The 115,343-nt window shown below is 66.5% G+C and carries 90 protein-coding genes, 1 tRNA gene, 2 pseudogenes and 1 riboswitch (1 of these 94 running past the window's edge); of the genes and pseudogenes, 44 read left to right on the top strand and 49 right to left on the bottom strand.

Features of this window, described 5'->3' with window-relative positions:
• Nucleotides 1-299, top strand: a pseudogene (locus CHB99_RS12765) (hypothetical protein); the annotation flags it as partial.
• A gap of 598 nt (nt 300-897) precedes the next feature.
• Entirely contained in the window at nt 898-1,611 is a 714-nt protein-coding gene (locus CHB99_RS12770) for an alpha/beta fold hydrolase (protein ID WP_245655673.1), read from the top strand.
• Nucleotides 1,612-1,663: 52 nt separating this feature from the next.
• Here the strand turns inward: CHB99_RS12770 and ptrR are convergent, their stop codons facing one another.
• Nucleotides 1,664-2,569, bottom strand: coding sequence for a putrescine utilization regulator PtrR (gene ptrR / locus CHB99_RS12775; protein ID WP_042130430.1), 906 nt, complete (start codon nt 2,567-2,569; stop codon nt 1,664-1,666).
• A gap of 105 nt (nt 2,570-2,674) precedes the next feature.
• On the opposite strand from ptrR, the gene CHB99_RS12780 reads away from it, so the two are divergent.
• Nucleotides 2,675-4,066: an aldehyde dehydrogenase family protein gene (locus CHB99_RS12780; RefSeq protein ID WP_042130428.1), complete on the top strand. Its 1,392-nt coding sequence runs from the start codon at nt 2,675-2,677 to the stop codon at nt 4,064-4,066.
• 97 nt (nt 4,067-4,163) lie between these two features.
• Here the strand turns inward: CHB99_RS12780 and CHB99_RS12785 are convergent, their stop codons facing one another.
• The 4 genes from CHB99_RS12785 to CHB99_RS12800 form a co-directional block, all read right to left on the bottom strand.
• A complete protein-coding gene (locus tag CHB99_RS12785; RefSeq protein ID WP_084703024.1) occupies nt 4,164-6,698 on the bottom strand; it encodes a TonB-dependent siderophore receptor in 2,535 nt (844 codons plus the stop codon).
• Between the two features lie 93 nt (nt 6,699-6,791).
• On the bottom strand, nt 6,792-7,733 hold the full coding sequence (locus CHB99_RS12790) for a FecR domain-containing protein (protein WP_042130427.1): 942 nt from the start codon (nt 7,731-7,733) through the stop codon (nt 6,792-6,794).
• Entirely contained in the window at nt 7,730-8,251 is a 522-nt protein-coding gene (locus tag CHB99_RS12795) for a sigma-70 family RNA polymerase sigma factor (RefSeq protein WP_084703022.1), read from the bottom strand. The genes CHB99_RS12790 and CHB99_RS12795 overlap by 4 nt, the downstream gene beginning before the upstream one ends.
• Nucleotides 8,252-8,409: 158 nt before the next feature.
• Nucleotides 8,410-9,600, bottom strand: coding sequence for an MFS transporter (locus tag CHB99_RS12800; RefSeq protein WP_042130423.1), 1,191 nt, complete (start codon nt 9,598-9,600; stop codon nt 8,410-8,412).
• A gap of 109 nt (nt 9,601-9,709) precedes the next feature.
• Here CHB99_RS12800 and CHB99_RS12805 point away from each other — a divergent pair, with 109 nt between their 5' ends.
• Nucleotides 9,710-10,600, top strand: a complete 891-nt coding sequence (locus tag CHB99_RS12805) for a LysR family transcriptional regulator (RefSeq protein WP_042130421.1) — start codon at nt 9,710-9,712, stop codon at nt 10,598-10,600.
• Between the two features lie 2 nt (nt 10,601-10,602).
• On the opposite strand, the gene CHB99_RS12810 is transcribed toward CHB99_RS12805, so the two are convergent.
• The 8 genes from CHB99_RS12810 to CHB99_RS12845 form a co-directional block, all read right to left on the bottom strand.
• Entirely contained in the window at nt 10,603-11,079 is a 477-nt protein-coding gene (locus CHB99_RS12810; RefSeq protein WP_042130418.1) for a VOC family protein, read from the bottom strand.
• A gap of 43 nt (nt 11,080-11,122) precedes the next feature.
• A complete protein-coding gene (locus CHB99_RS12815) occupies nt 11,123-11,998 on the bottom strand; it encodes an AEC family transporter (RefSeq protein ID WP_042130416.1) in 876 nt (291 codons plus the stop codon).
• A 476-nt stretch (nt 11,999-12,474) separates the two neighbouring features.
• Entirely contained in the window at nt 12,475-12,894 is a 420-nt protein-coding gene (locus CHB99_RS12820) for a hypothetical protein (protein ID WP_042130237.1), read from the bottom strand.
• A gap of 22 nt (nt 12,895-12,916) precedes the next feature.
• On the bottom strand, nt 12,917-13,927 hold the full coding sequence (locus CHB99_RS12825; RefSeq protein WP_170946383.1) for a GlxA family transcriptional regulator: 1,011 nt from the start codon (nt 13,925-13,927) through the stop codon (nt 12,917-12,919).
• A gap of 152 nt (nt 13,928-14,079) precedes the next feature.
• Nucleotides 14,080-14,931 carry an ABC transporter permease gene (locus CHB99_RS12830; protein ID WP_042130233.1) on the bottom strand — a complete coding sequence of 284 codons (852 nt, stop codon included), beginning with the start codon at nt 14,929-14,931 and terminating at the stop codon, nt 14,080-14,082.
• Nucleotides 14,928-15,779 carry an ABC transporter permease gene (locus tag CHB99_RS12835; RefSeq protein ID WP_042130231.1) on the bottom strand — a complete coding sequence of 284 codons (852 nt, stop codon included), beginning with the start codon at nt 15,777-15,779 and terminating at the stop codon, nt 14,928-14,930. Before CHB99_RS12835 ends, CHB99_RS12830 begins: the two co-directional genes overlap by 4 nt.
• The gene (locus CHB99_RS12840; protein ID WP_042130229.1) at nt 15,776-16,873 is read right to left on the bottom strand and encodes a quaternary amine ABC transporter ATP-binding protein; all 1,098 of its coding nucleotides are present in this window, start codon (nt 16,871-16,873) and stop codon (nt 15,776-15,778) included. Before CHB99_RS12840 ends, CHB99_RS12835 begins: the two co-directional genes overlap by 4 nt.
• Before the next feature lie 106 nt (nt 16,874-16,979).
• A complete protein-coding gene (locus tag CHB99_RS12845; protein ID WP_042130227.1) occupies nt 16,980-17,831 on the bottom strand; it encodes a glycine betaine ABC transporter substrate-binding protein in 852 nt (283 codons plus the stop codon).
• A 631-nt stretch (nt 17,832-18,462) separates the two neighbouring features.
• Between CHB99_RS12845 and CHB99_RS12850 the strand changes: the two genes are divergently transcribed.
• The 6 genes from CHB99_RS12850 (at nt 18,463) to CHB99_RS12875 (ending at nt 25,727) form a co-directional block, all read left to right on the top strand.
• Nucleotides 18,463-19,182, top strand: a complete 720-nt coding sequence (locus CHB99_RS12850) for a GntR family transcriptional regulator (protein WP_042130226.1) — start codon at nt 18,463-18,465, stop codon at nt 19,180-19,182.
• Nucleotides 19,183-19,275: 93 nt separating this feature from the next.
• On the top strand, nt 19,276-20,595 hold the full coding sequence (locus CHB99_RS12855) for an NAD(P)/FAD-dependent oxidoreductase (protein ID WP_042130240.1): 1,320 nt from the start codon (nt 19,276-19,278) through the stop codon (nt 20,593-20,595).
• A 201-nt stretch (nt 20,596-20,796) separates the two neighbouring features.
• Complete coding sequence (locus CHB99_RS12860) at nt 20,797-22,125, top strand: MFS transporter (protein WP_042130225.1); 1,329 nt, start codon at nt 20,797-20,799, stop codon at nt 22,123-22,125.
• 42 nt (nt 22,126-22,167) lie between these two features.
• Entirely contained in the window at nt 22,168-23,070 is a 903-nt protein-coding gene (locus CHB99_RS12865) for a dihydrodipicolinate synthase family protein (RefSeq protein ID WP_042130224.1), read from the top strand.
• Between the two features lies 1 nt (nt 23,071).
• Nucleotides 23,072-24,562 (top strand): aldehyde dehydrogenase, encoded by a 1,491-nt coding sequence (locus CHB99_RS12870; protein WP_042130221.1) that lies wholly within the window; start codon nt 23,072-23,074, stop codon nt 24,560-24,562.
• A gap of 253 nt (nt 24,563-24,815) precedes the next feature.
• The gene (locus CHB99_RS12875; protein ID WP_042130219.1) at nt 24,816-25,727 is read left to right on the top strand and encodes a DMT family transporter; all 912 of its coding nucleotides are present in this window, start codon (nt 24,816-24,818) and stop codon (nt 25,725-25,727) included.
• Between the two features lie 436 nt (nt 25,728-26,163).
• Here the strand turns inward: CHB99_RS12875 and CHB99_RS12880 are convergent, their stop codons facing one another.
• The 4 genes from CHB99_RS12880 to CHB99_RS12890 form a co-directional block, all read right to left on the bottom strand.
• A complete protein-coding gene (locus tag CHB99_RS12880) occupies nt 26,164-27,477 on the bottom strand; it encodes an APC family permease (RefSeq protein ID WP_042130471.1) in 1,314 nt (437 codons plus the stop codon).
• 1 nt (nt 27,478) lies between these two features.
• A complete protein-coding gene (locus CHB99_RS30330; protein WP_281177200.1) occupies nt 27,479-27,610 on the bottom strand; it encodes a hypothetical protein in 132 nt (43 codons plus the stop codon).
• Nucleotides 27,611-27,663: 53 nt separating this feature from the next.
• On the bottom strand, nt 27,664-28,764 hold the full coding sequence (locus CHB99_RS12885) for a polyamine ABC transporter substrate-binding protein (RefSeq protein WP_042130473.1): 1,101 nt from the start codon (nt 28,762-28,764) through the stop codon (nt 27,664-27,666).
• 110 nt (nt 28,765-28,874) lie between these two features.
• Entirely contained in the window at nt 28,875-29,690 is an 816-nt protein-coding gene (locus CHB99_RS12890; protein WP_042130476.1) for a carbon-nitrogen hydrolase family protein, read from the bottom strand.
• A 129-nt stretch (nt 29,691-29,819) separates the two neighbouring features.
• Between CHB99_RS12890 and CHB99_RS12895 the strand changes: the two genes are divergently transcribed.
• Nucleotides 29,820-30,614: a helix-turn-helix transcriptional regulator gene (locus CHB99_RS12895; protein WP_042130478.1), complete on the top strand. Its 795-nt coding sequence runs from the start codon at nt 29,820-29,822 to the stop codon at nt 30,612-30,614.
• Between the two features lie 28 nt (nt 30,615-30,642).
• Here the strand turns inward: CHB99_RS12895 and CHB99_RS12900 are convergent, their stop codons facing one another.
• The 4 genes from CHB99_RS12900 to CHB99_RS12915 all read right to left on the bottom strand — a co-directional run bounded on the left by CHB99_RS12900 (nt 30,643) and on the right by CHB99_RS12915 (nt 36,061).
• Nucleotides 30,643-31,803 carry a M20 aminoacylase family protein gene (locus tag CHB99_RS12900; protein WP_042130481.1) on the bottom strand — a complete coding sequence of 387 codons (1,161 nt, stop codon included), beginning with the start codon at nt 31,801-31,803 and terminating at the stop codon, nt 30,643-30,645.
• 14 nt (nt 31,804-31,817) lie between these two features.
• Complete coding sequence (locus tag CHB99_RS12905; RefSeq protein ID WP_042130483.1) at nt 31,818-33,440, bottom strand: APC family permease; 1,623 nt, start codon at nt 33,438-33,440, stop codon at nt 31,818-31,820.
• A gap of 97 nt (nt 33,441-33,537) precedes the next feature.
• Nucleotides 33,538-34,746, bottom strand: coding sequence for a diaminopropionate ammonia-lyase (locus CHB99_RS12910; RefSeq protein ID WP_042130485.1), 1,209 nt, complete (start codon nt 34,744-34,746; stop codon nt 33,538-33,540).
• A 73-nt stretch (nt 34,747-34,819) separates the two neighbouring features.
• Nucleotides 34,820-36,061 carry a Zn-dependent hydrolase gene (locus CHB99_RS12915; RefSeq protein WP_042130487.1) on the bottom strand — a complete coding sequence of 414 codons (1,242 nt, stop codon included), beginning with the start codon at nt 36,059-36,061 and terminating at the stop codon, nt 34,820-34,822.
• A 127-nt stretch (nt 36,062-36,188) separates the two neighbouring features.
• Here CHB99_RS12915 and CHB99_RS12920 point away from each other — a divergent pair, with 127 nt between their 5' ends.
• The 4 genes from CHB99_RS12920 (at nt 36,189) to CHB99_RS12935 (ending at nt 40,674) form a co-directional block, all read left to right on the top strand.
• A complete protein-coding gene (locus tag CHB99_RS12920; RefSeq protein ID WP_042130489.1) occupies nt 36,189-36,656 on the top strand; it encodes an Lrp/AsnC family transcriptional regulator in 468 nt (155 codons plus the stop codon).
• A gap of 494 nt (nt 36,657-37,150) precedes the next feature.
• Nucleotides 37,151-38,005: an AraC family transcriptional regulator gene (locus CHB99_RS12925; protein ID WP_042129487.1), complete on the top strand. Its 855-nt coding sequence runs from the start codon at nt 37,151-37,153 to the stop codon at nt 38,003-38,005.
• 64 nt (nt 38,006-38,069) lie between these two features.
• On the top strand, nt 38,070-38,987 hold the full coding sequence (ppk2, locus tag CHB99_RS12930; protein ID WP_042129485.1) for a polyphosphate kinase 2: 918 nt from the start codon (nt 38,070-38,072) through the stop codon (nt 38,985-38,987).
• Between the two features lie 73 nt (nt 38,988-39,060).
• Entirely contained in the window at nt 39,061-40,674 is a 1,614-nt protein-coding gene (locus tag CHB99_RS12935; protein ID WP_042129484.1) for an inorganic phosphate transporter, read from the top strand.
• Nucleotides 40,675-40,795: 121 nt separating this feature from the next.
• On the opposite strand, the gene CHB99_RS12940 is transcribed toward CHB99_RS12935, so the two are convergent.
• Together CHB99_RS12940 and CHB99_RS12945 are read right to left on the bottom strand one after the other, a co-directional pair.
• Nucleotides 40,796-41,812 (bottom strand): transporter, encoded by a 1,017-nt coding sequence (locus CHB99_RS12940; protein WP_042129482.1) that lies wholly within the window; start codon nt 41,810-41,812, stop codon nt 40,796-40,798.
• 22 nt (nt 41,813-41,834) lie between these two features.
• On the bottom strand, nt 41,835-42,779 hold the full coding sequence (locus CHB99_RS12945; RefSeq protein WP_042129479.1) for a Ppx/GppA phosphatase family protein: 945 nt from the start codon (nt 42,777-42,779) through the stop codon (nt 41,835-41,837).
• A gap of 262 nt (nt 42,780-43,041) precedes the next feature.
• Between CHB99_RS12945 and CHB99_RS12950 the strand changes: the two genes are divergently transcribed.
• The 11 genes from CHB99_RS12950 to CHB99_RS13000 all read left to right on the top strand — a co-directional run bounded on the left by CHB99_RS12950 (nt 43,042) and on the right by CHB99_RS13000 (nt 65,651).
• On the top strand, nt 43,042-44,721 hold the full coding sequence (locus tag CHB99_RS12950) for a methyl-accepting chemotaxis protein (protein ID WP_042129477.1): 1,680 nt from the start codon (nt 43,042-43,044) through the stop codon (nt 44,719-44,721).
• Between the two features lie 281 nt (nt 44,722-45,002).
• Nucleotides 45,003-45,407 (top strand): hypothetical protein, encoded by a 405-nt coding sequence (locus tag CHB99_RS12955; RefSeq protein ID WP_042129475.1) that lies wholly within the window; start codon nt 45,003-45,005, stop codon nt 45,405-45,407.
• Between the two features lie 129 nt (nt 45,408-45,536).
• On the top strand, nt 45,537-51,989 hold the full coding sequence (locus CHB99_RS12960) for an SDR family NAD(P)-dependent oxidoreductase (RefSeq protein ID WP_042129473.1): 6,453 nt from the start codon (nt 45,537-45,539) through the stop codon (nt 51,987-51,989).
• A gap of 28 nt (nt 51,990-52,017) precedes the next feature.
• On the top strand, nt 52,018-53,331 hold the full coding sequence (locus tag CHB99_RS12965; RefSeq protein WP_042129471.1) for a flavin-containing monooxygenase: 1,314 nt from the start codon (nt 52,018-52,020) through the stop codon (nt 53,329-53,331).
• 19 nt (nt 53,332-53,350) lie between these two features.
• On the top strand, nt 53,351-56,863 hold the full coding sequence (locus CHB99_RS12970; RefSeq protein ID WP_042129490.1) for an alpha/beta fold hydrolase: 3,513 nt from the start codon (nt 53,351-53,353) through the stop codon (nt 56,861-56,863).
• On the top strand, nt 56,860-58,338 hold the full coding sequence (locus tag CHB99_RS12975) for a flavin-containing monooxygenase (RefSeq protein WP_042129469.1): 1,479 nt from the start codon (nt 56,860-56,862) through the stop codon (nt 58,336-58,338). Before CHB99_RS12970 ends, CHB99_RS12975 begins: the two co-directional genes overlap by 4 nt.
• On the top strand, nt 58,326-61,100 hold the full coding sequence (locus CHB99_RS12980; protein WP_042129466.1) for a beta-ketoacyl synthase N-terminal-like domain-containing protein: 2,775 nt from the start codon (nt 58,326-58,328) through the stop codon (nt 61,098-61,100). The genes CHB99_RS12975 and CHB99_RS12980 overlap by 13 nt, the downstream gene beginning before the upstream one ends.
• Nucleotides 61,097-62,890, top strand: coding sequence for an acyltransferase domain-containing protein (locus CHB99_RS12985; protein WP_052419548.1), 1,794 nt, complete (start codon nt 61,097-61,099; stop codon nt 62,888-62,890). The genes CHB99_RS12980 and CHB99_RS12985 overlap by 4 nt, the downstream gene beginning before the upstream one ends.
• The gene (locus CHB99_RS12990; protein ID WP_042129464.1) at nt 62,887-63,159 is read left to right on the top strand and encodes an acyl carrier protein; all 273 of its coding nucleotides are present in this window, start codon (nt 62,887-62,889) and stop codon (nt 63,157-63,159) included. The genes CHB99_RS12985 and CHB99_RS12990 overlap by 4 nt, the downstream gene beginning before the upstream one ends.
• A complete protein-coding gene (locus CHB99_RS12995; RefSeq protein WP_042129462.1) occupies nt 63,152-64,921 on the top strand; it encodes a fatty acyl-AMP ligase in 1,770 nt (589 codons plus the stop codon). The genes CHB99_RS12990 and CHB99_RS12995 overlap by 8 nt, the downstream gene beginning before the upstream one ends.
• Entirely contained in the window at nt 64,908-65,651 is a 744-nt protein-coding gene (locus CHB99_RS13000) for a thioesterase II family protein (RefSeq protein WP_042129461.1), read from the top strand. The genes CHB99_RS12995 and CHB99_RS13000 overlap by 14 nt, the downstream gene beginning before the upstream one ends.
• 418 nt (nt 65,652-66,069) lie before the next feature.
• Here the strand turns inward: CHB99_RS13000 and CHB99_RS13005 are convergent, their stop codons facing one another.
• From CHB99_RS13005 to CHB99_RS13055, 11 genes are all read right to left on the bottom strand, one after another.
• Nucleotides 66,070-67,494 carry an aldehyde dehydrogenase family protein gene (locus CHB99_RS13005; RefSeq protein ID WP_042129037.1) on the bottom strand — a complete coding sequence of 475 codons (1,425 nt, stop codon included), beginning with the start codon at nt 67,492-67,494 and terminating at the stop codon, nt 66,070-66,072.
• 12 nt (nt 67,495-67,506) lie between these two features.
• The gene (locus tag CHB99_RS13010) at nt 67,507-69,006 is read right to left on the bottom strand and encodes a purine-cytosine permease family protein (RefSeq protein ID WP_042129039.1); all 1,500 of its coding nucleotides are present in this window, start codon (nt 69,004-69,006) and stop codon (nt 67,507-67,509) included.
• Between the two features lie 73 nt (nt 69,007-69,079).
• Complete coding sequence (locus CHB99_RS13015; protein ID WP_245655659.1) at nt 69,080-69,496, bottom strand: YybH family protein; 417 nt, start codon at nt 69,494-69,496, stop codon at nt 69,080-69,082.
• A gap of 294 nt (nt 69,497-69,790) precedes the next feature.
• Nucleotides 69,791-71,554 (bottom strand): allophanate hydrolase, encoded by a 1,764-nt coding sequence (gene atzF / locus CHB99_RS13020; protein ID WP_042129043.1) that lies wholly within the window; start codon nt 71,552-71,554, stop codon nt 69,791-69,793.
• Nucleotides 71,551-75,135 carry an urea carboxylase gene (gene uca, locus CHB99_RS13025; RefSeq protein ID WP_042129045.1) on the bottom strand — a complete coding sequence of 1,195 codons (3,585 nt, stop codon included), beginning with the start codon at nt 75,133-75,135 and terminating at the stop codon, nt 71,551-71,553. The genes atzF and uca overlap by 4 nt, the downstream gene beginning before the upstream one ends.
• Nucleotides 75,136-75,315: 180 nt before the next feature.
• A complete protein-coding gene (locus CHB99_RS13030) occupies nt 75,316-75,942 on the bottom strand; it encodes an urea amidolyase associated protein UAAP2 (RefSeq protein ID WP_042129046.1) in 627 nt (208 codons plus the stop codon).
• Between the two features lie 10 nt (nt 75,943-75,952).
• Entirely contained in the window at nt 75,953-76,666 is a 714-nt protein-coding gene (locus CHB99_RS13035; RefSeq protein WP_042129048.1) for an urea amidolyase associated protein UAAP1, read from the bottom strand.
• A complete protein-coding gene (locus tag CHB99_RS13040; protein ID WP_042129050.1) occupies nt 76,663-77,445 on the bottom strand; it encodes an ABC transporter ATP-binding protein in 783 nt (260 codons plus the stop codon). The genes CHB99_RS13035 and CHB99_RS13040 overlap by 4 nt, the downstream gene beginning before the upstream one ends.
• On the bottom strand, nt 77,442-78,257 hold the full coding sequence (locus tag CHB99_RS13045) for an ABC transporter permease (protein WP_042129052.1): 816 nt from the start codon (nt 78,255-78,257) through the stop codon (nt 77,442-77,444). The genes CHB99_RS13040 and CHB99_RS13045 overlap by 4 nt, the downstream gene beginning before the upstream one ends.
• Nucleotides 78,258-78,271: 14 nt before the next feature.
• The gene (locus CHB99_RS13050) at nt 78,272-79,339 is read right to left on the bottom strand and encodes a putative urea ABC transporter substrate-binding protein (RefSeq protein WP_042129055.1); all 1,068 of its coding nucleotides are present in this window, start codon (nt 79,337-79,339) and stop codon (nt 78,272-78,274) included.
• A 66-nt stretch (nt 79,340-79,405) separates the two neighbouring features.
• Nucleotides 79,406-79,507, bottom strand: a riboswitch (guanidine-I (ykkC/yxkD leader).
• Nucleotides 79,508-79,743: 236 nt separating this feature from the next.
• Nucleotides 79,744-80,655: a LysR family transcriptional regulator gene (locus tag CHB99_RS13055; RefSeq protein WP_042129056.1), complete on the bottom strand. Its 912-nt coding sequence runs from the start codon at nt 80,653-80,655 to the stop codon at nt 79,744-79,746.
• 273 nt (nt 80,656-80,928) lie between these two features.
• Here CHB99_RS13055 and CHB99_RS13060 point away from each other — a divergent pair, with 273 nt between their 5' ends.
• From CHB99_RS13060 to CHB99_RS13080, 6 genes and pseudogenes are all read left to right on the top strand, one after another.
• Complete coding sequence (locus CHB99_RS13060) at nt 80,929-82,257, top strand: alginate export family protein (protein WP_042129058.1); 1,329 nt, start codon at nt 80,929-80,931, stop codon at nt 82,255-82,257.
• A gap of 67 nt (nt 82,258-82,324) precedes the next feature.
• The gene (locus CHB99_RS13065) at nt 82,325-83,962 is read left to right on the top strand and encodes an amidohydrolase (protein WP_052419539.1); all 1,638 of its coding nucleotides are present in this window, start codon (nt 82,325-82,327) and stop codon (nt 83,960-83,962) included.
• Between the two features lie 95 nt (nt 83,963-84,057).
• Entirely contained in the window at nt 84,058-85,404 is a 1,347-nt protein-coding gene (locus tag CHB99_RS13070; RefSeq protein WP_042129060.1) for an APC family permease, read from the top strand.
• Nucleotides 85,405-85,751: 347 nt separating this feature from the next.
• Nucleotides 85,752-86,717 (top strand): annotated as a pseudogene (locus CHB99_RS30585) (cache domain-containing protein); the annotation flags it as partial.
• A gap of 102 nt (nt 86,718-86,819) precedes the next feature.
• On the top strand, nt 86,820-87,575 hold the full coding sequence (locus tag CHB99_RS30590) for a methyl-accepting chemotaxis protein (RefSeq protein WP_428977844.1): 756 nt from the start codon (nt 86,820-86,822) through the stop codon (nt 87,573-87,575).
• Between the two features lie 203 nt (nt 87,576-87,778).
• Complete coding sequence (locus CHB99_RS13080; RefSeq protein WP_042129063.1) at nt 87,779-88,330, top strand: MarR family winged helix-turn-helix transcriptional regulator; 552 nt, start codon at nt 87,779-87,781, stop codon at nt 88,328-88,330.
• A 62-nt stretch (nt 88,331-88,392) separates the two neighbouring features.
• Here the strand turns inward: CHB99_RS13080 and CHB99_RS13085 are convergent, their stop codons facing one another.
• The 6 genes from CHB99_RS13085 to CHB99_RS13110 form a co-directional block, all read right to left on the bottom strand.
• On the bottom strand, nt 88,393-89,850 hold the full coding sequence (locus CHB99_RS13085; RefSeq protein WP_042129065.1) for a 4-hydroxyphenylacetate 3-hydroxylase family protein: 1,458 nt from the start codon (nt 89,848-89,850) through the stop codon (nt 88,393-88,395).
• A gap of 47 nt (nt 89,851-89,897) precedes the next feature.
• On the bottom strand, nt 89,898-90,374 hold the full coding sequence (locus CHB99_RS13090) for a flavin reductase family protein (RefSeq protein ID WP_042129068.1): 477 nt from the start codon (nt 90,372-90,374) through the stop codon (nt 89,898-89,900).
• Nucleotides 90,375-90,529: 155 nt separating this feature from the next.
• A complete protein-coding gene (locus CHB99_RS13095; protein ID WP_084702944.1) occupies nt 90,530-91,876 on the bottom strand; it encodes an amidase in 1,347 nt (448 codons plus the stop codon).
• A gap of 128 nt (nt 91,877-92,004) precedes the next feature.
• Nucleotides 92,005-92,376, bottom strand: coding sequence for a cupin domain-containing protein (locus tag CHB99_RS13100; RefSeq protein ID WP_042129072.1), 372 nt, complete (start codon nt 92,374-92,376; stop codon nt 92,005-92,007).
• 104 nt (nt 92,377-92,480) lie between these two features.
• The gene (locus CHB99_RS13105; protein ID WP_042129075.1) at nt 92,481-93,824 is read right to left on the bottom strand and encodes an MFS transporter; all 1,344 of its coding nucleotides are present in this window, start codon (nt 93,822-93,824) and stop codon (nt 92,481-92,483) included.
• Between the two features lie 52 nt (nt 93,825-93,876).
• Complete coding sequence (locus CHB99_RS13110; RefSeq protein WP_042129077.1) at nt 93,877-95,091, bottom strand: IscS subfamily cysteine desulfurase; 1,215 nt, start codon at nt 95,089-95,091, stop codon at nt 93,877-93,879.
• Nucleotides 95,092-95,282: 191 nt separating this feature from the next.
• On the opposite strand from CHB99_RS13110, the gene CHB99_RS13115 reads away from it, so the two are divergent.
• Together CHB99_RS13115 and CHB99_RS13120 are read left to right on the top strand one after the other, a co-directional pair.
• Nucleotides 95,283-95,963: a DUF2848 domain-containing protein gene (locus CHB99_RS13115; protein WP_042129079.1), complete on the top strand. Its 681-nt coding sequence runs from the start codon at nt 95,283-95,285 to the stop codon at nt 95,961-95,963.
• Between the two features lie 105 nt (nt 95,964-96,068).
• Nucleotides 96,069-97,208 carry an MFS transporter gene (locus tag CHB99_RS13120; protein ID WP_042129081.1) on the top strand — a complete coding sequence of 380 codons (1,140 nt, stop codon included), beginning with the start codon at nt 96,069-96,071 and terminating at the stop codon, nt 97,206-97,208.
• A 160-nt stretch (nt 97,209-97,368) separates the two neighbouring features.
• On the opposite strand, the gene CHB99_RS13125 is transcribed toward CHB99_RS13120, so the two are convergent.
• Nucleotides 97,369-98,040, bottom strand: a complete 672-nt coding sequence (locus CHB99_RS13125) for a Bax inhibitor-1/YccA family protein (protein ID WP_042129083.1) — start codon at nt 98,038-98,040, stop codon at nt 97,369-97,371.
• Nucleotides 98,041-98,166: 126 nt separating this feature from the next.
• On the opposite strand from CHB99_RS13125, the gene CHB99_RS13130 reads away from it, so the two are divergent.
• Together CHB99_RS13130 and CHB99_RS13135 are read left to right on the top strand one after the other, a co-directional pair.
• A tRNA-Ser gene (locus CHB99_RS13130) sits at nt 98,167-98,254 on the top strand.
• Nucleotides 98,255-98,348: 94 nt separating this feature from the next.
• On the top strand, nt 98,349-98,756 hold the full coding sequence (locus CHB99_RS13135; protein WP_042129086.1) for a MerR family transcriptional regulator: 408 nt from the start codon (nt 98,349-98,351) through the stop codon (nt 98,754-98,756).
• Here CHB99_RS13135 and CHB99_RS13140 read toward each other — a convergent pair.
• The 5 genes from CHB99_RS13140 to CHB99_RS13160 form a co-directional block, all read right to left on the bottom strand.
• Nucleotides 98,722-99,714 carry an NAD-dependent epimerase/dehydratase family protein gene (locus CHB99_RS13140; RefSeq protein WP_084702946.1) on the bottom strand — a complete coding sequence of 331 codons (993 nt, stop codon included), beginning with the start codon at nt 99,712-99,714 and terminating at the stop codon, nt 98,722-98,724. The two genes, CHB99_RS13135 and CHB99_RS13140, sit on opposite strands and share 35 nt — an antisense overlap.
• 96 nt (nt 99,715-99,810) lie before the next feature.
• Nucleotides 99,811-100,584 carry an ABC transporter ATP-binding protein gene (locus CHB99_RS13145; protein WP_042129087.1) on the bottom strand — a complete coding sequence of 258 codons (774 nt, stop codon included), beginning with the start codon at nt 100,582-100,584 and terminating at the stop codon, nt 99,811-99,813.
• 453 nt (nt 100,585-101,037) lie between these two features.
• On the bottom strand, nt 101,038-102,426 hold the full coding sequence (locus CHB99_RS13150; RefSeq protein ID WP_089266529.1) for an efflux transporter outer membrane subunit: 1,389 nt from the start codon (nt 102,424-102,426) through the stop codon (nt 101,038-101,040).
• 9 nt (nt 102,427-102,435) lie between these two features.
• Nucleotides 102,436-105,525 carry a MexW/MexI family multidrug efflux RND transporter permease subunit gene (locus CHB99_RS13155; protein ID WP_042125408.1) on the bottom strand — a complete coding sequence of 1,030 codons (3,090 nt, stop codon included), beginning with the start codon at nt 105,523-105,525 and terminating at the stop codon, nt 102,436-102,438.
• On the bottom strand, nt 105,522-106,616 hold the full coding sequence (locus tag CHB99_RS13160; RefSeq protein WP_042125410.1) for an efflux RND transporter periplasmic adaptor subunit: 1,095 nt from the start codon (nt 106,614-106,616) through the stop codon (nt 105,522-105,524). The genes CHB99_RS13155 and CHB99_RS13160 overlap by 4 nt, the downstream gene beginning before the upstream one ends.
• 138 nt (nt 106,617-106,754) lie before the next feature.
• Between CHB99_RS13160 and soxR the strand changes: the two genes are divergently transcribed.
• From soxR to CHB99_RS13200, 8 genes are all read left to right on the top strand, one after another.
• Nucleotides 106,755-107,189: a redox-sensitive transcriptional activator SoxR gene (gene soxR / locus CHB99_RS13165; RefSeq protein WP_042125635.1), complete on the top strand. Its 435-nt coding sequence runs from the start codon at nt 106,755-106,757 to the stop codon at nt 107,187-107,189.
• 211 nt (nt 107,190-107,400) lie between these two features.
• Nucleotides 107,401-108,777 (top strand): nucleobase:cation symporter-2 family protein, encoded by a 1,377-nt coding sequence (locus CHB99_RS13170; protein ID WP_042125412.1) that lies wholly within the window; start codon nt 107,401-107,403, stop codon nt 108,775-108,777.
• 84 nt (nt 108,778-108,861) lie between these two features.
• On the top strand, nt 108,862-109,254 hold the full coding sequence (gene tusD / locus CHB99_RS13175; protein WP_042125414.1) for a sulfurtransferase complex subunit TusD: 393 nt from the start codon (nt 108,862-108,864) through the stop codon (nt 109,252-109,254).
• Between the two features lies 1 nt (nt 109,255).
• The gene (tusC, locus tag CHB99_RS13180) at nt 109,256-109,615 is read left to right on the top strand and encodes a sulfurtransferase complex subunit TusC (protein WP_042125416.1); all 360 of its coding nucleotides are present in this window, start codon (nt 109,256-109,258) and stop codon (nt 109,613-109,615) included.
• Nucleotides 109,615-109,905: a sulfurtransferase complex subunit TusB gene (gene tusB / locus CHB99_RS13185; protein ID WP_042125418.1), complete on the top strand. Its 291-nt coding sequence runs from the start codon at nt 109,615-109,617 to the stop codon at nt 109,903-109,905. The genes tusC and tusB overlap by 1 nt, the downstream gene beginning before the upstream one ends.
• Complete coding sequence (locus CHB99_RS13190; RefSeq protein WP_042125420.1) at nt 109,902-110,237, top strand: TusE/DsrC/DsvC family sulfur relay protein; 336 nt, start codon at nt 109,902-109,904, stop codon at nt 110,235-110,237. The genes tusB and CHB99_RS13190 overlap by 4 nt, the downstream gene beginning before the upstream one ends.
• The gene (locus tag CHB99_RS13195) at nt 110,234-111,229 is read left to right on the top strand and encodes a glycosyl transferase family protein (RefSeq protein WP_042125422.1); all 996 of its coding nucleotides are present in this window, start codon (nt 110,234-110,236) and stop codon (nt 111,227-111,229) included. The genes CHB99_RS13190 and CHB99_RS13195 overlap by 4 nt, the downstream gene beginning before the upstream one ends.
• Before the next feature lie 114 nt (nt 111,230-111,343).
• Nucleotides 111,344-112,312 (top strand): glutathione S-transferase family protein, encoded by a 969-nt coding sequence (locus tag CHB99_RS13200; protein WP_042125424.1) that lies wholly within the window; start codon nt 111,344-111,346, stop codon nt 112,310-112,312.
• Nucleotides 112,313-112,441: 129 nt separating this feature from the next.
• Here the strand turns inward: CHB99_RS13200 and cysG are convergent, their stop codons facing one another.
• The 3 genes in view from cysG to crcB are tightly spaced (at most 29 nt apart) and all read right to left on the bottom strand, a layout consistent with a single transcriptional unit that may run on beyond the window.
• Nucleotides 112,442-113,833 carry a siroheme synthase CysG gene (gene cysG / locus CHB99_RS13205; RefSeq protein ID WP_042125426.1) on the bottom strand — a complete coding sequence of 464 codons (1,392 nt, stop codon included), beginning with the start codon at nt 113,831-113,833 and terminating at the stop codon, nt 112,442-112,444.
• On the bottom strand, nt 113,834-115,114 hold the full coding sequence (gene serS, locus CHB99_RS13210) for a serine--tRNA ligase (RefSeq protein ID WP_042125428.1): 1,281 nt from the start codon (nt 115,112-115,114) through the stop codon (nt 113,834-113,836).
• A gap of 29 nt (nt 115,115-115,143) precedes the next feature.
• Nucleotides 115,144-115,343 carry the 3' portion of a fluoride efflux transporter CrcB gene (gene crcB / locus CHB99_RS13215; protein WP_042125431.1) on the bottom strand. It continues 175 nt past the right edge of the window, so the window shows 200 of its 375 coding nt (coding positions 176-375); its start codon lies off the right edge, out of view; the stop codon is at nt 115,144-115,146.

Genomic DNA, 115,343 nt, shown 5'->3' on the forward strand with positions numbered 1-115,343 from the left:
CGGGGCCGTTCAACAGCAATACCGGGATTCATCACGTGGGTCTGAAGGCGACGCCGCTGGAGAACCTGACGGTGGGCGCGCTGTATTTCGACTTCAACACCCTGCGTACCCGCGACACCTTGAACCTGGATGCGCGGGAGCTGGACTTCTACGTGGAGTGGGCGGTGAACGAGCACCTGATCATTAGTCCGCTGGTTGGCCTGTACCAGCCGAAGAAGGACGAGACCAACGGTGGCAACCAGGTCGGTGGCAATGGCACCAACGTTTACAGCCAACTGACGGTGGCTGTGCCGTTCTGACGGTCTTGCCTGCGAAGGATCTGTAGGAGCTGGCTTGCCTGCGAAAGGACCGCAACGCGGTCCCGGACCTCACCGCTGTCTGGGACCGCTTCGCAGTCCTTTCGCAGGCAAGCCAGCTCCTACAGGATCAATGAAGCCATCACAGTCAGCGCAACCCAACCCCGTATTCACCTCCACCTCACCTTCCCCACTGATATACCCATGCCGAGTCAGGTTCGGCATCAGCAGTTGTCGAGTGCGGGGCAATGGCACCAGTGTGTATAGCCAGCTGACGGTGGCCGTGCCGTTCTGACAGTCTTGCCTGCGAAGGACTCGTAGGAGCTGGCTTGCCTGCGAAGGACCGCGAAGCGGTCCCAGACCTCACCGCTGTCAGGGACCGCGTTGCGGTCCTTCGCAGGCAAGCCAGCTCCTACGGGATCAATGAAGCCATCACAGTCAGCGCACTGGATTCACGCCACCCAGGGCAAGGGGACCGGCGAGGGACAAAGGCGTTTCCCTGCGACACAATTTGTATACACTTGTCCGCACCCGCCCCGCCGCAGAACCTGACGTGAACCCGCGCACGTCCAACCCCGTTTCGCTTTCAGGAGTACCCCGCTTGTCCCGCGACAACCTTCCCCTGGTGATGCTGCCCGGCCTGCTCAACGACCATCGCCTCTGGGCCCATGCCCAGGCCACCTTTGCACCGACGCGCCAGGTGCTGATCCCCGACCTGAGCCAGGACAGTTGCATCACCGCCATGGCCGAGCGGGTGCTGCGCCAGGCGCCACCGCGCTTCGCCCTCGCGGCACTGTCAATGGGCGGCTACGTGGCGTTCGAGATCATGCGCCGCGCCCCGCAGCGGGTTGAACGCCTGGCTCTGTTCGACACCATGGCGCGCCCCGACGACCCGGCCCGCGCGCGGGTGCGCCGCGGCCTGCTGGAACTGGCCGGGCTGGGCAAGTTCAAGGGCGTCACCCCGCAACTGCTGCCGCGCCTGATGCATGCCCGCAGCCTCGACAGCAGCGTGCCGCGGGTAGTGATGGAGATGGCCGACGCCATCGGCCGCGAGGGTTTCATCCGCCAGCAGCAGGCGATCATCGAGCGCGCGGACTACCGCCCTGTGCTGGAGACGATCCGCGTGCCGACCCTGGTGCTGTTCGGCGAACAGGACGAGATCACGCCCCTGGCCGAGGCCCGGTTGATCCACGAAGGAATCGCCGGCGCGCACCTGGAGGTGATCGGTGATTGCGGCCACCTGCCGCCGCTGGAACACCCCGAGCGCTCCAGCGAACTGCTTGGCCGCTGGCTCGACGGTGCCTTCGACGCCTGACCGCGTGCGGATGTTCTCGTATTCCCCTCTGGGAGCGCCCGGCGCATTTCCATCAACTCGCTTCGCGGTTGCTGGACGCCTCGCTGTCGTCCTGCACGTCGCCGCGCTCCCTGAGCAACTGAACGAAGGTGCTCAGGCAGCGCGACATCATCCCGCGCCGCCACACCAGCCAGGTGCGCAGGTAGCGAAACTTCTCCGACAACGGCCAGACGCTGACCATGCTGCAGCCCGGCATGCTGTCGAGCATGCTGCGCGGCATCAGCGCCAGGCCGGCGCCGGCGCTGACGCAGGCGAGCATGCCGTGGTAGGACTCCATTTCGAGGATCTTGCCCGGCACCGCGCCATCCTGGGCAAACCATTTCTCGAAGTGATGACGGTACGAGCAGTTGGCGCGGAAGGCGTAGATGGTCGCGCCGTTGACCTCGGCGGCACGGGCGATCGGCGCATGGTGGAGCGGCGCGATCAGGACCATTTCCTCGGTGAACACCGGCACCCCTTCCAGCGCCGGGTGCAGCACCGGCCCGTCGACGAAGGCGGCGCTCAGGCGCCCGGCCAGCACGCCGTCGATCATCGCCCCGGACGGACCGGTGCTCAGGTCCAGCTCGACCTTGGCGTAGCTCTGGTTGTAGGCCGCGAGCAAGGCGGGGATGCGCACCGCCGCGGTGCTTTCCAGAGAACCCAGGGCGAAGGCGCCCTGCGGCTCGTCGCCGGCCACGGTCTGCCGCGCCTCGGCCACCAGGTCGAGGATGCGCCGCGCGTAGTCGAGGAAATTCCAGCCGGCCGGCGACAGGCGCAGGCGGCTTTTCTCGCGGATGAACAGGTCGACGCCGAGTTCCTCTTCCAGTTGTCGGATTCTCGTGGTCAGGTTCGACGGTACTCGGTGAATATGCTGAGCCGCGGCACTGATGCTGCCCTGCTCTGCCACGGCCTTGAACATCTCCAACTGGACCAGATCCATATAATCATTCTCTTTGCGTGAATGTTTAGCTCAGTATTATTCAGTTTCAGGGAAACATACAACGCAGTAGGCTTCGATCCGTACTCCTTCCATCAGGACGCCGAGATGACCGTGATCAGCCACCAGACCCATGCCCTGTCGATCAATCCCGCCACCGGCGAGCAGATCGGCGCCTATCCCTACGAAAGCGCCGCCGTGCTCGACGCCGCCCTGGCCCGTGCCGCCGCCGGCTACGCGGTCTGGCGCCGCACGCCGCTGGAAGGCCGCGTCGGCCAGTTGCGCGCCCTCGCCGGCGCCCTGCGCGACAACCTCGAGGCCATGGCGCGGATGATCACCGACGAAATGGGCAAGCCGATCGCCCAGGCCCGTGGCGAAATCGAGAAATGCATTCATCTGTGCGAGTGGTACGCCGACAACGGCCCGGCCATGCTCGCCGCCGAAGCCGCGCCGGTGCCGGTGGGCAAGGCGCGCATCGAATACCGCCCGCTGGGCCCGCTGCTGGCGGTGATGCCGTGGAACTTCCCGATCTGGCAGGTCCTGCGCGGTGCCGTGCCGGCGCTGCTGGCCGGCAACACCTATGTGCTCAAGCACGCGCCGAACGTGATGGGCAGCGCCTACCTGCTGCTCGATGCGTTCAAGCGCGCCGCCTTCCCCGAGGGCGTGTTCGAAGTGCTCAACGTCACCCCGGATGGCGTGTCGAAGGCCATCGCCGACCCGCGCATCGCCGCCGTGACCCTGACCGGCAGCGTGCGTGCCGGTACCGCCATCGGTGCCCAGGCCGGTGCCGCGCTGAAGAAATGCGTGCTTGAGCTGGGCGGTTCCGATCCGTTCATCGTGCTCAACGACGCCGACCTCGACGCGGCGGTGAAGGCCGCGGTCATCGGTCGCTACCAGAACACCGGCCAGGTCTGCGCTGCGGCCAAGCGCCTGATCGTCGAGGAAGGCGTGGTGCAGGCCTTCACCGAGAAGTTCGTGGCCATGACCCGCGAGCTGGTGATGGGCGATCCGCGCAACGCCGAGACCTACATCGGCCCGATGGCCCGCTTCGACCTGCGCGACGAACTGGACGGCCAGGTCCAGGCCACCCTGGCCGAAGGCGCGACCCTGCTGCTGGGCGGCGGCAAGGCCGAAGGCGACGGCAACTACTACCAGCCGACGGTGCTGGCCGACGTCACCGAGCGCATGACCTCGTTCAAGGAGGAGCTGTTCGGACCGGTGGCCTCGATCATCACCGCCCGCGATGCCCGGCATGCGCTGGCGCTGGCCAATGACAGCGAGTTCGGCCTGACGGCGACCATCTATACCGCCGACGTGGCGCTGGCCGAACAACTGGTGGAAGAGCTGGATACCGGTGGCGTGTTCATCAACGGCTATTGCGCCAGCGACCCGCGGGTAACCTTCGGAGGCGTGAAGAAGAGCGGGTTCGGCCGCGAGCTGTCGCACTTCGGCGTGCGCGAGTTCTGCAATGCGCAGACGGTGTGGCTGGAGCGCAACTGAGCAACGCAGCGGCGAGGGTGTCCGGGTGGACACCCTCGCGCGCCCATGACCTGAAGAACGGCACCCCTGACGGAAGAACTTCAGGCGTGCCGCCCCCTCAGAACTTCGCCCGCAGCGTCAACATGAAGTTGCGCGGATCACCATAGAAGTTGTTGTACGCCGAGGTGCCCACCGTCGCGTAGTAACGCTTGTCGGCCAGGTTGTTGGCGTTCAGCGTCGCCGACCAGTGCTCGTCGATGCGGTAGTCGATGCTGCCGCTCCACACGGTGTAGCCGGCCTGCATGAACTTGTACGAAACATCCTCGCCATCGAACTTGCCGCTGTCCGGGTTGAAGGTGGTCACGTAGCCATTCTTCGACGTGCGGCTCTGCGCCGTCGCGCCGAGGCCGACTTTCCAGTCCTGCCACTGCCCCGGCAACTGATAGGTCCCCCACAGCTTGAACAAATGCTTGGGCGTGACCCCGACGAAGGAGTCACGGGCCTCGTCGCCCTCCTTGTCGACCACATGGGCGTAGGTGTAGCCGGCGATCAACTGCAGGCCAGGGGCGACTTCGCCACTGATCTCGGCATCGAAGCCCTGGCTGACCACCAGGCCCTGGTTGCGGTAGCAGCAATCCCCACCGAAATCGTACTGGCCGTCCTCGATCGCGGCACCGTCCTGTTCGATGCGGTACAGGGCGAAGGCGCTGTTCATGCGGCCGTCGAACAACTGCCCCTTGAGACCCAGTTCATAGTTCTTCGACGTACTCGGCTCAAGCGGCGAGCCTGGCTGCGGGCCCATGCTGTAGCCGGTCTGCGGGGTGAAGGTTTCGGCGTAGCTGGTGTACAGGGTCCAGCGCGGGTCGAGGTCCCAGGTCAGGCCGGCATACGGCGTGAAGACCCCGCTTTCGTGCTTGGTGGACGGCCGCGACGGCGGCGTCACGCCATCGAAGAAGTCCTGCTTGTTCTGGTAGGCGTAGTCCGCCAGGCGTCCGCCGATGATGAACTTCACCTCCTCGCTCAGGGACAGACGGGTCATGCCGTACAGCGACTTGCGAATCTCGGTGAGGTACTGGTCCTTGTTCAGGCGGCGGCCCTGGTCCTCGGGGGGCGTGCGGCCGCCGAGGTCCAGCGGGAGGTTGGCGATCACCCCGGTGTACTGCACCACCGAACCCACCGTGTGGGTGTAGTCCAGCCCGCCGAGCACGTCGTGGTCCAGACCGAAGGCGCTGAAGCGGCCCTTGAAGTAGCTGTTGAGGGTCTTGCGCTCGCTGCCGCCGGTGTTGGGGTAGTGGTACCAGGCCGGGCCGAGGCCGCTTTCCGGATCGACGCCGCCGAAGTAGTAGAGCCCGGTGGAGTCGCGGTCGATGTCCACCCAGTTCAGTTCGGTGGTCAGCGACCAGTCGGCGTCGAAGCTGTGCTCGACCCTGGCGTAGGCCTGGCGGGTTTCTTCGCGCACGCTGTTCCAGTTCGAGGTGAAGGCGGTGTGCCGCGGCAGCTTGAGGTCCTCGCCGTTGCTGTAGCGCGGCAGGCCGTTGTAGTACGGCACGCCGTCCACGTCCTGGTAGCTGCCACCGAGGGTCAGGGTGGTGTCCGGGCTGAGGTCGAACTCCAGCGAGCCATAGGCCAGGCTGTTCTGCATATCGCCGTAGTCGTAGAACGCCTTGCTGTCCTGGTAGGCCATGCCGAGGCGGCCACGGATATCGCCGCTGTCCACCAGCGGGCCGGTGAGGTCGAACTCGCTGCGGTAGTTGTCCCAGCTGCCGGCGGACGCGGAGAACGCCAGCTGGTTGTCGCGCAGGGCACGCTTGCGCACCAGGTTGACGGTGCCGCCGGGATCGCCGCTGCTGGAGAACAGGCCGTCGACACCGCGCAGGAACTCGACGCGCTCGTACTGGGCCATGTCCAGCTGGCTCAGCGAACCGTAGCCGGCGATGCTGGTGCTCAACGGCGCGCCGCCATCGATCTGGGTGTTGGACACGGCGAAGCCGCGGGAAAAGAAGTTGCTCTCGTTGCCCATGGAGGCCTGGGCGATCCCGCCTTTCTGCAGGGTCACGCCGGTCACCTTGGCCATCACCTCGGTCAGGCTGTTGAGGTTCTGCTCCTCGATCTGCTGGCGCGTGACCACCGATACCGAATGCGGCACTTCGCGCAGCGAGGTGGCGACCTTGCTGCCCACCGTCGCGCTCTGCACGGTGTACGCCGCGCCGCTCTCGGCCAGGCCCTGGCCGACCACGGCGGTCGGGGCCAGGGCCACGCTGCCCTGGCCCGGCGTCTGCAGCAGCGACCAGCTGCCATCGGCGTTGCGCACGACACTGAACGGACTGCCCTGAAGCAGCCGGGCGAACCCCTGCTCGACACTGAAACGGCCATTCAGCGCCGGGCTCTGGTGACCGGCGGTCATGCGCGTATCGAACGACACCACCACCCCGGCCTCGCCGGCGAAGCGGATCAGTGCCGCACCCAGCGGGCCGGCGGGAATGCCGTAGGTTTTCTCCACGGACTCGGCGCGGGCCTGACTGGACGGCGCGAACAATGGCGCCCCGACGGCCGCGTGCAGGGCCAGCGAGGCCGAGACGATGGCCAGCGCCAGTGGCTTCTTGCGCAGTGAACGGGTGGGACGAACAACGGTGGTAGGCAACCCTGAAAGCATGCTGATTCCTGATCCTTCGCACTGTGGATGGGGTGGTTTCAGGGGTAAGTCGAACGGGCGCGGAAAAATCGACAACGCCGCGCAAGAAATTTCTCAGGCGTTGCCGACCACCCGGGTCCAGTAGCGGCTGCGTTGCCGTACCTGGACCGGCAGGGCCCGGGCAATGGCGGCGAAGGCCATGTCCAGGTCGTCCAGGGGGAAGGCGCCGGAAATCGGCAGTTCGGCCACCGCGTCGTCCCAGCCGAGGTAACCGTGCCGGTAGCGGCGCAACTCGCCGAGCAGACGCCGCAGCGGCCAGCCATTGACCAGCAGGCGGCCATTGACCCATTCGCCGCTGCCCGGCTCCAGCGCCTGCAGGGGGCCACAGTGCCGCGCGCTGAAGGTCATGCCCTGCCCCGCCTCGACCCGTTGCTCGCGGTCCAGTTGCAACGGGGTCACCGCCACGGCCTGCTCGAAGACTTCGAGGCGCGTGCTGGCGTCGTTCTGGCGCACGCTGAAGCGGGTGCCCAGCGCCCGCAGATGGCCTTCGGCGCTGCGTACCAGCAATGGCCGCGGATCGACGCCGGTACTGAGGAGGATTTCCCCGGCGCGCAGATGGATCAGGCGCATCTGCGCACTGAAGCGGATGTCCACCGCGCTGGCGGTGTTCAGTGCCAGGCGGGTGCCATCGCTCAGGGTCACGCTGCGCCGCTCGCCGACACCGGTGCGCTGGTCGGCCAGCCAGACCGGGGCCTGGTGATAGCCGTTCCAGCCCAGGGCGCCGACCCCGGCCAGCAGTGCCAGGTGCTTGAGCATCGCGCGTCGGTCGAGCGAGGCCGGGGCATGCTCCAGCACCCGGCAGGCGAACTCGCCCGGCAGGCCTTGCAACTGCGCCTGCATCCGCTCGACCCGCTGCCAGGCCCACTGGTGCGCGGGATCGGCCTGGCGCCATTGCCGCCAGGCGGCGAGCAGCGCGGCGTCCTCGGGGCGCGCGGCCAGACGCGCCAGCCATTGCGCGGCCATGCGCAGCGCCTCGCGCTGCTGCTCGGCGGTCACCCTTGCTGCTCCAGGGCGAACAGCAGGCAGTGTTCGGTGGCCTTGGCCACGTACTTGGTCACCGAGCTGACCGAGACGCCCATGCGCGCGGCGATCTCCTTGTAGCCCAGGCCCTGAAGTTGCGAGAGCAGGAACGCCTGCTTCACCTTGCGCCCCAGGCCGCTGAGCATGGCGTCCACCGCGTGCAGGCTCTCCAGCAACAGCAGACGCTCCTCGGGCGAGATGTCGAAGGCCGGCGGCGCGTCGGCGAAGGCCTGCAGATAGGCCTGCTCCAGGGCACGGCGGCGGAAACTGTCGACCATCACCCGCCGCGCCACGGCGCCGAGGAAGCAGCGCGGCTCGCGCAGATCACCGGGCAGACCGTGGCGACGCTCACTCAGGAGCAGGCGCAGGAAGGTGTCCTGGGCAAAATCCGCGGCCTGCTGCGAACAGCCCAGGCGCGCCCGCAGCCAGCCCACCAGCCAGCCATGGTGGGCGCTGTAGAGAGAGGCAACGGTCTGGGGCGGTTCGGCGGACATGGACGGCAATCGATATCATTTGAGAATGAGTCGTAATTTAGTGGATGTCCGCCATGCTTTGCAATTGCCATCAGGGTGCGAGGGGGTGAAGGATCATGGCCGGCAACCATGGCGGCGGGCGCAAGAGTCCGTGACGAATACTCCGCGAGGGCTCCTGCTCATGACGCCGCAAAGCCGTGCCGGCGTGCCCTCCAGACCACCAGCAGGGTCAGCGCCAGAAGTGCCAGGATGGCGGGGAAGAAGCTGCCGACACCTTGGTGCTGGAGGAGAAACGCACCCAGGATGCCGCCCCCCGCGATCGCCATGTTCCAGGCCGTGACCAGCATCGACTGGGCCACATCCGCCGCCTCGCCGGCGGTCCTGGCCAGCGCGGTCTGGAACAGCGTGGGCACCCCGCCGTAGGCCAGCCCCCACAATCCCACCGCCGTGTAGACCAGCAGCGGATCCGCCGCGAACAGCCCCAGCCCCAGCGCGCACAGCCCGAACAGCAGGATGCAGACCAGCGTGAGCAGGCGCAGGTGGCGGTCGATCAGCGCACCGATGATCCAGATCCCCAGCAACGAGGTCAGGCCGAACACCAGCAGCACCAGGTCCGTGCGCTCGGCCATCCCCGCCACCGCGAGGAACGGCGCGATATAGGTGTAGAGAATGTTGTGGGCAAGGACGAAGGTCAGCACCACCCACAACACCGGGCGCACCCCGGGCATGACCAGTACCCGCCGCGGCGACAGGCGCTTGCCGGCGGTCTGCCCGGGAAAATCCGGGACCGCGGCGCGCACCCAGAGCATCAGCAGCAGGGCCAGCAGGCTCATGAGGGCAAAGCACAGGCGCCAGCCGAGCAGATTGCCCAGCAGGGTGCCGCCGGGAACCCCCAGCGACAAGGCCAGCGGCGCGCCGACCATGGCGATGGCGATCGCCCTGCCCTGCTGCTGCGGCGCCACCATGCGCGCCGCGTACCCCGCCAGCAGGGCCCAGAGCAACCCGGCCGCCATGCCGGCGAGAAAGCGCGCGAACAGGGTCAGCAGCGCACTGCTGGAAATCGCCGTGAGCGTATTGGCGACCACGAAGCCGGCCAGTGCCGTCAGCAACAACGGCCGCCGGCGCATGCCCTGGGTCAGGGCGATCAAGGGAATCGCCGCCAGCAGCGAGCCAAAGGCGTAGAGCGTCACCAGTTGCCCGGCCAGCGCTTCGGAAATGCCCAGGCCGGCGCTGATCTGCGTCAGCAGCCCGGCGGGAAGCGCCTCGGTGAGGATGGTGACGAACCCGGTCAAGGCCAGGGCCAGAAGTGCCGCGATGGGCAGGCGCGCGACCTGCGCGCCGTGGAGTGGAGCGGTGGTGGAGAGTGTCATGGTTACGCCTCGTCGAATGCAGGCTGCCATGCTCGACGCATCCCCCATGCGAGACAATAATGCTCGGGTTCAAAATATATCGGACAAATATTCCTGAATAGGAAGCGTCATGGAATCACTCAACGGCATCGCCTTCTTCGTCCAGGCGGCGGAAACCCGCAGCTTCTCCGCGGCCGGGCGTCTGCTCGGGGTTTCGGCTTCGGCGGTCGGCAAAAGCATCTGCCGCCTGGAACAACGCCTCGGCGTGCGTCTGTTTCACCGCAGCACCCGCAGCATCACCCTGACCGCGGAAGGCGCGCTGTTTCTCGAACGCTGCCGGCGCATCCTCTGCGAGCTGGAGGCGGCCGAACTGGAAATGTCGGAGACGCACCAGGCGCCGCGTGGACGTCTGCGCGTCAGCCTGCCGCAGACCGGAGTGCTGGTGCTGCCGACGCTGACCGCCTTCATGCGGCGCTACCCGGCTATCGAACTGGACCTCGACCTGTCCGACCGCCTGGTGGAGGTGATCGAGGAAGGCTTCGACGTGGTCATGCGCACCGGCGAGCCCGCCGACTCGCGCTTGATGTCGCGCGTCCTCGGCAACTTCCAGCTGCAGTTGGTGGCGTCTCCCGCTTACCTGGCACAGCGCGGCACACCGCGGTGCCCGGCCGACCTCGCCGGGCATGCCTGCCTGCAGTACAAACTGCCCAGCACCGGCAGGTTTCAGCCGTGGCCGCTGAAGGACGACGGCGCGCGGGAGTGGAAACTGCCCACCTCGATGGTGTGCAACAGCGCGATCGCCCTGGTGGATGTCGCCCTGGCCGGGCTGGGCATCGCCTGCCTGCCGGACTTCATGGTGCGCGCGGCCATCGCCCGCGGTGAGCTGGTCGAAGTGCTGCCCGAGCACGTCGAGCATCAGGGCACCTTCCGCCTGCTCTGGCCGTCGAGCAAGCAACTGGCGCCGAAGCTGCGGGTGTTCATCGACTTCATGTGCGCGGAGCTGTTTCCCGCGCGCACCTGAGCTCAGTGGGGGTCGCTGGTGGAGACCGCGAAGGCGCTGCGAATGAAATGCTCCAGTTCATCGGCCTGGAGAATCTCGATGGAGAACTGCCCGAAGCGCTTGGGCAGCCAGAGGATCCGCACGCCGCTGGGCGAGTCCAGCTGTTCGCGGGCCAGCGGTTTGCCGTTCTCGTCTTCCGGGTGTTCGCCGTTGGCCAGCAACTGGTCATAGGCGGCGAGGATGTCCGGCGTGGTGTAGCACTGGCGGTAGATGGTGCCCTCGCCGTTGCGTTCCAGCAGTTCGTGCAGATTGCCGGCCAGGGGCTGGACCAGGATGAAACGCTCGCCGCCGAAACGCACCACCGCGTAGCGCACGTGCAGGCCGTCGCGCTGCCAGGTGAAGGCGCGCGACACCTGCGCCGAAAACACCCGGGCGTAATGCGCGCAGGCACTTTCGAGGTCGTGGACCAGGACATCCACGTGGCTGAACTTCAGGTCCATGACGGTTTTTCCGGGCGGCGACAAAGCGCTCAGGGTAACGCCGCTACAGCCACCCGGCCAGCACGATCGGCAGCCATGCGAACGACAGCAGGGTCGAGCACATCACCACATTGGCCACCTGCTCCGGCGAGCGCCCGGCGCGCACCGCCAGCAGGTAGTTGAACACCGCCACCGGCATGGCCGACTGCATCACCAGCACCGCGTGCGGAAGCGCCGGCATGTCGAGCACGGCACCGATCGCCCAGCCGACCACGGCGCCGAGGACGATGCGCAGCGCCCCGAGCAGCATGCCGCTGCCGACCTGCCGCGGGCGGATGCTGGCCAGCGACACGCCGAGGGTCAGGAGCATCAGCGGAATCACCATGCCGCCCACCAGGTCCACGGTATTGGCCAGCCACCGCGGCAGTTGCAGGTCGAAGAAAATCATCGGCAAGGCCAGGGCCAGGCTGATGACGATGGGGTTCCTGAGCAGCGAGCGGAAAGTGGTGACGCCGCCGGAGATGGCGATCCCCAGGGTGAACTGGAAGCTCGACAGGGTCAGGAAGAACGCCACCGCCAGGGCCAGGCCCTGGTCGCCGAAGGCATACAGCGCCACCGGCAGGCCCATGTTGCCGGTGTTGGGGAACATGAACGCCGGCATCAGCACCCGCCAGTGCTGGCGGAACGCGCGGCTGACCGCATAGCCGATCGCCGCCATCACCAGCATGCCCAGCACGCAGGCCAGGGCCATGCTGGCGAAGGCCTGCGGATCGAGGCGGGTGCGGTGCAGGGTCGACAGCACCAGGCATGGCGTGCCGATGCTCATGACCAGGCTGGCGATGAACTCCGTCGGGTAGTCATGGCCTCGGCGTGCCCAGATGAAGCCGATCGCGGCGACGATGAAGACAGGTGCCAGAACGGCGAACAACGAAGCCAGCATGGGGCGTGGTCCTTGGCAAAAGCGGCCATGCTAGGAGCGGGTGGTGGGTGGGTGCAAGGGTTTGGCCGCCTGGGCATGGGTATCTACACATCTTTGACGACCTGGCGGGAAACCGCATGAAGGCCGCCAGGTGCCTGTCTTGAGCCCTACAGTGCCTGTGAGATCGAGCGCCGCCCGCGCGGCGCATCGCGAGCTCGCTCGCTCCTACATTTTTTGCAACGTGCCATGGCCTGTGAGAACGGTGTTGCCAGCCTTTGGTGCCTGGCGATTTATAGCGGGGAGGCTGTTGGGATCGACGAGGTACCGCGTCGTACCACCAAGGCGGACAACCATGGCCTGTCAGGCATAGGCACGTTGCAAAAAATGTAGGAGCGAGCGAGCTCGCGATGCGCCGCGCGGGCGGCGCTCGATCTCAAGGGCACTGCCCCCGTCACGACGAGCACTTGGCGGCCTTGATACGGTTCCCCGCCAAGCCGTCAAAGATGTGTAGATACCAACCCCAGCAGATGCACCACCCCATACCCGGCACAGATCAGCGAACTGACCACGATGAAGCGCCTGCTGTGCCCGGTATTGCGCAGCAGCAGCGGCCCGGCGAAGCCGCGCAACAGATAGACCGCCGTGATCGCGCACAACCCCGTTCGCAACAACGGCAACGGTCCGATCACACCGGCACCGGACAATGCATATGCCGCCCAGATCGCCAGGACCAGGGCGATGCCCAGGGTGATGAACGTCGGATAACGCCTGCCCTGCTCGGCGGCACGAGCCATTCTTTCCCCTGCCCCCATCAAGCGATAACCCGCGGGCCCCACGGCGATACACCACAGGTGCGCAACCGCCGCCAACAGACTGAGCACCCCACCAAGCAGCAGGGCCAGGTTGTAATCCAGCATGTGCCTCGCGCCTCCCTGAAAACTATTCCTTCTTCCCCTTCCCGCCCTTCACCAGCCCATAGCGAATCTCCTTCGACGGCCCATAACCGTAGAACGAGGTGTAGCACTTGCTGAAATGGCTCGGCGAGACGAACCCGCACGCCAGCGCCACATCGATCAGCAGCAGGTCGGAATGCTGCAGCAGGCGCCGGCTCTCGGTGATGCGCAACTCCAGGTAGTAACGCACCGGGGTGGTCCCCAGCTGGGTCATGAACAGGCGACCGATCTGGCGCTTCGAGCGGCCGACGTAGTGGGCCAGCTGGTCCTGGCTCAAGGGCTCTTCGATATTCGCGCTCATCAGGTTGATGGCTTCGCGCAGCGGTTCGCTCATCTTTTCGTGCAGGGTCGGACGGGCACGGCGGTAGCGCGACTCCTCGAACGCGAGGATATCCACCACGGCATCCACCAGGCCGCGGCCACAGCGGCTGTTGATCCACTCCAGGACGAGGTGGAAGCCCCCCGCCGGGCTGGCCGCGGTCAGGCGGTCGCGGTCGACCATGTAGCTTTCGCTGGTGACCTGGCTGTCCTTGGCGATCTCCGCCACGGCGCCGCGATGCTCAGGGTGCACGGCGCAGCGATAGCCATCGAGCAGGCCGGCCTGGCCCAGGAACCAGGCGCCGTTCCACAGGGCGCCCAGGGCCACGTGCTTTTCCGCGGCCTTGTGCAGGATCTGATTGAGTTCCGCGATCGGCCGCAGCACGGTGCGCAGGCCGCCACAGACCACCAGCAGGTCCAGTTCGTCGAGGGCGGCGGCATTGAGTGGCGCGTCGGGGCAGATCACCAGGCCGAGGTCGCTGACCCGCGAACCGCCATCGAGGGTAAAGGTACGATGGCTGAAGGACGCCGCCTGGATCAGGTTGGCGGTGACCAGGGTGTCGAGGGCCTGGGTGAAGGCCGGCAGGGAAAAGTGTTCGAGCAGGATGAACCCGACCCGGCCCTGGCCGCCCGCCGCCTGCCCTTTCTCGCCAGTGAAGCGCAGGTTCGAGCCCTGCATGGCATCACTGAAATGCCTTCTTTCGACCACGTTATGTCTTCCACTCTTGTTCTTCGATGAGCGCCGAAACGTCGAAACCGCCACGCCGGCATGCATCGATGAATGATGCACGCCGGCGTGGCGGTGTCCAACTGTCCTTCAGCTTTTTCTGTTTATGTTGCAGCTCGCATCCGGCGACCTTGAAGGGCACCCCGCGACAGGCGATCCAGCAACAGCGCCACCGCAACGATCGCCAGGCCGGCGCGCAGGCCCAGGCCCATTTCCATGCGGGTCAGGCCGCGGGTCACTTCCGCGCCGAGACCGCCCGCCCCCACCAGCCCGGCCAGCACGACCATGGCCAGGGACAGCAGGATGCACTGGTTGAGGCCCACCAGCAGGGTCGGCATGGCGCTGGGCAGTTCGATCTTCAGCAGGATGTCCCGCGGCGAGGCGCCCATGGCCTTGCCCAGTTCCAGCAGGTCGGCGCGCACGCCGTTGAAGGCCAGGGTGGTCAGACGCAGCATCGGCGGGATGCCATAAATGATGGTGGCGAGGATCGCCGGGACCTTGCCCAGGCTGAACACCATCACCGCCGGAATCAGGTAGACCCACGGCGGCACGGTCTGCATGACGCTGAGGAGCGGACTCAACACGGCATCCAGGCGCTTGATCCGCGAGGCCAGCACGCCCAGCGGGAAGGCCACCGCCACCGAGATCAGCACCGCCACGGTGACCAGGGCGATGGTCTGCATCGACGCCACCCAGAACCCGGAGAGCAGGCAGAAGCCAAGCATTGCCAGCGCCAGTGCGGCGGCGCGCAGGTTGATGAGGAAACCGGCGAGCAGTGCCACCAGGGCGATCATGGCGTAGGCCGGGATCGCCAGGAGTACGCCCTCGATGCCACCGAGGACGGCCTCGATGCAGCGGCTGATCAGGGCGAACAGGCCATGCAGGTTGGCGTTCAGCCAGTCCACCGACGGCGCCAGCCAGGCGCCCGGGGAGAACTTGATATCGGCGGGATTCATGGCGCAGCCCTCCGGCCAAGGCGGGTCGCGCTCTGGGCCATGCGGTCGAGGATCAGGGTGAGGATGACGATGGCAATGGCGGCGTTGATCGACATGGCGATGTCCAGGGTGCGGATCGCGCCGTAGATCACCTCGCCCAGCCCGCCGGAACCGACGATGCCGGCGATCACCACCATGCCGAAGGCCATCATCAGGCCCTGGTTGACCCCGGCCATGATGCTCGGCAGGGCGAACGGCAGGCGGATCTTGAAGAACTGCTGCGCCCCCGTGGTGCCGCTGGCCTGGCCCAGTTCGATGAATACCCTGGGCGTCTGGCGGATGCCCAGGGAGGTCAGGCGCACCACCGGCGGTACCGCGACGATGAAGGTGGCCACCAGCGCGGTACCCGGGCCGTAGCCCAGCAGGGCGATGGCCGGCAGCAGGTAGATGTACGGCGGCAGGGTCTGGATCAGGTCCAGCACCGGCTCGCTGAGGCGATCCAGCGACGGCATCAGGCCGGCGGCGACGCCCATTGGAATACCGACCACAAGCGCCATGCTGGTGGCGGCCAGGACCAGCGCCAGGGTGCTCATGGTCTGCGGCCACAGGCCCATGATCGCGCACAGCAGCAGGCCGAGCATAGTGCCGACGGCGAAGCGCCAGTGGCCGACCAGACGCCAGCCGAGCACGCCGAAGAGCAGGATGATCACGTAGAACGGCAGCAGGGTCAGGCCGTCGTAGATGGCCTGGTAGCCGGCGTGAAGAATGTCGTTGAGACCGTCGAAGAACCACGCGCCGTTGTCCGACAGCCATTCCAGCCGGGCATCGACGAATGCGTCGAAGGCCGCGGCGAAGCCCGAGACGTTCATAGCGCGCGCTCCAGTTGCACGGCCGCCTGCTCCGGCGCCGGCGCGCCCTGCACGCCACGCAGCAGGTCCTGCTGGGTGATGATGCCGAGCACCTGGCCCTGCTCCACCACCGCCAGGGCATCGCCGGCGGAACTGATCATCAGGTTGATCAACGCATCCAGGTCGGCCTGCGGCCCGGCACTCGGCAGGCGCGCCGGGTCGATATGCGGATGGGCGGCGACGGCCGACATGATCGAGTGCGCCTTGACCAGGTGCAGGCGCGAGATGCCGGCGACGAACTCCGCGACATAGGCGTCGGCGGGCTTGAGCACGATGTCCTCGGCGGTGCCCTCCTGGATGATCACCCCGTCCTTCATGATGGCGATGCGATCACCGATGCGGATCGCCTCTTCCAGGTCGTGGGTGATGAATACCGCGGACTTGCCCAGCGACTTGGTCAGCTGGCGGAACTCGTCCTGCAACTGACGGCGGATCAACGGGTCGAGGGCGCTGAAGGGTTCGTCCATGAGGATCACTTCCGGGTCCGAGGCGATCGCCCGGGCCAGGCCGACCCGCTGCTGCATGCCGCCGGACAGCTCGTCGGGATAGCGCGCGGCCCAGTCACCGAGGCCGACCTTGGCCAGCGCCTGCTCGGCCACCTTGTGCCGCTCGGCCTTGGAGATACCGCGCACCTCCAGGCCGAAGGCGGCGTTTTCCAATACGCTGCGGTGCGGCAGCAGGGCCACGCTCTGGAACACCATGCCGATATGCCGGGCGCGGGTTTCGCGCAGGGCCGCGGCGTCGAGGGCGGCGATGTCCTTGCCCTTGATCAGGATCTGCCCGGAGGTGGGATCGATCAGGCGGTTGAACATGCGGATCAGGGTCGACTTGCCGCTGCCGGACAGGCCCATGATGCAGTAGATCTCTCCACGCCTGACCTTGAGGCTGACATTCGACACCCCGACCACACAGCCATGCTCCTGAAGAATCTGCTTCTTCGACAAACCGCGCTCTTTATAGGCACGCATGGCGGTATCGGCGTTCTTGCCAAAAATCTTCCAGACCGATTGGCACTCCACCAATACGTCTTCAGCTGTTTCGCTTGCTGTGTTCATCTCGCACCCGTCGAACCAGAAATCTGGTTGGCTTTTTTATTACGTTCAGTTCGGCAGTGTTAAAGGCGTTGCCCGCCGTGGGGCCAGGCAACGCGGTACCTCGAAATCAGTATTTCTTGATGTTTTCCCAGCGCTTGATCAGGTCGGCGTTCTTCGTCGCCCATGCCTGCACGGCCTGCTCCACGGTCTGGCCGTCCTTCATCGCGCCGTTGATCGCGGTGATGTCGGACAGCGGCAGGTACACCCCGGCGATCAGCTCGCGGGCCTGCGGGTACTCGGCGGAGAAGCCCTTCTTGCCGACCCAGTAGTAGCCCTGTGGCGGGGCGAAGGAGCCTTTCGGGTCCTTGAGGAACTTGACGTCGAACTTCTGCGCCATCCACGACGGCTCCCAGGTAGTGACGGCGATCCACTCCTTGCGGTCCACGGCGGACTTGAGCGCGGCGGTCATGGCCGCGGTACTGCCTTCGAGCAGGTTGAGCTTGAGGCCGTAGTCGGTGACGGCCTTGGCGGCGTCGCTCATCAGGCCCGAACCCGGCTCGATGCCGACGATCTTGTTGCCGAACTTGTCGGCGTTGGCGTTGAGCTCTTCCAGCGAGTCGATGGTGACGTAGCGCGGTACGGCGATGGCCTGGTAGAGGCCGTGGGAAACCGGCGAGATCTTTTCCAGACGGTTCTTGTTCTTGTTCCAGTAGTCCTGCGCGGCGTAGTCGATCTGCGAGGCGAGGATCTGGATGTCACCCTTGCCCAGCGCGGCGTAGGCGATGCCCCATTCGGAGAAATTGGTCACCTTGACGGTGTAGCCGGCGTCTTCGAGGACTTTCCTGGTGACGGTGGTGATCGGCGTCAGGTCTTCCCACGACAGGGTGCCCATGGTGATGGTCTTTTCCTCGGCCTGGGCCTGGAACACCGTGAGACCGACCATCGCGAGGGTGCAAAGGGCCTTGCGGAAGAATTTCATCGTTGTGCGTCTCCGTTGTGGTGCTGGCCGGGCGCTTGAGAGTCGCCCGTTGATTGTTGTTGGTTTTTTCGTGCACTGCGTCTTTCACAACTTTCTGGCGGGGGTTTCTGACACCAGGAGCGACCTGATTACCCGCGCCACACCCCGGGAACACGGGTGTTGAACCGAGATTCGCACGGGTTCGGGAGACGGTCAACGGAATTGTATTCTTTGTGTATACCGACAGAATTCAAAAAGAATTCAGAGAAAGTGCTATTTTCCCCAGTGTTTTCAGGGTTCTGACGGTGGCAGCGATGGTAGAAAAGCTGTCGCGGGTTGACATGCCCATGGCGGGATTTGATAAGGGCATGTCTCGTGGATGCCATACGTAGGAGCGTGGCTTGCCCGCGAACGATCCCAGAACCGGCATCGCAATCCGGGACCGCTATGCGCTCCTTCGCGGGCAAAGCCCGCTCCAAGAAGCCGCCTGCAGGCTCAAGAGAAATGAAACCAGGGATCAGACCCCTGTCGCAGACACGTCGATGTCGGTTCGCGCCGCTCATCGAAATACCTGTAGACACATTGTCTAATCCACCCCTATAGTCGTTATACAAATTGTAGACACAACCTGATGAGTACGAAAAAGGCTCCCATGAAAGCCACCGCAACCGCCCTTTCCACTGCCGATGCCAGCCCGGATCGCAAGGCGCTTCTCGCCGAAGCGCTGCGCCGGCGCATCCTCAGCATGGAACTGGCGCCCGGCGCGGTGGTGGATGAACTGGCACTGTGCGACGAGTTCGGCCTGTCCCGACCACCGGTGCGCGAGTTGCTGCGGCAGATCGCCGCCGAGGGCTACATCGAGCTGGAAGCCAACCGCGCCCCGCGCGTGGCGGCCATGAGTCACGAGTCGCTGCGCGCCTTCTTCCTGGCCGCGCCGCTGGTGTACATCGCCACCACCCAGCTGGCCGCGACCCGCGCCACCGAGGCCGAGATCGACGAACTGCGCCGTATCCAGGCCCGTTTCCGCCAGGCCATCGAAGAGCAGCACGTGGAAAACCGCGTCATCTACAACGACGAGTTCCACCTCGAGATCGGCAAGATGGCGCACAACGATTACCTGATGCCGAGCCTGCGCCGTGTGCTCATCGACCACGCGCGACTGGGCAAGATTTTCTACCGCCACCCGACCACCGTGGACATGCAGAAGGACCTCGAACTGGCCTGCGACCAGCACGACCAGATCATCGAGGCCATCGCCCGCCACGACACCGAGGCCGCGGGACAACTGATTCGCGAGCATATGGAATTGTCGCGCCGGCGCATGGCGGAGTACGCCGCACCGGAAGGCATGGAGGTATCGCTCGCGTTTTGAAAGACCCCGGCGCATGAAGGTTCGCGAGGTTTCGTGAAGCATTTCGGCCTGGGTGGCAACACCGGATCAAACAAGAACAGCCAGGTCCCTGAAATGACAAAAGTAACCTCGTTGCCGGCCGACGACAGTTCGTGCGGCTGGTATCACCTGAGCCCCAGGCGCACGCCGCGGCCCGCGCACACCGGCACCAGCCGCGCCCGCTGGGTGGTGCTGGGCGCCGGCTATGTCGGCCTCGCCGCCGCACGCCAGCTGGCACTGAACTTCCCCGATGAGCAGGTCCTGCTGATCGAGGCCCAGGAAGTCGGCTTCGGCACCGCCGGTCGCAACGCCGGCTTCGCCATCGACCTGCCCCACGACATCGGTGCCGAGGACTACATCGGCGACATCGGTATCGCCAGGACCTGCCTGCGCCTGAACCTCACCGGGCAGAACTACCTGAAGGACCTGGTCGCCGCACACAACATCGATTGCCAGATGAAGTTCTGCGGCAAGTACCAGGCCGCCGTCGAGGACCGCGGCATCGCCGTGCTCGACGCCTATCGCCGTGGCCTGGAAAAGCTCGGCCAGCCCTTCGAGGTGATCGAAGGCGCCGACCTCCCCGAGCATATCGGCACGCACTTCTACCGCAAGGCGCTGTTCACCCCGGGCACCGCGCTGATCCAGCCATCGGCGCTGGTCAAGGGCCTGGCCGAGAGCCTGCCGGGCAACGTCGTCCTGTACGAGAACACGCCGATCCTCGACGTCGAATACGGCGACAAGACCTTGCTGCGCCATGCCCGCGGCAGCATCATCGCGGACAAGCTGGTACTGGCCAACAACGCCTTCGGCGGCCACTTCGGCTTCCTCAAGGGCGCCATGCTGCCGATCTTCACCTACGCCAGCCTGACCCGGCCGATGACCGGGCAGGAACAGGCGCGTCTGGGCGGCAAGCCGTACTGGGGGGTGATCCCCGCCGACCCGTTCGGCACCACGGTGCGACGCACCCCGGACAACCGCCTGCTGATCCGCAACAGCTTCAGCTTCAACCCCGACGGCCGGGCCAACCGCAAGTACCTGGAGCGTTACGTCGAGCGCCACAAGGCCTCCTTCGACCGGCGCTTCCCGATGCTCCCGGAGGTTGGTATCGAGTACACCTGGGGCGGTGCGCTGGCCATGTCGCGCAACCACGAGAGCTACTTCGGCCAACTGGCCCCGAACGTCTACGGCGCGCTGTGCTGCAACGGCCTGGGCGTCACCCGCGGCACCGCCACCGGCAAACTGCTGGCGGACTGGCTGGCCGGAAAGAAGAACGAACTGATCGACTTCCTCCTGCGCTCGCCGGGCCCCAACGCCAACCCGCCGCAACCGTTCCTGTCGTTGGGCGTGAATGCGAGCCTGAAGTGGGGACAGATGCGAGCCGGCAAAGAAAGCTGAGCAAGGTGCTGGTCCCCCTGTAGGAGCGTGGCTTGCCCGCGAAGGAGCGCAAAGCGCTCCCGAAAATCACCCGGCCAGTTGAAATAAAGAAGCAGCAAACAGTGTCGCGCCGGCCCGGCGCGTGTTTACGGACTGAAGTTCCTTTTCAGCGCCGCGGACCCGCTCGGCCGGAAAACAGGTTCGATAGTGCAGGAAACAATAATGACAACTTCCAATCAATCCGTTGAAGACGTACCGCTCAACCGCTTTCACCAATTGCTCACCGCGCGCTCCGGCGGCGGCTCGTTCGTCGATGGCTACGTGCTCAGCATCATCGGCGTGGCCATGGTGCAGATGTCCGCCGGCCTGTCCCTGAGCGCCTTCTGGCAAGGCATGATCGCCGCCTCGGCGCTGATCGGGATCTTCTTCGGCGGCTTCCTCGGCGGCGCCCTGACCGACCACTTCGGGCGCAAACGCATCTTCTTCGTCGGTCCGACCCTGTTCATCCTCGGTTCGCTGGCGCAGTTCTGGGTCGAATCCGGGCCCATGCTGTTCGCCCTGCGCTTCCTCATCGGCGTCGCGGTCGGCATCGAATACCCGGTGGCCACCGCGCTGCTGGTGGAATTCCTGCCGAAGAAATACCGCGGCCCGCGCCTGGCCACCCTGACCATCCTGTGGTTCGCCGGTGCCGCCTTCGCCTATATCGTCGGCCACTTCCTCCTCGCTTCCGGCGACGAGAATGCCTGGCGCCTGGTGCTGGCCAGCCCGGTGGTGATCGGCGCGATCCTCTTCGCCCTGCGCACGGGTACCCCGGAGTCGCCACGCTGGCTGCTGAGCAAAGGCCGCGCGAAGGAGGCCGAGGCGATCATCAAGCAGGTCTACGGCCAGACCTTCTCCCTGAAGAACCTGCCCGAGCAACCCCGGGAACAGAAGGTGTCGTTCCTCAACCTGCTGCACTCCGGCTACGGCAAACGCATGCTGTTCGTCAGCATGTTCTGGTCGTGCTCGGTGATCCCGGTGTTCGCCGTGTACTCCTTCGCGCCGAAGGTCCTCGAAGCGCTGAACCTGAAAGGTGACTGGGCGTCGTTCGGCTCGGTGGCGATCACCCTGCTGTTCGTCATCGGCTGCATCATCGCCACCCGCCTGATCAACCGCATGGGCCGGCGCAGCATGCTGATCCACAGCTTCCTCTGGTCCGGCCTGGCCCTGCTCGGCCTGGCCTCGATGCACGACGGCTCGCCGACCCTGGTGCTGGTGCTGTTCGGTGCCTACGCCCTGTTCATCGGCGGCGCCCAGGTGCTGCAACTGGTGTACCCCAACGAACTGTTCCCCACCGAGATCCGCGCCGTGGCCGTGGGCGTCGGCACCTCGCTGTCGCGTATCGGCGCCGCCGTCGGGACCTGGCTGGTACCGATGTCGCTGCAGAGCTTCGGCATCGCCCAGACCATGTATGCCGCCGCCATCGTCACCCTGATCGGTCTGCTGTTCGCCTGGGCCCTGGCCCCGGAAACCCGTTCCCTGACTCTGCAACAAGCCGCCTCGCTTGGCTGAGCGCGGCTCGAAACTTCCTTGCGTCCAACTGGAGAGACCCACATGAAATTCGCAGGCATCTACACCCCCGCCGTCACCCCGCTGAACGCCGACGGCAGCATCGACAAGGCCGGCTTCGCCGACGTCCTGGACTACCTGGTCGAGTCGAAGATCCACGGCATCATCATCGGCGGCTCCACCGGCGAGTACTACGCCCACACCGCCCAGGAGCGCGTCGAACTGGCCGCCCAGGCCAAGGACGTGATCAATGGCCGCCTGCCGCTGATCGTCGGTACCGGCGCGATCCGCACCGAAGACTCGGTGGCCTTCGCCAGGCACGCGAAGGAAATCAAGGCCGACGCGCTGCTGGTCGGCACCCCGCCCTACGCCCTGCCGACCCAGCAGGAGATCGCCGTGCATGTGAAGGCCGTCGACGCCGCCGCCGACCTGCCGATCATGCTCTACAACTACCCGGGCCGCATGAGCGTGAGCATGGGCCCCGAGTTCTTCGATGCCGTGGCTGACGTGAAGAACATCGTCGCGATCAAGGAAAGCTCCGGCGACATGAACCAGCTGCACCGCCTGGCCACGAAGTACCCGCACATCTCGCTGTCCTGCGGCTGGGACGACCAGGCCCTGGAGTTCTTCGCCTGGGGTGCCGACAGCTGGGTCTGCGCCGGCTCCAACTTCATCCCGAGCGAGCACGTGGCCCTGTACGAGGCCTGCGTGATCGAGAAGGACTTCGCCAAGGGCCGCCGGATCATGGCCGCCATGATGCCGCTGATGGACTTCCTCGAAGGCGGCAAGTTCGTCCAGTCGATCAAGCATGGCGTCAGCCTCAACGGCCTGCGTACCGGCGGCGTGCGCGCCCCGCTGCAAGGCCTGGACGCTGCCGAACAGGCCGAGCTGGCCCAGGTCGTCGCCACCCTGAAAAGCACCATCGCTACCATCGTCGAGGGCAAGTGAAATGGCCGAACTGCTGAGCAAGGCGGAATACGTGGCCCTGGCCGCGAAACTGCAACCACGTAACCAGGCCTTTATTGACGGCGAATTCCGCGACGCCATCGGCGGCCGCACCTTCGTCACCACCAACCCGGCCACCGGCGAGAAGCTGGCCGAAGTGGCTGCTTGCGATGTGCAGGACGTCAACGTTGCCGTTGCGGCGGCCAAGGCTGCCTTCGAAGACGGTCGCTGGAGCGCGCTGACCCCGGGTGCCCGTAAAAAGGTCCTGCTGAAGTTCGCCCAGCTGCTGGAAGACAACACCCATGAACTGGCCGTGCTGGAAGCCCTGGACAGCGGCAAGCCGGTCAGCGAGTGCCAGAACGTCGACGTGCCGGAGACCATCCACACCCTGCGCTGGCACGCCGAGCTGATCGACAAGATCTACGACGCCACCGCACCGACCGGTTCGGCCGCGGTGACCCTGGTGGTGCGCGAGGCCATCGGCGTGGTCGGCCTGGTGCTGCCGTGGAACTTCCCGCTGCTGATGCTGGCCTGGAAGATCGGCCCGTCGCTGGCCGCCGGTTGCTCCATCGTGGTCAAGCCGGCCAAGGAAACCACCCTCACCGCCCTGCGCGTCGCCGAGCTGGCCCATGAGGCGGGCATCCCCGCTGGCGTGTTCAACATCGTCCCCGGCGGCGGTCGTGAAGCCGGCGAAGCCATCGGCCGGCACATGGACGTGGCCATGGTCAGCTTCACCGGTTCCACCGATACCGGACGCCTGTTCCTCAAGTACGCCTCCGAGTCCAACCTCAAGCGCGTGGTCCTGGAACTGGGTGGCAAGAACCCGGCCGTGGTCATGAACGACTGCGAAGACCTCGACTCGGTGGCCCGGTTCGTCACCGCCGGGGCCTTCTGGAACATGGGCGAGAACTGCTCCGCCTCCTCGCGCCTGATCGTCCACAAGGACGTCAAGGACGAACTGCTGTCGCTGATCTCCAAGCATGTGAAGGACTGGAAACTGGGCGACCCGCTGGACCCGGACAACCGCCTCGGCGCCATGGTCAGCAAGGCGCACTTCGACAAGGTCCGTTCCTACCTGGAATACGCCGCCGAGCAGAAGCTCAGCGTCGCCCTGGGTGGCGAGACCCGGGATGGCGTGTACGTGCAGCCGACCATCGTCGATGGCGTGGCCCGCGACAGCCGCCTGTTCGTCGAGGAGATCTTCGGCCCGGTGCTGAGCGTGACCACCTTCGACACCATCGACGAAGCCATCACGCTGGCCAACGACACCATCTACGGCCTGGCCGCCTCGGCCTACACCGGCAGCCTGCGCAATGCCCTGCGCCTGTCGCGGGAGATCCGCGCCGGTGTGGTCACGGTCAACTGCTTCGGCGAAGGCGATGCCTCGACGCCGTTCGGAGGCTACAAGGAGTCCGGATTTGGCGGTCGCGACAAGTCGATCTGGGCGCATGATCAGTACACGGAGCTGAAGACCATCTGGATCGACGCTTCGTGAGCTGAAACCCGGGTGCTGTTCTGACGGAGTTCGGCACCTGACCCGGCCACCGCCCCACGCAGGCGGTGGCCACTCTTCTCCACTTCGCGGTACAGCGAACGAGCAGCACGGCCCGTGCAGGCCACTACAACGCTGCGGCGCTGACGGTTCCCGAGTCTTCGGGCGACCACACAATTCCCATACCCAAAAACCCGTCCGCACGACCGCCGGAGAGCGCTCGCGTGCGTACCCATGCACAGACTTTCTACTGCCCATGCTCGCCTCGAACGTTTCAACCCACAGCTCCACCCTCGGTCATCGCAATGCGCTGATCGTGGCCCATATCGCCGCCGTGCTCTTCGGTCTTACCGGCATCCTCGGCGCCCTTATCCACTCGTCCGCCTCGGTCATCACCTTCGGTCGCGCGGCCTTCGCCGTGCTCGCCCTCGGGGCCGTGGCGCAGTTGCGGAAACGCGGTGTGTTCCACCAGTTGAACTGGCGCAAGTTCGGCGTCATGGCCTTCAGCGGCGTGCTGCTGACCTCGCACTGGGTGAGCTTCTTCATCGCCATCAAGGTCGGTGGCGTGGCCGTGGCGACCCTTGGTTTCGCCAGCTTCCCGGCCTTTATCGCGGTGCTCGACCTGCTGGTGTTCCGCGAGCGCATCGGCGCCAGCGAAAGCCTGCTGTTGCTGCTGGTCAGCCTGGGTCTGGTGCTGGTGGTGCCGTCCTTCGACCTGCTCGACCAGGGCACGGTCGGCCTGCTCTGGGGCCTGGGTTCGGGCTTATCCTTCGCCCTCCTGGCGATCACCAACCGCCGTGGCCTGCAGGGCATGAACGCGGTGCAGGTGGCGTTCTGGCAGAACCTCACCGTGGCCGTGCTGGTGGCGCCGTTCGCCCTCGATACGCTGCTGGTGCATGGCCTGAGCCACAGCGACTGGATCTACCTGGCGATGCTGGGGATCTTCTGCACCGGGCTGTCCCAGTACCTGTTCGTCAAGAGCCTGGAAGGGCTGGAGGCGCGCAGCGCGGGGATGATCATCGCCCTGGAGCCGGTGTATGCGATCGCCTGCGCCTGGTGGCTGTTCGGCGAGCAGCCGTCGCTACGGATGGTCGCGGGCGCGTCGTTGATCATCCTCGCCACGGTGCTCTCGGCGTGGGGGAAATTGACGGCGGAGCAGGTGCATTGAGTTAGTGAGCGTGGCTACACAACTTTGATGGTCTGGCGGGGAACCGCATGAAGGCCGCCAGGTGCCTGTCTTGAGTCTTGCAGCGCCCTCAAGATCGAGCGCCGCCCGCGCGGCGCATCGCGGGCAATGCCCGCTCCCACATCGGTTGCAACGCGCCATGGCCTGTGGGATTTGAGTTGCCAGCCTTTGTCTTGCGGCGATGTATCGCGGGGAGGCTGTTGGGCTCGACTCGGTATCGAGTCGAACCAACAAGGCGGTCAACCATGGCCTGACAGACATAGGTACGTTGCAACCGATGTGGGAGCGGGCATTGCCCGCGATGCGCCGCGCGGGCGGCGCTCGATCTCAAGGGCGCCGCAAGACTCAAGACAGGCACCTCGCGGCCTTGATGCAATTTCCTGTCAGGCCTTCGGAGTTGTGCAGATACCCATACCCCTCAAGGCTGCAGCTCCGGCGCAGGGCGGCGGAAACCGCGTGTCAGCCAGGCAAGGTACATCACGCCGAAGCCAAGCCAGCAGACCCCGATGCCAATCGCCGTCGTGCTCAGCTGGCTGACCAGGTAAAGGGTCACGCACATACCCAGCAGTGGGAACAGCAGATAACTCACAAGCCCAAGGCGCTGCTGCTGCCGAGCACGATAGAAGTAGCAGATCACACACAGGTTCACCGCGCTGAAGCCCAGGAAGGCACCGAAGTTGATGAACGAGGTGGCCATTTCGAGGGTGAGGTTCAGACCCAGCAAGCCGATCACGGCAGTGAACATCAGATTGAAGACCGGCGTCCCGGTCCTGCGATCAAGCGCACCGAACGGTTTGGGCAGGATGTCGGCCCGGCCCATGAAGTACAGCAGGCGACTGGTGCTCAATTGCACGATGAGACCCGAAGCGAAGCCGGAGATGATGAAGCCGAGGTTCAACCAGTCCGCGAAGATCTGCCCACCGACGTTGACGGACATGAGATAGGCGGCAATCTGGGCATCTTCGAATACGCCACCGGGATGGACCAGCTGCATGATGTACGCCACAAGCGCAAACAGCAGGCCCGCCGTTGCCATCACCAGGACCACCGCCCGCGGGATGTTGCGCCTGGCGTCGCGGGTTTCCTCGGCCATGGTGGTGACCGCATCGAAGCCCAGATACGAATAGGCCGCCACCGCCGCCGCGGCCGATACCCCAACCCAGGTGCTGCTGGCGTTCCAGAGCGGCGCGGTCAGGGAAACCGGTGACTCGTGCATCAGGTGGATCACGCACAGGACCACGAACAGCAACACCAGACCGATGCCCAACCCGGTCAGCACCTTGTTCGTCCGGTCGGCGAGGGTCAGCCCCAGGATATTTACCAGCGTGGTCAGCCCGATGTTGATCAGCATCCAGCCCCAGAAGGGTATCGCGGGGAACTGCACATTGAGAAAGACCGACTGGACCAGCCAGGCGACCATGGGCATGAACAGATAGTCCAGCAACACCACCCAGCCGACCAGAAACCCCAACCGACCGCCGAGCATTTGCCGGGCGTAGAAATAGGCCGACCCGGACACGGGAAACAGCCTGGCCATCTTGGCGTAACTCAATGCCGACAACAGCATGGCACCGGTGGCCAGCAGGAAGGCGCTGGGCGCCGTGCCGGCGCTGCGCTGGGCAATGACGCCGAAAATGACCAGCACCAGGCTGGGCGCCATGTAGGCCAGACCGAACAGCACCACCGAGGTCAGGCTGAGCCGGGCGGTCAATTTGACGGGATTGTCGGCCATGTCAAAGCTCCCTTTCGAACATGAAGGGGAGGACGGCGAAGAGGGGCGACTCGCGGCCCCCGGAACGTGAATCGATCAGGCGGGTATCACGGTTGTCGAGGTGGGTGACGATCAAGTCTGCAGAGAGGGTCATGCTTACTCCGGTCAAGCGGATTTTTGTTATGCGAACGGCCAGCGGCGCGGCAATCAGGTGCCGCTCTTCACCTTGCTCCAGACCCGGGTGCGCACGCGCTCCAGTTTGAGCGGCAGCGTTTCGAGCGGGTACAGCGTGTCCATGACGTCCTTCGGCGGGTAAACCGCCGGGTTGTCGCGCAGTTGCGGATCGATGAAGGCGCTGGCGTCCTTGTTGCCATTGGGATAGCCGAGGTAGTCGGAGCTCTTGGCGATCACCTGCGGACGCAGCATGTAGTCGATGAACGCATAGCCTTGCTCCGGGTGAGGGGCATCCTTGAGCAGCACCATGTTTTCAAACCAGACCGGCGCGCCTTCCTTCGGAATGCTGTAGGCCAGCTTGACGCCATTGTCGGCACGGTCCGCCGTGGTCTTGGCGTTGTAGACCGAGCCTCCCCAACCGACCACGGCACAGATGTCGCCATTGGCCAGGTCGGTGGTGAACTTCGAGGAGTCGAAATAGCGGATGTACGGACGGATCTTGAGCAGCAGCGCCTCGGCCTTGCGGTAGTCCTCGGGGTTCTTGCTGTTGGGTGGCAGGCCCAGGTAGTTCAGCGCAATCGGCACGATTTCCACGGGCGCATCCAGCATCGCCACGCCGCACTTGCTGAGCCTGGCGATGTTTTCCTCCTTGAAGATCAGGTCCCAGGAATCCACCGGCGCGTTCGCCCCCAGCAGTTGCTCGACCTTGGCCTGGTCATAGCCGATCCCCGTCGTGCCCCACATATAAGGAACGGCGTAGCGGTTGCCCGGATCGTTGCCTTGCTGCTTTTCCAGGATCTCCGGGGCCAGGTGCGACCAGTTGCCCAGCCGTTCACGATCCAGTTCCTGGATCACCCCGGCCTTGACCAGGCTGGGCAACAGGTCGTCGGGCACCATCACCACGTCATAGCCCGTGCGCCCGGCCATCAGCTTGCTTTGCATCACTTCGGCATTGTCGAACGCATCCCAGAGCAGCGAGATACCCGTATCCGCCTGGAACTCCCTGGGGGTTTCCGGGGCAAGGAAGTCGGACCAGTTGTACAGGTGCACACGGGCCGGCTCCGCCCAGGCGGGGTTCAAGTGGGTGCCGAGCAATGCGATGAGACCGAACTTCAGTAAACGATGGAGGGGCATGGAAGGCTCCTGACGGAGTGCCGGTCTGCGACCGTGCAGTCCGCTGACTGTCGCTGGATTATTGTTGTCGTTAGCGCGAGCCCGAGGGTCGTGGGCGCGTGAAGCCTTGTTCAGGGAATCAGCAGTTCGCGTCGGCCATCGGGATGCTCGATACGCTCACCCGGCAGCTGGAAGCGCTGGTCCGCCCGGTAGTCGTAGACCGCCCGGGCATCGGCCAGTTGGGTCATGTCCAGCTGGATGACATGACGGCACTCCTGCCGCCCACTCTCCAGCAACATCTGCCCGAACGGGTCGACCACCGCACTGCCACCGGCGAACACCATATTCCCCTCACCCTCCCCGACCCGGTTGACGACCACCGCGAACACCTGGTTCTCCTGAGCACGGGCGGTGACCGAGGTGCGGTGCACATACCCGTAGGGTTCCATGTTGGCATCGGCGATCAGGATCAGTTCGGCGCCCAGTGCCGCCACGGCCCGGGCGGTTTCCGGGAACTCGGTGTCGTAGCAGATCAGCAGGCCGATACGCACGCCGCGCCACTCGACGGTGCCGTAGCGGTCGCCGGGCAACACCAGCCCGGGCTCGGAGACCCACAGGTGGGTCTTGCGATAACTGAGCTGAATCCCTTCGGGGGTGATGAACAGCGTCGTGTTGTAGTAGCGCCCGCCATCGTTCTCGATCAGCCCCACGACCACCGCCACCTTGCGCTCACGCACCGCCTGCTGGATGGCCAGGACACTGGGGCTGTCCACCGCCAGGGCCTGTTCGGCAATGTTGTCGTGGCTGAGGAAGCCGGTGATCTGCGCTTCGGGAAAAACCATGATGTCGGTGCCTGGCGCGCAGTGGCTGATGGCGTCCAGGGTACGGCGCAGATTGTAGGCGGTATCGCCATCGCGCCCCGCCAGTTGTAGAAGTTCGAGCTGCATATTCGGGCCTTGTTATCGGGCTGAATCCCGGTCAGGAAGTAAGTGACTTTTGCAAAAGGTCGATGCAATTATGCGTTTTCCCCGCCTATTGCCTATCACGTCGAGGGGTTAACCCCAGGGAGTACATGCATGACACCCACGCTCCAGGACATGGCCTGGCATCGCGCTGCAGGCCACGTGATCGAACACCTGGACAAGGCTGATTTCTGGAGAACCCTGAGCCGCCTGATAGGCGAGTACGTACCAGTCGATAACTGGGCGGTGCTGTTGTTCAGCGATGGTTGCCCGTTCGCATTCGCGGAAAGCCCGTACGAGGGAGAGGGCCCCGACCCGCTGTTCCACGACTACATCAAGGGCATGTACCTGCTCGACCCGTTCTACATCGCCAACCGCGAACAGCCGGCAACCGGGCTGTTCCGCCTGGCGGACGTGGTGCCGGAGCGCTTCAGGGACACCGAATACTACGAGCGCTACTTCAACCACTACGTGAAGCAGGATGAACTGCAGTACAACGTGCGACTCGATGAAGTGCGCAGCCTGTGCCTGTCGCTGGGCAGCCGGCAGGTGTTCACGCCCGAGCAGGTTTCGCTGCTGGAGATGATTCGCCCGTGGGTCGTGGGCCTGATGCGCCAGCGCATGTTTTTCGAGGGGGCGATGCCGGAAAGCACGCCGCGCCAGGCGCCGCGCTGGCAAGCCAACCTGGAAGAGGCCATGGTGCGCCTTGGCACACCACTGACCGCCAGGGAACTGGAGGTGATCCGCCTGATCCTCAGCGGCTGCTCGAACAAGGAAGTGGCCGCCAAGCTGGGCATCTCGGCGGAGACCGTCAAGGTCCACCGCCGGCATGTCTACGCGAAGCTGAACATAAAATCACCGCAGGAACTGTTTTCGCTGTTCCACAAGGTCCAGGTTGAAAGCGCATGACGGTGGAGGGGGCGATCCGCGATCCCGCTTATATCGGCAAACTGCGCCGCACCACCTCGGCGAAATAGCGTGCCCCGGTGGCCAGGATCCCGTCATTGAAGTCGTAGCAGGCATTGTGCAACGGCGTCCCGCCCGCCTCGTCCTCCGCGCCATTGCCGATGAACACGAAGTTCCCCGGCACCTGCTGGAGAAACGCGCCGAAGTCCTCGGAAATCATCATCGGCGCCACCTCGGCATCCACCGCCGCCTCACCCACCACCGCCCGCGCCGCCGCCACCGCCAGCGCGGTGTTCTCGGCCCAGTTCACCGTCGGCGCGAATTCATGGCTGTACTCGAACTCGCAACGGGCACCATTGGCCGCGCAGATGCCCATGCAGATCTCGCGCATCCGCGTCTCCAGCAGGGCCTGCACCACCGGGCTGTAGCTGCGGGTATCGCCCTTGATGGTGACATTGGTGGGGATCGCATTGCGGATGCCATCGGTCACGAACTCGGTGCACGAGACCACCGCCGACAGCCCCGGATCGACATTCCTCGCCACCACCGTCTGCAACGCCACGACGATCTGCGCCCCGGTCAGCAGCGGGTCGATGCCCATGTGCGGCCGCGCCGCATGGGTGCCACGGCCCTGGATGCGAATGACGAAGTTGTCCTCGCTGGCCATGATCCCGCCGGCCCGCGTGGCGATATGCCCCGCCGGCATCCCCGGCATGTTGTGCGCGCCATAGAGGGCATCCACCGGAAAGCGCTGGAACAGCCCGTCGGCCATCATCGCCTTGGCCCCGCGCCCATGCTCCTCGGCCGGCTGGAAGATGAAGCGCACCGTGCCGTTGAAGTCGCGCTGGCGGCACAGCAGGTCGGCGGCGCCGAGGATCATCGCCATATGCCCGTCATGCCCGCAGGCGTGCATCTTGCCGGCGATACGCGAGGCATGCTCGCGCTGTGGCGCCTGTTCGTGGATGTTCAGCGCGTCCATGTCGGCGCGCAGGCCGATCACACCTCTGCCCTCGCCCACGCTCAGGCTGGCGACCAGGCCGGTGCCGCCGATGCCGCGATGCACCTGAAGGCCCATGCCCTGAAGAATCCCGGCCACCCGCTCGCTGGTATCGACTTCCTCGAAGCCGGTTTCGGGATGGCGGTGAAAGGCGTGGCGCCAGTCTTTCAGGCGTTGTTCGAATGTGTCGCTCATGCTCGGGCTCTCTCTCAGGAAATCACGGGTTGGACCGAAGGGGTCGGCGTGGCGTCGTCGGCGTCAGCGCGCCAGGCCACGCTCTCTTGCAGGTAACGGGTGCGATAGCCGCTGCGCACGCCGGCGTAGTAGAAGGCCAGGGCCAGCGCCGCCACCACCAGCATGTCCCAGCCCGTGGGCAGCAGGCCGATGCCGCCGAAGTCGCGGCTGCCCAGCCAGGACACCAGGGCCATGGCCGGCAGGAAGCCGATCAGCCAGAGCGCCGCGCGCAGGTCCTGGGCAAAGCCCGTCCAGCCGGCCTTGGCCTGGAACCAGAAGAAGATCGGCAAGGCGCCCACCACCAGCAGAATCACCTGCCCGGTCAGCGGCCAGCGCGCCCAGTACAGCACCAGCGCGGCGCAGACGAAGGCGAACGGCGCGATCACCCGCATGCCCTTGATCACCAGCGGGCGCGGTACGTCCGCCGCGCTGCTGCGCAAGGCCATCAGGCTCACCGGTCCGGTCAGGAAGGAAATGATCACCGCCACCGAGATCACCGCCGCCAGCGCGCCCCAGCCGCGGAAGAAGAACAGGAAGACGAAGGACACCGCCAGGTTCAGCCACATCGCCGGACGCGGCACGCCATACAGCGGATGCAGGCGGCCGAAGACTTTCGGCATGGTGTTGTTGCGCTCCATGGCGTAGATCATTCGCGCCGTGGTGGCGGTGTAGATCGAACCGGTGCCGGAGGGACTGACGAAGGCATCCAGGTACAGCAGCATGGCCAACCAGTTGAGGTTCAGGGCCAGCGCCAGTTGCGCCAGCGGCGAATCGAAACTCAGGCTGTGCCAGCCCGCGGCGATGCTGTCGGGACTGACCGCGCCGATGAAGGCGACCTGCAGCAGCACATAGATCACCAGGGCGATCAGCACCGAACTGATCAGCGCGAAGGGAATGCTGCGCCCCGGATTGCGCGCCTCGCCGGCCAGGCTGACCGGGCTCTGGAAGCCATTGAAGCTGAACACGATGCCACTGGCCGCCACCGCGGTGAACACCGCCGACCAGCCGTAGGGCGCGAAGCTGGCCTGGCTGCCGTCGCCGAAATTGTCGGCGTTGAACCCGGCCCAGATCAGCGCCACGCCAGTCAGCGCCGGAACGATCAGCTTGAACAGGGTGATCGCGGTATTGGTCCGCACGAACAGTTTCACGCCCCAGTAGTTGAGGCCGAAATAGACCAGCACCAGCACCGCGCTGGCCCACAGCCCCGGGGTGGTCAGTTCGCCGTGGGCGACCATGGCCCGGGCCCAGGGATAGTCCCAGGAGGCCATGTACTGGATCGAGGCGATGGCTTCGATGGGGATCACCGAGACGATGGAAATCCAGTTGGCCCAGGCGGCCATGAAGCCCACCAGCGAACCGTGGGAATAGCGCGCATAACGCACCATGCCGCCGGATTCGGGGAACATCGCGCCCATTTCCGCATAGGTCAGGGCAATCGCCAGGACCACCACGGCACCGATGATCCAGGCCAGGATCGCCGCCGGCCCGGCGATGGCCGAAGCATGCCAGGCACCGAACAGCCAGCCCGAGCCGATGATGGAACCGAGGCCCGTGAGCATCAGGGACCAGGGTCCGATATTGCGCTGGGTAGTGTGCATAGGGTTCTCCGTTGTTGTTTTTGTCTGGAGCAGGACACGTCGGATCAGGCTGCGTGGGGCCTGATCCGACGTGGGAAAAGAGGGAGAAAAGCGAGGGTCAGGCGCGGGCCGACCACTCGCGCTGGCGGGCGCGCACGGACTCGGCGGACTCGCCCACCAGTTCGGCGTAGACACCCGGTGCGGTGGCGCCTTCGGTGCTGATCAGCAGGACCCGCGAGTTCGCGTCCAGGCCGAGATCCTTGGCCAACGCCGGTGCGGCGGCCAGGCGTTGCAGCGCGGCCAGGCCGGCCACCGCCGACTCGCCGGCTTCCAGCGGGATGTCGCGGGCACTGCCGGCGGCCAGGCGACGCATGGCGGTCACCGCCTCGTCGTCGTCCAGGGTCATGAAGAAGTCCACGCAGGGCTGCAGGAACCGCCACGCCAGCGGCGAGGTTTCCCCGCAGGCCAGGCCGGCCATCACCGAGTCCACCGAACCGCTGGCCTGCGTCGCGCGGCCGGCCAGGGCGCTCTGGTACAGGCAGTCGGCCTGTGCCGGCTCGACCACGACGAAGGTCGGCCGCTGCGCATCCTGCAATTCCCAGAAGTAGCTGGCGATCCCGGCAGCCAGGCCACCGACGCCGCCCTGCAGGAAGACATGGGTGAAGCCCTGCTCGCAGGCCTCGACGATCTCCGCGGCAATGGTGCCGTAGCCCTGCATCACATCCCGGGGAATTTCCTCGTAGCCGTCATAGGAGGTGTCGGACACCACCAGCCAACCATTGCGGAACGCCAGCGCCGCGGCCTCCTGCACCGACTCGTCGTAGTTGCCGGCGATACGCACGATCTCGGCGCCGTAGGCCGCGATGGCCTGCTCGCGCTCGACGCTGACATTGGCGTGCAGCACGATCACGCAGCGGCAGCCCAGGCTCCGCGCGGCGGCGGCCAGGGCGCGACCATGGTTGCCATCGGTGGCGCTGATCACGGTGAAGTCGGCCAACTGGTCGGCGTACGCGCCGGCGAGCAGCCCGCGGACATTGAAGTTGTGCTCGGGGAAGCGCCGCAGGGCCAGGCGCACCAGGGCGATCGGCGCGCCGAGGGCCTTGAAGCTGCCCAGCGCCGAGCGCCGCGACTCGTCCTTGACCAGCAGTTGCCCCACGCCCAGCTCGGCGGCCAGGTCCGGCAGCACATACAGCGGCGTGGCGCCGGGGTTGAGGCCGGCCCAGTGCGACAGCCAGTCGCGACTCTGGCGGGCCTTGTCGATGCTCATGATCTCGCGCAGCGCTTCGGGATAGGCGGCGCGGGTGACGTTGGGGTTGGCTAGCAGCATATCGGTCTCCTTCGGGCAAAGCGGGGCCGTCACCCACGGCGCGGGGCCATGGGCGTTGGCGGGAAAGGGAACGTCAGGCGAGTCGGCGGGCGACCACGTCCAGCAGAACTTCGGCACCCAGCAGCAACTGCGCAGCGTCGGTGTGTTCGCGAGGGTTGTGGCTGATACCGCCGCGGCTGGGCACGAAGATCATCGCCGCCGGGGCGATGCGCGCGATCATCTGCGCGTCGTGGCCGGCACCGGAGGTCATGCGCCGGTGCGTCAGGCCCAGGCGCGAGGCGCTGGCTTCGATCTGCCCGGCCAGGTCACGGTCGAAGTCCACCGGTTCGAAACGCACCAGGCGTTCGCTGGAAATCTTCACACCCTCCTCGGCGGCGATACGTTCGAGGAAATCGGCGAAGCGCCGTTCGGCCTGGCACAACCGTGCTTCGTCCGGATCGCGCAGATCGACGGTGAACACCGCCTTGCGCGCAATCACGTTGATCACGTTGGGTTCGAAGGCGATGCAGCCGGTGGTGGCCAGGGTCGTGCCCGCGGAGTCGCGGGCGATGGCGCGGGCCTCGGCCACCGCGGCGCAGGCCACGTAGCCGGCGTCGTGGCGCAGGTGGGTCGGCGTGGTACCGGCATGGTTGGCATTGCCCTGCACCGTGACCTGCTGCCAGGAAATGCCCTGGAGGTTTTCCACCACGCCGATCTGGATGCCCTCGGCTTCGAGGATCGGGCCCTGCTCGATATGCAGCTCCAGGTATTCATGGGGCACGATGGCGCCGGGCTGCAGGTCGCCGGCGTAGCCGATGCGGGCCAGTTCGTCGCCGAGGCGGGTGCCGTCGGTGCCGATCGTGTCCAGCGCCACCTGCACGTCCAGGCCGCCGGCGTAGACCAGCGAGCCCATCATGTCCGGCTGGTAGCGCACGCCTTCTTCGTTGCTGAAGGCGCCGATGGTGATCGGTCGCGACGGCAGCACGCCCGCCACCCGGTAGGCACGGGCCACCGCCAGCCCGGCGAGCACGCCGTAGCAGCCGTCGAGGGCGCCGGCATTGGTCACGGTGTCGATGTGCGAGCCCATCATCAACGGCGCCAGGTTTGCGCCGGAGGCGGCGGGCGCCGCGGGCAAGGTGCCGAAGATATTGCCGATGCGGTCGACGCGCACGTCCAGGTCCAGTTCCTTCATCCAGGCCACCACCTGGTCGCGACCGGCCTTTTCCGCGTCGGTCAGGGCGATGCGGGTGCGACCGCCGTGCAGCGGGTCGGCGCCCAGTTCACCGAGGATGCGGATCTGGTCGAGCAGCAGCGCGCCATCGAGCTGAAGGTTCATCAAGGTACTCCGTGGGTGTTCGTCGATGAGGTAAATGCTATTTCAACGTGATGCACTTATTTCTTGATTTTCACCCGGGAAATGAAATTTTATTCCGCATTCATCCGCTTTCAGGAAATCCCCCACCATGAGCCTCGATCCCTTCGACCTCGCCCTGCTCGACGCCGTGCAGCAGGACGCCACCACCTCGCAGCAGGAGCTGGGCGAGCGGGTCAACCTGTCTCCCGCCGCGGTCAATCGCCGGCTGAAGAAGCTCAATGCCGATGGCGTGATCCGCGGGAGCGTGGCCCTGGTCGACCCGGTCGCGCTCGGTTACGGGCTGACGGTGATCACCGAAGTGGAAGTGGAGAACGAGCGCCTCGACCTGCTCGACGCGATGAAGCGCGCCTTCCTCGCCTGCCCGCAGGTGCAGCAGTGCTATTACGTGGCTGGCGAATGCGATTTCGTGCTGATCATGGCGGTGCGCAACATGGAGCAGTACACCGAACTGACCCGCACGCTGTTCTTCGAGAGCAACAACGTCAAGCGCTTCAAGACCCTGGTGTCGATGAGCAATGTGAAGGTGGGGCTGAATGTGCCGGTGGTGGTTCTGTAGGCGCTGGTTTGCCGGGAAATAGCGCGAGGGCTGGCAGGTGCCTGTCTTGGGGTCTTGCGGCGCCCTTGAGATCGAGCGCCGCCCGCGCGGCGCATCGCGGGCAATGCCCGCTCCCACATCGGTTGCAACGTGCCATGGCCTGTTGGATTTGAGTTGTCAGCCTTTGTTTTTTCGGCGATGCATCGCGGGGAGGCTGTTGGGCTCGACTCGGTATCGCGTCGAACCAACAAGGCGGTCAACCATGGCCTGTCAGACATAGGTACGTTGCAGCGAATGTGGGAGCGGGCATTGCCCGCGATGCGCCGCGCGGGCGGCGCTCGATCTCAAGAGCACTGCAAAACTCAAGACAGGCACCTGACAGCCCTGATGCATATCCCCACCAGACCTTCAAAAAGGCGCCCCTCCCCCAATCCAGCAACTGCGGCTAGGCTTCGCGATCAGCGCTCCCTCATCCTGTGCCCCATCGCACAACCACCCCAGCCGGTACCCCGCAGATGTCCAGCCCCTACGCCACCCGCTTCGCCACCGTCCTCGCCTACATCGACGCCAACCTCGAAGGCGACCTGTCGGTGAAGACCCTGAGCCAGGTGGCGAACTTCTCGGCGTACCACTTCCACCGCCAGTTCAGCGCCTACGTCGGCGTGCCGGTTGCCCGCTACGTGCAACTGATGCGCCTGCGCCGCGCGGCGCGGCGGCTGGCCGGGCAGGCGGAATATTCGGTGCTGGCGGCGGCGCTGGACGCCGGTTTCGAAAGTCCCGAGGCATTCAGCCGGGCCTTTCGCCGCGACTTCGGCACCAGCCCCAGCGCCTTCCGCCAGCAACCGGAATGGCAGGTGTGGAATGCGGTGTTCGCCATCCCCCACTTCTCAAGGAGCATCAGCATGCAAGTGAAGATCGTCGAGTTCGCCGAGGTCCGCGTCGCCGCCCTGCAACACCTCGGCCCGCCCGGCCTGGTCCAGGACAGCGTGCGCCGCTTCATCGACTGGCGCCTGCACAGCGGCCAGTCGCCGGTGGCCAGCAGCCGCACGTTCGGCATCCCGTTCAACAACCCGGATACCACCCCGCCGGAGGAATTCCGCTTCGCCGTGTGCGGTGAGATCGAGGAAACGGTCAAGCCCAACGACTTCGACATCGGCGAGCTGCGCATCGCCGGCGGTCGCTACGCGGTGGTACGCCATCACGGCTCGCCGGACACCATCAGCGAAACCATCTACCCGGTGTACCGCGACTGGCTGCCGGCCAGCGGCGAGGAACTGCGCGACGAGCCGCTGTTCTTCCACTACCTGAGCGTGTTTCCGCAAACACCGCTGGAGCAGTGGCAGACCGATATCTACGTGCCCCTGCAATAGGCTGTCACCTGCCTGCCACGCAGGCCTTTTACCATCGGCGGCACAACCGTGAACGAGGCGCACCATGTTGCTGACCGATGACTCCCTGATCCAGCGCATCTACCACGAGCTGGTCGACCACAGCGATGAAGAACTCGAACTGGAACTGGCCGAAGACGCCGGGCACCTCGACGAGCTGTTCGACGAAAACCTCCCCGACAGCCCGGAAAAAGCGGCGCGCCGCCGCTATTTCCGCGAGCTGTTCCGGCTCCAGGGCGAGCTGGTGAAGCTGCAGAGCTGGGTGGTCAAGAGCGGCCAGAAGATCGTGATCATCTTCGAAGGCCGCGATGCCGCCGGCAAAGGCGGTGTGATCAAGCGCATCACCCAGCGCCTCAACCCGCGGGTCTGCCGGGTCGCCGCGCTGCCGGCGCCGAACGACCGCGAACAGACCCAGTGGTACTTCCAGCGCTACGTGCCGCACCTGCCGGCGGCGGGCGAGATCGTCCTGTTCGACCGCAGCTGGTACAACCGCGCCGGGGTCGAGCGGGTCATGGGGTTCTGCAACGACGAGCAGTACGAGGAATTCTTCCGCAGCGTGCCGGAATTCGAACGCATGCTGGTGCGCTCCGGGATCACCCTGATCAAGTACTGGTTCTCGATCTCCGACCTGGAGCAGAACCTGCGTTTCCTCAGCCGCATCCACGACCCGCTCAAGCAGTGGAAACTCAGCCCCATGGACCTGGAGTCGCGGCGACGCTGGGAGGCCTACACCAAGGCCAAGGAAATCATGCTCGAACGCACCCATATCGACGAGGCGCGCTGGTGGGTGGTGCAGGCCGACGACAAGAAGAAGGCCCGCCTCAACTGCATCAGCCACCTGCTCGCCCAGGTGCCCTACGAGGAAGTGGAAGCGCCGAGCGTGTCGCTGCCGCAACGAGTGCGCCAGGCCGACTACAGCCGCACGCCGACACCGGACGTCCTGATCGTGCCGGAGGTCTACTGAGCCCAAGGCGCGACACAACTTGTAACATCCTCTTCCGATAATCGCCGGTGTCGCCACTCACCGGTATCGGAACATGGACACCAGCACTCTCGCTTCACCCTCTTCGATCGCCGAGGGCCAGCGCCCTCGGCTCAGCCACAAGCCCGGGCTGGTCGCCTCGGCCCTGTTCGTCGTGCTCCTCCTCGCCGGCATCGGCTTCTCGGCGTACAGCCTGGTCCATGACGTCGGCGAAATGAACGCTGTCATCACCACCTGGACGCCCTTTCTGCTGCTCGGCATCGCCCTGCTGATCGCCCTCGGCTTCGAATTCGTCAACGGTTTCCACGACACCGCCAACGCGGTGGCCACGGTGATCTACACCAACTCCCTGCCGGCTCACTTCGCGGTGGTCTGGTCCGGAGTGTTCAACTTCCTCGGCGTGCTGCTGTCCAGCGGCGCGGTGGCCTTCGGCATCATCGCCCTGCTGCCGGTGGAGCTGATCCTGCAGGTCGGGTCCGCGGCCGGCTTCGCGATGATCTTCGCCCTGCTCATCGCGGCGATCCTCTGGAACCTCGGCACCTGGTGGCTGGGCCTGCCCGCCTCGTCGTCGCACACCCTGATCGGTTCGATCATCGGCGTCGGCGTGGCCAACGCCCTGATGCACGGCCGCGACGGCACCTCCGGGGTGGACTGGGCGCAGGCGACCAAGGTCGGCTACTCGCTGCTGCTGTCGCCGCTGGTGGGCTTCGTCTGCGCCGCCCTGCTCCTGCTGGCACTGCGCCTGCTGGTGAAGAACCGCGAGCTGTACAAGGCGCCGAAAGGCGACACACCGCCGCCCTGGTGGATTCGCGGCCTGCTGATCCTGACCTGCACCGGGGTGTCGTTCGCCCACGGTTCCAACGACGGGCAGAAAGGCATGGGCCTGATCATGCTGATCCTGATCGGCACCCTGCCGATGGCCTATGCGCTCAACCGCACCATGCCGGAAAGCCAGGCCACGCAGTTCGCCGCGGTCGCCGAGGTGACCCAGCAGGCCCTGCAGCGCAGCGCCCCGCAGTCGGCCCCGAGCGAGCCGCGTCCGGTACTGGAGACCTACGTGCGGACCAGGCAGGTCACCCCCGAGCTGGTGCCGGCGCTGGCGCTGCTGTCCGGGCAGATCGGCGCTCAGGTCAAGGGCTACGGCTCGCTGTCGAAGGTGCCGGCGCAGGCCATGGCCAACGTGCGCAACGACATGTACCTGGCCTCGGAAGCCATCCGCCTGATAGACAAGGACAAGGTCGGCAACTTCGATGCCGATACCACGTCCAAGGTGCAGGCGTTCAAGAAGCAGATCGACGACGCCACCCGTTTCATCCCGCTGTGGGTCAAGGTGGCCGTGGCCATCGCCCTGGGCCTGGGCACCATGGTTGGCTGGAAGCGCATCGTCATTACCGTTGGCGAGCGCATCGGCAAGACCCACCTGACCTATGCCCAGGGTGCTTCGGCGGAGACGGTGGCGATGCTGACCATCGGTGCGGCGGACATCTACGGGTTGCCGGTTTCCACGACCCAGGTGCTGTCCTCGGGCGTTGCCGGGACCATGACCGCCAACGGCACCGGCCTGCAATGGGCCACGGTGCGCAACCTGCTGATGGCCTGGGTGCTGACCCTGCCGGCGGCGATCCTGCTGTCGGGTTGTCTGTACTGGATCTTGAGCAAGCTGTTCTGAGGGGTGTCTTTTCGGGCCTCATCGCGGGCAATGCCCGCTCCCACAAGGACTGCGTGCACCACCGAATCCTGTGGGAGCGGGCATTGCCCGCGATGAGGCCCTGAAGAACAACAAGGAACTGTCAGTAATCCCCCCGCTTGCGAAACGCCCAGCGCCCCGCCAGCGCCGTGAACGTCGCCACCAGCACCACCAAGACCCAGAACCCGTGCGGGTCGTCCGAGAGCGGCACGCCGCCGACGTTCATGCCGAAGAAACCGGCAATGATGTTGATCGGCAACGCCAGCACCGTGACCACGGTGAGGGTGAACAGGGTGCGGTTGTTCTCTTCGGTGAGCTTGGCGGCGATCTCTTCCTGCAGCAGCTTGATCCGCTCCACCAGCGCCGTGAGGTCGTTGATGATCACCGAGAATTCCTCGGTGGCGGCGCGCAACTGGCGGATATCCTCCTCGCGCAGCCAGTCCGGCGGGCGGTTGAGCAGGCGCAGCAACGACCCCGGTTCCAGCGCCAGCAGGCGCTGCAGGCGCACCAGCACGCGGCGCATGGCGCTGAGGTCGGCGCGGTTGTCGCTGAGGCGCTGGGACAGCAGCTGGTCTTCGATGCGGTCGACGTTCATGGTGGTCTCGCGGACGATCTGGGTCAGCAGATCGCCCTGGTCGCCAAGCAGGTGCACCAGCAGCTCGATGGTCGAGGCGAAGCGCTCGCCACGCTTGACCGACGAACGCAGGCGATCCACCGAATGCAGCGGCTGCAGGCGCGCGCTGACCAGCAGGCGCCGGCGCACGCAGGCCCACAGGGTGGACACGTCGGAAGAGACCAGACCGAAGTTGAACACCACGTCGTTGACCACCGCGAGCAAGGCGGTGTCGGCGTGTTCGATGCGGGTCGAGCGCGAGCCTTCGCGCAGGGTTTCGAAAAAGGTCTCCGGCAGGTCCAGGCTGCCCTTCATCCAGCGCTCGCAGGCGGCGTGGGCGAGGTTCATGTGCAGCCAGAGAAAAGCCTCGGGATCGCCGGGATCGAGCAACAGTTCCAGCGCTTGCGAGGAATCGATTTCCCGCCCCGGCTGGCCGGGACGGAAGACAAAACCATAGAGCAGGCCATTCAGATCGGCGTCCTGCTGATGGCCCTGGGTGGTGATCATGCGGGCTCTCGGGGCAGGTCGATCAGTGGCGCGCGCCATTGTCCATCAGGCTGTGCAGCAGGCCGACGCGCAGGCCGGGCTCGGACGGCGTCATGTCGTCGATGCCGAACACCTTGAACGCCGCCAGCATGATCGCCAGGCCGCCGGGGAGCATGCCCTGGCGATGTTGCTGCAGGCCATCGAGGTGCAGGCGCTTGACCTGGCCGGCATCGAGCAGGGCCAGGGACAGGCGCAGCAAGCCCGCGTAGGTGATGCCGTCGCCGCCGCCGTCGTTGAAACCGTTGGCCTTGAGCACCCGGGAGAGCATGCGCGCGGTGCCGGACGAACCGATCGCCGCATGCCAGCCGTGCTCGCGGATACAGCCGTCGACCTCGGAGAACACCAGGCTGGCGTGCTGTTCCGCCTGCTGCAGGCCCCGGCTGTCGACACGCCCGCCGGCGAAGTAGCGCGTGCCGAAGGTGCCGCTGCCGATATTCAGGCTTTCACTGAACACCGGGCACTTGCCACGCCCGACGATCAGCTCGGTGGAGCCGCCGCCGATGTCCACCACCAGGCGCGTGGTCTTCTCGCAGGGCATGCTGTGGGCGATGCCGGAGAACACCAGTTCGGCCTCTTCCTGGCCGGAAATGACGTCGATGGGAAAGCCCAGGCGCGCCTCGGCGCCTTCGAGGAACAGCGCCGCGTTGCGCGCCTGGCGCACCGCGCTGGTGGCGACGGCGCGCACGCGGCCTTGCTGGAAGCCGCTGAGGTGCTTGCCGAAGCGCTCCAGCGCCTGCCAGCCGCGCTCCACGGCCAGGGCGTCGAGGGCATCGCCGTGCAGGCCTTCGGCCAGGCGCACCGGCTCGCGCAGGCTTTTCACCTTGCGCATCAGCGGGCGACGGTTGCCCGGCACGGGCTGGGCGATGGTCATGCGAAACGCGTTGGAGCCGAGATCGACCGCTGCGAACAGGGGGGCGCTGTCTTTCATGCGAGGGTTCCTGGTGGCCGGGTGGCCCAATGGCGGGATGTTACATCTCGTTTCATGACACTTCGGTGACGGGCCATTGGGGGCGCTTTGCGGACCTTCGCGGGCAAGCCACGCTCCTACGGGTATTGCACTTGCCCTCGTAGGAGCGTGGCTTGCCCGCGAAGGACCGCAAGGCGGTCCCCCGGATCTTCAGCTTTCCCCATTCAGGCCGATGAACCGATAAACCCCCTCGCCTTGCGCCCGTGCCACTGAGGATCCACCCATGCAGCTGACTCTAAAAACAAAACTGCTGTTGCTCGCCATACTCCCGGTCCTGGTCTTCGCCCTGGTCATCAGCGGCGCCGCCGACCGTATCCTGCGCAATCTCGCCGACAGCGAAATCAGCGAGACCCGCCAGCGCCTGCTCGATGAAAGCCGGCAGAGCCTGGAAAACGCCATGCAGATCGCCATCGGCGCGGTGCAGGGCCTGTACGACGCCGCCCCCGCCGGCGACCAGGCCAGCCGCGACCAGGCCATCGCCCTGCTGGCGAAGATCAAGTACGGCAAGGACGGCTACTTCTTCGCCCACGACTCCAACGTGGTCCGCCTGTTTCGCGGCGACAGCCCGGTGGACGTCGGCAAGAACCTCAGCGACCGCAAGGACGTCAACGGCGTCTATATCAACCGCGAACTGGTGCGGGTGGCCAAGGACGGCAGCCACTACGTCAACTACAGCTCGCCGCTGCCCGGCAACGAAAACGTGCAGGTGCCCAAGCTGGCCTACAGCTTCTACCTGCCGAAATGGGACATGGCGGTCGGCACCGCGGTGAACCTGGACAATATCGAACTGCGCATCAACGACCTGCGCGGCGAGATCGACCAGCGCATCGACTCGATCCTCGCCAGTATCCTGGCCATCGCCGCGGTGCTCCTGGTGATCCTCGGCGTCGCCGGGCTGATGCTCAGCAACACCCTGCTCAAGCCGCTCAAGGCGATGAAGGACAACCTCGACGCCATCGCCGCCGGCGACGGCGACCTGACCCACCGCCTGCGTGCCGGCAACGACGAACTGGGCCAGCTGGCGGCGTCGTTCAACCGTTTCGTCGAGAAGATCCAGGGCCTGGTGCGCCAGGTGGTGGAGGTCAGCGGCGAACTGTCGAGCCTGGTCCAGGCCGTGGAAAGCCAGAGCCGCCGCTCGGAGCAGGCGATGGAAGCGCAGCGCCACGAAACCACCCAGGTGGCCACGGCGATCAACCAGATGTCCGCCGCCGCCCAGGAAGTGGCGCACAGCGCGCAGAACGCCGCCCACGCCGCCCAGGAAACCGACAGCCAGGGCCAACAGGCACGCCAGGTGGTGGACGGCAGCATCAAGCGCATCCATGCCCTGGTGGAAAACATTCGCGGCAGCGGCACCTCGCTGGACAGCCTGCAACAGGACGTGCAGTCCATCGTCGGGGTGCTCGGGGTGATCCGCTCGATCGCCGAACAGACCAACCTGCTGGCCCTCAACGCCGCCATCGAAGCCGCCCGCGCCGGTGAGGCCGGACGCGGCTTCGCGGTGGTCGCCGACGAGGTGCGCAGCCTGGCCAGCCGGACCCAGCAGAGCACCCAGGAAATCCAGGAAATGATCGACCGCCTCACCGCCGGCACCCATTCGGCGGTGGAATCGATGCGCCACTCCTGCGAGAGCGGCGACCGCACCCGCGACCAGGCCAGCGAAGCCGGCACCTCGCTGGACGCCATGGCGGCGCTGATCGGCACCATCAGCTCGATGAACGCGCAGATCGCCAGCGCCGCCGAGGAGCAGACCGCGGTGGCCGAGGAAATCAACCGCAGCGTGCACCAGATCGCCCAGTCGGTGGACAGCGTCGCCGAACAGACCCGCCAGGGCGCACAGACCGCGCAGAGCCTGTCGAGCCTGGAAGGACAATTGCGGACACTGGTACGGCAATTCCGCATCTGAATAAAAAATTCACGGTGGGCGGTTTCAATACGCCCACCGTACTTAGAACAACGAAGTTGTTTCAATCTGATATAACCGCGGCGCCCATTCGTCTCAATGCAAAACAATCGGCTGTATCAGTTGGTTGTACACCCTCCCTGCGCCTTTGGTACTACTCCCTTGTTCACGCTTGACACGCTTTGTCGGCGCTCGCAATACTTGCCGCCGCAAAACCAGCCAGTCACAAAAACAATAATTACTGCACGGCGTGTCACTACGTCCTTGGAACAAGGAGTTCTTCGATGCTTGGTTACTATGCGCAATACAGCAAGGAATACATCACCACCCTGATGGTCGCGACCACCCTGTTCTTCGCCCTGCCGATCTTCGTTGCCCCGCTGCAATGGGCCCGGCTGATGCAATGGACGATTCCCGAACACGAACACCTGGCCATCTACTTCGGCCGCTGCCTCGGCGCGTTCATTCTCGTCGTGGAGTTCTGCATGTTGCGTTCGGCCACCACCGGCACCAGTTTCAGTTATGCCTTCGATGTATTGTTCGTGGTCTTCACGTTAATGTTCGTCGTGCATGTCTATGGTGCAATCAAGAAGATCCAGCCAATTACCGAAACACTTGAAATCGGTTTCTGGATGATATTGTTCGTACTCAATATCCTCTTCTACCCCACCACTACCATCACACTTTAATACTTCATAAGTCGGCGACCGGCCTGGTGCCGGTCACCGCACTCCGCCCAACCAACTGCAACTATCTGGCGCTCGTTTCGCCGGCGGCCCCGTGCCCGGCGAACGGCGTGTCCAGATCAGGGAGTCTGCATGTCCAGGGAAGACCTCGATCCACTCGCCGAGCGGGTGCGCGCACTGCTGCAACAAGCCACCGGCATCGCCGCGGCACAACTGCATGACGACGCCGCCTTCCACGAGATCGGCCTGACCTCCCTGGCCATTCTCAGCTTCAACGAGCTGATCCAGCCGGACTTTCCCGAGCTGAACAAGACCCTGCTGTTCGACTGCCGCACGGTCCGCGCCGTGGTCGAGCACCTGCGCCGCGAACACCCGGCGGCCTGCGCCGCCTGGGCGCAACGGCAACCCCAGGCCCCGGCGCCCGCGCCGGCCGCGGATGCCTGGCCACACCTGACTCCACTTTCCCTCCGTCGCCCGCACAGCGCCGCCACGGAAATCGCCATCGTCGGATTGCACGGACGCTTTCCCGATGCCGATGACCTCGACCAGCTCTGGCACAACCTGCTCCAGGGGCGTGACTCGATCAGCGAGGTTCCTGGCGAACGCTGGGCGCTGGAGGGCTTTTTTCAGGCGGGAAGCGATGCCCGCGGCAGTGGCCTGAGCTACGCCAAGTGGGGCGGTTTCCTGCGCGATATCGACTGCTTCGACGCCCAGTTCTTCGGCATTCCGCCCCGCGACGCGGCCTGCCTCGACCCGCAGGAACGGCTGTTCCTGCAATGCGCCTGGCACGCCCTGGAAGACAGCGGCCACCTCGGCGAACGCAGCCGCCTGCTGCGCCATGCCAACGGCTCGCTGGATATCGGCGTGTTCGTCGGCATCACCAGCAATACCTGGCCGCTGCTCGGCCCGGCGCTGTGGCAGGCCGGCCACACCGCGATCCCCAGCGGCATGCCGTGGTCGGTGGCCAACCGGGTGTCCTACGCCCTCGACCTGTGCGGCCCGAGCCTGGCCGTGGACACCGCCTGCTCGTCGTCGCTGAGCGCCCTGCACATGGCCATCGACAGCCTGCGCCAGGGCCAGTGCCGCGCCGCCCTGGTCGGTGCGGTCAATCTCTACAGCCACCCGGCCAAGTACGTGCAGCTGTGCCAGCAGCACATGCTCTCGCCCAGCGGTCGCTGCCATGCCTTCGGCAGCCAGGCGGACGGCTTCGTCCCCGGTGAAGGGGTCGCGGCGCTGCTGCTCAAGCCGCTGGACGTGGCGCGCCGCGACGGTGACCGGATTCTCGCTGTGCTCAAGGGCAGCGCGGTCAACCACGGCGGCCGCGGCAATGGCTATACCGTGCCCAGCGCCACCTCGCAGGCGGCGTTGATCGACCAGGCCCTGGCCGACGCGGCGATCGACGCCGCCAGCGTCAGCTATATCGAGGCCCATGGCACCGGCACCCGTCTCGGTGACCCGATCGAAGTACAGGGCCTCAAGCGCGCCCTGGGCGCCGACACCCCGCGTCACCTCGGCTCGGTGAAGAGCAACTTCGGCCATCTGGAAGCCGCCGCCGGCATGGCCAGCCTGTGCAAGGTGGTGCTGCAGTTGCGCCATCGCACCCTGGCGCCGTCGCTGCATGCCGCGAGCCTGAACCCGGATGCCGGGCTGCAGGACAGCCCGCTGCAACTGGTCCGCGAAACCCGCGCCTGGACCGGCAGCGCGCCGCTGCGGGCCGGGATCAGTTCGTTCGGCGCCGGTGGCGCCAATGCCCATGTGATCGTCGAGCAGGCACCGGCCGATCCGCCCGCGCCGGGCAGCGCGGGCGTGCCGGTGTTCGTCCTGTCCGCCCGTAGCCAGGAGGCCCTGCGCGAGCAGATCGCCGCCCTGGCGAGCTGGCTCGACGCTCACCCCGACGCCGATCTCGGCGCCCTCGCCCACACCCTGCAATGCTGCCGCGCGGCCTTCGATCACCGCTTTGCCCTGGTCGCCGACAGCGCCCGGCCGTTGCGCGAAGGCCTCGCGCGCTTCCTCGACGATGGCGGCGCCGGCCTGCACGGTCGGGTCGTGCCCGGCACCCAGAGCGACCCCGACATGGCCGCGCAAGACCCGCAGGACCTGGCTCGCGCCTGGGTGGCCGGGCGCTTCGAAGGCTGGAGCCGCTTCTGGGCGCAAGCGCCGGCGCCGCTCGCCGCGCCGCTGTACCCGTTCGCCCGCGAGCGGCATACGCTGCCCGGCCAGGCCACCAGCAGCCCGCGGGAAACGCGGCGAATCGACCTCGATCCCCGGCAGTTCTTCCTCCGCGACCATCGCGTCCAGGGCCAGCCGGTGCTGCCCGCCGCGGCCTACATCGACTTCAGCGTGGCGCAGGCGCGCGCGCATGGCTTCAGCCTGCCGCTGGAACTGCGGGCGCTGACCTGGGCCAGCCCGGTGCGTTTCAGCGACGACCAGCCGCGCAGCCTGCACTGCCGCGCGCAGCGCGAGGGCGACAGCCTGCGCCTGAGCCTGGGGACGGACGCCGACGCGCCCGGCTTCAGCAGCGAATGCCGCGCCCTGGACCGGCCCGCGCCCTCCACCCCCGAGCTGGCCCGGTTGCGCAACGAATGCGCCCAGCCGCTGGACCTGAGCGCTTTCTATTCCAGCCTCGACCGCCTCGGCCTGGCCTACGGCCCGAGCTTCCGCTGCCTCGAAGCCGCCTGGCTGGGCAGCGGCCAGGCGCTGACGGCGGTGCACCTGCGCCCCCGCGACAACGAGCCTGTCAGCACCCTCGACCCGGCCCTGCTCGACGCCGTGCTGCAAAGCGCCTTCGTCGGTGCCACGGCGGTCGACAGCACCTTCGTGCCCTACGCCTGCCAGACGCTGCGCTGCCATGCGCCGCTGAGCGAACGGCTGTTCGTGCATGTCCGCCCGCATGCCGCGCGCAGCGATGCGATGCGTCATTTCGACTTCCGCGTGTTCGCCGACTCCGGCGCGCTGCTGGTGGAAATCGACGGCTTCGCCTTCCGCCAGTACCGCGGCGCCACGCCACACCCGGTGCACCTGCTCGAACCCTGCTGGCTGCCGGCCCCCGTGGCCGAGCCCGGCCCGGCGTCGACCACCCTGCTGTATCGCACCGAGCCAACTGTCGCGCTGCCCGCCGAGGTCGTGGACAGCGCCTGGCACCTGCAGCCCGCCGCGCAGTTCCAGTACCTGGCGCCACGCACGGTGCAGGCGGACCTCGCCGACCCGGTGCAGATCGACCTGCTCCTGCGTCTGTTGAGCAGCCAGGGCCTGACGCCCGAACGCCTGCTCCTCGATCTGCGCGGCAACGACACGACACCCGCGCCGCTGCTGCTCGCGGCGGACCTGCTGCGCGCGCTGTGCCAGAACCTCGGCACGCCGCGCCTGCACATCCAGACGCTGGTCAGCCCGGGGCCGGCCAATGCCTTCGAAGGCCTGCTGCGCTCGCTGGTGCAGGAGTTGCCCAGCCTCAGCGCCAGCCTGATCGAGGTCGGCGACGGCGATCTGCCCGCCGAGCTGCGCAGCACCCCGCAACCCGGGGTGCAACGGATCCGTCTGCGCGACGGCCAGCGCCAGCGCGCCGCCCTGCGCTTCGTCGCCGAGCAGCCGCACACCGGGGCACAGGCTTTCAGCGCCGGCGACACCCTGCTGATCAGCGGTGGCCTCGGCGCCGTGGGCCGCGCGCTGGGTGCGGCGCTGGCAAAACTGGGCGGGCTGAACCTGGTGCTGCTCGGTCGCCGCGCCGCCGATGAGCACAGCGCCCAGTGGCTGCGGCAGCTACGCGACCTGGGTGCGGCCGACGCGGCCTACTGGCAGGTCGACTGCGCCGACGCCAGCGCCCTGGCCGCGGCCCTCGTCGCTATCCGCCAGCGCTTCGGCGCCTGCCACGGCGTCCTGCATTGCGCCGGGCTGCTGCACGACGGCTATTTCCTGCGCCAGCCGGCCAGCGAGCGCGACACCGTGGTGCATGCCAAGACCCGCGCCGCGCAGTGCCTGGACCAGGCCACCGCGAGCGATCCGCTGAAGCTGTTCATGGTCTGCTCGTCCCTCGCCGGGATCCACGGCAATGTCGGCCAGAGCGCCTATGCCCTGGCCAATGCCTGGCTCGACCACTTCATCGAACAGCGCCAGCAGCGCGGCGGCCACGGGCGCTCGCTGTCCATCGCCTGGCCGCTGTGGCAGACCGAACACGGCATGCAGGCACCCGAGCCGGTACGCCAGTGGCTGGCGCGCAATGGCCTGGCCTTGCTCGAAGAGGACCAGGGCGTGGCAAGCTTCCTGCGCTGCCTGGCCTTGCCACAGCCGCTGCTGGTGCCGGTGTGCGGCCAGCGCGACGCGGTGGCGCGGCTGTTCGCCATCGAAGCACCCGCCCCTGTCGCGGCCAGCGCCGCGCCAGCGGGGGTTTCCCTGCTGGAGTACCTGAGCCGGCAACTGGCCGAGGTGACCGCCACGCCGCTGCAACGCATCGACGTCGATACCTCGCTGGAGGTCTTCGGGCTCGACTCGATCCTGGTCATGGAGCTCAATTCGCGCCTGGAACGGCACTTCCCGGACCTGTCGAAAACCGTGCTGTTCGAAGTGCGCAGCCTGCGCGAACTGGCGACCCTGCTGGAAACCGAACATCCCGCGCAGGCCGCGCAACTGGCGCCGGCCACACGCGTTGCCGAGGCAGCGCCGGCCCCCGCGCCGGCAGCCCCCGCCAGCAGCCGCGAAGACATCGCCATCATCGGCCTCGCCGGCCGCTACCCCGGCGCCCGCGATCCCCAGGCGCTGTGGCAGCACCTGGCCGCCGGCGATGACCTGGTCAGCGAGATCGACACGCGCTGGGCCCAGCCCGAAGGCGAGGACGGCCTGTATGCGCGCTGGGGCGGCCTGCTGGAAGACTTCGACTGCTTCGACCCGCTGTTCTTCGGCATCTCGCCCCGCGACGCCGAGCGCATGGACCCGCAGGAGCGTCTGTTCCTGCAGGCCGCCTGGCACGCCGTGGAAGATGCCGGCTACACCCCGCAGCGCCTGTCCGGTCCGCGCGGCATGGCCCGGCAACGGGTGGCGGTGATCGCCGGGGTGATGTACGGCGAATACCAGTTCTACGGCGCCAGCGCCTGGCCGGAAAAACCCCGGGTGCTGACCAACTCGTCCTATGCCTCCATCGCCAACCGGGTGTCCTACTGCCTGGACCTGGACGGCCCGTCGTTCGCCGTCGACAGCATGTGCTCGTCGTCGCTGACCAGCCTGCACCTGGCCTGCGAACTGATCCGCGGCGGCGGTTGCGAGCTGGCCCTGGCCGGCGGCGTCAACCTGTCGCTGCACCCGTACAAGTACCGCACCCTGTGCGAGCTGAAATTCGCCTCGACCCAGGGCCAGTGCCGCAGTTTCGGCGCCGACGGCGACGGCTACGTGCCCGGCGAAGGGGTCGGCGTGGTCCTGCTCAAGCCGCTGTCCGCCGCCCTGCGCGACGGCGACCATATCCACGGGGTGATCCGCGGCAGCGACCTCAACCACGGCGGACGGACCTCCGGCTACACCGTGCCGAATGCCGACGCCCAGGCCCAGGTCATCGAGCGCGCCCTGCAACGCTCCGGCCTGGCGGCGCAGCGGATCGGCTATATCGAGGCCCATGGCACCGGCACCAGCCTCGGCGACCCGATCGAGATCCGCGGCCTGGGCAAGGCCCTCGCCGGCCAGGTGACGGAAGGCTGGCAGTGCCCGATCGGCTCGATCAAGGCCAACCTCGGCCACCTGGAATCGGCCGCCGGCATGGCCGCGCTGACCAAGGTCCTGCTGCAGTTCAAGCACCGTCAGTTGGCGCCGTCGATCCACGCCAGCCCGGCCAACCCGAACATCGACTTCAGCCGCACCCCGTTCGTCGTCCAGCAGCGCCTGGCCGCCTGGCCGGAGCCGGCGGACGGCCTGCCGCGGGTCGCGGCGATCAGTTCCTTCGGCGCCGGCGGGGCCAATGCCCATGTGCTGCTGGAAGATGCCGCGGCGCGCGGCGAGTCGGCGGACGGCGGCGCCCAGGTGTTCGTCTTCAGCGCCCGCGGCCAGATCCAGTTGCGCGGCTACCTGCAGCGCTTCGTCGACCACCTGGAACACGAACGCGCGCTCGCCCCGCACCACCCCGCCAGCCACCTCGGCCGCGAGGGCTTCAGCACCCAGGATGTGGCGCGCACCCTGCGCGACGGTCGCCAGCGCTTCAGCGAAGCGCGGCTGGCGGTGATCGCCGGCGACTTCGACGAACTGCGCCGCCTGCTCGGCCACTGGCTGCTGGGCGCCGACGCCAGCGAGCTGCTGGTGGGCGCGCACGGCAGCGCGGCCCTGCGGGACGACGCCCGTGGCTGGCTGGAGCACGCCGATGCCGAGTCCACCGCCACGGCGTGGCGCAAGGTGCCGTTGCCCGGCTACGAATTCCTGCGCCGCCGCTACTGGGTGCCGGCACTCGCCGAGACACCGGCGCTTGCGCCACCAGCGCAGCCGGCTCCGGCTCCGACACCGATGCCGATGCCGGCAGCGCCACCAGCCAGCACGCCGCAGGCCATCCTCGACCGCCTGCGGCGCCAGGAAATCACCGCCGAGCAGGCCCGGGACCTGCTCCGGGCCCTGCTCTGATCCATCCACCTTTGCACGGAGCGACACAATGCAGCCGACCATCGCCATCATCGGCGCCGGGGCCAGTGGCCTGGGCGTGGCCAAGGCCCTCAAGGAGAGTGGCCAGGCCTTCGAGATCATCGAAGCCACCGCGCGTTTCGGCGGCAACTGGCAGCCGGACGGACCGGCGTCGAAGATGTACGCCTCGGTGCACCTGATCAGTTCGCGGCGCAACACCCAGTTCGCCGACTTTCCGATGCCCGAGAACTACCCGGACTACCCGCGCCACGACCAGGTGTTCGCCTACCTCACGCAACTGGCCGACCACTACGACCTCGCCGCGCGGACCCGTTTCAATACCCGGGTCACGCGCATGGACAAGGAGGCCGCCGGCTGGTGCCTGAGCTTCGCCGACGGCAGCCAGGCGCGCTACAGCGCCGTGGTGGTGTGCAACGGCCTGCTCGGCGTGCCGACGATCCCCGACTACCCCGGCCACTTCAGCGGGACCGCGCTGCATGCCCGCGACTATCGCGGCGCCGAGCAACTGCGCGGGCAGCGGGTGCTGGTGGTGGGCGGCGGCAACTCCGGCTGCGACATCGCCGTGGATGCCGCGCAGACCGCCAGTCGCGCCCTGCACTCGACCCGGCGCGGCTACCACTACATGCCCAAGTTCATCGACGGCCAGCCGACCCAGGAATGGCTGATGGACCAGGCACCGAAATTCAGCGACGAGGACGCCTACTGGGAGCATGTCGAGCGCAGCTTCAAGTTCGCCGGCTTCGACGGCCGCGACTACGGACTGCCGGCCCCGGACCACGACATCCGCGAGTGCCATCCGATCCTCAACTCGCAGATCCTCTACTACATCGGCCATGGCGACCTGCAGGCCAGGCCGGACATCCAGCGCTTCGACGGGCGCCAGGTGCATTTCGTCGACGGCAGCGTCGAGGAGATCGACGTCATCGTCTGGGCCACCGGCTACGCCATCGACCTGCCGTTCCTGCCCACCGGGCTGTTCGACTGGCGCCACGACTTCGACGACCTGTTCCTGCGCATGCTCCCGGCCCGCCACGACGACCTGATGTTCGTCGGCTACCTCAACACGCCGTCGGGCATCGGCAACCTGGCCAACATCACCGGACGCTTCATCGCCGCCTGCCTGCAGGCCCGCGCCGCCGACAGCCCGGCCTGGCACCAGTTGCTGCAGATCAAGCAGCGCCCCGGCGATCTCGACCTCGGCCAGCAGCGCTTCATGCAGACCCGCCGGCACGCCCATGAAGTGGACCTGTGGAAGTTCATCCGCACGCTGAACTTCCTCACCGCACGCCTGCAACAGAACCCGTCCCTGGCCCGCAGCGCCTGACTCCCCGCGAGGCACAAGCATGAACCAACCCACCCGTTTGCCCATTGCCAGCGAGCTCAGCGCCAGCGAAGCGCTGCGCCTGCTGGATGCCCTCGAAACCACTCCGCCGGCGGACGTGCAGACCCAGCTGCTGGCCGAACTGCGCGAGCTGGTGCTCGGCGTGCTGAAGATCGCCCCCGAGGATTTCTCGCCCACCCGGCCACTGATGGACTACGGCCTGGATTCCATCGCCTCGACGGAAATCGGCACCCTGTTCACCGCCCGGTTCGGCATCACCGTGCCGCCCACGGTGTTCTTCGAATTCCAGGACCTGACCAGCTTCTGCGGCTACCTGCTGAGCAGCCACCGCGCGCAGCTGGAAAGCCGCTACGCCCTTGCGCCGGCCGCCGTGCCCGTGCCCGTAGCGACACCGGCACCCGTGCCGCCGCCCCGTGCCGCGGCGCAACCCCAGCCAGCGCCGCTGCAGCACGAGGCGATCGCGCAGGCCAGCCCGGCCGCCAGCGGCCCACTGTCCATCGAATCGCTCTGGCAGGCGTCGGCGCTGCCCAGCGAGCCGGCGTCCAGCGACGAACCCGCGCAAGCCCTGCTCGACAGCCAGCTCGCCACCTGCCGCCAGGCCACCCGCCTGCAGTTGCTGCGCCCCGACGCGCCACGTCTGGAATGCGCGACCTACGGTGCCGGCCGTCCGGTCCTGCTGCTCGGTGGCCTGGTCATGCAGTACGACGTGATGTGGCGCCTGCAGATGCAGGCCCTCGGCGCCCGGCACCGCCTGCTGATGTTCCACCTGCCCGGCTGCGGCGCGGCGGAGCTGCCGGCACGGTTCAGCATCGACGACCTGGTCGCCGACCTGGTCGACCTGCTCGACCAGCTGAATATCCACGAGCCCATCCCGGTCATCGGCTACTCCTTCGGCGGCGTGCTCGCCCAGGCCTTCGCCCTGGCCCATCCCGAGCGCTGCGCCGGGCTGTGCATCAGCGTCAGTTCACCCTTCAGCGAAGGCGCCAGCGACTTCCCGGTGCTGATGCGCGAGCTGCAGAAGAGCCCGCGCTTCATGACCCTCAACCGTGGCTGGAACATGCCGGCGCTGCCGGCCTACCAGCAGGTCATCGGCGACTTCGACCTGCGCCCGCGCCTGTCCAGCCTGAAGCGTCCGTGCCGGATCATCTGCGGCAGCGACGACGCCTATCAGCCGCCGGCCTATTCGGCGCTGATCGCCGCCGCCGTGCCCCATGCCGAACTCATCGAAGTGGCCGGCGCCGGGCACCTGCTGGGCTTCACCCACCATGAGCACTACAACCAGCTGCTGCTGGAATTCCTCGCCAGCCTGCCGACGCCCGAAGGCCCGGTAGAGCCGCCTCCGCCGACGCGGATCTTCCGCCCGGCCAGCACGCAGACCCTGGAAACCCTCGCCGACTACGTGCGCCAGGGCGAACAGGGGCATTGCGCGATCCTCTCGGCACCGGCGGCGCAGACCGCGGTGCTGCTCAACCACCTGAGCCAGCGCGGCAAGCGCGAGCCAGGCGACTACCGCGCGTACTTCATGACCTCGCTGGAAGAAGCCTTCGACGCCGCCCTGCGCCTGGCCCGCCACCACGCGCGCAATCGCACCCCGGACGGCGCCGCCGGGCTGCTGCTGATCGATGCCAGTGGCTACTGGGCACGCTATTTCGACCCGCTGCAGCGCGGCGAGCACGACGCCCTGGTGCCCGGGGTACGGGTGGTCGCCAGTATCGCCGAGGCCCTTGCCCTGCTCGCCGGCCAGGGCCCGCGGGAGCTGGCCGCGGTGGCCTGCGTCGAGGCCGCCGATGCCAGCCCCCAGGCCTGCGACGAACTGATCGCGCGCCTGGCCGGCAGCGGCATTCTCAGCCTGCTGGTCGAGCCGTGCGCAGACCCGGACTGGCCGCTGCTGGCCCTGCGCGAGAGCGCCGACCTGCTGGTCTTCGGCGAAGGCCTCGGCGGCTTCCAGGCCCCGCTGGGCGCCTTCCTGGTGCACGAGCGGGTCAACAACCCCTGGCTGATGACGCCCAACGAAAGCTACGTGCGGCATGTCATGAGCAACTTCGGCCTGCCCCTGCGCCTGGCTTTCGACGAACTGATGCAGCGTTTCGCCCCGGGCCTGCCCGGCGACCTGCTGCGCCAGCTGCGCCGCATCGACGGCAGCAGCGAGGCGACCTACCAGGCGCACCTGCGCCACGGCAACAGCGGCTATGCGCGGATCGCCCGCATGCACGGTTTCGCCGCGCGCTTCCATGAGGCCCGCGGGGTGCGTTCGCGGCTGCGCGTCGATGGCCAGCCGTCGCGGGAGATCATCGACTGCTTCGTCAACGTCGGCACCTGCCCGCGCGGGCTGAACCCCGAGGATGTGATCGAACAGGTCGGCGCCCGCCACGATCCTGGCCACGACTACTGGCAAGAGCTGAGTGCGCTGCTCGGCGAGCGCAGCGGTCTGCCCCGGGCGCTGCCGGCATCGAGCAACGTCACCGCGGTGGAAGCGGCGCTGACCCTGGGCCTGCTCGGCGCCCGAGGCGAGCGGCGCAAGCTGCTGTGCTTCAGCGGTGGACTGGGCTTCTCCATGCTCAGCGCGGCGTCCTCGCGCAACGAGACGTTCGATATCTTCCGCCAGCCGTTCGAGCCGCTGCATGGGCACACCGTATTCATCGACCCGCAGGCGGCGGATGCCGAGGCGCAACTGCAGGCGCACCTGCTCAGTGGCGAGATCGCCCTGGTCTGGTTCGAGACCCTGCAGGTCGATGCCAACGCCGCGCGCCCGCTGCCGCCGGCACTGATCGCCCTGATCGAACGGCATCGCGAAGCCGGCGGTTACCTGGTGGGCGTCGACGAGACCCAGACCAACCTGATGACCGGCCGCTTCCTGCACAGCGAAACCCAGGTGACCCGGCCGGACATCGTCGCCCTCGGAAGCGCCCTGTGCGACAGCCTGCTGCCGATGGGCGTGGTGCTGTACCGCGACGACCTCGAACAACGGGCCGGGCAACGCCAGCCACGGCGCCTGGCCGACCTGCGCGAACGCGGCATCGTCCAGCTCGGCGCGCATATCGCCCTCAACTGCCTGCGCGCCCTCGAACGCGACGATGCGCTGGGCCAGGCGCGCGCGCAGGGCGAGTACTTCAAGCAGGGGCTGCTGGCCTTGCAGGGCGAGTTCCCGCTGATCCGCGAGGTGCGTGGCGAGGGCCTGCTGCTCACCGTGCAACTGGACCTCGCCGGCACCCCGGCGTTCGTCGAGCGCAGCTTCGGCTACCTGTTCTGGGGCCATCTGCTGCGCGACCCGCAAGGCGGTGTCGCCGCCGCGGTATGCCCGATCTACAACGACTGCCTGCGCTACCTGCCGCCGCTGAACATCGACCGCGCGGCCATCGACCTGATCCTCGCCAACCTGCGCCGCGCCCTGCTGCGCGGCATCGACGGCGTGCTCGACGAATGCGCCGAGTACAACCGCACCCTGGGCGATACCCGCACCGCCGACTTTCTCGCCGGGCTGATTCCGGCAAAAAAAAAAGGAGCCACCCTGTGACTGAGCACATCAGCGTCATCCCGCCGAGCCTCGCCGAACCAGGCGTGGTCCCTGTCCGTCCGCTGCCGGGCCGTGGCGCGCGGGTCTGCATCGTCGGCGCCGGGGTCGGCGGCCTGTCCATGGCCCGCGCGCTGAAGCGCAAGGGCATCGCCTTCGACTGCTTCGAGCGGCGCGAGCGCATCGGCGGGATCTGGGCCTTCGACCCCAGCGGCCGGCACACGTCGGTGTGGTACAGCATGAACATGAACACGCCCAAGGGCCTGTACCAGTTCAGCGATTTCCCGATGCCCAGGCATTACCCCGACTTTCCCTCGCACCGCCAGGTCCATGCCTACCTGGAGAGTTTCGTCGAGCATTTCGAACTGGGCGACTCGATCCACCTGGACTGCCCAGTGCAGCACACCGAGCGCCTGCCGGACGGGGTCTGGCGGGTCACCCTGGGCTCCGGCGAGGTGCGCCACTACGACGCCCTGGTGGTCGCCAACGGCCATCACAACACGCCGAACTTCCCCGCCTACGCCGCCGCCAGCGACATCGACGCGATCCACTCGCAGCAGTACCGCTACCGCCACGGCTACCAGGACAAGCAGGTGCTGGTGGTCGGCGTGGGCAACAGCGGCGCGCAGATCGCCGTGGACGTCAGCCATGACGCGCGCATGACCTTCCTGTCGCTGCGCCGCGGGGTCTACGTGCTGCCGCACTACCTGTTCGGCATCCGCATCGACAAGGTCATGGGCCGCCTCAACGACTGGTGGGTGAAGAAGCTCCTGCCCTACCCGCTCACCGGCCTGCTGTTCACCGGGCTGTACAAGGCGCTGATCGCCAAGCGCAAGCAGCTGGGCATGCCCAAGCCCGACCACCTGATGATGTCGAGCCTGCCGACCCTCTCGGAAAACTTCGCCAACCGTGTCGGCGACGGCAAGCTGAAGATCGTCCCGCAGGTCAGCCGCATCGACGGCAACACCGTGCATTTCGTCGACGGCAGCCAGCAGCAGGTCGACGCGGTGATCTACGCCACCGGCTACCACACCGACTTCCCGTTCCTGCCGGAAGCGTTGCTGAAGATCGAGGACAACCGCATTCCGCTGTTCCAGCGCATCTTCCTCCCGGAGGTGCCGAACCTGGCGTTCATCGGCCTGTTCCAGGCGGTGACCTGGGGCTTCCTCGACATGATGGAGCGCCAGGCCGAACTGACCGCCGACTACTTCGCCGGCCAGTACCTGCGCCCGGACGCCGCCGCCGAGCGCCAGCACATCGGCGCCGAACGCAAGGTCATCGAACGCGAGTTCCTCGCCACCCCGCGCAACAACTACGAAATGCACGGCCCGACCTACATGCACTACCTGGCCAGGGAATGGCGCCAGGGCCGCGAGCGCGCCAGCACCACCGGCAACGTCAGCCCGCTGCAGGCCAGGGCCCACGAGTATGAAGCGATGGCCGCGCTGGCCCGGGAGAGCGTGCCATGCCAGGGCTGAACGCCGCGCCGCTGGCGGTGGTCGGCATGGCCGGGCGCTTTCCCGGCGCGCCGGACCTGCGGGCCTTCTGGGACCTGCTCGACAAGGGACGGGATGCGGTGACGCGGGTGCCGGCCGAGCGCTGGGACTGGCGCGAGTACGACAGCGCGCTGAATCCCGGCGAAGACACCAGCTATTGCCAGCGCGGCGGCTTCATCGAGCAGGCCGACTGCTTCGACGGGCGCTTTTTCGGCATCCTGCCGCGCGAGGCTCAGGGCATGGACCCGCAGCAGCGCCTGTTCCTGCAGTGCGCCTGGAACGCCCTGGAGGACGCCGGCCACGCCCCGGGGCAACTGGCCAAGCGTCGGGTCGGGGTGTTCGTCGGCGTCGGCCATGCCGACTACCCGGCGCTGATGCGCCGCGACGGTGTGCCCAGTGACGCCTGGCGCGGCACCGGCATCGCCCTCACCGCCATCGCCAACCGGGTGTCGTACTGCCTCGACCTGCACGGCCCCAGCGAAAGCATCGACACCGCCTGCTCCAGCTCGCTGGTGGCACTGCACCGCGCCAGCCAGTCGCTGCGCGCCGGCGAATGCGAGCTGGCGATCGTCGGCGGGGTCAACCTGCTGCTCGGCCCGGAACTGTTCGTCGCCTTCGCCAAGGCCGGCATGCTCAGCCATGCCGGACACTGCCAGACCTTCGCCGCCAGCGCCGATGGCTACGTGCGCGGCGAAGGCGTGGCGGCCCTGGTGCTGACCCGCACCGAGACGGCCGCCGCCAATGGCGACTTCATCTACGGCGAAGTCCGCGGCAGCGCGCAGAACCATGGCGGCCGCGCCTACAGCTTCACCGCGCCCAACCCGAGCGCGCAAAGCGAAGTGATTCGCCAGGCCTGGGCCCAGTCCGGCCATTCGCCGCGCCTGGCCTGCCTGATCGAAACCCACGGCACCGGCACACCGCTGGGCGACCCGATCGAGATCGATGCGCTCAAGCAGGCGGTCCCCGCCGACGCGGGCCCGACCATCGCCCTCGGCGCCCTGAAAAGCCAGATCGGCCATCTGGAGGCCGCCGCCGGTATCGCCTCGGTGGTCAAGAGCCTGCTGTGCCTGCAGCGCCGCCAGCAGGTCGGCAACCTGCATCACGCCAGCCTCAATCCGCAGATCGAGCTGGAAAGCAGCCCGTTTCGCCTTGCCCAGGGCGGCGCGCCGCTGCGGGCGGCGGATGGCGCGCCATTGCTGGCTGGCGTCAGTGCCTTCGGTTTCGGCGGGGTCAACGCCCATGTGGTGTTGCAGGCCGCCGACGCGCCGACCTCCGGCGAAGACGACTCAACGCCCTGGCTGATGCTGCTCTCGGCCAAGGACGACGACGGCCTGCGGGCCCGCGCCCGGCACCTGCTGGAAGCCCTGGACGCCGAGCCCGCCGACCCTCATCAGCACCCGCGCGAGGAATTGCTGGAATGCCTGCGCGACCTGCTCGGGCTGATGCCGGCCAGCGACGCCAGCCCTACTCGCCTGGCCACCCTCAAGGTGGATGCCGGCTATTTCGTCGGCTGCCTGGAGCAGGCCCTCGACGCCCGCCAGCTCGACGTGCCGATCGATGCCTGGCGCGGTGCGCTGACCCTGGAGGAAGTGGCGCAGCGCCTGGTGGCGGAACTGCCGACGCAGTCCGACCGGGCATCGCGCCTGGCCAGCCTGCCCGCCGTGCCCTTGACCGGCGCCAGCCTTGGCGCGATCGCCCGGACCCTGCACGAAGGCCGCGATGCCATGGCCAGGCGCCTGGCGTTCGTCGCCGCCAGCCACGCGCAGCTGGTCCAGCGTCTGCGCGCGTTCCTCGCCGGCGATTGCGACGCGCTGTACGTCGGCGATGGCAGCGCGGCCACGGCCGCGCCGGAGCCGTTGGCTCAGCCCGTCGATGCCGCGCAACTGGCGCGCTGGGCTGCGTACTGGGTCAACAGCAAGGCGGCGGCGCCGGACTGGGCCGGCCTGTATGGCGAGCGGCCACGCCCCGGCAAAGTCCCGCTGCCGGGCTATCCATGGCGCGCCGAGCGTGTCTGGTACACCCCGTCGAGCAAGCCCGTCGCCCGTAGCCGGGTCGGCGCCGCCCAGGCCTGGCGCGACTGCTGGGAGCCTGGTGCCGCGCCACCCGCTTCGGCCATGGCCCTGGCCGGCCTGCTCCAGCACGCCCTGGCCGGGCACGGCGATACGCCGCTGGCCTGGCGCGACCTGTGCTTCGGTCCGCCACAGGAACTGACGGACACCGATACGCTGAATTTCAACCAGGTCGACGCCCAGTGGCAGGCCAGCCAGAACGGGCAGGTGCTGTTGCAGGTGCGCGAAGACGCGTCCCACGACGCCCCCGCCGCCGTCGCCAATGTCGCCGTGGCCAGCGCCCTGGCGACCAGCGCGCTGTATGCCGGGCTGGCCGACAAGGGCCTGCGCTACAGCACCGCGGGACGTGTCCTGCGCGAGGTGCGTGGCGCCGCGGACAGCCTCCACGCCAGCCTCGGCAACCTCGACGATGCCGACCTCTGGGCCGTGCTGCTGGCCACCCTGGCGGGCGCTCCCGCGCTGCTCGCCGAGGCGAGCGCGCCACGCCTGCCGTTTCATATCCGCCAACTGTGGCTCGACCCGCGCGCGCTGCCCGGCGCCCGCCAGTTGAGCCTGCGCCGGCAGGGCCAGCGCTGGGCGCTGGACCTGAGCCACAGCGACGGCCGCCGCGCCCTGCACCTGGACGGTGTCGAACTGCGCGCCCTGCCGGCACAACCTGCACAGGTGAGCGCATGAAGGCCTGGCTGTTCCAGGGCCAGGGCAGCCAGCGCAAGGGCATGGGCGCGGCGCTGTTCGCCCGCTTCCCGGCGCTGCGCGACGAAGCCGCCGGGATTCTCGGCTATGACCTCGCCCGCCTGTGCCAGGACGATCCCGAACAGGCGCTGAACCAGACCCGCTACACCCAGCCGGCGATCTACGTGGTGTCCTGGCTCGGCTATCTCGCCGCCCGCGAAGACGGCGTCGAGGCGCGCTTCGCCGCCGGGCACAGCGTGGGTGAGTACGCCGCGCTGACCGCCGCCGGGGTGATGGACTTCGCCCTCGGCCTGCGCATCGTCGCCGAGCGCGCGCGGCTGATGGCCGAGGTGCGCGGCGGCGGCCTGCTGGCCCTGCTCGGCCAGGACCAGGAACAGGTCACCGCGCTGCTCGCCGAACTGCCCGAAAGCGGCCTGGCCATCGCCAATATCAACAGCCCGCGGCAGATCATCGTCGGCGGCGCGCAGGCGCCACTTGCACAGCTCGCCGACCTGTGTGCCGCGCGCAGCCTGCGCGCCCTGCCGCTGAAGGTCAGCGGTCCGTTCCACACCCCGCACATGGCCGCGGCGGAGGCGGCCTTCGGCGAATTCCTCCAGGGCCTCGCCGCGCGCTTCGCCGCGCCGCGCTTCCCGGTCATCGCCAACCTCGATGCCCAGCCCCACAACCGCGAGGGCCTGGTCGAGCGCCTGTCGCGCCACCTCAGCCAGCCGGTGCGCTGGCAGCAGGTGGTGCAACGCCTGCTCACCGAGGGCGTCGAGGACTTCATCGAGATCGGCCAGCCGGCGATTCTCGGTGGCATGCTCAAGGACATCCGCGCCCTGGCGCCAGCGCCACAGCCACAGCCACAGCCACAGGCCGTGGAGCGGCCGCTGCTGGTGCAGGCCATCGCGCCGCGCCAGGGCGCCGAAGCCCTGCTCGGCGAACTGGCCCGCCACGGCGTCATGGGCCTGCTCGACGGGCATGGCCTGGACGACCCTGAACTGGAGCGGACCCTGGACCGCTACAACGCCAATCCGCACCTGCGCGGACGCTTCGGCGTCAGCCTCGGCGGCGCCGCGCGCCTGGCTCGGGTCGCCGAACAGGGGGTGCGCTGCATCGAGATCGCCGCCCACGACCTCAACGCCGGGCTGCGCCAACGCTGGCCACAGGTGCACTGGCTGGTGCGCCTGGAACGCCATGAAGACCTCGACAACGGCCTGGCCCATGCCGACGCCCTGCTGATCGCCGCCGACCGACACATGCCGCTGCTGCTCGAAGCCCTCGCCCGCCGCGAACGCCAGGCGCGCCAGCCGCTGATCGGCGCCGGCGGCCTGGCCGCAAGCCCCGCGGGCGTGCAGGCGCTGCTCGACCTCGGCGTCGACTTCGTCGCCCCCGGCGCGCTGTTCCTCCTCGCCAGCGAGGCCGCGCTGCCCCTCGATGTGCAGCAGCGCCTGGCGCGCATGGGTCGCCAGGACCATCGCCTGCTCAGCGACTGGCGCTACCCGGAACTGCACAGCCGCAGCCCCGGCTATGTGCTCGACCAGGCCGCCCAGGCCGCCAGCGAAGCGCAGCAGGCGCTGTACCTCGGCGACAGCATCGACGCCGCCGCGCGACGCGACCTGCACAACCGCATGCAGGCCGGGCTGGCGCGGACCCAGGTGCACGGCGACGCCTCGCTGTGGCTGTTCAACCACTGGCGCCGCCAGCACGCCGCCGACCTGCCCATTCCACTGCCCGCGGCCCAGTTGCTGGAGCTGCTCAGCCCCGCCGCCCGTCCAAGGAGAACTCCATGAGCCTGATCGACACCCTGCAACGCCATATCAGCACCTTCATCAGTACCGAAGCCGATCTGCCGGCCGACGAGATCGACCTGCACAGCCCGCTGGGCGCGCTCGGTGTCGGCTCGCTGCTGGGCACGCGGCTGATCGGCAACCTGGAAGAGCATTTCGCCGTGCGCCTGCGCCCGACCCTGCTGTTCGAACACCCGAGCATCGCCGAACTGGCCAGCGCCGTCGCCGGGATCGTCGCGGGCGACCAACAGAAGGAGTCCGCGCATGTTTGACAAGACCGGCCTCACCCCACAGGAACTGCTCACCGCCAGCGGTCAGCTGGCGATCCACGATTGCCTGGCGCTGCGCGCGCGCCTGCACCCGCACAAGGTGCTCTTCACCCTGCTCGACGACGACGGCGAGGAGCAGCAGCGCCTGACCTACGGCGAACTGTTCGGCCGGGTCGGCGCCATCGCCCGGCAGTTGCGCGAGCACAGCGCGCCGGGCGATCGCATCGCCCTGTTCTTCCCCCAGGGGCTGGAGTTCATCGCCAGCTTCCTCGCCTGCCTGGACAGCGGGCGCATCGCCGTGCCGGTCAACCTGCCGAACCGGCGCCGGGTCGAGCGCTGCCTGAGCATCCTCGAAGACAGCGGCAGCCGCCTGCTGCTGGTCGCCGACAGCGAACGCGAGGCACTGGGCCAGGCCTTCGCCGGCAGCTTCGCGGCGCAATTGCCCATGCTCGCGCCAACCCCGGCCAGCGCCGCCGACATGCCCTGGGTACGCCCCGACGACAGCGACCCGCAACGCATCGCCTTCCTGCAGTACACCTCCGGCTCCACCTCGGCGCCCAAGGGGGTGATGGTCAGCCACGGCAATATCAGCGCCAACCTGCGCATGATGCGCGACGCCTGGGCGCTGGATCAGGACTGCGACTTCGTCACCTGGCAGCCCCATCACCACGACATGGGGCTGATCCTCGGCCAGTTGCTGCCGATCATGCTGGGCAACCACACGGTGATCATGGCGCCGTCCACCTTCGTCCGGCAGCCGCTGCTCTGGTTGCAGGCCATCGCCCGCTACAAGGCGCGCCTGGCCGGCGGACCGAACTTCGCCTACAACCTCGCCGTCGAGCGCTACGACGCGCAGCGCCTGGCCGGGCTCGACCTGTCGCACTGGACCCATGCCCTCAACGGCGCCGACGTGGTGCGCTCGGTCAGCCTCACCCGCTTCGCCGAGTGCTATGGCGCCCACGGTTTCGCGGCGAGCAGCTTCCTGCCCTGCTATGGCCTGGCCGAAGCGACCCTGTTCGTCGCCGGTGGTCCCCATGGCCAGCCGGTGCGCACGCTGCTGGCCGATGCCGGCGTGCTCGCCGCCGAGCATCGCCTGGCCTTGCCCTCGGGCGCGGAGCAGGTGCAGGAACTGGTGGGCTGTGGCGAGCCCTCGTGGGAGGTGCGGATCGCCACCGTCGACCCGACCAGCCTGCAGCGTTGCGCGCCGGGGCGGATCGGCGAAATCTGGCTGCGCGGTCCGGCCATCGCCCAGGGTTACTGGCGCAACGACGAAGCCACCGCCACGGCGTTTCACGCGCGCATCGCCGATGATCCCGGGCACACCTGGCTGCGCACCGGCGACCTCGGCTTCGTCGAGGAGCAGGATCGCCAGCTGTATGTCTGCGGCCGCCTGAAAGACCTGATCATCTGCGAGGGGCGCAACCTGCATCCGGAAGATATCGAGCACCGCGTGCTCGAAGCGCTGCGGGAGGTCCGTGCACAGAGCTGCGCGGTGTTCAGCCACGACAACGAGCAGCAGCGTCAGCTCATCGTTGCCGCCATCGAACTCAACCGCGAGCTCAAGCGCTGGCTGCAGGACGACCCGCGCCAGCTCAAGGCCCTGGTGCGTGGTGCGGTGGCGGACAGCCATGGCATCACCCTGAACCGCATCGTCTTCGTCCTGCCCACCAGCATCCACAAGACCACCAGCGGCAAGATCCAGCGCGGGCGCATGCGCCAGCTGTACCTGAGCGGGGAACTGGAGCTGGTCGATGGCGCCGAATGAGGCCGGGCTGGTGCAGTGGCTGGCGGATCCCGCGGCGCCGCTGAGCCTGGTGTGTTTCCACTGTGCCGGCGGCAGCGCGCAGAGTTTCTTCCCGTGGAAGAAGGCCGCCGCGGGCGTGTGCGAGCTGTATGCCGTGGAGATGCCGGGGCGTGCCCGGCGTCTGCGCGAACCTTTCGCCGCCTCGGTGGCGGCGCTGGCCGAGGGCTTCGCCCGCCAGTGCCGGGAGCTGCCGGACAAGCCCTTGCTGCTGTTCGGTCACAGCCTGGGCGCCCTGCTCGCCTACGAAACCGCCCGCCGCCTGCTGGCCGAGGGCACGCGGCGGCCGCTGGCCCTGCTGGTGTCGTCGCGGCAGAGCCCGGATTGGCTGCCGGTGTGCGCCGGCCTGCCGGAACTGAACGACCAGGCCCTGCGCGACTACCTCGCCGACCTTGCCGGGACGCCGCGGGAAGTGCTGGAGAACAAGGCGATGATGGATCTGGCGGTGCCGGTGTTGCAGGCGGATCTGCAGTTGATCCTCGGCTACCGGCATGAGCATGCGCGGCCGCTGGAGATTCCCGTCTGGGTATTTGGCGCGGTGGATGACCGGCAGGTGAGCTACGAGTCGCTGCTGGCCTGGCAGCGGGTCGGGGGCGCGGGGTTCGGGTTGCGCATGATCGAGGGGGGGCATTTTGCGGTGATGGAGCGGGTTGAGGGGGTGTTTGGGGTGGTGCGGGGGTATGGGTTGGTTTGATATTCATGGCGCCCGCGGCGCATCGCTGTGCATGACGACACCCTTCTAGCGCCCTCCAGATCGAGCGCCGCCCGCGCGGCGCTTCGCGAGCAAGCTCGCTCCCACAGTTTGTTGCAACGTACCTATGTCTGTCAGGCCATGGTTGACCGCCTTGTTGGTTCGACTCGATATCCAGGTCGACCACAACGGCCTCTCTGCTGACTCCAGCCATGCACCCAGGCTGGCAACCCCAATCCCACAGGCCATGGCGCGTTGCAATAGACTGTGGGAGCGAGCTTGCTCGCGAAGCGCCGTGCGGACGGCGCTCGATCTCAAGTGCGCTAGAAGAACATCGTCATGCGCTCGCGATGCGCCGCGCGGGCGGCGCTCGATCTCACAGGCGCCGGAGATCCTCAGCCAGGCAGACCATCCCCCCAACTCACCCCAGACACCGCGTCACATGCTTCACCGACTGATACGCCGACAACCCCCACGGCCCCAGCTCGCGCCCGATGCCGCTGCCCTTGGTCCCGCCCCACGAGGTCTCGACGAACACCGCCTGGATCGAGTTGATCCACACATGCCCCACTTCCAGGGCATCGGCAACCCGCTCGGCACGCTGCAGATCCCGGCTGACCACGGTGGCGACCAGGCCGAAACGGCTGTCGTTGGCCAGGTCGATCGCCTCCTGCTCGGTGGAGAATCGCTGGCTGCACAGCACCGGACCGAAGATCTCCTCGACCCACAGGCGGCTGTGCGCCGGCACGTCGGCATACAGGGTCGGGCTGACGAACCAGCCACTACGGTCCAGCGGCTGGCCACCGGCCAGGCACGTCAGGCCCTCCTCCTTCGCCACGGCGAAATACGCCGCGACCTTGAGCCACTGGCCCTGGCTGGTCAGCGGGCCCATGTCGACGTCCTCGGTCAGCGGATTGCCAACCCGCAACGAGTCCAGCGCCACCGCCAGGCGCGCCAGCAAGGCATCGGCGATGCCGTCCTGGATCAGCAGGCGCGAGGTGGCCGAGCACATCTGCCCGGCGTTCCAGCAGATCCCGGCGACGATCCACTCCACCGCCTGGTCCAGGTCGCAGTCGTCGAACACCACGATCGCCGACTTGCCACCCAGCTCCAGGGTCACCGGCCGGCACTGCGCCGAGGCACTGCGCATCACCTGGCTGCCGACGGTATTGCTGCCGGTGAAGGACAGCTTGTCGAGACCGTTGTGGTTGCTCAGGGCGATGCCGGTTTCGGCCTTGCCGACGACGATGTTCAGCACCCCGGCCGGCAGGCCGAGGGTCTCGGCGATCTGGCCGTAGCTCTGCTCGATCAGCGGGGTGATCTCCGACGGCTTGAGCACCACGGTGCAACCGGCGGCCAGGGCCGGGGCGAGTTTCCAGGCGCTGGTCACCAGCGGGAAGTTCCACGGCACGATCAGGCCGACCACGCCCACCGGCTCCAGCCGCGTGCGGGCAGTGAAGCCCGGCGCGGCCAGGGCCACGCCGGGGTCCTTGCGGGCCTGCTGTTCGATCAGGTCGGCGTAGTAGGCGAAGGTGGCGACGGCGTCGTCCAGGTCCACTTCGGCTTCATGGCGCGGCTTGCCGTTGTTGCGCATCTGCAGGGCGATCAGTTCCTCGCGGCGCAGGCCCAACTGCTCGGCGAAGCCGCGCAGGTAGCCGGCACGGCGTGCCACGTCGAGGCCCTTCCAGGCCGGCAGGGCCTCGCGCGCGGCGCTGATGGCCTGGTCGACCTGGGCCGCGCTGGCGGCCTGCAGTTCGGCGAAAGGCTCGCCCAGGGCGGGATCGAACACCTTGATGCTGTCGGCGCCGGCGCCATCCACCCAGCGGCCATCGATGTAATGCGTCATGTACTGCTCCAGTCAGGCCGTTTCGGCGTTCGCCAGCGGCGCGGACGCCACCGGTGTGCGATACACCCAGCGCGGGCCCTTGGGGCCATACACCGCGGCGGGTTCGGGGAAAATGTTGATCAGTGCCAGGTACAGCACGGCGGCCAGGCCCAGGGTGATCGGCAGGCTGATGTCGATACCGCCGGCCAGCTCGCCGAGGCTGCCGACGAACTGCCCCGGCAGGTTGACGAAGCACAGGCCGATGATCGCGCTGGGGATCCAGGCGCCCATGCCGCGCCAGTTCCAGCCGTGGTTGAACCAGTAGCGGCCGCCGCGCTCGCCGCGGGTGAAGACCTGCAGGTCATCGGCGTGGTAGAAGCCGCGACGGGTGATCAGGCCGAGGATCATGATCACCATCCACGGGCTGGTGCAGGTGATGATCAGCACGGCGAAGGTGGACACGCTCTGCACCAGGTTGAAGGCGAAGCGGCCAATGAAGATGAAGGCGATGGCCAGTACGCCGATCAGCAGGGTCGCGCCGGCACGGCTGAGCAGGCGCGGGAACACGCTGGACATGTCCAGGCCGGTGCCGTACAGCGCCGTGGTGCCGGTGGACATGCCGCCGATCACCGCGATCAGGCACACCGGCAGGAAGAACCAGGTCGGCGAGATGGCCAGCAGGCCGCCGACGTAGTTGTTGGCCTCGATGTACTGCGGCGCGCTGCTCGCCACCAGGGTCGCGGTGCACAGACCGAAGAAGAACGGAATCAGGGTGCCGATCTGCGACGCGATCACCGCCAGCATGATCCGCGCTTTCGGGGTGTCGCGCGGGATATAGCGCGACCAGTCGCCGAGGAAGGCGCCGAACGACACCGGGTTGCTCATGGCCAGCAGCGCCGAACCGATGAACGCCGCCCAGAAGCCCGGCTGGCCGAGGTTGACGCTCCCGGCGAAGCCGGCATCGAACGGCCCGGCGAAGGCGAACAGGCCCAGCAGGAACAGCAGGCTCGACGCCCACACCGCGATCTTGTTGACCCACAGCATGAAGCGGAAACCGAAGATGCAGACGACCAGCACCAGCACCGCGAACAGGCCGTAGGTCAGGCCCAGGGTCAGGTCGGTTTCCGGCAGCCCGGCCAGGCGCTTGGCGCCGCCGACCAGGGCATCGCCGGAGCTCCACACCGAGAGCGAGAAGAACGCCACCGCGGTCAGCAGAGACAGGAACGAACCGACGATGCGCCCGTGCACGCCGAAATGCGCGCCGGACGACACGGCGTTGTTGGTGCCGTTGAGGGCGCCGAACAGGCCCATGGGCGAGAGGATCAGCGCACCGACCGCGACGCCCAGGAGGATCGCCCAGACCCCGGCCTGGAACGATAGGCCGAAAAGCACCGGGAAACTGCCGAGCACGGCGGTGGCGAAGGTATTGGCGCCGCCGAAGATCAGGCGGAACAGGTCCAGGGGGGTGGCATCGCGTTGGTTGTCGGGGATCTGTTCGACCCCGTTGGTTTCGATCCCGGAGGAATGGCTCATGGTGGTGCTCCAGCGCCTGTTGTGATTGTTGTCGAGTGCGTTGGCAGTGGCGGCAAGGCCGCCGGAAAAGGGCTCAGCTGTCGCTCAGGACCGACAGGTGCTCATGGCAGGCCAACCAGTGCTCGCCCTGCCGACGGAAGACGATGGTTTCCCGTTCTTCCAGGTGCAGTTCCTCGCCGCCGACCCGCAGGTGGGTGGCGACGTCATGCAGGAAGATCGCCACATCACCCTGCAGGCTGACCTGGCCATTGCGCGACTGGCAGCCGAGCACGGCGAAGCCTTCGGCCTGCCATTGCGCCCACAGTTGTTCGTAGGCGAGGCGCGACATCAGCGGTTGCGCGAGGGTGTGGAAACGGAAGCTGGCGTCTTCGCTGAAGCAGGCGAAGTAGCGGGCGGTGTCGTTGCTGGCGAAGGCATCGACCAGGGCCGCGGCGGCCTGCAGGACCTGGGATTCAGGCGAGGGGATCGGGTTCACGAGTGTGGCACTCACGGTTTTTGTAGTTGTCTGCGGGGGATTCTGGCGAGGGGGCTGCGGGGGAAGAATCGCTGAGGGCAAATAATCAGTTCAGGATTTTCTAAACCATTGCCGCGCGCCCTGCCACCACCACCACCGCGACCGCGACCGCGACCGCTGTAGGAGCGTGGCTTGCCCGCGAAGGACCGCAAGGCGGTCCCAGACCTCACCATTGTCAGGGACCGCTAGCGCGGTCCTTCGCGGGCAAGCCTCGCTCCTACGAGTGCTCAGACCACGCCAGATACAACGTCATCAAGGTCGCGACAACGATCACCCCTGCCCGTTCAACCAGGCCCTCCACCCGCCCCACTCGCTGATATCCCGGGCGCCCTCCAGCCCATACCCCTCGCAGATGAAGCCGGTCTCCCAGCGTCCATCTTCCAGCTCCACCTTGCCCAACCCCAGCGGCGCCGGAATCTCGCTGAGAAACGCACCGAGGGCGGCGCTGGGCAGTTGCCAGACTTCCACGGCGATGGCCACGCCCCCCGTGTCGACCCGAACCATTCCCGGCCGCTGCACCGGCCCGCCCGCCAGGGCGTACAGGCGATAGTTCGGCGCGCTGGAAGTCGCCTCCAGCAGCCGCGCGCCACGCTGTTTCAACTGCCAGTTGAGCGCCAGGCCGTCCAGGTGGGCGCCGCACACCACCACCCGCGCCTGGTCGTTGCGCGCCGGGCGGGCGGGAACCTCGTCGCCCTGGAACGCCGCGGCGAGACTGAGCAGGTACTGATCGGTAAACGCCCGGCCGAACAGGGTGACGCCCCACGGCAGACCATTGGCCATGTGCCCGCCAGGCACGGCGACCGCCGCGTAGTCCAGCAGGTTCATGAAGTTGGTGTAGTAGCCCAGTTCCGCATTGCGCAGCACCGGCTCCTCGGCCAGTTCGGCGAGGGTCACCGGGCGCCCGATGGTGGGCGTCAGCACACAGTCCAGGCCAGCCAGTTGCCGGTCGCACTCGGCCTTCAGCTGCTGCAGGCGGTACTGCGCGCGGAAGGTGTCCACACCGCTGACCCCTGGCGCCTTGGCCAGCACCGCATGGATCACCGGCAGCAGCGCTTCCGGCTGCGTGCGGGCCAGTTCGCCCACCACGCTGTAGCGTTCCGCGACCCAGGGGCCTTCGTACAGCAGCCGCGCAGCTTCGAGGAACGGCGACAGGTCGATGCTCACCGCCTCGCCGCCCAGCGCCCGCAGGCGCTCGACCGCCGCGGCGAACAGGCCCGGGCCTTCCTCGCAGCCGAAGAACGCCAGGTCCGCCGGCCTGGGCACGCCGAAGCGGAAAGCGCCGACCCGACCGAAGGCACTGCCCAGGTTCCAGCCGGCATTGGCCCGGCTGTATTCGTCACGCGCATCCTGCACCGCCAGCAGTTGCAGCAACTGGCTGGCCTCGCCCGCCGTGGCGGTGAAGGTGGTCACGCAGTCCAGAGTCCGGCACGCCGGCACGACGCCGGCGGTGGAGATCAGGCCCTTGCTGGCCTTGAGCCCGACCAGGCCGTTGAGCGCCGCCGGCACCCGCCCGGACCCCGCGGTGTCGGTCCCCAGGGCGAAACTGGCCAGGCCCAGGGCCACCGCCAGCGGCGAGCCGGCGCTGGAGCCGCCGGACGGATAGTCGTCCAGCACGCTGTTGATGCAGGCGCCATAGGGCGAGCGGGTGCCGTTGAGGCCGGTGGCGAACTGGTCGAGGTTGGTCTTGCCCAGCGGTACCGCGCCGAGGCGGATCAACTGCTCGACCACGCTCGCCGAACGCTCGGGCGTGTAGGCGAATGCCGGGCACGCCGCCGTGGTGGGAATGCCCGCAAGGTCGATGTTGTCCTTGATCGCGAACGGCACGCCGTACAGCGGCAGGCTCTCCGGCGCCGCGTCCTCCAGCGCCGCGAGGTAAGGTTCCAGTTCCTCCGCGCTCAGCAGGTGGATGAACAGCCTGTAACGCGGATTCAGCTGTTCGGCGCGCTCGCGCAACGCCAGGATCAGTTCCCGCGGCGAGTGTTCGCCGGCAACGTAGCGCTTACGCAGCGCGTCCAGTTGCAGATTCACCTTCATGCCTCACCTCCTTCCAGCACCACGACCCGTTGTCCCGCGCGCACCGCCGAACCCGGCTCGACACGCACCTCCCGCACCACGCCCGCGCAAGGCGCCAGCAACGGGATCTCCATCTTCATCGACTCCAGCACCACCAGCGCCTCCCCCGCCTCGACCCGCTGGCCAACAGCGACCTGGACTTGCCAGAGGTTGCCGGCGATGGCGCTTTCCACGCCGATCTGTCCGGCTGGCAGCGGCGCGTCCTCGGTGGCTTCGGCCACGGCTTCGGTGGACTCGAAATGGGCCTGGCCGCTGTCGATCCAGCGTTGCCGCTCGGCGGCGAATGCGGCCTGCTGACGCTCGCGGAACACCTGGATACCGTCGGCCTCCTCGGCCAGAAATGCCTGGTAGTCCGCCAGCCGCAGCTGGCTGGGCTCAATCGTCAGTTCAAAGCGCCCCAGCGGGAAATCGCGGCGGATGCGTTCCAGCTCCCCGGCACTGACCGGGTAGAAACGGATCTGGTCGAAGAAGCGCAGCAGCCACGGTTTGCCGGCGAACGCCGCGACCTCGCGGTAGCGGTCCCACATCTGCAGGGTGCGCCCGACGAACTGGTAGCCGCCCGGCCCTTCCATGCCATACACGCACATATAGGCGCCACCGATGCCCACGGAGTTTTCCGCGGTCCAGGTGCGCGCCGGGTTGTACTTGGTGGTGACCAGGCGATGGCGCGGATCCAGCGGCGTGGCCACCGGCGCACCGAGGTAGACGTCGCCCAGGCCCATGACCAGGTAGCTGGCGTCGAACACCGTGCGCTGCACCTCGTCGAGGTTCGGCAGATCGTTGATGCGACGGATGAACTCCAGGTTGCTCGGGCACCAGGGGGCGTCCTTGCGCACGGTGGTCATGTATTTCTCGATGGCCAGCTGGCAGGCCGGATCGTCCCAGGACAACGGCAGGTGGACGATGCGCGACGGCACCTGCAGGTCGTCGCTGCCGCACACCTGCTGCCACTCGCCGGCGACGATTTCCAGCAGGTGCCCCAGGGGCAGGCGCTCCGGCTGGTAGTGGACCTGCAGCGAGCGGATGCCCGGGGTCAGGTCGATCACGCCGGCCAGCGCGCGGGCCTCCAGCGCCTGCATCAGGGCATGGGCGCGAAAGCGCAGGACCAGATCGAGCTCGGCGGCGCCGATCTCCAGCAGCACATGGGTATCCCCCGCCACGCGCGCTACCAGGCGGCGGTCCTGCTCGCCGATGTCCAGCACGATCGGCGAACGCAGTTCGACGTCCGGGCGGACCTGCGCCGGCTCCGCCAGCAAGGCCGCGCAGGCCAGTTGCCGGGCCGTTTCCAGAGAGGTCGGCAGGAAGCGCAGCTTGTCCCCGGCCTTGAGTTGCCCCAGTTGCCAGAGGTCGGCCTCGATCACCGTGACCGGGCAGACGAAACCGCCGAGGCTCGGGCCATCGGGACCGAGGATCACCGGCATGTCGCCGGTGAAGTCCACCGCGCCGATGGCGTAGGGGTTGTCGTGGATGTTCGAGGGGTGCAGCCCCGCCTCGCCGCCGTCCGCGCGAACCCACTCGGGTTTCGGACCGATCAGGCGCACGCCGGTGCGACTGGAATTGAAGTGCACCTCCCAGTCGGTGGCGAAGAAGGTGCGCATGTAGCCTTCGGTGAAATACTCCGGCGCGCCATGCGGGCCGTAGATGACCCGGATCTGCCGCACTGCACCCAGCTCCGCCTGCACCGGCAGGTCGTCGCCCGCCGAGGTATCGTCCAGCGCCGCCAGGTGCAGGACATCTCCCGCCCGCAACGCGCGACCGGCGTGCCCGCCGAACTGGCCGAGCATGAAGGTGCTCTTGCTGCCCAGGTAGTCCGGTACCTGGATGCCACCGCGTACGCACAGGTAGGCACGCGCGCCGGCGCCGCCGATGCTGCCCAGGCTCAGGGTCGCACCGGCGCGGACCAGCACGCTGCGGTTCATGGCGATGGCCTGGCCGTCCAGGGTCAGCGGCAGGCTGGCGCCGGTGACGGCGATCACGGCATCGGTGTTGAAGCGCAGGGACGGCCCGCTCATGGTCACTTCCAGCGCCGCCGCGCCTTCCGGGTTGCCCAGCAGCAGGTTGCCCAGGCGCAGCGCGCGGCTGTCCATCGGACCGGACGGTGGCACGCCGACCGCCCAGTAGCCGAGGCGTCCGGGGTAGTCCTGGATACTGGTCTGGGTACCGCCGCTGAGTACCTCGCAGGTCGTGGCGCGATAGCTCAAGCCTTCCAGGCAGCGGGTCCAGGGGCTGCCGCTGACGAAGGGCGCGTCTTCGAGGATCTGCCGCAGGTAGGCGCGGTTGCTCTCGACGCCATGGATCTCGCTGTCGCCCAGGGCACGGTGCAGGTCCTGACGGGCCTGTTCGCGGTCGTCGGCCCAGGCGATGAGCTTGGCGATCATCGGATCGAAGTACGGTGCGATCTCGCAACCGGCGCTGACCCAGGTGTCGATGCGCAGCGCCTGGCCGTCCGCCGCGGGGAAGCGCACGGCGGTGAGCAGGCCGGGGCTGGGCTGGAAGTCCTTGCCCGGATCTTCCGCGTAGAGCCGTGCCTGTATCGCATGCCCGCGCGGTTGCAGGCCGGCGGCCAGTCGCTCCAGCGGCGCCAGTTCGCCGGCCGCCAGCTCGATCATCCAGCGCACCAGGTCGACACCCCAGACCTGTTCGGTCACGCCATGCTCCACCTGCAGGCGGGTATTCACTTCGAGGAAGTAGAAGCGTCCCGCGTCGCTGTCGTAGACGAACTCGACGGTCCCGGCGCTGCGATAGCGCACCGCGCGGGTGAGTCTGAGCGCGGCCTCGCAGAGCGCCTCGGCCATGCCCTCGGGCAGGTTCGGCGCCGGGGTTTCCTCCAGCACTTTCTGGTTGCGCCGCTGCACCGAGCAATCGCGCACGCCCAGCGCCAGCACCTGGCCCGCGCCATCGCCGAACACCTGCACTTCCAGGTGCCGCGCGCGCTCGATGTACTTCTCGATGAACACCCCGGCATCGCTGAAGTTGTTCTGCCCGAGGCGCTTCACCGCCTCGAAAGCGTCCTCCAGCTCGGCGGCCGAGCGGCACACGCGCATGCCGATGCCGCCACCGCCGGCGGTGCTCTTGAGCATCACCGGATAGCCGACCTGGCTGGCGGCGAGCAGTGCCTGCTCGACGCTGTCCAGCAGATCGGTGCCTTCCAGCAGCGGCAGGCCCTGCTCCCGGGCCAGGGCGCGGGCGGTGTGCTTGAGGCCGAACAGGCGCAGTTGCTCCGGTGTCGGCCCGACGAACGCCAGCCCCGCCGCTTCGCAGGCCTCGGCGAAGGCAGCGTTTTCGGAAAGGAAGCCGTAGCCCGGATGAATCGCCTGGGCGCCGCTGTCGCGGGCGGCGGCGAGGATCTTGTCCACGGCCAGGTAGGTGGTGGCGGCGGCGCCCTCGCCCAGGCTGATGGCCTGGTCGGCATCGACGATATGGCGGCTGGCGAGGTCGGCTTCGGCATACACCGCAACACCCTTGACCTGGAGTGCGCGCAGGGTGCGCAGGACACGGCAGGCGATGGCGCCACGGTTGGCAATCAACAGTTTTTCGAACATGACAACGTCCCCCGGAGGCCGGCGAAGGCCCCGACTGGGTTGCGGGTCGTCCCGCGGTGGTTGTGGCGGTCCGGGGTCGTCCCCGGACTCCCGATCAGGACAGGCTGGCGGCTTTCAGTTGCCCGCTGCGGGCCTGGCAGGCGGTGAAGAGGCACAGGCGCATCTTTTGCAGCAGGGTCTTCAGTTCCATATCAGCAGCTCCGCCGGGGTGGGGTTGTAGCCGTTGCACGGGTTGTTCAGTTGCGGGCAGTTGGAGATCAGCACGATCACGTCCATGTGCGCTTTCAGCTGCACGTACTTGCCGGGCGCGGAAATGCCGTCCTCGAAAGTCAGGCCGCCTTCCGGGGTCACCGGAACATTCATGAAGAAGTTGATGTTGGGGCTGATGTCGCGCTTGCCCAGGCGGCCATCGTGGCAGCAGGCACGCAGGTAGTTGTCGCGGCAGCTGTGCATGTGGCGCTTGTCGAGGGCGTAGCGCACCGTGTTGCTTTCCTGGGCGCAGGCGCCGCCGAGGGTGTCGTGGCGGCCGCAGTTGTCCTCGACGATGGTCAGCATCGGCCGCCCGAGGCTGGAATACAGCACGCTGCCGACGCCCAGGTAGACGTTGCCCTGGCGCCGCAGGGTGCGCTGCACGTCGTAGCGCTCGCGGGGGTTGGCGGCGCTGTAGAACAGCGTGTCGACGGCCTGGTTGCCTTCCAGGTCGAGAATGCGCAGGGTCTGCCCGGCCTTGACTTCGGTGAGCCACGGCTCGCCGGCGGGAACGGTGGCGCGGTAGACCGCGGTGTGCGCTTGCAGGGGTGATGTCATCGCTGGGTCCTCAGGCGAACAGGCGCTGGGTGTTGAGGAAGCCGCGCTCGTTCTCCGGGCGCGAGGTACGGCAATGCTCGGCGACGCTGGCGTCGGCCTGGGCGAAGGTCAGTTGCACGGGTTTCGGCGCGTAGTGCGGATCCGGGTCCATCGGGTGCTGCAGCGCGGTGACGATGAACAGGGTGTCCATCGGCGCGTACAGCTCGATGCAGTCGCCGGCCCTGGAGTTGCCCGCGACGAAGCGCAGCGCGCCGTCCGCGGCGACATCGACGCGGCTGAAGAGATTGAGCGGCATGCTCAGGTCGGACAGGGTCAGGCCCCACTTGCCCATTTCCACCAGCAGGTTGTCGGTGCCGTTGCGATGGAAGCCGTTGCGCAGCTCCTGGTAGCGACCGACGCCGTATTTTTCCGTGACTTCGGCGGCGTCGAGCACGCCGCCGATGCTGTCGCTCCAGCCACAGCTGTCGCCGACGATGGCCGCCAGCACGCGGCCCATGTCCGAGTACAGGCAATGGCCGTTGGTGAGCTTCGCGGTGTGCTGGCACTTGAGGCTGTCCGGCAGGTTCAGGCGCTCGCTCTTTTCCCGGGCGTTGAACAGCATCAGGCTGAGGTTGGCGCCGCCCTGGAGATCGGTGACGCGCAGCAGTTGCCCGCGCTTCAGGACGAACGACAGGTGGCCGCCGCCGGGCAGCAGTTCCTCGGCGAAGGGATGGGTATGGGTCATGCTCGACCTCCGGATTGCGATGAAAGAAGCGCGGGCGGTTCGGCCCGGGCGGTGAGGCGTTTGCCGTTCAGCGGCAGGTCGTAGGTGACGCGGGAGCCGAACGCGGTGGGTGCGTGGGGGTCATGGCGGACCTTGTCGAAGACCAGCAGGCGGGTGCCGAGGCTGAAGCCTTCGCTGAGGTCGTGGGTGACCATGAACACGGTCACCCCGGTGTCCCGCCACAGCTCCAGGAGCAAGGCGTGCATGTCCTTGCGGATACCCGGATCGAGCGCGCCGAACGGCTCGTCGAGCAGCAGCACCCTGGGTTTCATGATCAGCGCCTGGGCGATCGCCAGGCGCTGCTGCATGCCGCCGGAGAGCTGGCTGGGGTACTTGTCCAGGGCATGCGCCAGGCCGACCTTGCCCAGCAGTGCCGCGGCCTGTTCGCGGGCCTCGCGCTTGTGCTGCCCGAACAGGCGCCCCAGCAGCGGCGCGCGCGGCAGTTCCAGGCCGAGGGCGACGTTGTCCAGCACGCTCAGGTGGGGAAACACGGAATAGCGCTGGAACACCACGCCCCGCGCCGGATCGGGCTCGCTGGGCAGCGGCTGGCCATCGAGCAGGATCTGCCCGCGGCTCGGCCGCTCCTGGCCCAGCAACAGGCGCAGGAAGGTCGACTTGCCACAGCCGGAGGCGCCGACCATGGTGCAGAATTCGCCCTCGGCGATGCTCAGGTGGAGGCCTTCGAGCACCACATGCCCGTCATATTCCTGCCAGACGTTGTTGACCTCGATGAAGCTCATGTCCGCGCCCCCTCGTACCAGGGGAAGGCGCGCCGGGTCAGGGTCTTCAGCAGCCAGTCGGTGAGCCAGGCCAGCAGGGTGATCCACACCACGTAGGGCAGGATCACGTCCATCGCCAGGTAGCGGCGCACCAGGAAGATCCGGTAGCCGAGGCCATCCTCCGAAGCGATCGCCTCCGCCGCGATCAGGAACAGCCAGGCCGAGCCCAGCACCAGGCGCAGCGCGATCAGCAGGCGCGGCAGCAACTGCGGCAGGATCACCCGCAGGATCAGGGTCCAGGTACTGGCGCCGAGGGTCTGCGCCTTGATCAGCAGCTCGGCGGGAATCTCCCGGGCACGCTGTTCCAGGTCACGGGCCAGCACCGGGGTGATACCGATGACGATCAGCATCACCTTGGACAGCTCGCCGAGGCCGAAGACGATGAACAGGATCGGCAGGATCGCCAGCGGCGGAATCATCGACAGCACCACCAGCAGCGGCGACAACGGCGCACCGAGCAACGGCACGGTGCCGGCGGCGATGCCCAGGCACAGGCCGAGGCCGGCACTGATCGCCAGGCCCGCGCCGAGGCGCCGCAGGCTGGACGCGGTGTCCTGCCACAACAGGTAGTTGCCGCTGCGCTTGTCCTCGACCAGCGCCAGGCGCTGCACCGCCGCGCCCATCTGCGCGGCGCCGGGCAACAGCTTGTCGTTGGGGTTGTCCGCCAGGCGCTGCGCCGAGCCGAGGAAATACGCGCACAGCACCAGGGCGAACGGCAGGATCATCAGCAGCAGCCGCGAGGGCCGGTCGGGATGACAGTTGATCAGGCGCATGGTCTGTCCCTCGCTCACAGCGAACCGTCGACGGCCATCTGCAGGTAGCTGGGATCGAAGCGCAACTTGAGGTTGTCGCGGTCGCCGACGATCACCTGGTTGGCGAAGCTCATGCCCACCGCCTTGCTGTCCCGCGCGCCCTCGCCCAGCAGGCCGTGGTCGAAGGAGAAGGCCGCGACCTTGTCCATGGTCTTCGGCAGTTCGGCGCTGTTGACGAAGGTCAGCGCGGCCTGCGGCGTGTCGAACAGGTAGGTGGTGGCGAGCTGGCCTTCGAAGCCGTCGAGATCGGTGCCGGAGGCCTTGGCCATGTGCTCCACGGCGGACTGGCGCTGCGGCGAGCTGCCGGCGAGCAGCGCCATCACCTCGTACCAGGCGCCGGTCAGGGCCTTGCCCAGGGCCGGGTTGTCCTGCAGGGTCCGGGTGTTGACCACCATCAGGTCGAGGATCTCGCCGGGAATGCGGCTGGAGTCGAACACCTGGGTCACACCGGGCTTGTTCTTCACCTCTTCGAGCATCGGGTTCCAGGTGGTCACCGCCTGTACCTCGGCGGTGTCGAAGGCCGCGGCGATATCGGCGTCGGCGGTGTTGATCACCTTCAGGTCCTTTTCCCGCAGGCCCGCCGAGTCCAGCGCGCGGGCCAGCAGGTAGTGGGACACGGACAGCTCGACCAGGTTGACGTCCATGCCCTTGAGGTCCTTGACCGTCTTGCCGCTGCCCTTGAGCACCACGCCATCGTTGCCGTTGGAGAAGTCGCCGACGATCAGCGCGGTGCTGTCGACGCCACCGGCGGCGGGGATGGTCAGGGCGTCCATGTTGGTCATCGCGCAGCCGTCGAACTGGCCGGCGGTGTACTGGTTGATCGACTCGACGTAGTCATTGACCTGGGTGAGCTTGATCCGGATGCCGTACTTGTTCGCCCATTTGTCGACGATGCCTTCGGCGGCGGCGTACTCCCACGGCATCCAGCCGGCGTAGATGGTCCAGCAGATATCGAAATCGGTCTTGGCCGCGGCTTTCGAGTGAGGGCTGGCGAGCAGGACCAGGCCGGCGGCGAGGAAGGCGCAAAGCAGGGACTTTCGCATGGAGAGACTCCAGTTGACGGTGGACGGACGGGGAGCAGCACGTCACTCATTGCTAGTGAGTGGTCTGTCTCCCGGGCTTTTATCCCGCCGTGTAACCTCAACTGGAGGTCGTCGGCTCTCGGTCCAGACGCCCGCTTTCAGCGGACCGGAACCCTAGCCGACCATTTTCGGATTGTGGTGCAATTCAGCTCGCGCTGCTCCCGCACGGAGGGAGTGATGCGAGAGCCGTGCCAAGTGGCGAAACGGGCGAACCCGCCCGGTTTTCCGGGGCTTTCGAGACAGCCAGGGGTGGCGCTCATCGTCTTTTCTGCGCTCTCCTGGAGCATCGCGCACCGTCGCGGCGCACGATCAGGCTCAGTCCCGTGGCGGCAACCCGCTCAAGGGGCACCCCCATCCTCTCCGCATCAACCCATCGGGCCCAAGTGCAGCAGATAGTCCCGCAGGTGCTCGATGAATGTGTTGATCTTCCGGGTAGCGCGGCGGGTGCTCGGGTAGACCGCCAGCAAGCGCGTTCCCAGCGCTTTCTGGTCGAAGTGGTAATCACCCAGTACGACCTGCAGGCGCCCGTCATGTAGATAGGGCAGCACGCTCCAGTACGGACAGGGCAGGATCCCCTGACCGGCGAGACAGGCTTCCAGCAACAGTTCGAGGTTGTCGCTGCTGAGTCGCCCGCGGTGCCTGATGACATGGCGCTCGTCATCCTTTTCCAGACACCAGCCATCACCCAGCGCCGGATGCCGGTAGACCAGCCATTCGAAGCGGGCGAGTTGATCGGGGTGCGTGGGTACGCCACTGCTCTTCAGATAACCGGGAGCTGCACAAAGCACTGCCCGGCTCTCGCCGATGTCCCGGGCAATCAACCCGGGCAAGTCGCTGTGGCCCAGGCGCAGCGCCAGGTCGTAGCGGCCATCGAGCAGGTCGACATAGTCGTCCGACAGGTCGACCTGCAGGCGCAGGCCCGGGTGCTGCGCCATGAACGAGGCACACGCGGCGTTGAGGAAGGGCCGCCCGAACGCCAAGGGTCCGCTGATCCTGAGTGTGCCTTGCAGGCTCTGATGCAATTGGGCAATTTCTTCTTCGGATTCGCGCATCCGCTCAAGCACTTCCCGGGCGCTTTCCAGGTACAGCATGCCCGCTTCGGTCAACGCCATTCGCCGGGTGGTGCGTTCGAACAGGCGCGCACCAAGGTCCGCTTCCAACAGGCGAATGGCCTTGGCCACCGCCGACGGTGTCTTGCCCAGGTGTTCGGCCGCCCGGCTGAAACTGCCAAGTTCGGCACTGCTGACGAACAGCTGCATACCACAAAACTTATCCACGATTTAGTTCCAGAATTCCCAAGAGTTGTGCCAAGCGCGAACTCAATCATTGCAACGAACGCCTCTAATCTACGCCAGGCATCCTGAATAGCGCCAACCAGCGCCCCGAATAATTTTGCCCGGATCACCACGCTACAACGACAGCGTGACGGCTTTTGAGCCCACAAGGCCATAAATCGCTTCTTCCAGACGCTGGAACCACACACCGCAGCGAATGGAAGTTGCCCTCAGGCCCTGCATAAAAACAACAACAACACGGGAACCAACACCTTCATGACTCGTACTCCCCTGCCTTACCTGGCATTGCTTTCGTGCGGCCTGCTGTCCAGCCCCTCGGGCTGGGCCGGCTATCAATTCAGCCTCGACGATCTCAAGATCGATGCCACCCTCGGCGCGGGCGGTGCCGTCATCGGCACGCGTGGGAACAACTTCGGCAGTGGCCAGGTGGACCTGCGCAACGGTGCCAACCATGGCAACCGTTCCACCTGGCAGGAGTTCTTCCTCAAGCCCGGCATGACCCTCAGCTATGGGCTGGAACCCGACCTGGAACTGCTCGCCGGTGCGTCGGCGATTGGCGCCACCACCTTCGGCGACGGCGATGCCGGCGGCTACAGCCGAAGCTCCGACGGCAGGACCGCAATGGAAGAGGCCTATGCCGGCCTGCGCGTCGGCGACTGGCGCTTTACCGCGGGCCGACAGAACTTCATGGTTGGCAGCGGCTTCATCGTCGCCGACGGCAACCTGGACATGTTCGAGGACGGCGCTTTCTGGCTGGCGCCGCGCACGGCGTTTCGCGACTCGGCGCTGGTCAAATATGACCATGGCGCCCTGCAAGGACAGGCATTCAGCCTGCGCACCGATGACCATGTCGGTGACTACCGTCTCAACGGGGTGAACCTCGACTACCGCCTCGCCAACCGCGTCACCCTGGGGGCGATGGCCATGGGCGTCGATGCCCTGGCCAGCCGCAGCGAGAACCTGGCGCCGCGCGACGGCATGCGCGTCTACAACCTGCGTGCATTGAACGGCCAGCTACCGGGCCTGGACGCCCTGACCCTGCATGGCGAGTACGCCGTGCAACGCGGCAACGGTGAAGGCGTGCGGTACCACGCCTCGGCCTGGTATGCCCAGGCCGACTACAGCTTCGCGCAACTGCCCCTGACGCCGCTGCTCAGCTATCGCCACGCACGCTTCTCCGGCGATGACGACCCGCACGACAACACCCGCGAGAACTGGGACCCCTTGAACAAGGGTTTCATCGACTGGAGCACCTGGTTGATCGGCGATGTGGTGGGCAACTACGTGCTGATCAACAGCAACGAACGGGTCGACCAGTGGACACTGAAAACCCACCTCAGCGACACCGTGACGCTGGGTGGCATCCACTACCAGTTCTCCCTGGACCAGAAGAACTTCAACGGCATGCCGGTGGATGACCGCCGCTTCGCTGACGAAAACGTCGTGTTCCTCGACTGGAACCCCACGAAAAGCCTGCACACCTCACTCGCCTACAACTGGGTCACCCCCAAGGGGGCTGCCAGACAGACGCTGGGCAATGAGCGTTTCCAGGCCCTGGAACTGTATTTCCTCTACACGTATTGACCGCACGGGTCGCGAGCGCCTGGACGCCAGGCCGTTCGCGCCCCCTACCTGTAACACTGGAGTTGCCATGCCGCAGATACCCGAACTGATCATCACCCACGCCAACATCCACACCATGGACGATCATTTCCCCAGGGCCGAAGCCATTGCCATCGGCGAGGGGCGCATTCTTGCCGTGGGCAGCAATGCCGACATCGAACGTCTCGCCGGCGCCGCGACGCGACGTATCGATGCCGGGGGCCGGTTGATGTTGCCGGGCCTGCAGGACACCCATGTGCACTTCCAGTTGAGCAGCGCCGACCTGTACCACAACGCTGCGCTGTATGACGCCACCACGCTGGACGAGCTGCTGGCGATCATCCGTGATTTTGCCCGGGCCAACCCGAACAAACCCTGGATACGGGGTGTCGGTTTCTCCGTGGCCCGCTTCTCCCCCGAACAATTGACCAAGGAGTTGCTCGACAGCGTGACCGATGGTCGTCCCGCGTTGATGTTCGCCAGTGATTACCACAACGGCTGGGCCAACAGCGCCGCCTTCGAAGCGGCCGGCGTGCGCCCTGGCAGCCCGGAACCGGAGAACGGCAACTACCTGCGCCTGCCCGACGGCACCCCCAAGGGCTGGCTGATCGAGGACGCGATCTGGGCCATGAGCCGCATCGCCCCAAGCTACAGCGACGCGGACTACCTCGAGGCGATGACCCACTACAGCAAGGTATTCAACAGCCGTGGCATCACGGGCGTGCTCGATGCCATGGTCAGCCGCAACTACATGAAGAACTACCAGGCCTTGCACGACCGTGGCGACCTGACGCTGCGCGTGCGCGCAACCTCCAAGGTGTTCGCCCACAAGCCGCTGGACGAACAGTTGCGCGAGCTGATCGACCTGCGCAACACCTATCAGAGCGAGCGCGTCTCGATGCACTCGGCCAAGTTCTTCCTCGACGGCGTCCTGGAAAACGGCACCGGGGTATTGATCGAGCCCCGCCACGACACCGGCGGTAACGCCGAATTGATGTTCACCCAGGATCAGATCAACGAATACTTCGCCGCCTTCGACCGCGAGCGCTTCCAGCTGCACGTCCACAGCATTGCCGATGGTGCCGTGCGCGCAGCCGTCGACGGCATCGAGTACGCACAGCAGCAGAACGGCAAGTGGGACGCCCGCCACCAACTGGCCCACCTGCAGGTCGTGCACCCCGCGGACATTCCGCGCTTCCGTGACCTGGGCATCCTGGCCAATTACCAGACCCTGTGGGCGCAACCCAATCCCGAAGCCGATGCCATCGTCGACGCCATGCTGGGTGAAGAGCGCATCCAGTGGAGCTACCCGATCGGTGAATTCATCCGCCAGGGCGTGACCTGCATGGTCAGCAGCGACTGGGGCGTGACCACCTTCGAACCCTTCCAGATCATGCAGTGCGCCGTCACACGGCAGAACCCCGCCAAGGGCGAAGCGGGCCCTGTCCATACGCCGCAACATCGCATCAGCATCGAGGACGCGGTCAAGGGCTACACCCTCAACGCGGCCCATGCGGCCTGGCGCGACGATTGCACCGGCAGCCTGAGCGTCGGCAAATACGCCGACCTGATCCTGCTGGACCGTGACCTCTTCAGCATCTCGCCCTACCAGATCGGCGAGACCCAGGTCTTGCTGACCCTGCTCGAAGGACGTGAAATGCACCGTCACCCCACCTTCACCGCCTGACAACGATCGACGCGATACCGCCACACCGCTCGCCGGTCATGCGCCGGCGACGGTTCGGCCACGTATAACAACAACACAATGATCTGGAATCCAGTATGGGCCTTGCACACGGAACACCGGGTACCCAGGAGGCCGCCGGCTTGCGGCGCACCCTGGGCATGAAGGACCTGATTGCCTATGGACTGGCCTACATCGCGCCAATGGCGCCACTGACGACCTTCGGCTTCGTCTGGGATGCATCGGGAGGGCTGATCGCCCTGGCCTACCTGCTCGGGGCCATCTGCATGTACTTCACCGCGCAAAGCTACGCCACCATGTCCGCCACGGTGCCCTGCTCGGGCTCGGTGTACGGGTTCGCCCGCCACAGCCTTGGCCAGTTGCCCGGCTTTATCGCCGGCTGGCTGATCCTGCTGGACTATCTGTTGATCCCGGCGCTGGTGTTCCTGGTCATGGCCGTGGGGCTGCAGACCTTGCTGCCGAACCTCGACCGCGCCACCAGTCTGGCGGGCCTGGTGGTGATTTCACTGGCGGTCAACTGGTTGGGCGTGGCGGTCACCACCCGCGTCAGCCTGGTATCGGTGGTGGTCCAGTTCCTGGCCATGTTCGCCCTGGTGGCCCTGGCCCTGCAGGCCCTGGCCGACGGCAAGGGCGCGGGCGCGCTGACCGCCGCGCCGTTCTACGCTGCCGACCAGTTCGACCTGATGAAGCTGTTCACCGCCACCTCGATCTGCGTACTGTCGTTCCTCGGCTTCGATGCCATCTCGACGCTGTCCGAAGAGGTCAGGAGCGATGACCGCCGCATGATCGGGCGCGCCATCTTCAGCGTACTGGCCATCTGCACCCTGCTGTTCGTCGGCAGCACCTGGGTGCTCGGCAACCTGATGCCCGGGGTGCGGATCAGCGACGCCTCCAGCACCATCTATCAATTGCTGGCGGTACAGATCAGCCCGTTCAGCGCCCTGGCCGTGGCCTGGCTGATCGCCCTGCTGGCAGGTTTCACCAATGTGCTGCCGATGCAGGTAGGGGTGTCCCGGGTGCTGTTCGCCATGGGCCGTGACCGCCAGCTCCCCAGTGTGCTGGCACGCCTGCATGGCGGGAGCGGTACGCCCCATGTCGCCCTGCTGTTTTCCACGCTGGTGTCACTGGCCGTGGCGGTGGCGATGCGTGACCACATCGACACGCTGGCATCGTTCGTCAACTTCGGTGCGCTCTCGGCATTCGCCCTGCTGCACGTGTCGGTGCTGGTCGAGTTCGCCGTCAAACAGCGCAGCCCGCGCGTCTTCGCTCACTGGATCGTGCCTGTGGTGGGCATCGCGGTGGTGCTGGTGGTGCTCCACGGCATGGAGCGCACGGCCCTGGAAATCGGCGGCGCCTGGCTGCTGATCGGCTGTGTGTACGGCCTGTTCCTGCGCCGTAAAGGACGCATCGCCCTGAAGATCTGACGCTGCTCTTCCTTCGCCCTCAAGGACGCCCCATGCCCACTGTTTCAATTCAATGGAAAGTGACGCTGCTGGCAGGCCTGTGCCTGCTCTGCACCATCGCGTTGCTGATTGGCAGCGCGTTGTACCAGGCCGACCATAGCCTGCAACGTGTGAAGCTGGCCAATGCCGACATGCTCGAAGCGGCTGCCCAGGCACGCCTGCAAGCGCGTGCCGAACAGCAGATGGAAGCCCTTCAGCGCTTCTTCGCCGACTCCCATGCGTTCACCGGTCAGTTTGGTCGTCAGGTCTTGCAGCTACGAACCCAAGGCAGCCGCTATGGTGTCGACGCACAGGCGCTGCGCCAGGAGATGGTGCAACTGGTCCACAACGAGCTCAAGGCCAACAAAGCCCTGTTCAGCCTCTACCTGGTATTCGAGCCCAATGCACTGGACGGCCAGGACTCGCGCTTTGCAGGCGCTACCTCCCTGGGCAGCAATGCCAAGGGCCGTTTCAGCGTCTACCGGGCCCAGACCGGCGGCGCGGATGTCACCCAGACGGTGGAGGAAGAAAAGATCGTCGACCCCACTGCCATGCCCGACGGCACCCCCTACAACGCCTGGTACCAATGCCCGAGAGAGACTCGCCAGGCCTGCGTGCTCAACCCCTACTTCGACGAAGCTTCGGGGCAACCCGTGCTGATGACTTCGTTGGTGATCCCGCTGTTCGAGGACGGCAAGGTGATCGCGGTCATCGGCGCCGACATCAGCCTCAGCCACCTGCAGCAACTCAGCCTGGAGGGCAGTCGGCAACTGTATGACGGCCAGGGGGACGTACGCATCGTCAGCCCGGCCGGCTTCCTCGCCGGCGACAGCCGCCATGCCGACCTGCTCGGCCAGCCGCTGGCCAAGTCCCTCGACGATGCCAGCGCCAGGGAGATCCTGGCCGTGCAGGCCACGGGCAAATCCCGGGTGCTGTCCCGTGACGGCCAACTGCGAATTGTCGAACCCCTGCAGGTGATACCGGGTTCGGCACCGTGGAGCCTGGTTCTGGATGTTCCACGCCAGGTACTGCTGGCACCGTCCCTGGCCCTGGAAAAGGAACTGGATGCTGGCAATGTCAGCGCAGCCGTCAGGCAGATCACCTTCGGCATCGGCCTTGCGTTGCTGGTCCTGCTCCTGCTGTGGCTGACCGTGCGCGGCGTGACCCGGCCGATACTCGGCCTGGCCGGCATGCTCGGCGACATCGTCGATGGCAACGGCGACCTGACCCGACGCCTCACGTATCGGGGCCGAGACGAGCTCAGCGCGTTGGTCGGCGGGTTCAACCGTTTTCTCGATATGCTCCAGCCGGTTATCCGTGATGTACAAGGGGCGGTGCAGGATGCCCGCGCCACCGCCGACCGCTCCGCTGCGCTCTCGACCCAGATCAGCGCGGGGATGCAGCAGCAGTTCCGCGAGATCGAGCAGGTCGCCACCGCTTCCCAGCAGATGAGCAGCAGCACCCAGGACGTCGCCAACAGCGCGGCCATGGCCGCGGATGCCGCGCGTGGCGCGGACACTGCAACGTGCGATGGGCTGGCGGTGATCGGACAGACCAGCCAGGTGATCGCCAGCCTCGCCGCCGACATGACCCAGGCCATGACCCAGGTCGAAAGCCTGGCGACGAGCAGCGCGCGGATCGGCTCCGTGCTGGAGGTCATCCGTGCGATCGCGGAGCAGACCAACCTGCTGGCACTCAATGCCGCCATCGAGGCGGCACGCGCCGGCGAGGCCGGACGCGGGTTCGCGGTGGTCGCCGACGAAGTGCGCAGCCTGGCCCAGCGCACACAGGCTTCGGTCGAGGAAATCCGCCAGGTGATCGAGCGCTTGCAGCAAGGTACCGGTGAGGTCGTCGACGCAATGCAGGGCAGCCACCGGTTGGCCCAGGGCAGCGTCGCCCAGGTCAACCAGGCCGTTGCGGCGCTGCAGCGCATAGGCGGGGCTGTGGCCGTGATAACCGACATGAACCTGCAGATCGCCAGCGCCGCCGAGGAGCAGAGCGCGGTGGCCGAGGAAATCAACGGTAATGTCGCCGGGATCCGCGATGTCACCGAGTCACTGTCGGGACAGGCGCAAGCCTCGGCGCAGATCAGCCAGTCGCTGAACCAGTTGGCCAACCAGCAGCGGAACCTGATGGAACAGTTCCGCGTTTGAACCGACGCCTGGAAGGCCCGCTCAGGAAAGGAGCGTGGCCTTCCAGCCGGTCAGCGCGACGGAGACACACCCTCCGCCTTGCTGCCCTGCCCTTCGATTCCGCGCCTTTCAGCGCCGCTGACGCCCGAGCCAAGGCTTTGTTGACTTAGCAAGAAAGCCAAGTAGCATGGTTAGCTTTTTATACAAGCTATGGTAACCAGGCAATGGCGAAACGCGATTCGAAGGCAGACACCGCGAAGGAGACCACCATCACCCTCGCTTCAATGCTGGGCAAGGACGGTGATGACGCTAAATTCCGCGAACTTCTGCACAACATCTTCGCTTTTTCCAGCAAGATAGAAGCGATTCGCGGTGAGTTCGGCAAGATCATCGGCCTCACCGGTATCGAGTTCACCTGCCTGATAGCAACCGCCCATCTCCGTCAGCACGACCAAGTTTATGTCAACAGCCTGGCCGATCATCTGCATTTGAGTGGCGCGTTCATCACGTTGCAGACCAACAAACTCGCGCAAAAAGGCTACCTGTCCAAAACCAAGGACTCCAACGACGCCCGGCGCGTCCTGCTCGAAGTGACCGAGACCGGTCAGCAGGCCCTGAGCAACCTTGGCCTGACCCAGCAGCAGGTCAACGACATCCTGTTCGCCGGCATTGACCAGCAGAGTTTCGCTGCCCTGTGCGACGCATTCCGCCTGTTGGTGGGCAACAGCGATCAGGCGTTCAAGCTGGCGAATTATCTGGGTAACAGCGCTACCTGAGCAGACAGCAAAAAACCGCAGACTCAGCTGCGGTTTTTGTGTTGCCAACGCTCAGACGTCGTTCAGATTTCGTCCTGGAGCTCGTACTGCCCGGCGAAGGCATCCAGCAAGCTTGCGCTGCGCTTCCAGTCGAAGGTACGGAACGAAGACCCTTTGGTCACGAACGTCGCCCCGGAATAGAACATCTCGTATTGCGTATGCCGTGACGCGAACTCGGAGCCGATGGCGTCCCAGGCGAGGTTGAAGAACTTCACCCGCTGTTCGGCGTTGGCAATCGGCGACTGTTGGGTCTTCTCGATCAAGGCGCGCATCTCGGGGTTGGCGAAGTCCTGGGTCGAGGACGGCAGCATGATCACCCCTCCCCCCGCCAGGTCGCGCAACCGCGCAATGAAGTTCGGATACAGCTGCTGGGCAATGACCTGCGCGGCATAGAGCAGATGGCGATCCGGTACGAAGTATTCGCCAACCTGCTGTCCCTTGCTTTCCATACCGTTGACGAAGGATTCGGAAATGGCCGCCTCCGCGGCGATCTGCCCGAGAATCTCGCGCACCTGCGGCAAGGCGATGATCCCGTTCATCTCGGCGGTGCGGTACGCCACACCGGCAAGGAAACGCATCTTCACCATCAGGCGCACCTGGGCCTGGTAGTTCTGGTAGACGTGGGCCGGGGTTTCATGGAACTGGGCCATGCACATTTCGGTGTCGCGATGAACGAATACCCGCTCCCAGGGAACCTTCACGTCATCGAAATACAGCAACGCGTCGTTTTCGTCGAAGCGGCTCGACAACGGGTTCTGGAACACACTCTTGTTGTGCTCTTCATAGGACTTGCGCGACAGGATCTTCAAGCCAGGGGCATTCATCGGGATCGCGAACGACACCGCATACTGCTCTTCCTCGCCCTTTTTCAACGGCTGCAGGCAGGTCACCAGCACTTCGTTGGCCATGATGCCGCCGGTGGCCAGCATCTTCGCGCCACGGATGGTCAACCCGCTTTCATCCTCGGCCGCGATACCGGCAGTGAGAAACGCATCCTTCTGCTCCCCCGTCGACTTGGAACGGTCGGCCTGGGGGTTGATGATCACGTAGGTCAGGTAGAGGTCGTTGTCGCGGGCATAGTGGTAGTAGTCGAGCAGGTTCTGCGCACGCACCTTGTCGTAGCGCTCGAAGCGCTCGATCCCCATGACCATGCCCGAGATGCAGCTGGCCACATGGTCCGGCGCCCGCCCCAGAAAACCACAGCTCAGCCCGGTCCAGGCTTCCAGGGCCATGCGCCGTTGCTTGAGTTCGGCATGGCTGCGCGGCAATTGCCAGATACGGTTGTAGCGCTCGCCGGTGAGCGGATCGACCGTGGTCATCAGCTCCAGGTTGTCGTGCTGGTAGTCATACAGCTTGCTCAACCAGGTGACGGAGTTGGCGAACGCCGGGTGGCAGGTGACATCTTCGACGCGCTCGCCGTTGATGAAGACGTTGCGCCCATCGCGCAGCGACGCGATGTGTTGGGCTGAGGTTTTTATCATTGTTGTTTCTCCAAAAACCTGAACGGACTGAAAAGGGGGCGGCGGGCTCAGGCCAGTTCCGCGTACTGGCCACGGCAGAACACCAGGGGCACGCTGTGATGACTGCTGGTGAAATTGACCACTTCGCCGACGAAGATCACGTGGTCGCCGCCGTCGTAATGCGCATAGGGTTTGCACTCGAAGTGCGCCAGGGCCCCCACCAGCAGAGGCACGCCGGTATCGCTGGTTTCGACTTCGACGTTCTCCCACTTGTCCTGGCGGGCACGGGCGAACCGGTTGGAAAGCTCCCGCTGCTCCTGGCTCAGGACGTTGACGGCGAAGTTGCCCGCCGCCTGCATGGCTTCCAGGCTCAGCGCCCGGCGGTCGAGGCTGAACAACACGAGGGGGGGATCGATGGAGACCGAATTGAACGAACTCATGGTGATACCGAGGGGGCGATTGCCGCCGTCCACCGCCGTGATCACCGCAACGCCGGTCGGGAACTGGCCTAACGCGGCACGAAACTCAGAAGCATCGAAAGACATGAGATCACCACTTAATATTAGCTTTGTTGTAAAGCTAATATCAGCGAATGCGGCCACCTCGTCAAGCTTTTTATATTAGCTTTCTTTAAAAGTTAAAATCCAAAAAAAAGCCTGCCCACGGCACGCGGACAGGCTATGGATGCAACGCTTGAAACTCAGCTGCGCAACGTACCCGCAAGCAGCGTTTCCACCGCCCAGGCAATGCTCAGCAAGCGTCGGTCGTGACCGTGCTCGCCCATCAGCATGACGCCCACCGGCGCTTCGCCTGGTGCGTGACACGGCAGGCTGATGGCACAGCGATCGAGGAAATTCGCCACCGACGGGTTGCGCAACATCAGCAAGTTGCTCTGCGCGAAGCACTCCGGGTCGGCCATGTCTTCCAGACGCGGCGCCACCGTGGGAACCGTCGGCATGATCAGCGCGTCGAACTGCCCGCTGACCGCGGCCACCCGCTGCTGCAGATCAGCCCGGGCCTGCAGCAGGTCGATGTAATCGGCGGCGCTCTGCAGGCGGCCTTTTTCGATGCGCACCACCACGTTCGGGTCGTAACCGTCGCGTTTCGCGGCGATCAGCTCACGGTGCCAGGCCCAGGCTTCGGCGGCGGCGAAGCCACCCTTGGCATTGATCCCGGCGAGCTCGCCCAGCTCAGGCAAAGCAATCCGCTCGATGTACACCCCGGCGTCGGACAAACAGGCCAGCGTCCGCTCGAAGGCGGCGGCGACGCGGCTGTCGATACCCTCCAGCACCAGCGTTCGCGGCAATGCCAGGCGCAGGCCTTTGAGCTGAGTGTGAAACAGCGGCTTGCACGCATCGCCGCAGAGGATGTCGTTGAGGATCGCCACGCACTCCACCGAGGCGCCCAGCGGCCCGACCGAGTCGAGGCTGCTCGACAGCGGTGATACGCCGCGCCTCGACACATTGGCGGCCGTGGGCTTGAAACCGACGACCCCGCAGAGCGCCGCCGGGATACGGCAGGAGCCTCCGGTATCGGTGCCCAGGCTGGCGATCGCCATCTGGTCGGTGATGGCGACCGCGGCCCCCGAGGAGGACCCACCCGGGATGCGCGGATTGGCCCGGTCCCACGGGTTTTCCGGGGTGCCGTAATGCGGGTTCAGGCCAAGCCCGGAATAGGCGAATTCGGTCATGTTGGTGCGCCCTACCGGAATGAAACCGGCATTGCGCAAGCGCCGCACCACATCGGCATCGACCTGCGCGGGCGGGTTGTCGGCCAGTACCCTGGACCCGCAGGTGGTGACTTCACCGGCCATGTCGAACAGATCCTTGATACTGATCGGCACCCCGGCATACGGCGGCAAGGGTACCCCTTGCACCCTGAGTCGATCATAGGCCCGGGCCTGGGCCAGGGCCTGGTCATCCAGGCGTCGGGTGAAGACTTTCGCGGCCAGTGCGGGCTGGCGGTCCATGTGGTCGATGCAGCGCTGCACCCGTTCTTCACAGGTCGAGCCAGAGGTCATGGCCTGGCGGATGGTAAGTAGTGTCATGGCGGGGCTCCCGGCAACAGGGGCACGGGCGATTGCCGGTGCCCAGGACGAGGCAGGCCCGGCTCATCCCGAGTGCGACAGTGCAACGTCGAACGGACGGGATGAGACCGGGCCTGGCTCAGCAGCGATTACGCGTAGTAATGGATTTCCAGCAGCACGCAACCCGACTCGGACTTGAACGGGCCATGGAACGCTCCCGGCGGACGGCAGGCATAGGTGTGCGGCGCGAACGGCTCACCACCGCGGCCCTGCTCGTCGTTGCCCACCGTCAGGTCACCGGACACCAGGTACACCTCTTCCCAGTAGTCGTGGACGAACGGCTTGGTGGTGAAGATCCCCGGCTTGAAACGCAGCAGGCGCGTGCGCGTGCCCGCCTTGCCTGGCTCATCCAGCGAGCCGGCGAGGATCTTCTGCTCGATGCCCGGTGGATACCCCGGCGGGACCTCCCAGCCATCGTTCATGTCCACCGCATAGAATTCTTTGTGTTCTTTGTTGATCATTACAACGTTCTCCTCGTTTCAAGCCTCGATGCTTGAGCGGCAAGTCGCCCGGACCGGACCTCCCCAGCGTTGCGGGGCAATGTCGGCCTGGGCAACGGTAGGGGTCATGCGCCAGCGCGGTCGGCGTCGATCAGGCTGGCGGGGGAGCGGCCCGGGCTGTACCAGGCGAATAGCAGCATCGCGGCGGCACCGATCACGCCAGGCAGGGCGAACACCAGGAAATTCATGGTCAGCGGCAAATGGGCACCCAGCAGCATGCCGCCCAGCAAGGGCCCGGCAATGGCGCCATTGCGCCCGATCCCCGATGCCCAGCCGAGCCCGGTGGAGCGGATCGGCAGGTCATAGAACTGCGCCGCGCAGGCATACAGCAGGATCTGCGTGCCGATGGTGGTGGCGCCGGCAACGCCGATCAGCAGATACAGCACCGGCGCCGGGCTGCTCAGGCCGAGCAACGCGATGGAGCCTGCCGCCAGCAGCAGGAAGCTCACCAGCACCTTGGACAGCGCGAAGCGATCCCCCAGCCAGCCGCCGCCGATGGCGCCGAGCACCGCGCCGAGATTGAGCGCGACCAGGAAAGAAAGGCTCGAACCGAGGCTGTAGCCGGCACTGGCCATCAGCTTGGGCAACCATGAGCTGAGCGCGTAGATCATCAACAGGCAGCAGAAGAAGGCGATCCACAGCAACACCGTGCGCAGCGCCCGCCCCTCCTGGAACAGGGTCGGCAGCGAGGCTTTGCTGCCGCTGCTGGTGGCAATGCGCAGCACATCGTCAGGCCCAACCCCGCAGTCGGGGTCGACGCGCAGCAGCAGGGCCCGGGCCGGTTGCTTGTGCCCCTCGCGCCAGAGGATGCCGATCGATTCCGGCAACTGTCGCAGGATCAATGGCAGCAACAGCAGCGGTATGGCGGCGGCGTAGAACATCGCCTCCCAGCCAAAGCGCGGCAACAGGTAGATCCCCACCCCCGCCGCCAGCATGCCACCCAGCGGGTAGCCGCAGAACATCACCGCCACCACCAGGCTGCGCGCCTTTTTCGGCGCGTATTCGTTCATCAGCGCCACCACATTGGGCATCAGCCCGCCACAGCCCAGGCCCGCGATGAAGCGGCAGATACCGAACTCCACCGGTGTACTGGCGAAGCCATTGACCAGGGTGGCCCCACTGAACAACAGGCAGCACGCAGCGATGCTCTTCCTGCGCCCGACCTGGTCAGCCAGCGTGCCGAACAGCACCGCGCCCAGCATCATGCCGAACAGCGCATAGCTGCCCAGGGCGCCGGCCTGCAACGCCGAGAGCCCCCATTCCTGCATGATCACCGGCAGCACCACGCCGTAGATGAACAGGTCGTAGCCGTCGAAGATCAGCAGCAGCGCGCACCAGCCCAGCAACTGCCAGTGGAATCCTGAAAAGCGCGCAGGGTCGATAATTGCCTGAACATCGATTGTTCGCATGTCTTGGTTCTCTTGTTTTTGTTGTTGTCAAGAAACCGCAGTAGCCCGGACGTCAGTGGGCGCTCCACTCCACCTGGCTGATGTCGATGCCGTCCTGGTACATGTCCCACAGTGGAGACATGGCCCGCAGCTTGACGACAGCGGCCTTGATCATCTCGATGGCCTGGTCGATCTGTTCTTCGCTGGAGAAGCGGCCGAGGGTGATGCGCAACGAGCTGTGCGCCAGCTCATCGCTGCGCCCCAGTGCGCGCAATACATAGGACGGCTCGAGGCTTGCCGAGGTGCAGGCCGAACCCGACGACACGGCCAGCCCGCGCAGCGACATCATCAGCGACTCACCTTCGACGAAGTTGAAGCTGATGTTCAGGTTGCCGGGGAGCCGATGCTCCAGCGAGCCGTTGACGTAGACCTCTTCCATGCCGGCAAACCCGTCGAGCAGCCGGTTGCGCAATGCCAGCAGCCGCGCGTTCTCGCTGTCCATTTCCTGTGCCGCCAGGCGGAAGGCTTCGCCCATGCCGACGATCTGGTGCGTCGCCAGGGTGCCGGAACGCATGCCGCGCTCGTGCCCGCCGCCATGGATCTGTGCTTCCAGGCGCACCCGCGGCTTGCGCCGGACATAGAGCGCGCCGACGCCTTTGGGGCCATAGAGTTTGTGCGCGGTGAACGACATCAGGTGGACATGGATGTTCTTCATGTCTATCGCCACCTTGCCGGCGCTCTGCACCGCATCGACATGGAAGAACACATCGCGCGCCTTGCAGACCTCGCCGATAGCGGCGATGTCGTTGACGGTACCGATCTCGTTGTTGGCATGCATGATCGACACCAGGATGGTCTGCTCGGTAATCGCCGCAGCCACGGCCTCGGGCTGGATCAGGCCGTCCTGGTCCGGGTCCAGATAAGTGACCTCGAAACCTTCGCGCTCCAGATGACGACAGGAGTCGAGCACCGCCTTGTGCTCGATGCTGGAGGTGACGATGTGGTTGCCCTGAGTCCGGTAAAAACGGGCGACGCCCTTGATCGCCAGGTTGTCCGACTCGGTGGCGCCAGAGGTCCAGACAATCTCCCGCGGGTCGGCGTTGATCAGCTCGGCGACATGCCGGCGCGCCGTCTCGACCGCTTCTTCGGCCTCCCAGCCAAAGGCATGGGAGCGCGAGGCCGGGTTGCCGAAATGCCCATCGGCGGTGAGGTAACGGCACATGAGCTCGGCAACCCGCGGATCGACCGGCGTGGTTGCGGAATAGTCCAGATAGATGGTGTCGCCCATTTTCAGTTCCTCTACACGCTGACGGGATTTCAGTTCGCCCGGGCCAATCTAACAAAAATAGCTTGCATTGCAAGCTATTTTTGTTACAAAAGAGACACGCGAAAGGACTGCCAAAGCGGCGACCCCGTACGGCATACCTGCTGAAAATTCCAACGAGACCAACAAGAACGAGAGGCGACAACGTGACTGCAATGACCTTCAACTGTGTGACCCGGGCGGGTGAGTCCCTGCGTGATCTGGCCATCAACAAGGTGGTGATTGCCGGCTGGACCGGTCGCGACCGGGAGGCCGTCGAATCGCACATCGTCGAGCTTGAGGAGCTTGGCGTGAAACGCCCGGCAACGGTGCCCTGCTACTACTTCGTGAGCGACGACCGCCTGACGCAGGAGACCAGCATCCAGGTGGTGGGTGGCGAGTCTTCCGGTGAAATTGAATTCTTCCTGCTCAACGATGGCGAGCGCCTGTGGGTCGGCATCGGCTCGGACCATACCGACCGCAAGGTGGAAACCTACGACATCACCGTCTCCAAACAGATCTGCGCCAAGCCGGTCAGCCGCACACTGTGGCCGCTGGACGAAGTCCGCGAACACTGGGATCAACTGCAGTTGCGCGCGTGGCGCGAGGATGACCAGGGTCAGCGGGTGCTTTACCAACACGGCAATGTCAGCGCCATGCTCGCCCCTGACGACCTGCTTGAGCGCTTCCGCACCACCTACGGCACAACGTTCGACAAGGGCACGCTGATGTTCTGCGGAACGCTCGCGGCGATCGGCGGCATCCAGCCCAGCCGGGAAATGCACCTGGAACTGAAGGACCCGGTGCTGCAGCGCGACATCGCCTTCCACTACGCCGTGGCTGATATCAGCCGCTGATTCCTTTCGCCCGGTTTGCAACTGCGGCCGCCCTGGAAGCGGACCGGGCGATGGAGAAATGTACGGCCAACCACGCCGTGCTTCCTTCCCAGGCCAGACCTCACAATGAAAAAGAACAATTCCCGGTCCCTGCGTGCCACCCTGATCATCATTGCCGCAGCGGCACTGATCGTCATCGGTATCCAGCCCATCCTCATCGGCCTGTTCGCCGAGCGTCTAGCCCTGACGCTCAGCCAGCAAGGCTGGCTCCTGTCGAGCGACATGACCGGCATTCTGCTGGGTACGTTGCTGTTACCCGCCCTGGAACGCCGCTGTGCGGGCCGTTACCTGTACCTCTGCGCAGCGCTGGCCGCGGCCCTGTTCAATGCCTCCTGCGTCGCGGTGGACAACTTCGCCACGCTGCTCGCCTGTCGTTGCGCTTGCGGCCTGAGCGCCGGGCTGCTGTACGCCGGCGCCATCAATGCCCTCGGCCGCCTGCCAGGCCAGGACCGTTCCTATGGCCTGGTCCTGCTGATCCAGACTGCGCTGTTCGCGCTGGTCGCCGCGACCCTGCCCAGGCTGGCCAACGCCGCTGGCGAGCAATGGGCGATTCTCTGCATCGGCCTGTGGTTCAGCCTGCTGGTGTTCATCTCGCTGTTGCTGCCGCGCAGCCTGGAGCGCAGCACCCTGCGCCAGCAGAGCGGGACCGGCACGGCGCTGACCGGTCGCTACTCGTTGCTGGGCATGCTGTGTCTGCAGGTGGCCATCTATTGTCTGTGGGGGTTCATCGACCAGTTGGGCCGCGAACGCGGCATTGACGCCATCGACATCGGCTGGGCCTTCGGCCTGGGCGTGCTGGGCGGGCTTCCCGGTGCTGCCCTGCCCAGCCTCCTCGGCTCCAGGGTGCGCCGTGGCCTGATGATCAGCCTGGGCTCGCTGCTGGTGCTGCTGTCGATCATCCTGCTCGCCGGTAACGCTCACACGGCAAGCCAACTGTGCACCGCGCTGTTCATCATGAACTTCGGCTGGGTGCTGGCGTTGACCTACTACATGGCATCGATCACCCGCAATGACCCGCACGGCAACCTCACGCCGCTGATCAGTATCGTGCAGTCGGGTTCAGCGGCACTGGCCCCCGCGATGGTCGCGGTGGCACTGCCGTGGACCGGGCATCAAGCGATATTCGTCATTTCCGGCATCGCGGTGCTGACAGGATCCGGCCTCACCTATCTGAGCTCCCTGCCGGGCCGGCAGCGTGAAGCCTAGACTCAGAGCCAGGCAGCTCTGCTGAGTGAGGGACAGCGCTTTTGACAGGCATAAAAAATCCGATGCCCGTTTCCAGGCATCGGATTTTTTTGCGTCTGCGGGCTTAAGGTCAATCAGTCTTGACTGACTGGCATTGCACCGAAGCGGTTTTTCGGCCGGATCAGTCGTCCGAGCTCATGATGCCGAACAGTTGCAGCAGGCTGACGAACAGGTTGTAGATCGATACATACAGGCTGATGGTGGCCATGATGTAGTTGCGCTCGCCACCGTGGATGATCTGGCTGGTCTGGAACAGGATGCAGACCGACGAGAACAGTACGAAGCCAGCGCTGATCGCCAGTTGCAGGCCGCTGATCTGGAAGAAGAAGCTCGCGACCACCGCGCCCAGCAGGACGAAGAAGCCAGCGGTGATGAAGCCGCTGAGGAAACTCATGTCCTTGCGGGTGATCAGCACGTAGGCCGACAGGCCACCGAACACCAGCGCGGTCATGGCGAAGGCCGAGCTGACCACTTCGGCGCCACCGGCCATGCCCAGGTAACGGTTGAGGATCGGGCCGAGCAGGAAGCCCATGAAACCGGTCAGGGCGAAGGTGGACACCAGGCCCCACGCAGAGTCACGCAGCTTGGCGGTAAGGAAGAACAGACCGTAGAAACCGATCAGTACGACGAAGATGTTGGGATAGCCGACGCGCAGCTGCTGTGCGACGTAGGCCATGACGGCACTGAAGACCAGGGTAAGGGCCAGCAGACCATAAGTGTTGCGCAGGACCCGGCTGACCTCCTGCTGTTCGGCCTGAAGGCCGTGATTGACGGCGTAATCCTGTTCGCGCATGGCGACACTCCTGTGGGGTTTTGAAACGTTGAGTTGCAAAGATCATAACAGAGGCTTGGAAACCAGCCACTTAGAGAGTTTGACAGCTTGTTTCATTTCGGTATGATGGCGCCCGCATTACAGAGTGGAAGCGTGGCCGAGTGGTTTAAGGCAACGGTCTTGAAAACCGTCGATGGGCAACTATCCTAGAGTTCGAATCTCTACGCTTCCGCCATATTCAAAAGCCCTGATTATTCAGGGCTTTTTCGTTTCCGGCGTTCCGCTGCCGAAGCGCTCCAGGCATTCATGGCAATCAAAGGGACTTGCTCATGTTCATCGGACGAATCGCCGAGCTGACCGGCTGCACCCCCAAGGCCATACGACTGTACGAGCAACTGGGCTTGATAGACGAGCCCGAGCGCGATGGGCGTTACCGGGTCTACAACGCCCATCACCTGGAAATGGTCCACCTCATCCGCAGGGCGCAGAGTGCAGGTTTCAAGCTGGCGGAGATGAGTCCCCTGATCGAAGCCAAGAACAGACTGAAGAGCTTCCCCCTGGCCATGGCCAACGAGGCCGTGGAAGCCAAGCGCAGGCAGGTCGGTCAGCAGATTGCCGAACTGCAGACCCTGGACCTGCATTTGATCGAACTGAAGAAACAGATGAACAGCCTGTTCGCTCAACCGCCCGGGACATGTCCTATCAAGGCCGAGACGCTCTCCCGCCAAGGTAGGTGAAAGCCGACATCAGGGTCTGTTCGGGGGACTGCGGACTGAACCCCAGTTCGCGCCGAGCCTTGGTGATGTCGTACTCCTGACGCACGCCGTGGAAAAGGCGGACCTGGCTACGCAACAGCTGAGCCGGCCGTCCGGTCAGTCTCGCCATGCCTTCCTGCGCCCATGCCAGCGCCATCAGCAGCCATCGCGGTGCCCGCGGTGGCTGGCTGTAGCCGCCGGACACGCGGTTGAGCGCCCTGATGATCTCCTCCAGGGAAGAGGAATGCTCGTTGGCGAGGATGTAGCGCTGCCCTGCCCGGCCTTTTTCCGCGGCCAGGATCATGCCCTGGGCCACATCCCGCACGTCCACGAAATTGAAATGAAAATCCGGGTCCAGCGGCACTCGCCGCCGTCGAACGGATTCGAGAAACGCCATCGTGTCGGTCAATCGAGTGGCATGGGGTCCCACCATCGCCGCCGGCAGCACCGCAACCATCGGGAGATTGAGCGCCCGGGCGGCCTCCCAGGCAACGTGCTCGGCCAGAATCTTCGAGCGGTAATACGGATTGTCGACCTCCTGGTTCCATGAGGCCTCATCCAGTGCACTGCCATCGTGGCCCACGGCCGCGACCGAACTGACGTAGACGACCTTGCCGACGCCCGCCTTCGCGGCGGCGCTCAGAACGCTGCGAGTCCCCTCTACATTGGGCAGGACGATCTCGGCTTCGGGATCGCGAGACCAGTGCCTGAACACCGCCGCGACCTGAAACAGGACATCGACGCCAGCCATGGCCTTGAGCAGCGCCGGCTCATCCCGCAGTTCGGCGTAGACCCGTTCACAATCGAGCCCGGCGAATGGCGCGACATTGCTCACGTCACGCACACCCGCACGTACCCGATAACCTTGGTCGAGCAGTGCCCTGACCAGGGTATTGCCCAGATGCCCGTTTGCGCCTGTCACCAGACAGAGCTTGCTCATGCGACCTCCCTCGCGATGGATTCCCTTCATCGGTCGCAAGCGTACCGTCTGTCCCATGGGACAGAGTCAAGCGCTGCCAGAGCCGGCGATCACTTCTCAACCATGCCAGCAGCGGTACCAGCCCTCCTGCTCGGTCACCCGCAGATCGGTCTGGTACAGCGCGGACAGGCGCTCGCTGGTCAGCACCTCGGCCTTCGGCCCGTCGGCGACGATCCGGCCCTTGTCGATCAGCACCACACGCTCGATCTCCGGGATGATCTCGTCGATATGGTGGGTGGTGATGATCATCGCGTGTTCCACCCCGCAGAAGCGCCGCATCAGCTTGAGCATGCCCAGGCTCGCGCCCATGTCGAGGCCGTTGGCCGGTTCGTCGAGGATCAGCGCGCTCGGCTTGTGCACCAGCGCGCGGGCCAGCAGCAGGCGGCGACGCTGGCCGGTGGAAAGGCGCTGGAACATGGTCTGCGCATGCTCGGACATTTCCACCACCGCCAGCAGTTCACGGGCCTGTTCCAGTTGCTCGGCGCTCGGCTGCAGATGGCCATGGGCACCGATGGAACCGAAGAAGCCGGAGACCACCACGTCCAGGGCCTGGGTGTAGGGGGTGTAGTCGTCCTGCAGGTCCTGGGAGACGAAGCCGATGCGACTGCGCAGCGCCCACAGGTTGACGGTGTCGCTGCCGAACAGGCGCAGGTGGCTGCCTTCGCGCTCCACCGGATACAGCTCGCGGGTGATCAGCTTGAGCAAGGTGCTCTTGCCGGCGCCGTTGGGGCCGAGGATGGCGACCTTCTCGCCTTCGCCGATGTGCAGGGAGAAGCCATCCAGCACGCGGGTCTGCTGCTGGTAGGCGGTGACGTTGTGGATGTCGATCATGAGGGGCTCGTGAATACGGGGACTGGGGGGAGTTTGCCATTTGTTACAGGTAGTGAAAATGAAGGTTTTGCGGGGAACCGCAGCAAGGCCGCCAGGTGCTTGCCTTGAGTTTTGCAGCGCCCTCCAGATCGAGCGCCGCCCGCGCGGCGCATCGCGAGCACGCTCGCTCCTACATTTGTTGCAACGTACCTATGTCTGACAGGCCATGGTTGACCGCCTTGTTGGTACGACGCGGTACCGAGCCGAACCCAACAGCTTCCCCACGATGACTCGCCAGGCACCAAAGGCTGGCGACGCTGCTCTCGCAGGCCATGGCACGTTGCAACAAATGTAGGAGCGAGCGTGCTCGCGATGCGCCGCGCGGGCGGCGCTCGATCTGGAGGGCGCTGCATGGCTCAAGGCAGACACCTGGCGGCCCTGATGCGGTTCCCCGCCAGGCCATCAAAGTTGTGCCTACGCCCCCCGCCAGGCCAGCGCCTTGTACAGCTCCACCGCATTGCGATACGACGCTGTCTCCGCCCGCGCGATCTCCTGGCGCATGCGCAGCAGCTCGCGCTGACTCTCCAGTACCGCCTGATAGCTCCCGGCCCCCGCGTCATAGCGGCGGCTGGCGATGTCGAACGCTGTCTCGCCGTGGCTGGCCGCGCGTACCAGGGTCTGCAGATGGCGCTGGTGCTCGGTCAACTGCACCACCGCGCCCTCCACCTCCTCGATCGCCAGCAGCACGACCTGCTCGAACTGCGCGCCCTCGCCCGCCGAGCGCGCCTGCGCGGCACGCAGACGGGCACGCACGCTGCCCAGGTCAAGCGCCGGCCAGGTCAGCCCCGGCGTCAACTCGAAAGCCCGCGAGGCGCTGCCCAGATCGCCGTCGCGCAAGGCGAAGAAGCCGATGAAACCGCCCAGGCTGAAGCGCGGATAGAGATCGGCCGTCGCCGCGCCGACATCCTCGACCCGCGCCGCCAGCAAGCGTTCGGCGCGCAAGACATCCGGGCGGTTGCGAATCAGTCGATCGACATCGCCCAGAGGCAAGCGACGCGCCAGCGGCAGCGCTGGCAAGGCCCCAAGATCCAGCGCCGCACTGCCCGGCCGCTGGCCACAGAGCACCTGCAAGCGATACAGGCTCCGCTGCAACTGGCTCTGCAACGGTGGCACCGAGGCCTCGGCACGCAACAGGTTGCTGCGCGCACTCTCGCGGTCCTCGGGCAGGCCGCTGCCGACCAGCAACTGCGCCTCGACCATACGCACGGTTTCGCCCCAACTGCGCACCTCGTCCTCGGCCAGCGCCAGTTGATGACGTTGCCCCTGGGCATCGAAATACGCCCGCGCAACCTCGGCGGCGATGCTCAACTGCACCTGCTGCAGATCCGCCTGCGATGCCTCGACCCGCGCCTGGGCGGCGCGGCTCAGGTGATCGAGGCGGCCGAACAGGTCCAGCTCCCATTGCAGATCCAGCCCCGCCCGCCACGATTCGGCCAGGCTGCGCGCCGGCCGCTCGCCGTTCACCGCCTGCTGTTCGAGGCTGCGCCGATAACCCGCTTCGCTGCTGACGATCGGGTAGCGCCGCAGATCCTGCTCGTCGAACCCGGCACGTGCCAGCAACAGATTGGCGTGGGCCTGACGCACATCGTAGTTGTGGGCCAATGCCTCCCCGACAAGCTGCGCCAGTTGCGGATCCTCGAAGAAACTCCACCAGGCTGCGTCCGCGTGCCCGCGCTCGGCAGAAAATTGCCCGGCCTGCGGACTGACCAGGGCAATCGGCGCGATATCGGGCTTCTGGTACTCGGGCCCGACACTGCAGGCCCCCAGGGCGAGCAAGGCGCCCGAGAGAATGAAGAATTTCATGAATGCTCCTCAGATCACGCCAATGCCAAGGCTGCGCTCGGCATCGGCCAACTGCTGCTGACGCACGCCCTGCACGCGGTGATCGCGGGCCAGCCAGGAATAGAGGGTGGGCAGGACGAACAGGGTGAACAGCGTGCCGACCAGCATGCCGCAGACGATCACCACGCCCAGGCCGAAACGGCTGTTGGCGCCGGCGCCACTGGCGAACAGCAGCGGGACCACGCCGAAGGTCATCGCCGCGGTGGTCATCAGTACCGGGCGCAGGCGAATCTGCGCGGCACGGATGATCGCCTCGGCACGACCAAGGCCGTCACGCACCTGGATCTCGTTGGCGAACTCGACCATGAGGATGCCGTGCTTGCTGATCAGGCCGATCAGGGTCACCAGGCCGATCTGCGTGTAGATGTTCAAGGTCGCCCAGCCCAGCGCCAGCGGCAGCAGCGCGCCGCAGATCGACAGCGGCACGGTGACCAGGATGATCAGCGGGTCCACCAGGCTTTCGTACTGCGCGGCCAGCACCAGGTAGATCACCACCAGCGCGGCGAGAAACGCCCACACCAGGGCCAGGCCTTCCTGCACGTACTGGCGCGATTCCGATTGCCAGTCATGGCTGAAGCCCGGCGGCAGCTCGCTGGCCAACTGCTCCAGAAAAGCCACCGCCTGCCCCTGGGAAACCCCCGGCGCGGGAATCGCCTGCAGGGTACTGGCGTTCTGCTGGTCGAACTGCAACAGCCGGTTCGGCGCCACGTCCATCTCCAGGCGCACCACGGTGGACAGCGGCACCAGGCGGCCGTCATCGGCGCGCACGTACTGCCGGGCCAGGGCCTGCGGGGTCAGGCGCTGATCCTGGATGCTCTGCGGAATCACATCGTAGGAGCGGCCATACAGGGCGAAGCGGTTGATGTACTGCTCGCCCACCAGCACCGCCAGCGAATCGCCGATGTCCTGCATGCCGATGCCGAGGCTGGCGGCCTTGGCCCGGTCGATGGCGACCTTGACCACCGGGTTGTTGTAGTCGAGATCGCTGTCCACCACGACGAACAGACCACTCTCGCGGGCGCGCTGCTTCAGGCCCTCCATGGTCTGGTACAGCAGCGGGTAGTCCTGGGCGCCGCGCAGCACCATCTGCACCGGCAGGCCGCCGCTGGAGCCTGGCAGCGCGGCCACCTGGAAGGCGAAGATGCTGCTGCCCTCGACCTCGCCCACGGCCTGTTGCAGATCGGCCTGGACCTGCGCCGCGGAACGTTGCCGCGCGCCCCAGGCGCTCAGGTTGATGCCGCCGAAGCTCGACGCCGGGCCGTCGGTGCCGTTGATGATCCAGGTATCGGTGGTTTCCGGGATCGACTTCATCACCCGGTCCAGCTTGCGGGCGAAGCGCTCGACGTACTCCAGGTTGGCGTACTGCGGCGACTTGATCGCGGTAAGCACCGCCGCCTGGTCCTCCGGCGGTGCCAGTTCGCGCTGCGCCTGCAGGTACAGCCAGGGCAGGCTCAGGCACACCAGCAAGGCCACGCCGCCGCTGATCCAGCGCCGCGACAGCGAGTGCGCCAGCAGTTGTCCATAGGCCGCCGCCAGGCCGCCGAAGACCTTCTCGGCCAGCTTGGCCATGGGCCCGTCCTGCTGCCCCGGCTTGAGCAGCAGCGAGCTCATTACCGGCGACAGGGTCAGGGCAACGATGCCGGAAACGATCACCGCGCCCGCCAGGGTCAGGGCGAATTCGCGGAACAGCGTACCGGTCAGCCCGCCGATCAGGCCGATGGGCGCATACACCGCGGCCAGGGTCAGGGTCATGGCCACCACCGGCCCGGCGATCTCCCGCGCCCCGGCCAGGGCCGCGGCGATCGGGGTCTGCCCTTCTTCTATATGACGGTGGACGTTTTCCACCACGACGATGGCATCGTCCACCACCAGGCCAATCGCCAGGACCATCGCCAGCAGCGTCAACAGGTTCAGGCTGAAACCGGACAGCAGCATCAACGCCGCGGCACCGAGCATCGACAGCGGAATCGCCAGCACCGGGATCGCCACGCTGCGCAGCGAACCCAGGCACAGCCAGATCACCAGCACGACGATCAGCATGGCCTCCACCAGGGTGTGCATCACCTCGCGAATCGAAGCGTCGATGAAGCGCGCGGTCTCGTAGGCCAGGGCCACCTTCACCCCTGGCGGCAGGGTCTGCTGGATCTGCGGCAACAGCTTGCGAATGCCGTCGACGATCACCAGCGGGTTGCCCGCCGGCGTGGGAAACAGTCCCAGGTGCACCGCCGGCTTGCCGTCCATGGTGGCGCTGGTCTGGGTCATCGCCGCGCTCAGCTCGACGCTGCCGATATCGCGCAGGCGCACCAGGTCGGTGCCGTCGTTGCGCACGATCAGGTCACGGAAGGCCTCGACGCTGGTCAGGTCGGTGTCCACGCGGATGTCGGCGAGCACGTACTGGCCGCGGACCTGTCCGGGCGTGGCCTGGTAGTTGTTGGCGCGCACCGCCTGGGCCACGTCGGCGGCGGTCACCCCGCGCCCGGCCATGCGCTCGCTGTCCAGCCACAGGCGCATCGCCAGGTTCTGCCCGCCGAAGGTCTGCACCTTGACCACCCCGTCGATCCCGGAGAACTGCGGCTCGACCACCCGCGACAGGTAGTCGCTCAGCTCGGGAATCGACAGGGTCTCGCTGGAAAAGCCGACATAGGCCACCGCCGTCGAATCCCCCGCCGACAGTTCGACCACCGGGTCGTAGGCCTTTTCCGGGAGGCGATAGCGCACCTGATTGACCTTGGCCATGGTCTCGGTCAGGGCCTGGGTCGAGTCGCGGTTGAGGACCATGCGCAGGGTGATGGTGCTGCGTCCCTGGATCGACGACGAGGACAGGTAATCGATGCCCTCCACCGAGGCCACCGCCTGGGTGATCGGCTGGGTGACGAAGCCCTGCATCAACTCCGCGGAGGCGCCGGGGTACTGGGTGGTGATGGTGATGGTCGAGCTTTCCAGCAGCGGGTACTGGCGAATCGGCAGCTTGCCCAGGGCGAACAGCCCCATCAGCACGATCAGCGCACTGACCACCAGGGCCAGTACCGGACGACGGACGAACAGATCGGTGAACCTCACGACTGGCCTCCGTCGGCGGCGCCCAGGCTGTCTTCGCTCACTTGTTCGACCTGCATGCCGTCACTCAGCTTGAGCTGCCCGGAGACCACCACCTGGTCGCCTTCGCGCAGCCCGGAGGTGATCTCGACCCGGCCCTGCCAGCGCTCGCCGGTGGTCACGCCCACGCGGCTGACGCTCAGGCCCTTGTCCGGGTCGCGGCTGGCGACGAACACGGTCTGGCCGTAGGCGGTGTAGGTGATCGCGGTTTCCGGCAGCGCCAGCACGTTCGGCGCATGCAGCGCATCGAGGCGCACGCTGGCGTACATGCCGGGCTGCAGGCGACCGTCCGCATTGGCCAGGGTGGCCTGGACGCGGACCAGACGCGACGCACTGATCATCGGGTCGATGGCGTTGATCCGCGCGGAGAACTGCCGGTCCGGCAGCGCATCCACGCTCAATTGCAGGTTCTGCCCATTGCGCAGTTCGGCGACCGCCTGTTCGTTGAGCGAGAAATTCACCCGCAGGCTGACCGGGTCCACCAGGCTGGCAATGGTCTCGCCGGCGTTCAGGTACTGTCCCTGATGCACACGGCGGATGCCGAGCTTGCCGGAGAACGGCGCAACGATGGCTTTCTGCGCGATCCGCGCCTCGACCTGCTGCAGTTCGCCCCTGGCCATTTCCATCGCGGTGCTGGCGTTGTCCAGTTGCTCCTGGCTGGTAACGTTCGAGGCGCGCAGCGTGCGCGTGCGCTGCAGCAGCGCTTCGGCGTTGCGCAGTTGCGCGCGCAGGCGCAGGCGCTCGGCCTGTTCGGGGGCATCGTTGAGCTGCACCAGCAACTGTCCGGCCTTGACCTCCTGGCCCGACTCGAAGGCAACGCGCACCACGCGTCCGGCGCTTTCCGCCGCCAGTTGCACCTGGTTGGCCGCCTCCAGCTCACCCACGGCGAACTGCTGCCGTGGCGCCTGCAGCGCCGTGACCCGCGCCAGCGCCACCTTGGTCGCCGGCCATGCCGCGGTGGCCTGCGCCGACGGCGTCCTGCCGGCCAACCCGCCCGCCACGGCCAGCACCACCAGCAGCGCCGCCCCTCCCCCCACCAGCATCCTCTTGCTCATGCCCTGCCCCAATCATCGATGGTGAATGTCCCGCTGGGCGAAAAGCCTTGCGGGAAACGATGGGGCCGGACTATAAAACCTCAACTTTACTTGAGGTCAACACAGGTGCCAGCGAAAAAAATGGCCGATGGCGTGCGCATGCTCAGCGTCGGCGAGGTGGCCAGACGCGCTGGCGTAGCGGTCTCCACCCTGCACTTCTACGAATCGAAAGGCCTGATCGCCAGTACCCGCAACGCCGGCAACCAGCGCCGTTATCCGGCGCTGGTATTGCGCACCATCGCCATTATCAAGGTGGCCCAGCGCACCGGGATTCCGCTGGAAGAGATCAAGCAGGCGTTCGGCCGCTATCCGCCGAACAGCAAGCTGACCGCGGCGCAGTGGGGGGAGATGTCCACGGCCTGGCGCGAAGACCTCAATGCGCGGATCAGGACCCTGGAAGCGCTGCGCGACAGCCTGGACAACTGCATCGGCTGCGGGTGCCTGTCGCTGGAGGATTGCCCGTTGCGCAATCCGGAAGACCGGCTGGGGCTGGAGGGGCCGGGGCCGCGAGTGCTGGAGCAGGCCTGTCGGTAACGCCCTTACCCCGTAGGAGCGTGGCTTGCCCGCGAAAGGACTGCGTAGCGGTCCCGACATTGCATTGGCTGTATCCAAATCGGGACCGCTGTGCGGTCCTTTCGCGGGCAAGCCGCGCTCCTACGGGGAGAGCGATTCACCAGCCTGCATTGCACTACCGAAATCCCCCGCCCCACCGTAGAATGCGCCTCCATTTTTTCAGGGCATCTCCATGAGCTCACTCGAACAAGGGCCGGCACCCGCGCAGGCCAATGAACTGGTCCTGGGTCTGGAAGACCGGCCGCGCCTGGTGATCGGCCTGCTGGCCGCGCTGCAGCACCTGCTGGCGATCATCGTGCCGATCGTCACCCCGGGCCTGCTGATCTGCCAGGCCCTGGGCGTCTCGGCCCGCGACACCAACCTGATCGTGTCGATGTCGCTGGTGATCTCCGGTATCGCCACCTTCGTCCAGTGCCGCCGCTTCGGGCCGTTCGGCGCCGGGCTGCTGATCGTCCAGGGCACCAGTTTCAACTTCGTCGGCCCGCTGATCGCCGGCGGCGCGCTGATGGTCAAGCAGGGCACGCCGGTCGAAGCGGTGATGGCGGCGATCTTCGGCGTGGTCATCGCCGGTTCGTTCGTGGAAATGGGCATCTCGCGCATCCTGCCCTTCGTCAAGCGCCTGATCACCCCGCTGGTGACCGGCATCGTCGTGCTGATGATCGGCCTGACCCTGATCAAGGTCGGCCTGATCAGCATGGGCGGCGGTTTCGCCGCCATGGGCAACGGCACCTTCGCCAACGGCGAGAACCTGCTGCTGTCCGGCGTGGTGCTGGCGATCATCGTCGTGCTCAACCGTATCCCGCTGGTGTGGATGCGCAGCTGCGCCATCGTCATCGCCCTCGCGGTCGGCTATGCCCTGGCCGGCTACCTGGGCCGCCTGGACTTCACCGGCATGCACGAAGCGGCGCTGTTCCAGGTGCCGGTGCCGCTGCACTTCGGCCTCGGTTTCTCCTGGGCCCTGTTCATTCCGATGCTGGTGATCTACCTGGTCACCTCGCTGGAAGCCATCGGCGACGTCACCGCCACCAGCAAGGTCTCGCGCCAGCCGGTGGAAGGCCCGCTGTGGATGCAGCGGATCAAGGGCGGCGTACTGGTCAACGGCGCCAACTCGCTGCTGGCCGGGGTGTTCAACACCTTCCCCAGCTCGATCTTCGCGCAGAACAACGGGGTGATTCAGCTGACCGGCATCGCCAGCCGCCATATCGGCGTGTGGATCGCCCTGATGCTGGTGGTGCTCGGCCTGTTCCCGGCGGTGGCCGGGGTGATCCAGGCGGTGCCGGAGCCGGTGCTGGGCGGCGCGGCCATGGTCATGTTCGGTGCCGTGGCGGCCTCGGGCATCAATATCCTCGCCAGCATCAGCCTCGACCGGCGCGCCTTGCTGATCATCGCAGTGTCCCTGGCCCTGGGCCTGGGCGTGGCCCAGGTGCCGGAATTCCTCGCGCACATGCCGTCGGCCCTGCGCAACGTGCTGGAGTCTGGCGTCGCCACGGGCGGCATCTGCGCCCTGGTGCTGAACTGGTTCCTCCCGGAAGCCCGGCGCGAAGCCTGATCCCGCGGTTGTGCCAGACAAGCCCGCAGCCTGCTGCGGGCTTTTTGCTTTAGAATGCCGGGTGTTTTTCCCACAGGACTTGCCATGAAGTTCGCCATCGCGGTGTTTTCCCCCGGCCATGCGCCCTCTTCCCGTCGCGCCTTGCTGTTCGCCCAGGCGGCCCTGGCCGGCGGTCATGAAATCGTGCGCCTGTTCTTCTACCAGGACGGCGTGCACAGCGCCTCGGCCAACGTGGTCACGCCGCAGGACGAGAACGATGTTCCCGCGCAGTGGCGCGCCTTCGTCAGCGAAAACGCGCTGGACGCCGTGGTGTGCATCGCCGCCGCCCTGCGCCGCGGCGTGCTGAACGAAGAAGAGGCCACCCGCTACCAGCGCCCGGCGGTGAACCTGCCCGCGCCGTGGGAACTGTCCGGCCTCGGCCAGTTGCACGAAGCCGCGCAGATCGCCGACCGCCTGGTCTGCTTCGGAGGAGATTGAAATGGCCAAGTCCCTGCTGATCATCAGCCGCCAGGCACCCTGGAACGGTCCATCCGCGCGCGAGGCACTGGATGTCGCCCTGGCCGGCGGCGCCTTCGACCTGCCGCTGGGCATGCTGTTTCTCGACGACGGCGTGTTCCAGCTGGCCGCCCACCAGCAACCGGCGCTGCTGCAACAGAAGAACCTCGCGGCCAACCTCCAGGCCCTGCCGATGTTCGGCGTCGACGAGCTGTTCGTCGCCGCCAGCAGTCTCGCCGAGCGCGGCCTGGCCGCCGATGGCCTGAGCCTGCCGGTGGAGGTGCTGGATGACGCCGGCCTCGCGGCCTTGATCGACCGATTCGACCAGGTGGTAACCCTCTGATGAGCACCCTGCACGTCATTTCCCATTCGCCGTTCGGCGACGATCGTCTCGCCAGTTGCCTGCGCCTGCTCGGCCCGCACGACGGCCTGCTGCTCTGCGGCGACGCGGTGTATGCGCTGAATCCCGGCACGGCCACCGTGGCCGGCCTGATCACCCTCGGTCCGCGCCTGTATGCGCTGGAAGAAGACCTGCTGGCCCGCGCCATCGCCAACGGCCCGGCCACTGCCGTGGACTATCCGGGCTTCGTCGCCCTGTCCCTGAACCATGACAAGGTCAACAGCTGGCTATGAGTACCCTGACCGTCAACGGCCGCGACATCGCCCTGGACAAGGACGGCTACCTGGTGGAACTGGGCGACTGGTCCGCCGACGTCGCCCGTGCCCTGGCCGAGCGCGAGGCGCTGGAGCTGACTGCCGATCACTGGGAAGTGCTGGAATTGCTGCGCCAGTTCTACCAGGAGTTCGAGCTGTCGCCGGCGACCCGCCCGCTGATCAAGTACACCGCGCTCAAGCTGGGCGCGGAGAAAGGCAACAGCCTGCACCTCAACCGCCTGTTCAACGGCACTCCCGCCAAACTCGCCGCCAAGCTGGCGGGCCTGCCCAAGCCGACCAATTGCATATGACCCAGCCACTCCCCCTCGTTACCGAAACCCCGGCCGAACATCCTTTCGCCGAGTTCGTGCGCATTCTCGGCAAGGGCAAGCGCGGCGCCCGCGGCCTGACCCGCGAGGAAGCCCGCGAGGCCATGGGCATGCTGCTCGACGGCAAGGTCGAGGACACCCAGCTCGGTGCCTTCCTGATGCTGCTGCGGCACAAGGAAGAAAGCCCGGAAGAACTGGCCGGCTTCACCGAGGCCCTGCGTGCCCGCCTGCAGGCCCCGGCCATCGCCGTGGACATCGACTGGCCGAGCTACGCCGGCAAGAAGCGCCACCTGCCCTGGTACCTGCTGGCGGCGCGCTGCCTGGCGGCCAACGGCGTGCGCATCCTGATGCATGGCGGCGGCGCGCATACCGCTGGGCGTCTCTACACCGAGCAGACCCTGGAGGTGCTGGACATTCCGCTGTGCCGTAGCTGGGACGACGTCGAGACGGCGCTGGACCAGCACAACCTGGCGTTCTTCCCGCTGCAGGACTGGGCTCCACGCCTGCAGCGCATGATCGACCTGCGCAACACCCTCGGCCTGCGCTCGCCGATCCACTCCCTGGCCCGGGTGCTCAATCCGCTGGGCGCCCGTTGCGGCCTGCAGAGCATCTTCCACCCCGGCTACCAGGCGGTGCACCGCGAGGCCAGCCGCCTGCTCGGCGATCGCGCCATCGTGATCAAGGGCGACGGCGGCGAAATCGAGATCAACCCGGACGCCACCAGCCATCTCTACGGCACCGCCGACGGCACTGAGTGGGATGAGGAGTGGCCGCAGATGTCGGCCCAGCGCCATGTCAAACCGGCCAGCCTGGTACCCGGACACCTGCTTGAGGTCTGGGCTGGCGAGGCCGGCGACAGCTACGGCGAAATGGCGGTGATCGCGACCATGGCCCTGGCCCTGCGCGGCCTCGGCCACACGCAAGCGGAAGCCTTCGCCAAGGCCCGGGAATACTGGGCCGCGCGCCTGGCCTGAACGGAATCCATCGATACCATCGATCAAACAGGCGAGATCTTTGCGCTATTCGTTCGAACTTGAGTCCGTAAACTGGCCTCGAATTTTCAGACGTTTCTGCCAAGGAGTTTGCCCATGGGCCTGTTGATCGATGGACGCTGGCATGACCAGTGGTACACAAGCAGCAAGGATGGCGCCTTCCAGCGCGAAAACGCGCAGCGCAACAACCCCCTGCCCGCCGCCGAGGCCGGGCGCTATCACCTCTATGTGTCGCTGGCCTGCCCATGGGCCCATCGCACCCTGATCTATCGCAAGCTCAAGGGCCTGGAAGGCCTGATCGACGTGTCCGTGGTCAGCTGGCTGATGGGCGAGCACGGCTGGACCTTCGACAAGCGCGAAGGCTCGACCGGCGACAAACTCGACGGCAGCGACTTCCTGCACCAGCGCTACACCCGCGACGACCCGCACTACAGCGGCCGCGTCACCGTGCCGGTGCTGTGGGACAAGCGTGAGCAGCGCATCGTCAACAACGAGTCGTCGCAGATCATCCGTATCTTCAACAGCGATTTCGACAGCCTGACCGGCAATCGCCTGGACCTGTATCCGGGGCCGCTGCAGGCCAGGATCGATGCGTTGAACGAGCGTATTTATCCGGCGGTGAACAACGGTGTATACCGTGCCGGCTTCGCCACCTCGCAGCGCGCCTATGAAGAGGCCTTCGATGCGCTGTTCGCCGAGCTGGACACCCTGGAGCGACTACTGGATGGGCAGCGCTACCTGGCCGGGGAATACCTGACCGAGGCGGATATCCGGCTGTTCACCACCCTCGTGCGTTTCGACGCGGTGTATTACGGGCACTTCAAGTGCAACCTGCGGCGGATCAGCGACTATCCGAACCTGTCGAACTGGCTGCGTGAGATTTATCAATGGCCGGGGGTGGCGGAGACGGTAAACATGGAGCATATCCAGCGCCACTACTACCTGAGCCACAAGACCATCAACCCGAACGGGATCGTGCCGAAGGGACCGTTGCAGGACTTCGGGCAGGCGCATGATCGGGAAAGGCTGGTCGGGCGGGGAATCTGGAAGAAGACTGGCCTCTGACAACCCGCGTCCCCCGTAGGAGCGTGGCTTGCCCGCGAAAGGACCGCATAGCGGTCCCGGAAAACACCACCGAATGGGACCGCTATGCGGTCCTTTCGCGGGCAAGCCACGCTCCTACGGAGGGACAAGCTAGGGTTGTTGAGCGCCTTCGAACCAGGCGAGCTTGTCGCGCAACTGCACCACCTCACCCACGATCACCAGCGTCGGCGCATGCACTTCATGCTCCGCCACCAGTTGCGGCAGGTCGCCCAGGGTGCCGGTGAAGACCCGCTGGTTCCTGGTCGTGCCTTGCTGCACCAGCGCCGCCGGCGTGTCCGCCGCGCGACCATGGCGAATCAGCTCGGCACAGATGGTCGGCAAGCCCACCAGGCCCATGTAGAACACCAGGGTCTGCGCCGGCGCCACCAGGTCATTCCACGGCAGGTTGCTGGTGCCGTCCTTGAGGTGCCCGGTGACGAAACGCACCGACTGTGCATAATCGCGGTGGGTCAACGGAATCCCGGCGTACGCCGAACAACCGCTGGCCGCGGTAATCCCCGGCACCACCTGGAAGGCGATGCCCTGCTCCGCCAGTTCCTCGATCTCCTCGCCGCCACGGCCGAAGATGAACGGATCGCCGCCCTTGAGGCGCAGCACCCGCTTGCCCTGACGGGCCAGGTCCACCAGCAGCTGGTTGATCTGCTCCTGCGGCACGGCGTGATCGGCGCGGCGCTTGCCGACATAGATACGCTCGGCATCGCGCCGGCACATCTCGATGATCGCCGGTGCGACCAGACGGTCGTACAGCACCACATCGGCCTGCTGCATCAGGCGCAAGGCGCGGAAGGTCAGCAGGTCCGGATCGCCCGGACCGGCACCGACCAGGTACACCTCACCACCGTTCTGCGGCGCGGCGCCCTCGACCTTGGCCTGCAGCAGGCGCTCCGCCTCGCCGCCCTGCCCGGCCAGCTGACGCTCGGCGATCGGGCCCTGGAACACGTCCTCCCAGAAACCACGACGCTGATTGACATCCGGATAGAGCTGCTTGACGCGATCGCGAAAACGCGAGGCGAGCCCGGCCAGTTCGCCGTAGGCGGCGGGAATCCAGGCTTCCAGGCGGGCGCGGATCAACCGCGCCAGCACCGGGGCGTCGCCGCCGCTGGACACTGCGATCACCAGCGGCGAGCGATCGACGATGGCCGGGAAGATCACCGTGCACAACGCCGGCGCGTCCACCACATTGACCGGTACGCAGCGCCGCCGCGCATCCGCCGACACCTGGGCGTTGAGCACGGTGTCGTCGGTGGCGGCGATGATCAACTGGCAGTCGTCGAGATCACCTTCTTCATAGCCACGGGCCAGAAGCTGGCCACCGCTCTGAACGGCAAGCTCGGCCAGCTGGCTTTCGATCTGCGGCGCGACCACGCGCAGCTTCGCCCCGGCATCGGCCAGCAGGCGGGATTTGCGCAAGGCAATCTCGCCGCCGCCGACCACCAGCACCTGGCTGCCGCGCAAATTGTGGAACAGCGGCAGGAATTCCATTTAGCCGATGACCTCGATGCCACCCATGTACGGCTTGAGCACTTCCGGCACGCGGATGCTGCCGTCGGCCTGCTGGTAGTTCTCCAGCACCGCGACCAGGGTGCGGCCCACGGCCAGGCCCGAGCCGTTGAGGGTGTGCACCAGCTCCGGCTTGCCGGTTTCCGGGTTGCGCCAGCGCGCCTGCATGCGCCGAGCCTGGAAGTCGCCGCAGTTGGAGCACGAGGAGATCTCGCGGTACTTGTCCTGGCTCGGCACCCAGACTTCCAGGTCGTAGGTCTTCACGGCGCTGAAGCCCATGTCACCAGTGCACAGGGCCAGTACGCGGTACGGCAGCTCCAGCGCCTGCAGCACGCGCTCGGCGTTGGCGGTCAGGCCTTCCAGGGCTTCCATGGACTTGCCAGGCTCGACCACCTGGACCATCTCGACCTTGTCGAACTGGTGCTGGCGGATCATGCCGCGGGTATCGCGACCGGACGCACCGGCTTCGCTGCGGAAGCACGGGGTATGGGCGACGAACTTGATCGGCAGGTCCTTGGCGTCGACGATCTCGCCGGCAACGATGTTGGTCAGCGACACTTCGGCGGTCGGGATCAGGTAGAAGTCGGCCTCGCCTTCGCGGCTGATCTTGAACAGGTCTTCCTCGAACTTCGGCAACTGGCCGGTGCCTTGCAGCGCCGGGGCCTGGACCAGGTACGGGGTGTAGGCCTCTTCGTAGCCGTGCTCGTTGATGTGCAGGTTGATCATGAACTGCGCCAGGGCACGGTGCAGACGGGCGATCGGACCGCGCAGCAGAGCGAAACGCGCGCCCGACAGCTTGGCCGCGGTTTCGAAGTCGAGGTAGCCGTCGCGCTCGCCGAGGGCAACGTGGTCCTGGATCGCGAAATCGAAGGTGCGCGGGGTGCCCCAGCGACGTACTTCGACGTTGCCGTCTTCATCCTCGCCCACCGGGACGCTGGCGTCCGGCAGGTTGGGGAGGGTCAGCAGGATCTGGTCCAGTTCGGTCTGGATCTCGTCCAGCTCGACCTTGCCGGCCGCCAGTTCGCCCGCCATGCGCTCGACGTCGGCCATCAGCGGCGCGATGTCCTCGCCCTTGGCCTTGGCCTGGCCGATGGACTTGGAACGGGCGTTACGTTCGGCCTGCAGTTGTTCGGTACGGGTCTGCACCGTCTTGCGGCGCTCTTCCAGGGATTCGATGCGCGCGACATCCAGGCTGAAGCCACGGGAGGCCAGGCGGTCCGCCACTTCCTGAAGTTGGCCGCGTAACAGTTTGGAATCGAGCATATCGTTCTCTCGTTATGGGTGGTGTTGATTCAGATTCGGATCAAGGCCAGGCCGGCCCAGGTTGCGAGCAGGCCGCCCAGCACGCTGATCGCGGCATAGCCGAAGGCCAGCGGCGCCTGCCCGCTTTCGAGCAGGCGCACGGTATCCAGTGAAAAGGATGAAAACGTCGTCAGGCCGCCGAGGAAGCCGACGATCAGGCCGCCACGCAGCTCGACCGGGACATACGGAC

Origin of the sequence: Pseudomonas japonica (genome assembly GCF_900188455.1) — a bacterium.
In the GTDB taxonomy this organism is placed as follows: Bacteria; Pseudomonadota; Gammaproteobacteria; order Pseudomonadales; family Pseudomonadaceae; genus Aquipseudomonas; species Aquipseudomonas japonica.

Bases quoted from the DNA above. Each gene is read 5' to 3' on its own strand.
- CHB99_RS13100 (WP_042129072.1), bottom strand. From the start codon at position 92,376: ATGATCAACAAAGAACACAAAGAATTCTATGCGGTGGACATGAACGAT.
- CHB99_RS13160 (WP_042125410.1), bottom strand. From the start codon at position 106,616: ATGAGCAAGAGGATGCTGGTGGGGGGAGGGGCGGCGCTGCTGGTGGTG.
- soxR (WP_042125635.1), top strand. From the start codon at position 106,755: ATGCTCAGCGTCGGCGAGGTGGCCAGACGCGCTGGCGTAGCGGTCTCC.
- CHB99_RS12800 (WP_042130423.1), bottom strand. From the start codon at position 9,600: ATGACACTCTCCACCACCGCTCCACTCCACGGCGCGCAGGTCGCGCGC.
- CHB99_RS12965 (WP_042129471.1), top strand. From the start codon at position 52,018: ATGCAGCCGACCATCGCCATCATCGGCGCCGGGGCCAGTGGCCTGGGC.
- atzF (WP_042129043.1), bottom strand. From the start codon at position 71,554: ATGAAGGTGAATCTGCAACTGGACGCGCTGCGTAAGCGCTACGTTGCC.
- CHB99_RS12905 (WP_042130483.1), bottom strand. From the start codon at position 33,440: ATGCACACTACCCAGCGCAATATCGGACCCTGGTCCCTGATGCTCACG.
- CHB99_RS13150 (WP_089266529.1), bottom strand. From the start codon at position 102,426: ATGAAATTCTTCATTCTCTCGGGCGCCTTGCTCGCCCTGGGGGCCTGC.
- CHB99_RS12795 (WP_084703022.1), bottom strand. From the start codon at position 8,251: ATGTCCGCCGAACCGCCCCAGACCGTTGCCTCTCTCTACAGCGCCCAC.
- CHB99_RS30590 (WP_428977844.1), top strand. From the start codon at position 86,820: ATGCAGCAGCAGTTCCGCGAGATCGAGCAGGTCGCCACCGCTTCCCAG.
- CHB99_RS12950 (WP_042129477.1), top strand. From the start codon at position 43,042: ATGCAGCTGACTCTAAAAACAAAACTGCTGTTGCTCGCCATACTCCCG.
- CHB99_RS13115 (WP_042129079.1), top strand. From the start codon at position 95,283: ATGACCTTCAACTGTGTGACCCGGGCGGGTGAGTCCCTGCGTGATCTG.
- CHB99_RS13195 (WP_042125422.1), top strand. From the start codon at position 110,234: ATGACCCAGCCACTCCCCCTCGTTACCGAAACCCCGGCCGAACATCCT.
- CHB99_RS12825 (WP_170946383.1), bottom strand. From the start codon at position 13,927: ATGCAGGGCTCGAACCTGCGCTTCACTGGCGAGAAAGGGCAGGCGGCG.
- CHB99_RS12940 (WP_042129482.1), bottom strand. From the start codon at position 41,812: ATGATCACCACCCAGGGCCATCAGCAGGACGCCGATCTGAATGGCCTG.
- CHB99_RS13145 (WP_042129087.1), bottom strand. From the start codon at position 100,584: ATGATCGACATCCACAACGTCACCGCCTACCAGCAGCAGACCCGCGTG.
- CHB99_RS12870 (WP_042130221.1), top strand. From the start codon at position 23,072: ATGGCCGAACTGCTGAGCAAGGCGGAATACGTGGCCCTGGCCGCGAAA.
- tusB (WP_042125418.1), top strand. From the start codon at position 109,615: ATGAGCACCCTGCACGTCATTTCCCATTCGCCGTTCGGCGACGATCGT.
- CHB99_RS13200 (WP_042125424.1), top strand. From the start codon at position 111,344: ATGGGCCTGTTGATCGATGGACGCTGGCATGACCAGTGGTACACAAGC.
- CHB99_RS12785 (WP_084703024.1), bottom strand. From the start codon at position 6,698: ATGCTTTCAGGGTTGCCTACCACCGTTGTTCGTCCCACCCGTTCACTG.
- CHB99_RS12810 (WP_042130418.1), bottom strand. From the start codon at position 11,079: ATGGACCTGAAGTTCAGCCACGTGGATGTCCTGGTCCACGACCTCGAA.
- CHB99_RS12820 (WP_042130237.1), bottom strand. From the start codon at position 12,894: ATGCTGGATTACAACCTGGCCCTGCTGCTTGGTGGGGTGCTCAGTCTG.
- CHB99_RS13070 (WP_042129060.1), top strand. From the start codon at position 84,058: ATGGGCCTTGCACACGGAACACCGGGTACCCAGGAGGCCGCCGGCTTG.
- uca (WP_042129045.1), bottom strand. From the start codon at position 75,135: ATGTTCGAAAAACTGTTGATTGCCAACCGTGGCGCCATCGCCTGCCGT.
- CHB99_RS13035 (WP_042129048.1), bottom strand. From the start codon at position 76,666: ATGACCCATACCCATCCCTTCGCCGAGGAACTGCTGCCCGGCGGCGGC.
- CHB99_RS12895 (WP_042130478.1), top strand. From the start codon at position 29,820: ATGACACCCACGCTCCAGGACATGGCCTGGCATCGCGCTGCAGGCCAC.
- tusD (WP_042125414.1), top strand. From the start codon at position 108,862: ATGAAGTTCGCCATCGCGGTGTTTTCCCCCGGCCATGCGCCCTCTTCC.
- CHB99_RS12960 (WP_042129473.1), top strand. From the start codon at position 45,537: ATGTCCAGGGAAGACCTCGATCCACTCGCCGAGCGGGTGCGCGCACTG.
- CHB99_RS12920 (WP_042130489.1), top strand. From the start codon at position 36,189: ATGAGCCTCGATCCCTTCGACCTCGCCCTGCTCGACGCCGTGCAGCAG.
- CHB99_RS12885 (WP_042130473.1), bottom strand. From the start codon at position 28,764: ATGCCCCTCCATCGTTTACTGAAGTTCGGTCTCATCGCATTGCTCGGC.
- CHB99_RS12990 (WP_042129464.1), top strand. From the start codon at position 62,887: ATGAGCCTGATCGACACCCTGCAACGCCATATCAGCACCTTCATCAGT.
- CHB99_RS12915 (WP_042130487.1), bottom strand. From the start codon at position 36,061: ATGAACCTTCAGCTCGATGGCGCGCTGCTGCTCGACCAGATCCGCATC.
- CHB99_RS13060 (WP_042129058.1), top strand. From the start codon at position 80,929: ATGACTCGTACTCCCCTGCCTTACCTGGCATTGCTTTCGTGCGGCCTG.
- CHB99_RS12805 (WP_042130421.1), top strand. From the start codon at position 9,710: ATGGAATCACTCAACGGCATCGCCTTCTTCGTCCAGGCGGCGGAAACC.
- CHB99_RS13135 (WP_042129086.1), top strand. From the start codon at position 98,349: ATGTTCATCGGACGAATCGCCGAGCTGACCGGCTGCACCCCCAAGGCC.
- CHB99_RS13110 (WP_042129077.1), bottom strand. From the start codon at position 95,091: ATGGGCGACACCATCTATCTGGACTATTCCGCAACCACGCCGGTCGAT.
- CHB99_RS12830 (WP_042130233.1), bottom strand. From the start codon at position 14,931: ATGAATCCCGCCGATATCAAGTTCTCCCCGGGCGCCTGGCTGGCGCCG.
- CHB99_RS12970 (WP_042129490.1), top strand. From the start codon at position 53,351: ATGAACCAACCCACCCGTTTGCCCATTGCCAGCGAGCTCAGCGCCAGC.
- CHB99_RS13005 (WP_042129037.1), bottom strand. From the start codon at position 67,494: ATGACGCATTACATCGATGGCCGCTGGGTGGATGGCGCCGGCGCCGAC.
- CHB99_RS12925 (WP_042129487.1), top strand. From the start codon at position 37,151: ATGTCCAGCCCCTACGCCACCCGCTTCGCCACCGTCCTCGCCTACATC.
- CHB99_RS13085 (WP_042129065.1), bottom strand. From the start codon at position 89,850: ATGATAAAAACCTCAGCCCAACACATCGCGTCGCTGCGCGATGGGCGC.
- CHB99_RS13140 (WP_084702946.1), bottom strand. From the start codon at position 99,714: ATGAGCAAGCTCTGTCTGGTGACAGGCGCAAACGGGCATCTGGGCAAT.
- ptrR (WP_042130430.1), bottom strand. From the start codon at position 2,569: ATGGATCTGGTCCAGTTGGAGATGTTCAAGGCCGTGGCAGAGCAGGGC.
- CHB99_RS12910 (WP_042130485.1), bottom strand. From the start codon at position 34,746: ATGCTGCTAGCCAACCCCAACGTCACCCGCGCCGCCTATCCCGAAGCG.
- CHB99_RS13030 (WP_042129046.1), bottom strand. From the start codon at position 75,942: ATGACATCACCCCTGCAAGCGCACACCGCGGTCTACCGCGCCACCGTT.
- CHB99_RS13105 (WP_042129075.1), bottom strand. From the start codon at position 93,824: ATGCGAACAATCGATGTTCAGGCAATTATCGACCCTGCGCGCTTTTCA.
- CHB99_RS13125 (WP_042129083.1), bottom strand. From the start codon at position 98,040: ATGCGCGAACAGGATTACGCCGTCAATCACGGCCTTCAGGCCGAACAG.
- cysG (WP_042125426.1), bottom strand. From the start codon at position 113,833: ATGGAATTCCTGCCGCTGTTCCACAATTTGCGCGGCAGCCAGGTGCTG.
- CHB99_RS12840 (WP_042130229.1), bottom strand. From the start codon at position 16,873: ATGAACACAGCAAGCGAAACAGCTGAAGACGTATTGGTGGAGTGCCAA.
- CHB99_RS30330 (WP_281177200.1), bottom strand. From the start codon at position 27,610: ATGACCCTCTCTGCAGACTTGATCGTCACCCACCTCGACAACCGTGAT.
- CHB99_RS12855 (WP_042130240.1), top strand. From the start codon at position 19,276: ATGACAAAAGTAACCTCGTTGCCGGCCGACGACAGTTCGTGCGGCTGG.
- CHB99_RS13040 (WP_042129050.1), bottom strand. From the start codon at position 77,445: ATGAGCTTCATCGAGGTCAACAACGTCTGGCAGGAATATGACGGGCAT.
- CHB99_RS13080 (WP_042129063.1), top strand. From the start codon at position 87,779: ATGGCGAAACGCGATTCGAAGGCAGACACCGCGAAGGAGACCACCATC.
- CHB99_RS12935 (WP_042129484.1), top strand. From the start codon at position 39,061: ATGGACACCAGCACTCTCGCTTCACCCTCTTCGATCGCCGAGGGCCAG.
- CHB99_RS12955 (WP_042129475.1), top strand. From the start codon at position 45,003: ATGCTTGGTTACTATGCGCAATACAGCAAGGAATACATCACCACCCTG.
- CHB99_RS12815 (WP_042130416.1), bottom strand. From the start codon at position 11,998: ATGCTGGCTTCGTTGTTCGCCGTTCTGGCACCTGTCTTCATCGTCGCC.
- CHB99_RS12850 (WP_042130226.1), top strand. From the start codon at position 18,463: ATGAAAGCCACCGCAACCGCCCTTTCCACTGCCGATGCCAGCCCGGAT.
- CHB99_RS13065 (WP_052419539.1), top strand. From the start codon at position 82,325: ATGCCGCAGATACCCGAACTGATCATCACCCACGCCAACATCCACACC.
- CHB99_RS13095 (WP_084702944.1), bottom strand. From the start codon at position 91,876: ATGACACTACTTACCATCCGCCAGGCCATGACCTCTGGCTCGACCTGT.
- CHB99_RS12880 (WP_042130471.1), bottom strand. From the start codon at position 27,477: ATGGCCGACAATCCCGTCAAATTGACCGCCCGGCTCAGCCTGACCTCG.
- CHB99_RS13170 (WP_042125412.1), top strand. From the start codon at position 107,401: ATGAGCTCACTCGAACAAGGGCCGGCACCCGCGCAGGCCAATGAACTG.
- CHB99_RS12875 (WP_042130219.1), top strand. From the start codon at position 24,816: ATGCTCGCCTCGAACGTTTCAACCCACAGCTCCACCCTCGGTCATCGC.
- CHB99_RS13090 (WP_042129068.1), bottom strand. From the start codon at position 90,374: ATGTCTTTCGATGCTTCTGAGTTTCGTGCCGCGTTAGGCCAGTTCCCG.
- serS (WP_042125428.1), bottom strand. From the start codon at position 115,114: ATGCTCGATTCCAAACTGTTACGCGGCCAACTTCAGGAAGTGGCGGAC.
- CHB99_RS13000 (WP_042129461.1), top strand. From the start codon at position 64,908: ATGGCGCCGAATGAGGCCGGGCTGGTGCAGTGGCTGGCGGATCCCGCG.
- CHB99_RS13010 (WP_042129039.1), bottom strand. From the start codon at position 69,006: ATGAGCCATTCCTCCGGGATCGAAACCAACGGGGTCGAACAGATCCCC.
- CHB99_RS12900 (WP_042130481.1), bottom strand. From the start codon at position 31,803: ATGAGCGACACATTCGAACAACGCCTGAAAGACTGGCGCCACGCCTTT.
- CHB99_RS12845 (WP_042130227.1), bottom strand. From the start codon at position 17,831: ATGAAATTCTTCCGCAAGGCCCTTTGCACCCTCGCGATGGTCGGTCTC.
- CHB99_RS12890 (WP_042130476.1), bottom strand. From the start codon at position 29,690: ATGCAGCTCGAACTTCTACAACTGGCGGGGCGCGATGGCGATACCGCC.
- CHB99_RS12860 (WP_042130225.1), top strand. From the start codon at position 20,797: ATGACAACTTCCAATCAATCCGTTGAAGACGTACCGCTCAACCGCTTT.
- CHB99_RS12980 (WP_042129466.1), top strand. From the start codon at position 58,326: ATGCCAGGGCTGAACGCCGCGCCGCTGGCGGTGGTCGGCATGGCCGGG.
- CHB99_RS13050 (WP_042129055.1), bottom strand. From the start codon at position 79,339: ATGCGAAAGTCCCTGCTTTGCGCCTTCCTCGCCGCCGGCCTGGTCCTG.
- CHB99_RS13120 (WP_042129081.1), top strand. From the start codon at position 96,069: ATGAAAAAGAACAATTCCCGGTCCCTGCGTGCCACCCTGATCATCATT.
- CHB99_RS12945 (WP_042129479.1), bottom strand. From the start codon at position 42,779: ATGAAAGACAGCGCCCCCCTGTTCGCAGCGGTCGATCTCGGCTCCAAC.
- tusC (WP_042125416.1), top strand. From the start codon at position 109,256: ATGGCCAAGTCCCTGCTGATCATCAGCCGCCAGGCACCCTGGAACGGT.
- CHB99_RS12835 (WP_042130231.1), bottom strand. From the start codon at position 15,779: ATGAACGTCTCGGGCTTCGCCGCGGCCTTCGACGCATTCGTCGATGCC.
- CHB99_RS12985 (WP_052419548.1), top strand. From the start codon at position 61,097: ATGAAGGCCTGGCTGTTCCAGGGCCAGGGCAGCCAGCGCAAGGGCATG.
- CHB99_RS12865 (WP_042130224.1), top strand. From the start codon at position 22,168: ATGAAATTCGCAGGCATCTACACCCCCGCCGTCACCCCGCTGAACGCC.
- ppk2 (WP_042129485.1), top strand. From the start codon at position 38,070: ATGTTGCTGACCGATGACTCCCTGATCCAGCGCATCTACCACGAGCTG.
- CHB99_RS13045 (WP_042129052.1), bottom strand. From the start codon at position 78,257: ATGCGCCTGATCAACTGTCATCCCGACCGGCCCTCGCGGCTGCTGCTG.
- CHB99_RS13190 (WP_042125420.1), top strand. From the start codon at position 109,902: ATGAGTACCCTGACCGTCAACGGCCGCGACATCGCCCTGGACAAGGAC.
- CHB99_RS12780 (WP_042130428.1), top strand. From the start codon at position 2,675: ATGACCGTGATCAGCCACCAGACCCATGCCCTGTCGATCAATCCCGCC.
- CHB99_RS12995 (WP_042129462.1), top strand. From the start codon at position 63,152: ATGTTTGACAAGACCGGCCTCACCCCACAGGAACTGCTCACCGCCAGC.